Origin of the sequence: Teredinibacter purpureus (genome assembly GCF_014217335.1) — a bacterium.
GTDB lineage: Bacteria > Pseudomonadota > Gammaproteobacteria > Pseudomonadales > Cellvibrionaceae > Teredinibacter > Teredinibacter purpureus.
Window position 1 is genome coordinate 190514 of sequence record NZ_CP060092.1, and the last position, 115343, is coordinate 305856.

Annotated in this window: 89 protein-coding genes and 1 pseudogene (2 of these 90 running past the window's edge); 31 read left to right on the forward strand and 59 right to left on the reverse strand. The window is 47.0% G+C overall.

The window, feature by feature from the left end; all coding sequences use genetic code 11:
- The 20 genes from H5647_RS00730 to H5647_RS00825 form a co-directional block, all read right to left on the reverse strand.
- On the reverse strand, positions 1–434 hold the 5' portion of the coding sequence (locus H5647_RS00730; RefSeq protein ID WP_045855613.1) for a hypothetical protein. It extends 7 nt beyond the left edge of the window; 434 of the gene's 441 nt are visible here — the first part of the coding sequence; it begins with the start codon at positions 432–434; the stop codon falls past the left edge of the window.
- 57 nt (positions 435–491) lie between these two features.
- Entirely contained in the window at positions 492–1112 is a 621-nt protein-coding gene (locus H5647_RS00735; protein WP_045855614.1) for a hypothetical protein, read from the reverse strand.
- Positions 1113–1123: 11 nt separating this feature from the next.
- Positions 1124–3907: a vWA domain-containing protein gene (locus H5647_RS00740; protein ID WP_162926254.1), complete on the reverse strand. Its 2784-nt coding sequence runs from the start codon at positions 3905–3907 to the stop codon at positions 1124–1126.
- 84 nt (positions 3908–3991) lie between these two features.
- Positions 3992–5929, reverse strand: a complete 1938-nt coding sequence (locus tag H5647_RS00745) for a DUF6519 domain-containing protein (protein WP_045855616.1) — start codon at positions 5927–5929, stop codon at positions 3992–3994.
- Between the two features lie 69 nt (positions 5930–5998).
- Complete coding sequence (locus tag H5647_RS00750; RefSeq protein WP_045855617.1) at positions 5999–6511, reverse strand: hypothetical protein; 513 nt, start codon at positions 6509–6511, stop codon at positions 5999–6001.
- Positions 6512–6536: 25 nt separating this feature from the next.
- Entirely contained in the window at positions 6537–8984 is a 2448-nt protein-coding gene (locus H5647_RS00755; RefSeq protein ID WP_045855618.1) for a hypothetical protein, read from the reverse strand.
- A 4-nt stretch (positions 8985–8988) separates the two neighbouring features.
- Positions 8989–10563, reverse strand: a complete 1575-nt coding sequence (locus H5647_RS00760) for a baseplate J/gp47 family protein (protein ID WP_045855619.1) — start codon at positions 10561–10563, stop codon at positions 8989–8991.
- A gap of 10 nt (positions 10564–10573) precedes the next feature.
- A complete protein-coding gene (locus tag H5647_RS00765) occupies positions 10574–10939 on the reverse strand; it encodes a GPW/gp25 family protein (protein WP_082086912.1) in 366 nt (121 codons plus the stop codon).
- A gap of 35 nt (positions 10940–10974) precedes the next feature.
- A complete protein-coding gene (locus H5647_RS00770) occupies positions 10975–11685 on the reverse strand; it encodes a phage baseplate assembly protein V (RefSeq protein ID WP_052691779.1) in 711 nt (236 codons plus the stop codon).
- A gap of 54 nt (positions 11686–11739) precedes the next feature.
- Positions 11740–12852, reverse strand: a complete 1113-nt coding sequence (locus tag H5647_RS00775) for a phage late control D family protein (RefSeq protein ID WP_045855620.1) — start codon at positions 12850–12852, stop codon at positions 11740–11742.
- On the reverse strand, positions 12852–13658 hold the full coding sequence (locus H5647_RS00780) for a hypothetical protein (protein ID WP_045855621.1): 807 nt from the start codon (positions 13656–13658) through the stop codon (positions 12852–12854). The genes H5647_RS00775 and H5647_RS00780 overlap by 1 nt, the downstream gene beginning before the upstream one ends.
- 14 nt (positions 13659–13672) lie before the next feature.
- Complete coding sequence (locus H5647_RS00785; protein WP_045855622.1) at positions 13673–14422, reverse strand: hypothetical protein; 750 nt, start codon at positions 14420–14422, stop codon at positions 13673–13675.
- Entirely contained in the window at positions 14415–16733 is a 2319-nt protein-coding gene (locus tag H5647_RS00790) for an ATP-binding protein (protein WP_045855623.1), read from the reverse strand. The genes H5647_RS00785 and H5647_RS00790 overlap by 8 nt, the downstream gene beginning before the upstream one ends.
- Positions 16730–17569: a DUF4255 domain-containing protein gene (locus tag H5647_RS00795; RefSeq protein WP_045855624.1), complete on the reverse strand. Its 840-nt coding sequence runs from the start codon at positions 17567–17569 to the stop codon at positions 16730–16732. The genes H5647_RS00790 and H5647_RS00795 overlap by 4 nt, the downstream gene beginning before the upstream one ends.
- Positions 17570–17579: 10 nt before the next feature.
- Complete coding sequence (locus H5647_RS00800) at positions 17580–18923, reverse strand: hypothetical protein (protein ID WP_045855625.1); 1344 nt, start codon at positions 18921–18923, stop codon at positions 17580–17582.
- Positions 18924–18926: 3 nt separating this feature from the next.
- The gene (locus H5647_RS00805) at positions 18927–19832 is read right to left on the reverse strand and encodes a T4 family baseplate hub assembly chaperone (protein WP_045855626.1); all 906 of its coding nucleotides are present in this window, start codon (positions 19830–19832) and stop codon (positions 18927–18929) included.
- A 20-nt stretch (positions 19833–19852) separates the two neighbouring features.
- Positions 19853–20353 (reverse strand): phage tail protein, encoded by a 501-nt coding sequence (locus H5647_RS00810; RefSeq protein WP_045855627.1) that lies wholly within the window; start codon positions 20351–20353, stop codon positions 19853–19855.
- Between the two features lie 33 nt (positions 20354–20386).
- Positions 20387–22375, reverse strand: coding sequence for a phage tail sheath subtilisin-like domain-containing protein (locus tag H5647_RS00815; protein WP_045855628.1), 1989 nt, complete (start codon positions 22373–22375; stop codon positions 20387–20389).
- A 62-nt stretch (positions 22376–22437) separates the two neighbouring features.
- Entirely contained in the window at positions 22438–22698 is a 261-nt protein-coding gene (locus H5647_RS00820; RefSeq protein ID WP_045855629.1) for a hypothetical protein, read from the reverse strand.
- Positions 22699–22768: 70 nt separating this feature from the next.
- Positions 22769–23026 (reverse strand): hypothetical protein, encoded by a 258-nt coding sequence (locus tag H5647_RS00825; protein WP_052691780.1) that lies wholly within the window; start codon positions 23024–23026, stop codon positions 22769–22771.
- A gap of 539 nt (positions 23027–23565) precedes the next feature.
- Here H5647_RS00825 and H5647_RS00830 point away from each other — a divergent pair.
- Positions 23566–24984 carry a sigma 54-interacting transcriptional regulator gene (locus H5647_RS00830; protein ID WP_052691781.1) on the forward strand — a complete coding sequence of 473 codons (1419 nt, stop codon included), beginning with the start codon at positions 23566–23568 and terminating at the stop codon, positions 24982–24984.
- 104 nt (positions 24985–25088) lie between these two features.
- Here H5647_RS00830 and H5647_RS00835 read toward each other — a convergent pair whose 3' ends face one another.
- The 6 genes and pseudogenes from H5647_RS00835 to H5647_RS00855 form a co-directional block, all read right to left on the reverse strand.
- On the reverse strand, positions 25089–26873 hold the full coding sequence (locus H5647_RS00835; RefSeq protein WP_045860919.1) for an ABC transporter transmembrane domain-containing protein: 1785 nt from the start codon (positions 26871–26873) through the stop codon (positions 25089–25091).
- A gap of 177 nt (positions 26874–27050) precedes the next feature.
- Positions 27051–27506 carry a hypothetical protein gene (locus H5647_RS22525; protein ID WP_456243504.1) on the reverse strand — a complete coding sequence of 152 codons (456 nt, stop codon included), beginning with the start codon at positions 27504–27506 and terminating at the stop codon, positions 27051–27053.
- Between the two features lie 141 nt (positions 27507–27647).
- Positions 27648–27980: pseudogene (locus H5647_RS22530) on the reverse strand (carbohydrate-binding domain-containing protein); the annotation flags it as partial.
- Between the two features lie 499 nt (positions 27981–28479).
- Positions 28480–29445: a FecR family protein gene (locus tag H5647_RS00845; RefSeq protein ID WP_045855631.1), complete on the reverse strand. Its 966-nt coding sequence runs from the start codon at positions 29443–29445 to the stop codon at positions 28480–28482.
- A complete protein-coding gene (locus tag H5647_RS00850; protein ID WP_045855632.1) occupies positions 29442–29948 on the reverse strand; it encodes an RNA polymerase sigma factor in 507 nt (168 codons plus the stop codon). Before H5647_RS00850 ends, H5647_RS00845 begins: the two co-directional genes overlap by 4 nt.
- A complete protein-coding gene (locus tag H5647_RS00855) occupies positions 29949–32513 on the reverse strand; it encodes a TonB-dependent siderophore receptor (RefSeq protein ID WP_045855633.1) in 2565 nt (854 codons plus the stop codon). It lies immediately after the preceding gene.
- Positions 32514–33127: 614 nt separating this feature from the next.
- Between H5647_RS00855 and H5647_RS00860 the strand changes: the two genes are divergently transcribed.
- The 4 genes from H5647_RS00860 (at position 33128) to H5647_RS00875 (ending at position 36720) form a co-directional block, all read left to right on the forward strand.
- A complete protein-coding gene (locus H5647_RS00860; protein ID WP_052691782.1) occupies positions 33128–35515 on the forward strand; it encodes a glucuronyl esterase domain-containing protein in 2388 nt (795 codons plus the stop codon).
- Positions 35516–35775: 260 nt separating this feature from the next.
- On the forward strand, positions 35776–35904 hold the full coding sequence (locus H5647_RS00865) for a DegV family protein (RefSeq protein ID WP_121495337.1): 129 nt from the start codon (positions 35776–35778) through the stop codon (positions 35902–35904).
- Positions 35905–35919: 15 nt separating this feature from the next.
- A complete protein-coding gene (locus tag H5647_RS00870) occupies positions 35920–36081 on the forward strand; it encodes a DegV family protein (RefSeq protein ID WP_121495338.1) in 162 nt (53 codons plus the stop codon).
- 75 nt (positions 36082–36156) lie between these two features.
- Positions 36157–36720: a DegV family protein gene (locus tag H5647_RS00875; RefSeq protein ID WP_045855634.1), complete on the forward strand. Its 564-nt coding sequence runs from the start codon at positions 36157–36159 to the stop codon at positions 36718–36720.
- Between the two features lie 7 nt (positions 36721–36727).
- Here H5647_RS00875 and H5647_RS00880 read toward each other — a convergent pair whose 3' ends face one another.
- The gene (locus tag H5647_RS00880; protein ID WP_052691783.1) at positions 36728–37339 is read right to left on the reverse strand and encodes a GlxA family transcriptional regulator; all 612 of its coding nucleotides are present in this window, start codon (positions 37337–37339) and stop codon (positions 36728–36730) included.
- An 11-nt stretch (positions 37340–37350) separates the two neighbouring features.
- Between H5647_RS00880 and H5647_RS00885 the strand changes: the two genes are divergently transcribed.
- Positions 37351–37548, forward strand: a complete 198-nt coding sequence (locus H5647_RS00885; protein WP_052691784.1) for a type 1 glutamine amidotransferase family protein — start codon at positions 37351–37353, stop codon at positions 37546–37548.
- 96 nt (positions 37549–37644) lie between these two features.
- Here the strand turns inward: H5647_RS00885 and H5647_RS00890 are convergent, their stop codons facing one another.
- The 6 genes from H5647_RS00890 to H5647_RS00915 form a co-directional block, all read right to left on the reverse strand.
- A complete protein-coding gene (locus tag H5647_RS00890; protein WP_045855635.1) occupies positions 37645–37863 on the reverse strand; it encodes a DUF6500 family protein in 219 nt (72 codons plus the stop codon).
- Positions 37864–38071: 208 nt separating this feature from the next.
- The gene (locus H5647_RS00895; protein WP_045855636.1) at positions 38072–39079 is read right to left on the reverse strand and encodes a LacI family DNA-binding transcriptional regulator; all 1008 of its coding nucleotides are present in this window, start codon (positions 39077–39079) and stop codon (positions 38072–38074) included.
- 6 nt (positions 39080–39085) lie between these two features.
- Positions 39086–40456, reverse strand: a complete 1371-nt coding sequence (locus H5647_RS00900) for an MFS transporter (protein WP_045855637.1) — start codon at positions 40454–40456, stop codon at positions 39086–39088.
- Positions 40457–40510: 54 nt separating this feature from the next.
- Complete coding sequence (locus tag H5647_RS00905; protein WP_082086915.1) at positions 40511–42910, reverse strand: glycoside hydrolase family 2 protein; 2400 nt, start codon at positions 42908–42910, stop codon at positions 40511–40513.
- Between the two features lie 15 nt (positions 42911–42925).
- Positions 42926–44167, reverse strand: a complete 1242-nt coding sequence (locus H5647_RS00910) for a glycoside hydrolase family 53 protein (protein ID WP_082086916.1) — start codon at positions 44165–44167, stop codon at positions 42926–42928.
- Positions 44168–44229: 62 nt separating this feature from the next.
- Positions 44230–46155 carry a glycosyl hydrolase 53 family protein gene (locus H5647_RS00915; RefSeq protein ID WP_052691785.1) on the reverse strand — a complete coding sequence of 642 codons (1926 nt, stop codon included), beginning with the start codon at positions 46153–46155 and terminating at the stop codon, positions 44230–44232.
- A gap of 741 nt (positions 46156–46896) precedes the next feature.
- Here H5647_RS00915 and H5647_RS00920 point away from each other — a divergent pair.
- The 4 genes from H5647_RS00920 to H5647_RS00935 all read left to right on the forward strand — a co-directional run bounded on the left by H5647_RS00920 (position 46897) and on the right by H5647_RS00935 (position 49750).
- Entirely contained in the window at positions 46897–47607 is a 711-nt protein-coding gene (locus tag H5647_RS00920) for a tetratricopeptide repeat protein (protein WP_045855638.1), read from the forward strand.
- 79 nt (positions 47608–47686) lie between these two features.
- Complete coding sequence (locus H5647_RS00925; RefSeq protein WP_052691786.1) at positions 47687–48778, forward strand: sensor histidine kinase; 1092 nt, start codon at positions 47687–47689, stop codon at positions 48776–48778.
- Positions 48771–49373: a response regulator transcription factor gene (locus H5647_RS00930; RefSeq protein ID WP_045855639.1), complete on the forward strand. Its 603-nt coding sequence runs from the start codon at positions 48771–48773 to the stop codon at positions 49371–49373. The genes H5647_RS00925 and H5647_RS00930 overlap by 8 nt, the downstream gene beginning before the upstream one ends.
- 50 nt (positions 49374–49423) lie before the next feature.
- Positions 49424–49750: a DUF3301 domain-containing protein gene (locus tag H5647_RS00935; protein ID WP_045855640.1), complete on the forward strand. Its 327-nt coding sequence runs from the start codon at positions 49424–49426 to the stop codon at positions 49748–49750.
- A gap of 93 nt (positions 49751–49843) precedes the next feature.
- Here H5647_RS00935 and H5647_RS00940 read toward each other — a convergent pair whose 3' ends face one another.
- A complete protein-coding gene (locus H5647_RS00940; RefSeq protein ID WP_045855641.1) occupies positions 49844–50098 on the reverse strand; it encodes a DUF6316 family protein in 255 nt (84 codons plus the stop codon).
- A gap of 434 nt (positions 50099–50532) precedes the next feature.
- Between H5647_RS00940 and fusA the strand changes: the two genes are divergently transcribed.
- A complete protein-coding gene (gene fusA, locus H5647_RS00945) occupies positions 50533–52620 on the forward strand; it encodes an elongation factor G (RefSeq protein ID WP_045855642.1) in 2088 nt (695 codons plus the stop codon).
- 376 nt (positions 52621–52996) lie between these two features.
- On the opposite strand, the gene H5647_RS00950 is transcribed toward fusA, so the two are convergent.
- A complete protein-coding gene (locus H5647_RS00950) occupies positions 52997–53185 on the reverse strand; it encodes a hypothetical protein (RefSeq protein ID WP_045855643.1) in 189 nt (62 codons plus the stop codon).
- A 239-nt stretch (positions 53186–53424) separates the two neighbouring features.
- On the opposite strand from H5647_RS00950, the gene H5647_RS00955 reads away from it, so the two are divergent.
- The 4 genes from H5647_RS00955 to H5647_RS00970 all read left to right on the forward strand — a co-directional run bounded on the left by H5647_RS00955 (position 53425) and on the right by H5647_RS00970 (position 56971).
- Positions 53425–53790 (forward strand): FixH family protein, encoded by a 366-nt coding sequence (locus H5647_RS00955; protein ID WP_162926255.1) that lies wholly within the window; start codon positions 53425–53427, stop codon positions 53788–53790.
- A gap of 134 nt (positions 53791–53924) precedes the next feature.
- A complete protein-coding gene (locus tag H5647_RS00960; protein WP_052691788.1) occupies positions 53925–55187 on the forward strand; it encodes a cytochrome-c peroxidase in 1263 nt (420 codons plus the stop codon).
- Between the two features lie 25 nt (positions 55188–55212).
- Positions 55213–56259, forward strand: a complete 1047-nt coding sequence (locus H5647_RS00965; RefSeq protein ID WP_052691789.1) for a hypothetical protein — start codon at positions 55213–55215, stop codon at positions 56257–56259.
- A 154-nt stretch (positions 56260–56413) separates the two neighbouring features.
- Entirely contained in the window at positions 56414–56971 is a 558-nt protein-coding gene (locus H5647_RS00970; protein WP_052691790.1) for a DUF805 domain-containing protein, read from the forward strand.
- A 121-nt stretch (positions 56972–57092) separates the two neighbouring features.
- Here the strand turns inward: H5647_RS00970 and H5647_RS00975 are convergent, their stop codons facing one another.
- Entirely contained in the window at positions 57093–59978 is a 2886-nt protein-coding gene (locus H5647_RS00975; protein ID WP_052691791.1) for a TonB-dependent receptor, read from the reverse strand.
- An 883-nt stretch (positions 59979–60861) separates the two neighbouring features.
- On the opposite strand from H5647_RS00975, the gene H5647_RS00980 reads away from it, so the two are divergent.
- Positions 60862–61506 carry a rhomboid family intramembrane serine protease gene (locus tag H5647_RS00980; protein WP_236074719.1) on the forward strand — a complete coding sequence of 215 codons (645 nt, stop codon included), beginning with the start codon at positions 60862–60864 and terminating at the stop codon, positions 61504–61506.
- 18 nt (positions 61507–61524) lie between these two features.
- Here the strand turns inward: H5647_RS00980 and H5647_RS00985 are convergent, their stop codons facing one another.
- The 8 genes from H5647_RS00985 to H5647_RS01020 form a co-directional block, all read right to left on the reverse strand.
- Complete coding sequence (locus tag H5647_RS00985; protein ID WP_162926256.1) at positions 61525–62118, reverse strand: LysE family translocator; 594 nt, start codon at positions 62116–62118, stop codon at positions 61525–61527.
- Positions 62119–62343: 225 nt separating this feature from the next.
- A complete protein-coding gene (locus tag H5647_RS00990; protein WP_045855646.1) occupies positions 62344–63888 on the reverse strand; it encodes a phospholipase effector Tle1 domain-containing protein in 1545 nt (514 codons plus the stop codon).
- A 322-nt stretch (positions 63889–64210) separates the two neighbouring features.
- Complete coding sequence (locus H5647_RS00995; protein ID WP_045855647.1) at positions 64211–65272, reverse strand: lipase family protein; 1062 nt, start codon at positions 65270–65272, stop codon at positions 64211–64213.
- 270 nt (positions 65273–65542) lie between these two features.
- Positions 65543–65830: a hypothetical protein gene (locus H5647_RS01000; RefSeq protein WP_045855648.1), complete on the reverse strand. Its 288-nt coding sequence runs from the start codon at positions 65828–65830 to the stop codon at positions 65543–65545.
- 26 nt (positions 65831–65856) lie between these two features.
- Positions 65857–66687 (reverse strand): hypothetical protein, encoded by an 831-nt coding sequence (locus H5647_RS01005; protein ID WP_045855649.1) that lies wholly within the window; start codon positions 66685–66687, stop codon positions 65857–65859.
- An 87-nt stretch (positions 66688–66774) separates the two neighbouring features.
- Entirely contained in the window at positions 66775–67374 is a 600-nt protein-coding gene (locus tag H5647_RS01010; protein WP_162926257.1) for a hypothetical protein, read from the reverse strand.
- 2 nt (positions 67375–67376) lie between these two features.
- Complete coding sequence (locus H5647_RS01015; protein ID WP_045855651.1) at positions 67377–67865, reverse strand: hypothetical protein; 489 nt, start codon at positions 67863–67865, stop codon at positions 67377–67379.
- A 538-nt stretch (positions 67866–68403) separates the two neighbouring features.
- Positions 68404–68775 (reverse strand): hypothetical protein, encoded by a 372-nt coding sequence (locus H5647_RS01020; protein ID WP_045855652.1) that lies wholly within the window; start codon positions 68773–68775, stop codon positions 68404–68406.
- A gap of 559 nt (positions 68776–69334) precedes the next feature.
- On the opposite strand from H5647_RS01020, the gene H5647_RS01025 reads away from it, so the two are divergent.
- The 4 genes from H5647_RS01025 to H5647_RS01040 all read left to right on the forward strand — a co-directional run bounded on the left by H5647_RS01025 (position 69335) and on the right by H5647_RS01040 (position 75150).
- Positions 69335–70300, forward strand: coding sequence for a type 2 periplasmic-binding domain-containing protein (locus H5647_RS01025; RefSeq protein WP_052691792.1), 966 nt, complete (start codon positions 69335–69337; stop codon positions 70298–70300).
- A gap of 437 nt (positions 70301–70737) precedes the next feature.
- Complete coding sequence (locus H5647_RS01030; RefSeq protein WP_045860933.1) at positions 70738–72144, forward strand: CmpA/NrtA family ABC transporter substrate-binding protein; 1407 nt, start codon at positions 70738–70740, stop codon at positions 72142–72144.
- A 151-nt stretch (positions 72145–72295) separates the two neighbouring features.
- Complete coding sequence (locus tag H5647_RS01035; protein ID WP_045860934.1) at positions 72296–73309, forward strand: ABC transporter permease; 1014 nt, start codon at positions 72296–72298, stop codon at positions 73307–73309.
- 14 nt (positions 73310–73323) lie between these two features.
- A complete protein-coding gene (locus tag H5647_RS01040; protein WP_045855653.1) occupies positions 73324–75150 on the forward strand; it encodes an ABC transporter ATP-binding protein in 1827 nt (608 codons plus the stop codon).
- 151 nt (positions 75151–75301) lie between these two features.
- Here H5647_RS01040 and H5647_RS01045 read toward each other — a convergent pair whose 3' ends face one another.
- The gene (locus H5647_RS01045) at positions 75302–77335 is read right to left on the reverse strand and encodes a TonB-dependent receptor plug domain-containing protein (RefSeq protein WP_045855654.1); all 2034 of its coding nucleotides are present in this window, start codon (positions 77333–77335) and stop codon (positions 75302–75304) included.
- Positions 77336–77888: 553 nt separating this feature from the next.
- Here H5647_RS01045 and H5647_RS01050 point away from each other — a divergent pair.
- Together H5647_RS01050 and pbpC are read left to right on the forward strand one after the other, a co-directional pair.
- On the forward strand, positions 77889–82847 hold the full coding sequence (locus H5647_RS01050) for an alpha-2-macroglobulin family protein (RefSeq protein ID WP_236074720.1): 4959 nt from the start codon (positions 77889–77891) through the stop codon (positions 82845–82847).
- Between the two features lie 136 nt (positions 82848–82983).
- Positions 82984–85377 (forward strand): penicillin-binding protein 1C, encoded by a 2394-nt coding sequence (gene pbpC, locus H5647_RS01055; protein WP_045855655.1) that lies wholly within the window; start codon positions 82984–82986, stop codon positions 85375–85377.
- 33 nt (positions 85378–85410) lie between these two features.
- Here the strand turns inward: pbpC and H5647_RS01060 are convergent, their stop codons facing one another.
- Together H5647_RS01060 and H5647_RS01065 are read right to left on the reverse strand one after the other, a co-directional pair.
- Positions 85411–85851 carry a hypothetical protein gene (locus H5647_RS01060; protein WP_045860936.1) on the reverse strand — a complete coding sequence of 147 codons (441 nt, stop codon included), beginning with the start codon at positions 85849–85851 and terminating at the stop codon, positions 85411–85413.
- A gap of 32 nt (positions 85852–85883) precedes the next feature.
- Positions 85884–87365, reverse strand: coding sequence for an FMN-binding glutamate synthase family protein (locus tag H5647_RS01065; RefSeq protein WP_045855656.1), 1482 nt, complete (start codon positions 87363–87365; stop codon positions 85884–85886).
- 199 nt (positions 87366–87564) lie between these two features.
- Between H5647_RS01065 and tcdA the strand changes: the two genes are divergently transcribed.
- Both tcdA and H5647_RS01075 read left to right on the forward strand, forming a co-directional pair.
- Positions 87565–88359 carry a tRNA cyclic N6-threonylcarbamoyladenosine(37) synthase TcdA gene (tcdA, locus tag H5647_RS01070; protein ID WP_236074722.1) on the forward strand — a complete coding sequence of 265 codons (795 nt, stop codon included), beginning with the start codon at positions 87565–87567 and terminating at the stop codon, positions 88357–88359.
- A 61-nt stretch (positions 88360–88420) separates the two neighbouring features.
- Positions 88421–88633 carry an RNA-binding S4 domain-containing protein gene (locus tag H5647_RS01075; protein WP_045855658.1) on the forward strand — a complete coding sequence of 71 codons (213 nt, stop codon included), beginning with the start codon at positions 88421–88423 and terminating at the stop codon, positions 88631–88633.
- Between the two features lie 96 nt (positions 88634–88729).
- Here the strand turns inward: H5647_RS01075 and H5647_RS01080 are convergent, their stop codons facing one another.
- Together H5647_RS01080 and H5647_RS01085 are read right to left on the reverse strand one after the other, a co-directional pair.
- Positions 88730–89548 (reverse strand): TatD family hydrolase, encoded by an 819-nt coding sequence (locus H5647_RS01080; protein WP_045855659.1) that lies wholly within the window; start codon positions 89546–89548, stop codon positions 88730–88732.
- 117 nt (positions 89549–89665) lie between these two features.
- Positions 89666–91264 (reverse strand): methyl-accepting chemotaxis protein, encoded by a 1599-nt coding sequence (locus H5647_RS01085; RefSeq protein WP_045855660.1) that lies wholly within the window; start codon positions 91262–91264, stop codon positions 89666–89668.
- A gap of 208 nt (positions 91265–91472) precedes the next feature.
- Between H5647_RS01085 and H5647_RS01090 the strand changes: the two genes are divergently transcribed.
- Both H5647_RS01090 and H5647_RS01095 read left to right on the forward strand, forming a co-directional pair.
- Positions 91473–93038 (forward strand): alpha-N-arabinofuranosidase, encoded by a 1566-nt coding sequence (locus H5647_RS01090; RefSeq protein WP_045855661.1) that lies wholly within the window; start codon positions 91473–91475, stop codon positions 93036–93038.
- 253 nt (positions 93039–93291) lie between these two features.
- Positions 93292–94092: a UDP-2,3-diacylglucosamine diphosphatase gene (locus H5647_RS01095; protein ID WP_045855662.1), complete on the forward strand. Its 801-nt coding sequence runs from the start codon at positions 93292–93294 to the stop codon at positions 94090–94092.
- Between the two features lie 182 nt (positions 94093–94274).
- Here the strand turns inward: H5647_RS01095 and H5647_RS01100 are convergent, their stop codons facing one another.
- Together H5647_RS01100 and H5647_RS01105 are read right to left on the reverse strand one after the other, a co-directional pair.
- The gene (locus H5647_RS01100; protein WP_045855663.1) at positions 94275–97034 is read right to left on the reverse strand and encodes a TonB-dependent receptor domain-containing protein; all 2760 of its coding nucleotides are present in this window, start codon (positions 97032–97034) and stop codon (positions 94275–94277) included.
- A 115-nt stretch (positions 97035–97149) separates the two neighbouring features.
- Entirely contained in the window at positions 97150–98898 is a 1749-nt protein-coding gene (locus H5647_RS01105; protein WP_045855664.1) for a hypothetical protein, read from the reverse strand.
- Between the two features lie 677 nt (positions 98899–99575).
- Between H5647_RS01105 and H5647_RS01110 the strand changes: the two genes are divergently transcribed.
- Positions 99576–100982: a substrate-binding domain-containing protein gene (locus tag H5647_RS01110; RefSeq protein WP_052691793.1), complete on the forward strand. Its 1407-nt coding sequence runs from the start codon at positions 99576–99578 to the stop codon at positions 100980–100982.
- Here H5647_RS01110 and H5647_RS01115 read toward each other — a convergent pair.
- The 7 genes from H5647_RS01115 to H5647_RS01145 form a co-directional block, all read right to left on the reverse strand.
- On the reverse strand, positions 100963–101694 hold the full coding sequence (locus H5647_RS01115) for a hypothetical protein (RefSeq protein ID WP_200911617.1): 732 nt from the start codon (positions 101692–101694) through the stop codon (positions 100963–100965). The genes H5647_RS01110 and H5647_RS01115 overlap by 20 nt on opposite strands.
- A gap of 22 nt (positions 101695–101716) precedes the next feature.
- Positions 101717–102274, reverse strand: a complete 558-nt coding sequence (locus tag H5647_RS01120) for a DUF2878 domain-containing protein (RefSeq protein ID WP_045855666.1) — start codon at positions 102272–102274, stop codon at positions 101717–101719.
- An 11-nt stretch (positions 102275–102285) separates the two neighbouring features.
- A complete protein-coding gene (locus tag H5647_RS01125; protein ID WP_121495339.1) occupies positions 102286–103533 on the reverse strand; it encodes an SAM-dependent methyltransferase in 1248 nt (415 codons plus the stop codon).
- A gap of 68 nt (positions 103534–103601) precedes the next feature.
- Positions 103602–104441, reverse strand: a complete 840-nt coding sequence (locus tag H5647_RS01130) for a DUF1365 domain-containing protein (RefSeq protein ID WP_200911618.1) — start codon at positions 104439–104441, stop codon at positions 103602–103604.
- Positions 104441–105691, reverse strand: a complete 1251-nt coding sequence (locus H5647_RS01135; protein ID WP_045855667.1) for an NAD(P)/FAD-dependent oxidoreductase — start codon at positions 105689–105691, stop codon at positions 104441–104443. Before H5647_RS01135 ends, H5647_RS01130 begins: the two co-directional genes overlap by 1 nt.
- Position 105692: 1 nt before the next feature.
- On the reverse strand, positions 105693–106502 hold the full coding sequence (locus H5647_RS01140) for an SDR family NAD(P)-dependent oxidoreductase (protein ID WP_052691794.1): 810 nt from the start codon (positions 106500–106502) through the stop codon (positions 105693–105695).
- A gap of 1 nt (position 106503) precedes the next feature.
- Positions 106504–106956 carry a nuclear transport factor 2 family protein gene (locus H5647_RS01145; protein ID WP_045860941.1) on the reverse strand — a complete coding sequence of 151 codons (453 nt, stop codon included), beginning with the start codon at positions 106954–106956 and terminating at the stop codon, positions 106504–106506.
- Positions 106957–107153: 197 nt separating this feature from the next.
- On the opposite strand from H5647_RS01145, the gene H5647_RS01150 reads away from it, so the two are divergent.
- From H5647_RS01150 to H5647_RS01160, 3 genes are read left to right on the forward strand one after another with little or no spacing between them, the layout of a single operon-like run.
- Positions 107154–107732: a sigma-70 family RNA polymerase sigma factor gene (locus H5647_RS01150; RefSeq protein ID WP_045855668.1), complete on the forward strand. Its 579-nt coding sequence runs from the start codon at positions 107154–107156 to the stop codon at positions 107730–107732.
- Positions 107733–107739: 7 nt separating this feature from the next.
- Positions 107740–108432, forward strand: coding sequence for a ChrR family anti-sigma-E factor (locus H5647_RS01155; RefSeq protein ID WP_045855669.1), 693 nt, complete (start codon positions 107740–107742; stop codon positions 108430–108432).
- 20 nt (positions 108433–108452) lie between these two features.
- Positions 108453–109418, forward strand: coding sequence for a YbgA family protein (locus H5647_RS01160; protein ID WP_045855670.1), 966 nt, complete (start codon positions 108453–108455; stop codon positions 109416–109418).
- 64 nt (positions 109419–109482) lie between these two features.
- Here H5647_RS01160 and H5647_RS01165 read toward each other — a convergent pair whose 3' ends face one another.
- Positions 109483–114135, reverse strand: coding sequence for a response regulator (locus tag H5647_RS01165; protein ID WP_082086917.1), 4653 nt, complete (start codon positions 114133–114135; stop codon positions 109483–109485).
- A 325-nt stretch (positions 114136–114460) separates the two neighbouring features.
- Here H5647_RS01165 and H5647_RS01170 point away from each other — a divergent pair, with 325 nt between their 5' ends.
- Positions 114461–115343, forward strand: partial view of a GGDEF domain-containing protein gene (locus H5647_RS01170; RefSeq protein ID WP_045855671.1) — the 5' portion only. It continues 401 nt past the right edge of the window; the window shows 883 of its 1284 coding nt (coding positions 1–883); its start codon is at positions 114461–114463; its stop codon lies off the right edge, out of view.

The window sequence follows — 115343 nt, forward strand, 5'->3', positions numbered from 1 at the left end:
GATTTAACTAGCGTTTGCGCAGCGTCGCTAAACGAAAAATCAATCTCGTACATTGGCGTTGCGTCGGGTACCGGTGTTGGTGGTTTAGAATTAATGGCCGGCGATACTAGGCTCACCGAAATAGTGCCGGTGGTTCCTTTTAAAGCAACAGGGTTGCCTTTTTTAGTTGTCACGGTCGATAGGCCGTCCACACTGTTAAGCATCGCAAACTTCAGTGAGCCGGGCGTATCGTGAATAGCCGTTGTGTAGGCCGCAACATAAGTCGCAAATGATGCTTCGATATCCGATTCAACTAGCACTTCTTTACCACCGACCGTTAATGTTGGCCCGGATGGCGCCAAAGCAAGGCTATGAGAGGCCACCGTTATACTCAATTTTTTATCGACCGGTGCCAAAGTGGCCGATACAGATTTGACTAATACTTCTTCACCCATTAAATTTTTCCTTTTAATTCTAGGCGCCAACGTTACGACAAACGGCACGCTAGGAGGTTAGCGCTGCGACAGGCCTTTCTCGAAACAATGGCCGCAATAATCGTAGCCCAGCGCTAGCGCCGCCTCTATAGATTCAAAATAATACCGTCTATCAACTCGAAGATTATCGAGCTGACATGTGTTTTTTTCGTTTTCCAGATCGTGAAATTCCTCGCTGTTCGAATTACCCAAATAACGCGTTGGTATTTCTTGTGCAATCACTCGATCCGGCGTTAATGTTAACTGCACATTACGCTTCAATCTAGACGACGCACGTTTTTCTAAAGGCGGGTGAACAAAATACGCAATTAAACGTGCATATTCCCCCACGCCACTATAAATGCCGCACTCACGAATACTGCCCACACCTTCACCAGCCAAGAAGTTACTCGCCACGGCGATAAGTGCCGTTGCCTCTACGCTGACCTCACCCGGTTTGGATAAATACTGAATATCGGATTGTACGATTGGTTTTCTTGCCACCTCGGTCGTCAACGTGGCGATCGAGCGCCGTAATAACGGAGGATTTAAATCCCATGTTGGCGAACCCGTTCCAATAGCCATACTTAACGATGCCTGTTCCGAGGCATCGCCTTTTATACACATTGCCAAATAACGATAGAAGTTGTGAGTAAGCATAAGAAAGGCTCTTAACGTTTACGTAAACGGCAAAAGATTAACAACATAAGCAAGATTAAGCACAGCACTACGAGCGCAACAATAATGGCCCAAAGCTGTTTAACTAAGGGAGTGTGCTCGTCAGCTTGTGCTACGCCCGAAGCGTTCGTCTCGCAATCGGGGTTGCCTGTGCCCGCAGTGTGACCGTTGCCTACGGTTAAATCGAAACCATTATTCGTGGAAATACTCACCACCGGTGGCTGCGCGTTAGGCGCATAGGTGGCAATCTGTAAATAATACCCATTATTAAGGTCTAACAACTCGCCATAGGGATAACCGCCCTCAACCTCTACCGCAAAGGTATGTGCAAGCCCAGGGCCCACATAGTTGCCCTGTGAATCTTTCGGCAGAAAATAGAGCAGCTGGCTGGCTCTATCGGCAAGCATTGGGCCTACCATTATTTGAAAGGGTGTATCGCCAGCGGTTGGCGCAACACCAACATACTGGGAGCTAACGCGCATGCGACCAAACTCCACGCCATCGGTTGTGGTGCCCAGTGCAAAGTAGCGAAAATTGTAACTACCTTCTAACCCCGTATTATTAAACGCAAGGCTGTAAATACCGTCACCCGCTATTTTATCGCCCTGTGTCCCATCGTCTACCAGCGGCATTCCCGGTAGAGCATTACGCGTAAGCCCCTCTTTTTGACAACGCCCAAAATGATAGGACGATAACGCAAAGCGCCCAACTTTCGGCTCTGCTGCAGAACCCGATTGAGCGGCGACCGCTTGGGATATGCGGCGAGTCCACGATTGATTATGTTTTTTCACGCTCGCCAAGAATTGGCTATTATCATCGCCATTGGCGAAGCTCGGAATATTCGGCGTAGTTGCCTCACAGTTATCCCCAACAGTACTCAGATAGTTACCTAAACCTTCCCCAGGCACTGCCGCTTCTACCGATACGTTTGCACCCAATATTGGCTCACCGTTATCAAGCAAACTCACTTGCAATAGAATATCGTCACCGGCAAAATATTTTTTCTGTTGTGTTAAAAATCTCGCCAAGATACGTAAGTCCGCTAATACAAATTCGTTGTCTTGTAATGCACCAGACGATACCAATTGCCAGACACCATTTTCCGCTGGGTTATTCAATACCAGCGCTGCATAACCAATATCAGTATTCACGTAGCTAGCCAGCGAATCGTAATCGGCGGCGCTTGCGGGGTTACCATTAAGCTCGAGCGTGAGATCCGTGGCATTGGCGGGCGTATCCCATACGCCAATAAACACCAATTTGTCGGGCGCGCCAGGATTATAATTGGCCCCGATTTTAGGTACTTGATTAATCGTCAATGGCGCTTGCAGGGTTTCTAAATACGCCATTAATAAATCGGAAAAGGAATTGGTTTGGTTAAACCTTGCTTCGTGACTATAAGCGGCACCGCCATTAAATGCCGTAGAAATATCGGCAAGTAAGGCTGTATCCGCAACGCCATCATTACCCAAGGCAACGGTTCGAATTTGAGTAAAGTTTTTCTCATCCACCGAAAAATCAGTATTCGGATCGAAAGGCACATCGCTATTAGGCTGATTGTGTAAACCATCGCTCAGTAATATTGCAATACGATCACGCTTATCGTTTGGTGAGGCACCCGCAATACCTAATTGGTCTTCTAGCGCAAATTCGATACCGGCTTTAATGGGCGTACAATTATTACTGCCCGGATTAGCGGCGTTCGCGTCAGTGTACGAACCGCTTGTGGGTGGTGGCGGTACATCGCCTGGCGACAACTTGCCCCCCAACCCGGACACCGCGCCCGTTGTATTGCCACTCACCGTCTCGTCGCTGCACGACCACGAATATTGCGAAATGCTCACTTGGTCATCTAGCATATCGGTTTTAAACAAGCCCAGTGTCGTAACAAAAAGGTCTGCCGCACGTTTCGCTTGCACCCACCGATTATCAACACCACCATCGGTTTGCAACATACTGCCCGAATTATCCATGATTACGGCGTAATCGATAGGGTAACGCATATGCATATTGCCCCACATAAGTGGCGCATTAGCGCTCACAGTATTCGCACCGTTTAGTGGGTACGTAGCCGTCGACGTTGCAGGCGCACCCGGCAACGGGTTACTGCTAGAAATAGCATTGGCATTTTCCGAGCGAGCTTCCACCAAAAGCCCAAGCGTTTGGGGAAAGTAGCTCCAGCCAAAGTCGGCTGGCGTTAACACAAATTCACCCGACCAACCCAACTGAAACCCTACTTCCGCTCCAGCATATTCACCGGGGTTCGCCGCAATAATATGTGCGTTTGATAACGCTAGTGGGCTACCAGCACCGGCAAAAACACCGCCGGAACGATTAATACGCGTAAAGTTGCACGCTAGCGCGACACAATCTGCGCGGGTTATTCGCAAGGCCGTATCTTCCTGTGCCTCATCGGCATTGGCGGTACCGTGATTGTGAAGGCGATCGAAATAAAAGCTAATACGATCATCCGCGTTCGCGTCAATATCGTGCACCGAGAAATAAACACGGAGTTCTTCGTTGCCCGTTGCCGCGTCGAAGTAGCGCTTCGAATACACTTTTGCCTCTAGGTAATCGGAACCTAAGGCTTCCACCATATGATCAGCATCATTGTATTCGTTGAGTGTATTGACTCCGTCTGCGGTAAATACCGCACTGACCGAACGACTAACAGTATGATTTACCGCTGGGTCCGTTCCATCGGTAGACGCAAGCGCGAGTGTCGACAATCCGAGTAGTGTGCCCGCTAGGCACCGGTAGCGTAGTAATCGCTTCATAAACTGTTCTCCCCATTCTTTTATTTTTTGAGAATTGCTAAAACTTTTTACGTAGAAACACACCATGCGCGTATACGATAACGCCTAGACGGCTGTCACTCGAACCGGTAATTCAATTAACGTTTGCTTGCCGTTGGGAACACTAACCGCATCGATAGCAGTAAGTGTTGCTGCAGCCATAAGCGTAAAGGTAATATCACCGGCGATACCGCCTAACGGCGCTAATGCTTCAATCGGAAATGTCACAAGCGCATCGTTACCGGTAACATTTTGATTATTCATTTGTACGCTTCCACCGGGCAGCCAATCATTCGGATCAACCTCATCGGGCAGACTAACAGGCCATTCAAGGTGGTACTCTAAGTCGAAACGATGTGTTTCTATTCCACTACTGCTATTCACCAATGTGAAAGCCACCTCGAACGTACTAAATTCCACATCGGCTCGCGTGAGAACAAGCGTGTCGCCCTGCAGTTCTACACCTCCGCTATAGAACAAAAAGTTTTCTGTGGGAGGCTGACCACCAATGGTAAATCGTTGCGCAGGTTGTGCCGACTGTATGCTGGCACGCCTACGTGAACGCGCGACTATATTAATGTCCGAAAAATCACCGGCTGTAAGTGCATCGTTAGGGTCGACCGTAAGCGTAACCTGCGCACTTTCGCCCGGTAATAAATTCAACTGCGTGGCACTCAACGAAATATTCCAGCGGCTATCACTGGATATTGGCGCTATATCAAATAGCTCGGGGGCATCGGCGGGAATTAATAAATTGCTCGTAACCGTATAGCCTATTTGAAACTCGTCTGTCGACACGTCGGTTGCTATGTTCACCGTCGCCAACATAACGCTAACGCTACCTTGCGGTAGGTCTCCGGTGGTCAAACCTAAAAATTCAATTAATTCTTCCTGTGCTATAACGGCCGACAACACATCGTTTAAATCGATAGCCGGTTGAATACCCGAAATACCGCCACCGTTACCGTTTAGATAAACCGCGTAGGTAGTGACCACACTCATCTCAGACGGAACACCTGTGCCGAAGGTTGTAATAACGTCGAGCAGTGCGTGCTGCGCATCCACTAATTTTTGTAGTACCGTTAACGCATCTTGATTATCAAAATTACGCGTATCGCTATTCACTTCGGCGGCCGTGGTTAAATAATAAATTTCGTTGGCAACATTCTGATACGACAACCACGATTCAGTACCACCCAAAACAATTGGAAAAAGTTCGTTTTGCTGCCAATATTGTAGGGCTTTTCGGAGGTCTTTTAGCATTTGCGAAAATCGCTCTGCCGATAAACTCTCGTCGCCTCGTCGGGCGTATAGGGGCGCTTTTACACTGTCCGATAAGGTAAGGCCGAGGCGGCGTAAATCCTCAATCATTGAATGTTCAATGCGGGGATTACTACTACGGTGTAAACGTGCCAGAGGATAATATTTGTGGCCCGTCTCGGCCACGCTAAGCGTATCAAATTGGCTAACGCTTTCTGCAACGCGCACAGTCCAACGGCGTTCTTGCCGAGAGGTTGTTTCTAATCCAATGTGTTGATTAACGAGTCGTTCGTCATTATTAAGGCTGCCAGAAGCTGACACTTCTTGTTCGAAGACATCTAAATAAACGATATCAAAACGGTTGACGGGCGGCGTCACTAAATCACTTTCTTCACCACTCAAACGCGGCAAGTCGCGGTATAAGATAACGCCAGGATTTATCACCTGCCACCCATCCACCACGAGCATACCGGGTTGTATAGAAAAATTATTGTCGTCTTCTATAGGCTCTATTGCGAAGCCCGCCCCCATACCTGGAACACCGTTGCCAATAATGTCGCGTAACAGTAATTCAACTTCATAACGACGAATATCGTCAGCGTCGTTCCAGTCGGCATCTAACAGCGGCACGCCTTGTTGAAGACGAACGCCGGTGTAGTGTCGCGGCTGCAGCACGGTTTCACCGCGTAAATATTCATACAGAACGTTCGTAAGTTGAAACGTATCTCGTGAAAAGTCACCCATGATTAGTGTCCTTGCCTTGCCGTGCTGCGGAAAATAAGTTTAAACCAACGTTGAAAAAATGAATGTCCATCAAAACACCAATCGTATTTTTCGGATAAGAGTGTCGCCAACCGATAAGCTCATTACTGGGTGCCGAACGTAGTCAATCATGTAATCTTCGCCGTCAAACTGACCAAATAACGCGAACTCTCTTAATGGATAACGCTCACTACCACTAATGGAAAGCGTGTCTGAATCTAGCGTTACTGCCACTTGAATGCGGTGCGTGGGCGTTGTTGTTTCGTTGCCTACAGCATCTAGAAATTGCAGATTGAGCGCCGACCCGCTAATAATTGTTGGCGTGGTATCGGTAAGCATTGTGGTGGCCGCAACGGGAGCTGGCGGTGGGTTGTTATCCCAATGGCTCTCACCCCGCCCTAATCGTAACTGTTGAATACCGGTAGAGGTGCCGCCCAACATAAACCCTGCAATTAACTCTCGACATTGGTCCACGACAATATTCGATCGCCAACCAAACTCGTGTAGTTTTCCGTCGCGCTTGCGCACTTGATCCCAGTATTTTCCATCGGGCGATAATTGCATTTAATGCATCCTCTTTAACATGGCACTAGCTCTCATCAATAACATCCTCTAAACCACTGTTTAGTACCGATCCAAAATAGTCACCTTCGGGCAATACGGATTCACTCTCGTTTGTAACCCACTCGTCCGAAAAACTGCTCGTAATATAATGGCCATTGTCAGTTGCGGGCTGGCTATAGTGGTAAACCACATCCGTTTCCATGTGTTGCGACGGAATAAATACAACACGGTCCGTGACCGGCATAAATTCTCGTACAACCGATCTAAGCCGTTCGATTTCATGTTTTACTTCATCGGTATCTAACGTGTGTGTTGCTAGAAATTCGCCCACCGTGTCACGTGCAATACGGTTGCGGTCACCACGAACGCCATTCGTGCCGGTATCGTAGGTGTATCGCTGTGGGTCTTCGAATGTATTGTGTAATGCAAGACATTGGTGATGGCGGCTGTCGACAATTGTGGAGCCCGCATAGCGTTCGTCATGGGTTTCGCTCGCACGATAAACATCGCTGTTATACACCCTTTTCCGATTGCTTCGGTACACTAATTGAATCGCTTCTCCATCATCCTCGTAAGGCAATACACAGGGTGATCGTTGCTGATAGACACCATCAGTAAGGCGTTCTTGTGGGCTCCAGCTATCACTGGCTAAATCTATTAAGGTGGTTTGCCAAATGGACCAACCGCTATCGCCCCTATTAGACGAATAAAAAATCTCCAGCGTATTAAGATTATTCAGTAATATCGCAGGTTCCCTATCATGATAATCACCGTTTCCCACTTTCGGTAACGCATGGCTATTGGACCAATTATTAGCATCCAGCAGTTGATCCGATTTCTCACGCACAATAACCTGCCATCGCTCTGCTTCCGCCAAAGCCGATAACGTTTGCTGCGCCCAACACACGATAATGCGCGGGGTAGGCAATGACGGTGTCACAAGCACCGTCATATCATCTTGTACGCGCGGTTCGGCACCTCCCGATAACGGAAACCTTATCGCTTCGCCCCAGTTGTTACCGTTATGCCGGTTATAGTGTAACTGCCATTCCATGCCGTCGAACTCTTGCCAAAAAAGCCAGAGGCCATCGGTATCGTCTGCGGTTAGGGTGGCTTTTCGGCGCGGCCGTGTTGCATCGAAAATACCAGCGATCATGAATGGGTTAACGTCGCTACCATCGGTAGACGCTGGCCCAGGCTCGGTCCATAACGTGTTATTTCGCTGTTGGTAACCTATCGACCAATGAGCCTTGCCATCGGTCACAGAGCAACGTGTCCACACTAACCAAAGGCTCTCACCCTGTTGCGCAACGCTAGGCCATTTATTGATATTGGTAGTGGAGATTAATGGCTCACTCGGGCCATATTCGGTTAACGTTGCGGTGCAGTTGTACAGGAATAGGCCGTGGATCGTTTGTTCGATTACACTCTTATGAGCACCGTCGAGTATTTCCCATGTATGAGTGGAAAGCGGTGTAAGTATTGCGTTTTGCGTTATCGATAAACCAAGACGCTGTAGTGAGCCCCACAACGCAATTGCGATCACGCCACCTAAAAAATACCGCTGTAAACCGTTGTTCAGTGCAACGCCGGGCGTTTTCTTTACCCATATTTCCCAACGATTTTGCCGAAGAGTGTGATAGAACAGCCACCGTATACCGTTGTGATCCGTATGCCCACAGGCTCGCCCTTCGTAACAAAAATCAATTGATTCGAGCGTTTCTTGTTCACGCCATATACCACTGCTCGTTCGTGTTATCGACCATAAATTTAAACGCGGCGGCTGGTTGCTGGTAAAAATATTATGAACATATTCTTTACTACGACTTTCCCAATGGCTAATGCGTTTAATTGTGGCTTCCAGCGTGGGCACAATACCCACCCGGCGATACAACGCAGGCGCATTGATTATTTCGTTTCGCTGGCTATTTAAATCGCGCTTGTTATCACTCTTCCAGCCAATCCATTGTGCGAGTAGGGGCAACAAGGCTTCAGGCGATTGGCTGATATTGCGACATTGCTCCGTGGCGTTCGCTAAACTATGAAACTGATCGATCTGGCCACCAACAATCGACAGAAAGCGTTGTAAAAAATACGTGGATTTATCGTAGCGATGGTAAATTGACGGCAGTAATTCCATCATATGAGCGCCGTAACCGTGGGGGCTTGTAGCCAAAGCACTCACACGGTTACGGGGTTCAAAATGGAAACTCGCAGGGTTGCCACTGTAGGGAAATAGCGTGTAATAATAATACGTCTCCCCTTGCATAGCCTTGTCTGTTTGGCTGTAAGTTAAGGCGGCATTCCGCTCAACATCGGCTACCCATTCACCGTCTTCACTGTGTTCTGGGTAACGCCCAACCAAACGCACAATACGAACACCGTCTAAGGTATTGTCAGCCATTATCTCCCACGACACATCAATACGATTGCCGTCAGGATGCGCGTTTGCGTGAACGTTACGCAGCTTCATTTTGTTAGAAGCCTCCCTCTAACGCGGTTAGTTTCACGCCATTGCGATAGTGCGCATCGTGTTCTGTATCCTCGACTGAAGAGCCCGGTATTCGCGGCACCTCGCTCGCCAACAATTGGAGCCGGCCAGCGCTGTCATCTGTGCCAGCGTGCCCTTCTCTCGAGAATTCATCGATGGTGACGTAGGCAACGCCATCTATTTTTTCAATTGCCTCATAAAATTTACTTAAAAATAAGACTTGCCCGAAATCAACGTTATGAAATGCTAGCAGGCTTGTAATGGCCTCCTCTACTTTTAACCGTATTTCCGCGCGCGCGTAATAACTTTCCACGCCAATGCGTGCTGAAATATAAATCTTCACATAATCAACATCGGCCACTTCAATTAACGTTGAAACGGGGCGCAAGCTATCAAAATACGATAATAAGTTTGCACTAAGAATATCACTTACACGGCCACCGCCCTCGGGCGCCACGTACAAGGTGACTCTATTCCAATGTGTCGCTTCTGCGCGCACTTTTCCTACACCATTATAATTTTCGGCCAGCTGTTTATAATCATCGGCCGTAACAGCACGGCGAAAAGAACGGTACATACCCGGCGCATGCTCAATAGCGTGTTCAATGGTCTCCCTATCGGCACCGCCTGTAGCGGCGGTTTTATTCGTCACCTTGGCTGCTACCAGCGATAAACCCGGTGCATCGGACAAGGTCGTAATTTGATGAGCGGCAACATTACCCAGTGCGCCCCCACCAACACGATAACGTGCACGTATGGTAGAGCCGCTCGTGGGTACTGCGCCAAATCCATTACCACCGAAAATAAGAAACGCCTGTTCATTTTCGTCTATCTCTATGACGTAATCTTGTGCATCTTCGCGGCTGAACGCGAGCGATTCCTGTAAGCGCCAGCTATTATCCATAACACCGCCCAGCTCAGTCCAAACAGTGATATCGGCTATGCGATTATTGTTACCGCTGTTATCACGTAAAATAAGATCAGTAAAATTTAGCGCAAAACGCTGGCCCGAAAGCCCATTTGAGTTGCCTACTACATCGGTTTTAATTAATTGCCCCTGCTCTACAGGAATGCGTACGGTTTTTTTATTACTAATAGGGTCGACAGCCAGCAAAGCACAATCAATATCGTCATTCTCGCCACTATATTCGAACCGTACACTCGGGTTGCCCTTGCTACTTTTTGTGGCGAAAGCGTCACCCGATGACAACCGAACCCGCGCCGTGGTGTCTGCCGAAAACTCAACGGTTAACTCAGTAGACGAAGGTGCCGCTGTTGAGAGGCGATAGCCCACTAATTTTAAGTGATCGATAATGCTCGCCCGCTCACGCGCCGTACTTAAAAATGATTCGTTAACCAGGCGATCTTGATGGTAAGCCACTATGTCGCCCATGTGAGCGAATAGCTGCAATAGCACATGTCCAAAATCTGTTTCTTGGCTATAGTCCGTCCATTCAGGTAATTTTTCGGGTGCCATTTTTTGCATTGCGAGCAACAGGCTCTCGTAATCTCTCGCGGTATAATCTATTTTACGGCCGTCGTCTGAATGTTCTATTTTCATGGTGGTTCTCTTATTTAAATTGAATTCGAACGGCGTGCTGTTTTAAATCTTGTTTTTTGGTATAGACAATTTCTACGACCACAGACTCACCTTCAGAGGTTACCTGTACAGCATCGGTTATCATTTCATTGGATAGCCAACGGGCAAGTGCTTGCCCAATCGTGAATTGCATGGCCGGCGCTAAAATAGAATGGTTAGGCTCAAATACCAAATTTAATAATCCGCAACCAAATTCTGGCTGATGAATGCGTTCACCTGGCGAGGTAAATAGTAGCTGTGTTATTTTTGCTCGAATACGCTCATCGCCACCCGTTGCGTGAATAGCTCCCACCTCGTTGACTCCCAAGGGGAAACGGAATCCTTTTTTTTCGGCCATGTCGTACACAGCATTTACTCCATTTTTTAACGCGGCTATGAATCGGTTATATCTACCGCAGCCGCTTTAATAACAACATTCTGGCCACTGGCGTCCAATGTAAACGCAACTTTTGACATAATATTAAAGGCGCTGTCAGTCATTTGTATTGAATTTTCGGTTACATCCGTCATCGTTATTCCACTATCGGTTAACGTTATTTGATTTATTTTTCCGTCTTCAATCTGCTGACGAATAACAACGCCATCGGCCGTCATAGTAATGAGGTTGCGTTTGTCATCACCGTTACGTTGTAAAATGAGTAACAGCTCTTCATCGTCTTTATCTTCAAACTGTATGGAATGCCCCTTTCGCGTTCTTATTATTTTCCGCGTTGGCGGGTTCTGCACCTCGTCGCTGTCTTCGCCGTCAATGTCGTACACTAAAGGCAGTTCGTTTTCGTCATCCGGTGCAGACCAAAAAGTACCAACCCAAACAGGGAAATCGATATCGCCACCTTCATACTCTACCCATACACCACTCTCTTTTTCGGGCATAAATAACAGGCCCTGATTGGCGCTACCACCGTACGGAAAACAAGGTGCCGCCCAGCCGCTCACAATAGTGCCCGTTACACTTGGTACGGTCACCGTAATGCGGCCCAGGCACTCTGGGTCCTCGTTATCGACAACAAAACCACGGTATTTTCCATGATGATGCCGTTCAATTTTTTGCATTAAATGCGCAACCGTTCGCTCTAAATCCATATTCAATTCCTAGCCCTGTACGCACACTCGTCGGCATGCTGAAACTTAACGAGATTAAAGCGCACTGAGTAACCCGCCGCTTTCTCCGAAATCTTCATCACCGACAAGGTGCAGGCCATTTCTCTTCATTCTTACCTGTTGGCTGTAGCCATCGGAGGTAAACACGTGGGTAACATGATTAACGTAATACATTCCGCTATAAGTCTCGCCAATACCTTTAACCGTTACCGGTTTGCGCGGCATTAGCACATGGGAATAGTGATTAGCATTCACTTCGCCGGAAGCAAATACAAACCATTCAGAGCGGTTATATAAACCCTGACAAAGCGATTCCATTTCACTCTGTGCGGCAGCGCCGTTATGCGAAACGTATACTTGAGGCGTATCCATACCTGGCTTTAGTAGTCCCGCCGCCTCTATTCCACCGAGAGTAGTTTGTGCCGTAGAATCTACGTTTACGTCAATAACGTCTTTTGTTTTACGGTCTACCTGAAACATGCCCACGTTAACAGGGGCCATTGCATCCACATCTATGGAGAAGTTATGGATATTCGTTTCCTTGCCAAAATGGACCGCCAATAGTGGTTGCGGTTCGTCCTCTATTTTAGGTAAACCGAAAAATCCTTCACTCCCCTTTACGAAACATTCATAGCCATTACGAATGGCTAAGCGCTTTAGAAACTGCATATCGGTTTCGCGTTGAATAATGGTGCTATTCGCTTCATCATGACTAAACTCGGTGGCTTCCACTTGCGGTGTTAAACCATAATATTTGAAAATTTCAGTGGCTATATCGCTGTCGGTTTTATTTGGCCAGTCTTTTAGCCATTCAACCCTGTCCATCATTACACTTGCATCCATGCCCCATATTTCTAAATATGCCTGCTCAGTATTATCTTGAAAGCGCGGTTTAACATGTGTAATAAAGCCGGTTAGAAGCTCTTGCACATCATCTTCGAATCCTGCTGAAATACTAACCGGTGTCCACACTTGAAAATGCTTTTCGTCAATATGCGTCCAGCCTTCAGCCGTTTGAATTAACAAGATTTTTAAACGAAACATTGCGGCTAAACCGTCATCCAGTTCCACTGCTAGCTGTAAAAGATCGCTGTATACCGTCTCGATCTCTTCGCCGTCGAAGGCTATAGTTAAATAATCATGCGCCATTAAGCGCCCCCAGTATTACGCGGGGGTATCGTGATACTCTGGCCAACGTTCGTTAAAATTGTTTTTTCCGCTATGTTAAACCCAAGCGTTGCTATAGCCTCCATTACCGTTTCTGCCGCTACCGTATGTTCATTAAAGGTAACGTGTAATCGCACGTGATAGACCCAACGAGCGGTATTGACACTTATCTGTGCTGTTTCTGAACGATACTGACACTGTAAAACGGGTTCGCTCGTTTCCGAATTAAATTGCCATAGCGCCGGTTCCGGCTTCGTTATTTTGTAATCGCCAATCAAGGTTACGCCTATCAACTGTAACGCGAGCTCGATTGACGCGGGCACTTGCTGGCTCAATACTGCATCATCTAGATCGAGCAATAGTGTATTGGCAATTAACCCAATAGGCGGCCCAGCGTTAAGCACCGTTTCGGTCAGCCCGTTTGGCGTTGTTTTTTCAATCGAGGTTACGCCCACAAGCGACGTTAAACGCTGATGGAGTACGGCAAGTGGCGGCGGGCGTTGCTCTGTCGTTAAGTGAAAGGCAATCTGTTTTAACGCCGTTTGATCGAGTAACGCAAGCGGTGCTTTAAGTTGTGGGTTGGCGTCACATATTCGCCACCAATAGAGAGACTGACGATAATATTTATAGGCGAGATGATCTAGCCTGTCGGCGGCGTCAAGCGTATGACTAAATCGCCCTATTAACGGTTTTAACCGTCGCACGGCTTTGCAACGACGACGCACCCCTTTCCGATCGGGGAAGGTTGTATCGGCAAGCTTATAATATCGTGATCGTTTCGTTAGCATCAGCTTGGTCTCGGCTAGCCTGGTACAACAACATTGGCAAGATCGGTAATATTCGCCAAATTCAGTACCGACATAGATTCCTTCAATACCTTGGAATAGGTATAAGGCACACTTTTTCCTTCGATAACGGTGAGGTTTACACTTACTGTTGCACGCGTAGGTGCCAAGTGGGTATTAAATTCGGTTTCACTAATACTCATACTCGTAATGTTAACGGGCAATACTCGGGTGTAACCCCACATAAATAACACAATGGGTGGTTTTTCATTATTGGTAAAACTAAAACCTCCATCGCTACCTAATAAGTCGACCAAGTTACCCAGCACACTTTCCGATTTAGGGTGCATCATTAATTCAAGTGTTGAGAGTTGCGGCAATATCCCAAATTCACCCACTATGGCATTACCTTCATTCAGGTCTTCGGTAGCATCAAGCCGTATATCAAAAGCAATCGTTTCTTCGGTAAACGTCACGTTTTGCGCGCTTCTGATGGCGAGCAGGTCATCCTCTCCTTCAAATTCCCGTTGGTGTAATTCACGCAACGAATTACTTCTATTGGCACTGCGCGTTTTAAGCGTCTCGCTTTCCCCTTCGTCGCTCTGCATATCAACCTGCCCACCGGGGCCGGTAAAGTTAACGCTTCGACTTCGCGAGAGTTGTTCTGGGTTAAATTGAAACACCACGAAAAGTGGCGGTAAGCTTATGCCATATTCAACAAAAGCCCCTTTTAGTATTTTCGGTTTGTTGGGAAATCCGTCAGACATTACAGCCCTCTCCAACGCCCGCTTTGGGGGTATAGGTCATACGTTTTGGGTCCCAAAGTTTTCCAATTTTTTTGAATTCCAACCGGCTGCTGTCTAACAGGTGGCTCATACTGAGAGTACTATTTTCTTGTGCGGCTAAAAATGCGGCATTGAGCACAATATTTTTAATGTTGCCACCAGACACTTTAATGCGTTCGGCCAACCACTGAAGATCCAACTCATGGTGAAGCGGTAGTTCGGGTGGCATACTTTTTTCAAATATAGCCACTCTATTGTTGTCGTCGGGAAACATAAATTCGATAATAAAACGAATTCTTCGAATAAATGCTTCATCGATATTGTTGCGATAGTTGGTCGCAAGAATCACTATGCCGTCGTACTCTTCAATTTTTTGTAACAGATAACTCACTTCTATGTTGGCATAACGGTCGTGCGCATCACTTACATCTGTTCGTTTGCCAAAGAGCGCATCAGCTTCATCAAAAAACAAGATTGCTTTACTCGCTTTGGCCTCTCGAAAAACACGGTCTAGATTTTTTTCTGTCTCACCAATGTATTTACTCACAACACCCGATAAATCTATTTTAAAAAGATCCAGTTGCAATTCGTTCGCAATCACTTGAGCGGCCATTGTTTTACCCGTACCGGGGCTACCGGTAAACATAGCGCTTAGGCCTCGCCCATAAGGCAGACGATGGGAAAACCCCCAGTGTTCGAACACCGTGTGTTGATGCTGTACCTGTGTACACATAAACCGAAGTTGCTGCTTGTCTTCATGCGGTAACACTAAATCGTCCCACTCATAACGTGCGGGAACATGTGTCGATAGATTACGGAGATGATGATGAGAGACCGCTCGGCAGGCATTGGCTAGCGACCGCACGGAAATTGGCTCCCCTAAGGATTCTACGCGCAGTTGCTTTACCACCGCATGAACCTGCGCCGACGACAATGTGTAGCGCTGACAGACCGCAAGAATATCCTCTCGACTACCGTTTATATTTAATGCCGCCAGTGCGGTTCCCCAAAGGGCGCGATAAGCCGAGTACTCCGGTGTTTGGGCCGCAATATTCACCACCGCAAGCGAATCACTATGGTGTTGCGGCCAAGGGCTCTTGGCCGTAGTAAACACCAACGACTCGTATTGATTAACAAGCGTAGCCAGTTGCACTAATAACCCTCTGGCTTGCACGTTGTATCCAATAAGCAAATCGATATTCGCAAGCAGTATGGGCGTTTGTTGCAATAACGCCTCACGAAAACAACACGCCAAGAGTTCCCAACTGTTTGTGCGCAGCGGTCCATTTTCAGAAAAAAGCGTGTCGGTTTCTATCATGAGTAGCCCACAATCAAATTTGGCGACCACCGAGCGTGCTAGATCTGCCAATACGGTTTCGTCATTACCGTGTAGATGAAAAACGGGGGCCTCGGTGTGATGCAGGCTTTGCGATGGGCTATCGATCTCACCAATATTATTTAAGGCCATCTGATAAATATGTTCGGACTGCCACGAACAGGCACAAAAGGGTCGCACGCTGGGTGTAACTCGCCTAGCAACTGCAAAAATACGCGGGTCGAGCTGGTTGTTACCCAAACAAAATTGCAAAATTTTGGGATCGAGTGTCAAAAAGCTTGCCAGGCCGGTTGAACCCGAAGGGCTCTGTGGATCGTCGATAATATGAATAATACCGTATGCCAGTAATCGGCTGTTCTCATCTAGCATTCGGCGCGCCTGCCAGCGATCGTTTTCGTCGTGGAAAAAGACCTCTAGTGCTAAATCAAGGCTCGGGCGTTTTCGGGTAATGTCATCCTGTAAATACGCGTATATGCGATCGTATTTTCGGCGCAACTCTGGCGCAAGTACGAGCAACACAATATTTATTTCAAGCCACGATAGATCAAATAAATTCGCTAAGGTTGCCAGCGGTAATGTTAGCTTTTCTTTTAGGCAGCGCGCTGTTTCTGTAGCGATTGTCTGCTGCACAGCGTCAATTTTTTCTGCCAGCGTCTTTTCATCAAACACCCCAATTACCGACGGGTTCGACTCCAGCAGCAGTGCAACAACTTCTGCCTCACCAATATAGGGTAGCGCAGACGCAAAAGTGATGGGCCGTGCGGGACCGTCAGCGTTATGGCTAGGCTCGTCCGCGTCATTCGCTAACACGCCTTGCCCCATGCGCATAACGCGTCGTAGTAATAATAGATCGAGCCATTCCAGCTCCGCCTCGATATGCCGCATGGCATCGTAAGGCGGTCTGGCAACGTTTGGCTCTAGCCACCGGTTTTCGTCGAGGTCGAGATAGTCGTTCATGGCGTTACCTCGAAATACAGCGTACTGCGATGTAACGTTGAAATATTAATTCGCACGCGATAATAACCAGGGCTTAGCCCAACCGGTACGTCGAAGGACACACCGTTGGACGTTATCAATTCGCCGTCGGCAACCCGCTCACGCCCTACATCGACATAACTACGCCAGTTCGTAAGGTTTTCACCCAGCACTGACACAACCGAACCAGCCGCACCCGATTGTGGGCTTATACCGGTGACTACGGGCAACGCATGGCCCGCATCAACACTGGGAACACCAATGGCACTTAGGCGCGGCGGCATATCGCGAGACGATTGATCGCTTTGATCAAGTTGCACCACAGCCACTTCGTACGCAACGGATAATCGGTAGGGCGTACTAAACGTACTCCACACTTTACTCAGTTCATCAATATCAACCGGTACTTGTGTAATTTTTAATTGTTCGCGGGCATCGGCTAAGCCTTCTGCCAGGTGCTCACTGGGTATGGCAGGAAACTGGTGCAAGACACGCATAGCATCACCCAGTATTTCGTGCGCACTGGTATTACCCGTTTCGCTATCGTTTTGCGCATAGGGCGTTAAGAGGTAATGCAAATTTAAACTGAGTGGTGGCGGTACTATTTTTGTTGGGTCGTCTTGTGAGACTTCCCAATCTTTATTTTTAAGATAACCATTTTCCTGTACTTTATATAAAAAGAGATTAATACGACGCGCAGTGCCCGATTCGTCTGGCGCAAGCAACGAAACCGTCGCCGAAGGCGTAACTGTCATTTCTTCTTCGAGTAATGTTTTTAAGGATTCGCCGACCATGCCAATTGCCGTTGGTGCACTCACAAACCCTCTCCTATCGATACAAGCGTATATACATACGCGAGAGGTTAGAGCGGTCCCAAAAAGCGGGGGAACGCGTGGAGTACGACGGCGTTATGCGTCGACTTACTGGTGCAGCATCGCGAGTAGCGGTTGTTTCACTCTGTTTACGTGTGGGTTTTCGCCAATGCCGGCGTTTGTCGGATTGCGATTCTTGCTGGAATTTGTCGTCGTCATGGCCGCGGCCGTTCTGCGGTGTTTTAACGTACACACAGGATATTTCCTGCGCCGTTGTGGTAGGTTTCATGGATGAGAAGGGCTGGCCGCCTGAAAACTTAGCGCCACGACTACGCGGCATTTTGGTGGTGTCGGCCATTGCCGTTGTGCGCGAGGGGCCTAACGCAGCTGTGACCAAACCTTTCTCGGCCGTCACTTTTTTTGCGACGAGTACTGTAGCCTTGACTACTATCTTAGGTGCGGGCTTAGGTACGGGCTCGACGTTTTCATTTCGACCAAAATTATTCGCTTCGAGTTGTTTGGATAAAGCCTCAATCGACTGCGTGGTGGATAAATGCTGCATTGCACGTAATTTTTCCGCCATACTTGTATTCTGACCTACCGGCGTAGAATACTCGCCGCTCTTTTGGGAATTCGTTTCACCCTCATTTTCATTCAATTTATGCTGCCACGCCGTTAACACTGTTTGTAACCCATGATTAGGTGTAGTGTTTTTTTCGCTATGCGGCTTTTGGCCTGAAAGCGAATCTGTAAGGCTGGGTATTTCGAGCACGGTAGTATCGATTGCTGACCTATGCGCGATAGGTTTATTCGGTAATGGCCGCTGCTTTCCCTGACCGGCTACTTCGATTAGTTGCCCGTTAATACGTTGCCCGTTGATACTGCTCCCATTAATACCTTGCCCATTAATACCTTGCTGGCTTATGTCATACAGCGCAGTCGGAGTGTCGCTTTCACCCCGTTGAGTAGAATGGGAAGCAGGTAATTGAGATGGATGAACCCTCGGGGAAAGTTTGGGCGTAGTGGCGTTTTTTCCTGTAACACCGCCGCTTGTCATTTTGTTGCGAACGAGAGGCGCAGCAAAAGGCTGCGACGCGTGTGGTTCAGTAGCCCCTCTAGCGCGTGTAGTGTCAGCCGGTGCCGCCCCCAGCGGCAGTTGATAATACGCCAGCATTCGATAATGAAAATTGGGCGAAAAAGAATAGCGGCCAAACGCAGGACGTAAAGCCCCGTTACGTGAGCGCCCCAATAAACCTAGCCCACGCGATACAGCCCTAAAAGGTGTTATGGCTGAACGTACCAGTTGCGACAAATAACTTTTGCCCACTCTAATATTTTGGCAATGAGACACGTTATTCATACGTTAATGACCCGCCTTTTCGTTAAGCGTTTCAATTTCGTTAGCCAGTGTTTCGATATATCGGCGACGGCGATCTCGTGTCATTGAAAGGATATCGCGTTCACTCCAATGGTAGTGAAACGCCAGATAATGCACCTCCCGAAAAAGTACATCGATTCCCACTTTAAGCTCACTAAAGAAGAAGTCTTGCAGCTCAAATGGGGCGACAAAATCTCGTTTACACTCGGGGCAATTAACATCCATTGTTAACGCAAGATGCGATGCGCGCGCCTCCATTTCTTGTTCAAGGCTCATTAACAGTGCGGCAGGTACGGAGCGCAACCACTCTACGCTTGGGGCCGTTACATCGCCGAAGTGTTTTATGCACCGGCTGAGCAAATGCAACATCAACTGTGTTTCGCTATCGTCATCAATTGCGCATAGCGCTTCTTGATCGCCACCGTTAGGCAATCTAAATTCAACTACGGTGTTCGTTTGGTCGCTGGCCGTTACCACTGAATACTCGACGAGACACGGCAGTGATACACAAAAATGCAGGGCACTGTCGCACGCCGTTAACGGAATACTGGAAAGATTAAAATCAATATCCACGCCTTTTCCACAGCTTGGCCAAGGGCACGGCAACGTCGCCTGCACACGATCGCCAAAGGTCAGCTGGCGTAAAACCATTAAACAGTATTGGCGATCGCCAACCGTTAGAGCACGAATTATGGAAGCATCGATTTTGTCTATTTCACCAATACTTTTAACACAGCGAATAAGCACCTCAGTAACCTGAACGGCGCCCGGAAATTGTTGGGACGACAGTATTTCCTCTTCAAACCCTGTTAACGGGTTCATGACTAGTTCACAATGCCGTTTGCCACTGACATCGGTATAGCCCATAGGTAACGTCCAACAATTTTTCATAACGTGCGTCGCCTCAGTGCTTAACTTTCTGTGGGCTCGGTAACGGACGCGTCGCGTTCCCATCCTTCATTTTGCAATGTTATCGTTTGAATCATAACGGCATTTCCGCTGGCATCCAGTTCGGGAAGCGCCTGAAACTCCGATACCCAGCAGCGATAAACGTTATACGCCAACACCGTAACCCCTTGTAAGTTGGTTACTTCAATGGTGATATCTTTGCGAAAATTTTTCAGCGACATGGCCGCATCGCCTTCAAAATTATTCGCTTTATTCGCCCAATCTTCGAAGGCGGTATTGTGTGTTACACCGGCCTCCAATGTTATGGCTTCGTACTTTGTCATACCGGGTAATTTTCGCCCATGAGAGTTGTCTCCTGCTTCCCGCCAGTCCACCACATCAACGGTTTTCTTGAGCGCACCACATTTACTTAAACCGGCCACATACTCGTTATCCCACTTTACTTTAAATTTAAAATTTCGATACGGATCTTCGCGGTGTGTATTGACTGCGAACTTAGGCATAGTGTGTTACTCCCCATTAAGAAGGCGTTGACGTTAACCGGTTTGACCCGCTTTTTGGCTAATTTGAACAACCACAAATTCGGCTGGTTTCAGCGCTGCAAAGCCCACTTGAATATTGACAATGCCAGCATTGATGTCGTCTTGTGTGGTGGTTTCGCTATCGACTTTCACAAAAAAAGCTTCTGAGGGCGTACTACCTTGAAACGCGCCACGGCGATAGAGTGTCATCATAAACGAGGTAATATTAAGGCGAAGCGCTTGCCACAAAGGCACATCATTCGGTTCAAACACCGCCCATTGAATACCTCGATAAATACTCACTCGCATTAAAATAGCGGTTCGTCGCACGGGAATATACGCCCACTCTGCATCGCTAGTAACCGTGCGCGCGCCCCAAATAACACGCCCCGATGCCGCAAATTGCCGAATAACATTTACGTGATAAGGCGTTGGGTTTAATAGACCTTGCTCTACATCCGTTAAGTTGGTGATAAGACCAGTAGCCCCTGCAATTGCAGCGCTCGTGCCTGCCGGCGCCTTCCATACACCACGACGCGCGTCGGTTTTTGCGTACATGCCCGCAACAAATCCCGAAGGAGGAACCGTAATGGGCTGGCTTGAAACGCCCGTGGGGTCATTCATATTTAGCCACGGCATATACACAGCGCCATATGAATTTTTCGGTGAAACACCGCCTACAAAACCCTGCGCCTCTTCAACGGTGTCGTAATCTTGCGGCATATCACCGATAAAAAAGCAGTCTCTAAGCGGGCGGTTATCGCAATAGTTAACGGCTTCACCAAACAGGCTGGGCGAGGCAACGCCAGGAATCGCGATAAGGCTTACATCTTGTTTATCATCCAGTAAATTAAGCCCATCTATATACGGCTGCTCATTAATGATGGGGTCGCCATCGGAACCCGCCGCTATCGCGATAACAGGGCCGGCTGGCGCAACAGGGCTATGGTCACCCAATGCATAACGCGCACTATCTATGGCATACCGAATATTCGGCGGGCGCGTAATGGCGGCGCCCAATGTTTCGCGACCACCATCAAGCCGGCCTACGTTTAGAAATCCCGTTGCATTATTGGCCGCGTCACTTGCTCTAGCCACAGTCACCGACGAACCGGCACTCGACACGCCCGAACGCAGCACCAGTACATCCACGGCATCAATTGTTTCGATCACCGCCACGAACAGGTTAAATGCAGCAGCATCTGTAGAGGCTCGTAACGGGGCGATAGAATTACGCACCGTAAACTGAAGGGCAGCAGCAATATTCGCTCCACTATTTAAATTGGCTACTTGTCCCACACCAACGCCAACACCATCGGTTAAATCAACTTCTTGGTAACCATCGCCATTAATATTAATACGCAGCCGTGTTTCGGGCACGGTTAGCGCCATAGGCGCTGCGCCCCCGATACTCGCACCACGAGCCTGAACACCCGCTAAGGTTGGGTTGGCATCATTAACGCTCACCTGAATTACCGCCGAGCTACTCACTACGGTTTCTACAAAAGTGGGCGCGCTCGGCACCATACTTAAGTTTTCAAACACCTCGAGTAAACTCGCCTCTTCACCACTGCCTCGGTACACATATAAGTTGAATTCATTTTCGGCGTCGACCGTACCGTTTGTAATTTCAATTTCAATGTCGTTACCCCAAACGCCGGCACTGACGGCCGAGACGGTCAACGTTTCTGCGGCCACATCCGCTCTATCGGACAACACCAATTCCGCCGAGGCGGTATTAGCGCCAGCAACCCGAATAATGTAAGCCATCGAGCCGCCATTATTAAAAAATTGATAAACCGAATGCGCCAGAAAAGAGCTTGATTGAAAATTACCGTAGTAAGATTGAAACTGAGTGAAGTTAAAGATGAGCTTCGCTTCGCTCAAGCTACCTTTCTCGGCTTGGCCTATGAATGCGGCCGTCGACGTACTGGCGACCGTTATGGGTCGGGCGCCGCTGGACACTTCTTCAACATAAACACCGGGATAAGTGGGGGTAACCATTAGTCGTCTCCAATTCCTTATAGAAAGTAGTAGCGCCGCTTACGCGCTATAGATTTATCGTCTTACTTCGTCGTTTTTTTAGCTTTATCGACACGCGCGGCCCTGGGCTTTTTTGCAACCGTTTCCTTCTCTGTTTTTTCTGGCTCTGAAAGCCTCGTTATTTCCACAACTTTTCGACCCAGCAATTTATTGATGTACGGATTACCCTCTATCTCATTCGCCGAAATTTCGTATTCATATTTAGGTGGAAGGTGATAGCTCCTTCCGCTATTACACAGAACAGATACCGGACGACGGGTAAGGTTTTTCATTCGCAGTTTCATATTCACTTCCTTATTCACTTATTCACTTAAACGTATAAAACGCTTAACCATTATTCTGATATCGCGGAATTTAATGTCTAATCGTTTTTCTAGCAACGTAGATCGCACTACCATCATGTAATATCGATTTTTCAAGAACATTCTCATCAACTAATTCTTCTATCGCCTGCAAGACTTGCGCCCGCGTTACCTGGCGAGGCAATTCAAGTAGCCACCAGTTCAGAACTCCTTCAAGGGTATCGGCCGCATTACTATTGATGTCGAGATAGGTCATGATTGTATTTTCGATCATAGAAACGACGGCCCTGTCGTCCACATATTCGCTCACACATCGTCCCTCGCCTTATAACTCAGCTATCGGTGCAGAGACTGTGCCAATTAATACGTGCGCTTAAGTACCTACAATATGGGCTTCGCTTTTCGAAGCGGGTCGTTTTTGCCCCATTAAAAAGTGCGAGCTAACCGTGCGCCTAACTATTTTCGTTGCTTTTACACAAAATAGATAAAAGACCCTGTGGGGCCTATTTGCCCCAGCTATCTCGCTTTCCCAACACTCATTTAAAGCCCGCTTTAACCGCTCACTTTATTAACCTATTAATAGAATTAATTGCATAACAAGCATCTCAAGATATTCCCTTGGGTTTTATAAAAAAGGGAGGAAAGTGGTTTATTAACGAAAAGTAAGATATAGATCAACTGCTAAGGGGCGTTGAAAATTGCGTAAGCGAACCCGACAATTGCTTTTTTTTTACGGAATGGTACTGTTGTACAATCGATATTAGATTAACGGATTAATCGTAATTACAGACACTTTTTTTAGAATGAGTTCCACTATTTATACACGGCACATTACATGGAGGTTGCAAGGTGAAGCACATACAGTTTATTTTTCCTGTAAAGCTAAAAGAACCCAGCGCTGCAACTAAAAACCTCACACTAAAGGCTATATCTGAACGCCTCAGTGAAGATTATATTTGTCACTTACCGCTTTCAAACCAGGAGGAGGGCCCTCAATTTGAGACTAGGAATACGGTATTCATCGTTGTCTTTAGTTCTATACGAATCCTTCAGCAGGTCGACATATGCGCTTACGTAACGGCCCTAAGGCAACGAGGCCCGTCACTTATTCTCGCATTATTCGAGTGCCCCTTACCGGACAATATTCCGCGCCCTGTCTGTGAATTTGATGATATTATTTTTGAGTATTCCTGCGCAACGGATGCCGCCGAACAAACCGCGAAAAAAATATTTCAGTTCAGTAGAAAGCAATCAGGAAAACTATCAGACAACGACATACAATCATTTTTTAAATTAAATTTTGTCGGGAAATCAGAAAGTTATTACCGTATTATAAATCGTGTTATTCGTGTATCACACTGCGATGCCGCCGCACACATTTTTGGTGAATCTGGAACAGGAAAAGAAATGGTGGCGCGTGCATTACATTATTTCGGCAATCGTCGCGATAACGCCTTTGTGCCCATTAACTGCGCGGCCATTCCGGACGCATTATTTGAAAGTGAATTATTTGGTTACGAGAAAGGTGCGTTTACCGGCGCCAACGCGTCACATGCTGGTTTAGTTTCGTTGGCCGATAGAGGAACGTTATTTTTGGATGAGGTAGATTCACTTTCCGAAAAGGCGCAATCTGCACTGCTTCGATTTCTGCAAACGGGTGAGTACCGGCCCGTAGGCAGCAATAAAATAAGGCATGCCGATACACGTATTATCTCGGCAACCAACACGCCCCTTGCAAAGAAAGTGATGCAACAACATTTTCGCGAAGATTTAATGTTTCGGTTAAACGTTTTAGATATTACCATTCCACCATTACGCGAACGCGTAGAAGATATTGCCGTTATCGCAAAGCATTTAATGTCACGGTTCTCTCGCATCCACAATCGCGGTAAAAAAATACTGCATTGCGATTATTTAGCATGGCTTGAAACACAATCCTGGCAGGGGAACGTACGGGAGCTGGAGAATCACCTTTTACGCGATTATCTTTTGCGGGAGGAGTCGCTCATTAATAACCAGCAATTGGACGCGCCAGAAAGCCCCGCTAGTGCTATGCACGAGGTGGCCAATAGTGAACTTCAGAATTTAACGTATCAACAAGCGAAGGAGGTCGTTATCAATAATTTCACTAAACGCTATCTTAAGAGCATTCTGAGCGAAGCAGAGGGAAATGTAACCTACGCAGCAATTCTTGCGGGAAAAGAGCGCCGTTCGCTCGGTAAAATGATGAAAAAATACGGCATAGACCGCACCGAATACACGCTATAAGGCGCATGCAACCCGCTAATGCAACGCTAGATAAGGCGCCTACTGGCCTCCCTATACTGCAGGCCCCCAATAATCTATCTACTTGGTAGCCCAGTTTAACGAACCTAAGAAGGCTGGTTAAACTGTAGATCACACAACCGCTTGTACAATGGTGAGCTAACAAGCAGCTCGCTGTGCTTACCCTCTTCTACTATTTTCCCATTGTCCAATACGACAATTCTATCGGCGTGAATAACCGTCGCTAAGCGATGCGCAATAATTAAGGTAGTGCGGTGCTGCGTTAAATCATTGAGGGCTGCTTGTACATGCTGCTCGCTTTCGGCGTCTAAAGCACTTGTGGCTTCGTCTAGGAGTAACACTGCAGGGTCTTTTAAGATGGCGCGCGCAATGGCGATCCGTTGTTTTTGGCCGCCCGAGAGCCTCACGCCTTGCTCACCAAGATAGCTGTTATACCCGTCGGGTAGTGCGCCAATAAACTCGTGCGCGTGGGCCTGCTTGGCCGCCAGTATTACGTCTTCATCGCTCGCCTCTGGCCTACCGTATCGAATGTTGTGCCATACGTCTGCACTGAAAAGAACCGGCTGTTGCGGGACCAAACCAATGTGCTGTCGGGCGGTTTGAATGTGTAACGAACGCAGGGGTGAATCGAACAGCCTTACTTCGCCTAGGTTTGGGTCATAAAAACGTTCAAGTAATTCAAACAATGTTGTTTTACCTGCACCCGACGGTCCCACAAGAGCAATGGTTTCTCCACGCTCGATCACTAAGTTAATGTTATCTAGGGCGTATTGATCGGGCCGCGAGGGGTAGGCAAAACTCATATTTTTAAATTCGACCACAGGGGCCGTGTCACTCACATGCAAGCTGGCGGGCAATTCGGGGCTCGTTATTTCTGGCTCTACAGAAAGTAGCTCCATTAACCGCTCAGCCGCTCCTGCCGCTCGCTGCACCTCACCGTACACCTCGGACAGCGTGCCCAACGACACGGATACCATCATGGCGTAAAACACAAAGGCGCCTAACTCACCGGCGCTAGTGTTGCCTTGCAGAACGTCGGTGCCGCCCATCCATAACATACCTAAAATACCCATGGAGATAAGGACCATAACCGCAGCGATTAAACTGGCCCGTTGACGAATACGTTTTTTCGCCACAGTGAACGCAGCAGTGACTTCTCTTCCAAACGCCACCTGCTCTTCTTTTTCGCGCGTATAGCTTTGAACAATTTTTATATTTTGAATAATTTCGCCAGCATAGGCGCCTACATCAGCGACGGTATCTTGGCTTTTACGCGATAAGGCACGTACTTTGCGCCCGGTTAAAATCATGGGAAGTAATGCGAAGGGTATGCCGCTTAACACCAATAGACTCAACTTTAGATCGGTAATTAGCATCATGGCTAGACCACCCACCAAAGTTAAAGAATTGCGCAACGCGAGAGAAAATGATGACCCTATAATTGATTGCAGCAATGTCGTGTCTGTCGTCAACCGGCTCATTATTTCGCCGCTAAGGTTGTCTTCGAAATAACTGGGATGCAGTGCGATTAGGCGCGTAAATACGGCGCTTCGAATATCGGCGCTAACGCGTTCGCCTAACCAAGACATTAAATAGAAGCGAATAAAAGTACCTGCCGCCATTGCAACAATAAGCACGGCCATAAACCCAATGGCCGAGGCCAATTGTGTTTCTGAGCCAGCCACAAAACCCTCATCAATCACGCGCTTCACCGCCTGCCCTATGGAGAGGCTCAGCCCTGCCACAACAATAAGCGCAATGATTGCACCAGCGGCACGACCCGCATAAGGTCGAACGAACCCAAAAATGGGTAATAATGTTTTAATCGGCTTAACCGTTTTTGACTTCTCGGCAGGAGAGGTGTTCGACATGGAATGCTCGCTGGGCAGAATTAACAAGCACGCATAATAACGCTTAACGGGTGTATGAACGTGTGTAACGGTAGTGAAATTAAACATTTCATAAAATGAATACATAAAAAGCGGGCTTAGGTGTTAAAAATCAACACTCTAGCCCGCTCTTAGATTTAACGGTTGAACGTTACAAATTTAGATTGCAGGGATTTCTACCCAAAAACGTACGTCGTCACATTCATGGCCGGACAACTGCTGGTAGGTCCAATCGTAGCCCGCTTTGAAATTTTGAATATCTTGGGTATTCGGGTTGCTCAAACCAGTCGAACCATTTCGGTGTCCACCAAACCAGTTATTACCAAATTGACTACGACATTCGTTATACACCTGAACATCCAAGCTTTTATTACTGTTCATTGCCGCAGACACATCGTAATCACCTGAACCATAACCAGACCAAGCGCTGTGACACTGACGCATCATGCCCCAGTTTTGTTTGGTTGCACCGGCGTTAAACGCATCGCCAGATTTCGCATCGCCGTAGGTGTAGTTAGTGTCCATTACTTCAGTTTCCATCATGGCAGACGCTAAGAAACGACGGTCGGCGCCAGCATTCTGATACGACTGTTTATTCGCACCTAAACCTGACACGGTGTAACAACCACAGCTAATACCGCTTGGGCAGTTTAAGTTGCTCGGACAACTGCCGGTTCCACAGCTTCCACCGTTCGACGAACTGCTAGAAGAGCTGGAAGAACTAGAAGAGCTTGAGGAATTGTTATTACCGCCACCTTGAGTATTACATTCGGCTTGCGAAATACAACTTTCATTGTTCTCCCAACCCCAACCGCTCGAGGTGCTGGTGCACATTGGTGTTGCGGTACCATACCAATCACATGAACCACCGCCGCCACCGTTATTCGATGAGCTAGAAGAACTGGATGAACTAGACGAGCTAGATGAACTGGAAGAATTTCCACCACTTACGCCGCCCGCTTCTGCACAGGTATCGTAACCGATACAACTCTGGCTGTTCTCCCAACCCCAACCAGAATTCTGGTTATTACACAGCGGGTAGTTAGACCCGTACCAATCACACTGACTTTGCGCCATCGACGATAGGCTGAAAAAAACAAACAAAAGGGATACCGCTGAGATTATTAAACGTTTCATTAGAACGCTCCTTAGATTGTGACTTGTAACTTCGATTAGATGCAGTTACCTCGCACAAATCGCTCGCGATCACCCGTGAGGCTGATTCGCATACGTGAACGATAAGTACGTAAGACGCACTGCGTGATTAAGCCGAGATAATGGTGGTTGCCTTTGAAACAGGCGAAAATCTGCCATTGCGATACCATTTTTATTGCTTTTATATCAACAGCTTGAGAGGCAGTGTGCCCACAACTGTAACCGGTTACAATTAGTTTGTTTTCATCAATAGACCGCTTCGTTATTTCGATTCGAAACTAAAACGGTAAAATTTACGTTTTATCGGTTAAGGTATACATTGCGGCATGGTAAACGGTATGGGCCCGCTGCTCATACTCGGGCGTCACGCGCTCAGGTGCGAGTACAGGCGCGTTAACGAGAACATAAACGTAATGAGGTGCACGCTACACCACTAGGGTATTTCCAGTAATGTGTATTGATCACCGACCTGCTCTACTGTCAGCCCAAATGACGCTGTTAAGGTGGTTAATGTTGCGCCAAATTGATTCAGTTGGAAAACCGCGGTAATGGTTTTATTCGCCAATAGGGGGTCGGCCACAATAAGCGTTTCGGGGAAATAGCGGTTCAGCTCTGCCACAACGCGATGCAACGGCTGCCCCTTAAAGATAAGCTGCCGAGTACGCCACGCCAACGCGTTAGTCGCATCGATGGATGCGGGTTTCTCGCCACTTTGTGCCGCGCCGAGGCTGAGCTGTTCATTAGCCTGTAATTCTTGTGTGGTCGAAAAAACGCGATTCATTTTTTTTGCGCCCAACGCCACTCGCCCCTTTAACACCGTTACAACAGTATCGTTATCGAGTGCCCGTACTGAAAAACGAGTGCCCATAACACGGGTTACACCGTGGGCTGTAACAACATCAAATGGCCGCGCGGGATCATGTTTAATATCAAAAAACGCTTCACCAGCCTCGAGCGTCACAATACGTTGCTCGGCACTAATATCCACCTGTAACCGCGTTGCTGTATTCAGCGTAAGCACCGAGCCGTCCACCAGTTGATGCTCATGCTGTTCGCCAACCGCCGTGGAATACTGGGCCGCTTCGGTGAACTCCCCCCCACCAGGCAGAAAGTAAAACACCCCCACCAATAGGCAGGCACACGCCGCCGTAAGGCCCAACCAAAGCATGTGCCATTCTGACTGAGGCGCTTCACTATTACGCGTTATACGCTCGAGGGCCTCACCGCGCTGCCACAAGTTTTCCGCTTTTACGTAAGCCGCTTGGTGCACCTCCGAGGCGTCGAGCCACTGAAAAAAAGCGTGTTCGTCGGCTTCGGTAAGCGTGGAGGATTCGAGTTTCACCAACCACATAATTGCCTGATCTTGGGCGCGTTTTGTTCGCGTTTTAAACCTTATCATGTTGCGCTGCCTTCCTTCAGTTCATCTCTCAAAAAGCGGAGCGTTTTAATAATATGCTTTTCTACGGTGCTTTCGGCGATACCCAAATGCTCGCTAATAGCTCGATAGCTCATACCGTTTGCTCGGCTCAACATAAAGGTATGTCGACATTTTTCTGGCAATCGTTCCAACGCTTTTTGTAATCGCTCACAATCACTTGCCGCAATAGCAAACCTTTCAGGCGAAAGCTCATCGCTTTTCGTGATGTCTTGCTCTTGTACATACCGCGTATGATATTTTTTTCGTTTTATACGATTAAGCGCTAAGTTACTGGCCGTTTGATAGAGATACGCTTTAGGGTTGTCCATGCGTTTGAGCTGCTCAGCGCTTAAGATGTTAATAAACGCATCTTGCACTATGTCTTCGGCATCACTTTCAGACGTTCTAAATTTATAGACCATTAGCCGAAGTAAATCCTCTCGGCTTTTTTCGAATAACAGTTTAAGTTGTTGTATTTTATTCATCTAAAAATCAACACTCACACTCAGCACTGCGGTACGCCCTGCCGAAGTATTTTCTCGAACACCAAAAACAGTCGCGGTGTTATACCGTTGATCGAGTACATTTTTGACTGTTAATGTTACGTGAGCGGTTTCTCCGGCTAACGGAAGGTGGAGCCCTGCCCCAAGATCGATTGTGGTGTAAGCACCATAAAGCCAATTATTTTCGTTTTCGGCAAAGCGCTCACTCACATATTTAAAACCACCGTTAAACGTTAAGTTTTCGTTAAGCGCATAAAAACCAAATAGGCTCGCGGTTTGTTCGGCCGCCAATGCAGGTACAAGCCCTGTATTTTCACCACTGGTAATTTCAGGCAGCATAAAGGACCCTGCCGCAATAACGTTAATATCGTCACTCGCTTGTAGCGATATATCCATGTCGATTCCTTGTACCCGCTGGCTGTAGGCTTGTTGAATGGTACGCACACCTTCAATGCGTTTTGTTTCAACAATATTTTCCTTTTCAATAGCGTAAACGGCCACGCCTGCAACCATTCGCCCTTCGAGCAATAGCGCTTTAAAGCCAGCCTCCACCTGTTGTGAAAACTCTGGATCAGCGGGTTGGTTACCGCTTGCATCCACAACACGGTTAACACGAAACCCTTCGTTGTAATTACTGAACAGTGAATAACGCTCACTGATTCGATACACCAAACCTAATTGCGTAGACCACTGCCAATACTTAGGCTGCGTGGCAGTTTGACCATCGACCGCGACTTCTTCAGCCGTTAACAGCGAATAGCGCAGCCCCATTGACGCAACCCAATAGTCATTCAGTTCAATTGAATCTTGCGCATATAATCCCAACTCTTGAGTGTGCAGCTCTTGATGGTAATCGGCATAGGCATGATTAGCGGTGTTAGCCGAAAGCGTTAATGCAGCGATAACATCATCCAGCGCCTGCACCGTTTGCGCTTCTGTCCATGTTTGACCCGGCAATAAATCTCGCTCTTCAATAATGTACCGCTGCTCCACCTGTTGGCTTCGCCAATCTGCTCCAAAGGAAAGATGGTGCGTTGTTGACTGCCACGGTAATGTACCTTGCAACCCCAAACCGCCACTGGTAATGGTGCTTTGTGATTCTTCATCATAAAGCCCCCTTACACGCCCCAAGCTAAACCGCCAATCAGGAGCATCCCAGCGCAGTACAATAGGTACTGCCAATTGGCCGCCTAAAAAGAACAGGGTAAAGTCGTCACCGAGTTCATCCAGGTTCACCAGTAAATCGTTGTTTAACAACGTATCAGTCGTTGTTCGTATGCCATAGCGGTATTCTTGCTGAACATTAAAACGTGCGTGGCCTCGCCATTCAGAGGAGAAGTAATGGCTTACTTCGGCAGAAAACAGATTGGAGTGCGATGTAAAATCCTCTTCTGACTGCCCCGCAACTTGGCTTAGCGTTGTACCTTGCCTCGAATCGTCGTAATCATTGAGCACGTCAAAATCACGGTCTAACACTTGCGATGATTGCTGGTATTCAAACCCAACATCCACCCGTGTATTGCCACTGGGTTGCCAGCTGAGCGAAGGCGCAAGCAGGTGCTGGTACAAATTGCTCAGTTCGCCAGACAAATCCTGCTTTTCGGTTGCCGCCACGAACCGGTATTGAATGTTATCAGCGGAGGTTAAACGACCATTGGTATCCAACTCGAATAAACCTCGGCCATTATCCCCCCCACCCATGCGCAGATGCGTAAAAGTATCGTGCATAGGTTTTTTTCGAACAACGTTAATCACACCGCCGGGTTCGCCCTGACCGTACCGCAGCGTAGCGGGGCCTTTCACAACTTCGGCTTGCTGGATATTGACGGGCATTAAACGCACACCGGTGCGGCCGTCAAGCCGAAATCCATCGACATAAATACCTTGCCGTGCATAGCCGCGAATGCGTGCATCGTCATTAGTGTCCGACAAACCATCGCCAGGCAATACGCCACTAGCGTACTTCAAAATATCGTCGAGACTGGTCGCTTGAATATCTTCGATCAAGGTTTGAGGGAGCACGTTGAAGAATCGGGATGAGTCAAAATAAGCCACGCCAGCGTGCAATTGTGTATTGGTGACCGTGTTATACCTAAACGGGTAGCGGCTGCCCGTAACGAGGAGTTCATCTATTATCGCTTGTTCGCTGTCAGTGCTCCGCGTGGTTTCTCCCGCTTCCGGCGTAGGAGGTTTAGCGGTAATCACGTAGGCGTCGCTCGTGGCGACATAAACAAACTCTAAGGCCGTGGAAGAGAGTAACAACCTTAGCGCCGTATCTGTTGGCAAAGGGCCTAGTACGGGTGTTGTACGATAGCCTTTGAGTAAATGCTGATCGGCAACGATAGTACTGCTCGATTGAATTGCAAACTCCACTAGGCCTGCCTGCAACGATTGTGCAGGCAAATCGAAAGCCCGAAGTGACGCGACAATATTGGGCGTACCGCGAGTATCCGCGAAGACGGGTTTTACACAGCCAACCGTACTCCCTACCCCCATCGCAATAATTAATACGGCTGTAGCCAACGAGTGGCAATGACATTTATTCATATTGTTATCGGTCAAAAAAGCGTAATGGCAGTCATTATGGCGCTGAAGTAAGCAGAATAAAAGCGGGCACAAAGTATGAGCTTACGCACTCCCCCACGACCCCAATAGGCGCCGTGCACGTTGCGACCACTGGTCTATCACATCTGTTTTTACCTACCTTTCAAACACTATAAAAACAAAACCTCGCGTACACGCACAATAAATCAATCAACATTGCCGTTATAATAGTATTTATAGAATTACCAACCGACCTCTTTTGCGAAACGCACTATACCCAACCAAACGTCAACCTATACTTTAGTCTATAGCGCCCGCCGCTCAAGGGCTGCAGCCCTTTTCTCCGCCGTCACCAAACACGCTATTAGCTCCCTTTCATCTTTCAATAACCCGAAAAAAACCGGCCACCCAAAGTGTAACCGGTTACCTTGTTGGTGTGTTTTTGTGACGCAGATCACACTTTTAAACCTAAGAGACACTTATCCAGATTAAATGTATACATGTATCCTTAAAAGGGTCGACTGTCGAAAATAGCGCCATATAATCAAATAGTCATATTGACAACATAGATAGCGATACGTCTATTTTTCTACATAAAAATAACGGAGAAACGCCTAATGACAATGGCAAAAACCGTGGTTTCCAAACGAAAGCCACTTTTATCGACACTTTTCACAGGGCTATTGGCCACACTAGCCATTAACGCTTCAGCGCAAACAACTAACGACTTTGAACTGCGCATGTCCGGTGTTTCCGGCAGCGAGTCTGTAAGTTTGACCGTTGGCGGTGTTACCGTGGACACATGGAACCCATCCACTAACATGCAGTCTTTTTCTGCAAGCACGACTCTGGGCGGTGAAGTTCGTGTTGAATTCACTAACGACAACGACGGCAATTACGATGTGCAGGTTGATTACTTGGTAATTAACGGTTCTACCTTGCAAGCCGAAGATCAAGCTGAAAATACTGCAGCATGGGATAATACCTGTGGCGGTGGTGGTTACAGCGAAATGATGCACTGTAACGGTCATATTGCATTTGGTAACGTAGATGCAGTCACAGGTGGCAACCCCACCCCGACGCCTACACCAGCGCCAACCGCTACACCAACCCCAGTACCCACGGCGACCCCGACTCCGGTACCGACAGCAACACCTACTCCAGTACCAACGGCTACCCCTACACCGGTACCGACTGCGACACCCACACCAGCACCAACCGCTACTCCTACCCCTGCACCCACTGCTGAGCCAGGCAACATCCTGAGCAATGGCGGCGCAGAAAGTGGTTTAACTAACTGGGACGGTCACTACAACGATGTTGAATTGAGCCAAGCACAAGCATTTGAAGGTTCTAACAGTGTTCTTGCGGCCAGCCGTTCTTCGAACTACCACGGTATTTTGTATAACTTGCCTACGCTGACTATCGGTCAAACCTACTATTTCTCTGCCTGGGCTCGCCTAGCAGACGGTGAAGGCTCTAACACCGTTAAGATGACCGTTCGCAATGTTGCCGGTTCTGGTACTGACTACTTCAACCTGCCGCAGGTCGATGCTACTGATAGTGCTTGGGTTCAATTAACAGGCTCTTACACGCACGAAGCTGAAGGCGAGACGGATGTTTACATCGAGTCTGACGACGCTAATTTGGCTTACTATGTAGATGCCTTGTCGGTGACGACTGAAGAGGTAGAGGCTACGCCTACACCAACGCCAGAACCCACACCAGCGCCAACGGCAACGCCCGCACCTACGGCAACACCAGCGCCTACGCCCACCCCTCAACCAACTGCTACTCCGCAGCCAACGCCAACACCAGGCCCCAGCACGGGTTTCGAGCCGATGACGGAAGAAAACTCTGGCGATAGTTGTTATGTGGCCGATACTGGCTCCTACGCGTCTTTACCCGTGATAGATGAATTGCCTGATCCCTTTACGTTAATGGATGGCTCTCGCATGAGCACTAAAGACCAGTGGGCCTGTCGTCGCGCCGAAATCAGTGCGATGCATCAACGCTGGATCTACGGCGAGAAGCAAGAACCCACCGCAACCGTTACGGGTTCGGCTAGCAGTAATAGCATTACGGTAAATGTGTCGGATAACGGCAATTCCATCTCCTTTAATGCCAGTATCGAGCTGCCTAGCACAGGCTCTGCTCCTTACCCCGCTATGATCGGTATCGGTAGTTCTAGCTTGAACAACAACGCACTGAAAAATAAAGGCGTTGCGATTATCAGCTTTCCTAACAGTGAAATCGGCCAACACAACGACACTGGCTCACGTGGCAAAGGTAAGTTTTTCGATATTTACGGCAGCAACCACAGTGCCAGTGCTTCAGTTGCATGGGCATGGGGCGTTAGTCGTTTGATCGATGCTCTCGAAAATACCAGCGGTCACAGCATTGATCCTTCACGTTTGGGAGCAACAGGTTGTTCACGTAATGGTAAAGGGGCCTTAGCCGTAGGCGCTATGGACGAACGTATCTCCTTGGTTATTCCACAGGAAGGTGGTTCGGGTGGCGCAGCCGCATGGCGTGTTGCAGATGCACAGAAAGCCGATGGTGATAATGTTCAAACCGCAAGCCAGATCGTAACCGAGAACGTTTGGTTGTCTTCTGACTTCGAGCAATTTGCTGACAACGATACCGTCACCAAACTACCTGTCGACAACCACGAACTGTTGGCCATGGTTGCTCCACGCGGTCTACTCGTTATCGAAAACACCACACAGGAATGGCTTGGCAACAAAGCCACTTACACCGCGTCTATCGCAGCACGTGAGGTTTATAAAGCCTTAGGTATTGCTGATCGTATGGGTGTATCGCAAATTGGCGATCATGGTCATTGCTCATTCCCATCGTCACAACAATACGCCGTTGATGCCTTTGTCGAGAAATTCCTCCTAGGCAACGACTCTGCTGACACCAGCGATATTGTTGAAACCGACGGCAATTTCTCGGTTGATACTAACCGCTGGATGCCGTGGTCAACACCAACACTTCAGTAGTCAGTTGTAACATTTTCGCTCTTCCTGCCTAAAATGGCAGGCTCCTTGAAACCGTCACACTGATGTGTGGCGGTTTTTTTTGTTTCCAATTGACTGAAACAACCTCTACCTTTTAATCGTGTTAAAGCATAAATTTTCATCCCAAAATATGCCTTACACCTCATCCAGCTATAAACAATTGTGGCGTACAGTTCAACAGCTGATCAAAAATTGATACGCTGGCCTGCTGTTTGAGTTACCGATTTCCCTTGGAGTTATCTATGTCTAGTGCCGTCATCATTGATTCAGGATGCGACCTACCCGAAAACTATGTGCGCAAAAACCCTATAAAAATCATGCCGTTAAATTTAATCATCAACAGCAAGGAAATGGCCAATACTCTTAATTAGCGTCAACGGTTAGGTATGATCAAAAATGGACTTCTGGATTTAGATGTTCAGGCAGGAACCTCTCCAACATCTGTCGAGCAAATTCGCGAGCTCTACTTAAAACACGTAGTCACCGATTGCGATCTAGCCGTTGGTTTAATTATTGCAAAATCTCGCAGCCCAACATTCGACAATTGACTAGCTGCACAATCCAGTATTCTTACCGACTACCGTGGCGCTCGCCAAAAAGCCGGCGTACAAGGCCACCTTTCGATGCGTGTCATTAACTCCGGCAGTATGTTTACAGGCCAAGGGCTTATTGCCGCACAAACGATTGAATCCGTTAAAAACAACCCAACAAAAAACCAAATTAGACCAATGGTTGAAGGGTTTAAAAACGAAGTACAAGCTTTTGCTATTCCCGGCTCGATTGCTTATTTACACGAGCGCGCACGGCAAAAGGGTGATAAAAGCGTAGGGTTTTTAGCGGGGTTAATTGGCAAGGCTTTAGATATAGCCCCCATTATGCGCGCCTACCAAGACGACACCTCTGCGGTTGCCAAAGTGAAAGGCTATGAAAACGCCGTCAATCGAGTGTTAGACAGCGCAATAAAAGCCATTAAAAAAGGGTTAACGTCACACTATATTTGCGTCAGCATTGCAGACGAGCTCGATGCTCTACACACCTTTTCTCGCTACAGTGATTTTTTAGCCGCTGCCGAAAACGCCAACCTAACCGTACTCACATCCGTTATGAATATGACTGGCGCCATTAATATTGGCCCCGGTTCATTTAGCCTATCGCTCGCAACCGATCAAGGCGAATTAAAATTCTAAACAGCCTTTAGGCTTGTAGCCGCTGGCCAAATCGACGTCGATAATTGGCTGGCGCTACGCCCTGTATTTTCTTGAAGACTCGCCGTAACACCTCTGCACTTGCAAACCCACTTTTATCCGCAATGGCTTCTAGCCCTATAACCGTATCTTCCAGTAAGGCCTTTGCTGCCTTAAAGCGCGCTTGCTCTACAAACTTACCCGGTGAAACGCCCACTTCGCGCGTAAAACTGCGCGAAAAATTGCGCTCACTCATGACCGCCCTTTGGGCTAACGAACCAATACAAAGATTATCGCGAGGGTGTTGATGGATATACGTGCACAAATCTCGAAACGTGTGGCTTTCGAGCGACTGGCTTTTCAGTAAATCGGAATACTGCGATTGCCCGCCTTCTCGACGATAATAAATCACTAACATGCGCGCGATGCTCATTGCCAAATCCCGCCCGTAATCCGCTTCAACGAGGGCCAGCGCCAAATCCATTCCGGTGGTGACACCCGCCGAGGTATAAGCATTTCCGTCGCGTATAAAAATAACGTCTTCTGCTACGGTTATATCCGTGCTTATGCGCGATAAATACTGAGTAACCGTCCAATGACTTGTGGCCCGTTTCCCATCCAACAAACCCGCTAATGAATAAAACAGGGAAAGTGTTGCGCAATACACGCTACGTACGTGATGGGAAAATTGTAACCGCTGCGGGCGTTTCCGCAGGTATCGATATGGCGTTGTGGCTAGTAGGTGACATTAAAACGCCGGACTATGCACGACGTGTACAACACTATATTGAATACTGCCCCCAACCGCCTTATGCCATACCCAGCGACTAACGCTGAACGTAAAAACTATTGTGGTGGTGTTGGCGTGGTGCTTGGCAATGATAAGGCGCTAGCCAACAACACCCCAATGACCAGCACCGTTAAACACTACAAACCATTTTCAACCATCTCTTTTATTGTTGTAGCCTTCACAAAATGATCCAGTTGATGAAGTTCAATCCACCAAGTGGCCGCCTCCATTAGCAACGCTGGGTTGTCATTTTTATTCGCAAAGAAAGCATAAAACGAAAGGCCGACATTATCGCCCTTGCGTTCAATTTTTTTTGCGCAAACGTCAAGAACCTTATCTCTTAATGCTGCTCTCATAACACACGCACACCCCCCTCAATAGATAATTTCACGCCCCTAAAGCGCAGCTTAACCCTTATGGTCTCACGTCACATTAAAATGGTTTTCACCATTAGCCAAACCTAAAAACAGGCTGCTAGAAGACTGCGATGCGGTAACGCTCGTAAAGAGGCGCCCAGCAAGTCTATGTGTGACACGGTGAGCACGCCCAACACGAAGCTATTATTTAGCCCAGGCAGTCAGCGACAGAGTTACGCTCTTTTAATATGGGCATAAACAAATGGGTTCTATTGGAAAGACGCTCTTTGCCGGAGCTTAAATCGATGGCCAGTTCGGCCGCGTAACTGGCCATTTCTTCTACGGGATAATGCATGGTGGTGAGAGTGGGCCTACACGCTTTTGCGATGTATAAATCATCAAAGCCTACTACGGACACGTCTTCTGGTACCCGAATACCGGCATTTTGGAGTGCGTTCATTGCACCAACGGCCATTAAATCGTTATAAGCCACAACCGCTGTGAACTCGCAGCCATTTGCGATTAAAGCGTGAACGGCTTCTTCGCCTCCACGCATGTTGGCGGTAGATTCTTGTATACACGCGGGATCGATGGCAAGGTCGTTGGCTTTCATTGCGTCTGTCACACCAATTAACCGCGATTTAGGGTCGTTATTCTGGTAGACACTGCTAATCACCGCAATTTTACGGTGCCCTCTTCGAATTAAATATTCGGTTACTTCCCTAGCACCCGCTTCGTTGTCGAGCCATACGCAGCGCTGCGCCAAGCTGGGAATAAAGCGGTTAATCAACACGAGGCCAGGAATTTCTTCTGCCAATTGGGTTAGCGTTTTTTCGTCGGAATATTCGCTGTGTAAGATAATCGCGTTACATTGATGCTCGCGTAGCGAATTAATCGCTTCTAGTTCTGTTTTGGTTTCGTATAGAGAATTACTCATAAGCATTTTTAGCTGTTGCTCACGTGCGGTAATTTCAACACCCGCCGCTAAACAACCAAAAAAAGTCATGGATAATTTTGGAGTAACAACACCGATGGTATCACTGGTTTTACTCACCAGTGCACGCGCATTTGTGTTGGGCCGATACCCCAACTCTTGGATGACTTTTTTAACGCGCGCGCGACAGGCGTCGCCTACTTGGCCGCCGTCATGAACTACTCGCGATACGGTGGCAGTTGAAACACCGGCTACTCGCGCTACGTCTTTAATGGTTACCATAAATTTTTACCGATCACTCCAAGGCGCTAACACATGGGGCAGCTGCTTACGACAGATATAGAACATTAGCAGCGGCAACACGCTAAAAAACACGGTGCCGCCCACAAGAATTATTCTCATTATTAAAATACTGTGCTCTGGCTGATGGCGGCCAAGATGGGCATCAAACCCCATGAGCCACAAGCATAAGCCACTTAATAAAAACGCCAAAACACTGCTAAAACTGATCACCCAGGCGTGTACTGATGCATACATGCCCGCACGGCTTGTTTGATTTTTTTCTCGATCTTGATGGCTAAGGTCTGCAATCATCGAGGGCACCAATACTACCATTGCCGTCCAAATGGCGCCGCACAATATTGCATCAGAAACAATTACCCAACGCGCACCCGGCGTATAGATAAACCATTTTGCAAGGCCTCCGAGCATATTCACACCCAACAATACTTGCAGTGTAAACACCTTCCCTCGGTGGAACGAAAGCCTTGTAACCAACGGTACACAAGCCATACTCACCAGCGCGAATGCCGTTGAAAGCACACCCTTCCAGATAGCCCCTTCGGTAATATTGCCGTTGTTTACGTAGTACACCAACAGGTAGTAATCCATGGTTGCAGCAAAAGCAACGCCGCCCATTAGCATTAACGTTAGTGCTATGAGTAACACCATTGAGGGGTTCTTCAGGACAGAACGTATACTACTCAAAAAGTCGTGCTGTGTACGCACGTACTCAACAGTTTTACGCTCTTGTATGAGTAACGCAGGCATCATGCCACACACACCAAACACCACAAAAGCAAGGCCCCAGCCCACTGTTTGCACGCCAATAATAACGCTGGCAAATAAGCTTATCTGCGCTAAAGGAAATACCCACTGGTATAGCAGGGAGCCTAATTTTAAAAAGTAGGCGGTAAAACCCATCACCTCGGTGCGCTGATGGTAGTCATCGGTTATTTCAAACGCTAGGCCGTTTAACGGTACGGTAAAGAATGTTGCCGACAAATAAAATAGTGTGGCGGTCGCCGCGAAATACAATAACTGCGCCGTGTCAGACCAATGTTGAGGCACCATCCAAACAAGCCCGTAGCATAGCCCGGTTGTCCACGCTGACACTAAGATAAATGGCCGACGTTTACCTAACTTACCGCTGTGAAAATTATCTGAAAGATGCCCTACTACAGGCCCCAGCAAGCTGCCAATAAGCATTGGGGCTGTCATGGCTATGCTGAGTAAAAATGGATTCACCCCTAAGGTCATCTGGTAGTACGGTACCGCCAGAATATGAATACCTTGATTGGCAAAAAAGAAGGCAAAAAAGCCCAAGCCCAGCGCTAAGCGATTACGAAAACTCACAATGGATTTTGGTTGGCTTTTCATACTGCGGGTACACAAGGGGTTTCCCGCAGTATAAAAGAATCGTCGACAATTTGGTTATTTTTTCAACGACAGGCTACCCGCCAACCCCGCATCGGTTACGGCTTTCACCACGACAGAATCTATATCTCGCCCTAAACGTACAAGCGCAGAGGCTACACCATCTTCACTGTTAACGCTGACAGGCGATACCAATTGCGCATCGCCATCTACCGTAAACGTTACCGCCGTTGTATTACTACGGCTATTAAACCCCTTGGCAGTTTCTAGGCGTGCCCGAACAAATACGAGGTCGTTAACACCCGATTGTGGCGCAACTGAAGAGCGGTCCAAGGATACAACGAGTCGTGTTGCTTCTGATGGCGTTGCAATTCGATGACGTGCCACCACCTTGCCAGAAGCCATTGCTGTAGCGTCCAATACACCAGCTTCAAACTGTGGGATTTTAAATAAGAAGGGCGCATTTTTTAGGTGAGGGTAACGAGTATTATCGCGAATACCATCGGCGACGGGCTTACCGTTTAACGTAAGCGCAACAGATTCTGCATTACTGTAAACATAAAATTCAAGACTGGAGTCTGCTTGCCAGTAGCTTGCAATATGCACCATGTAATCATTGGTTAATGGGCCGCCGTTTGTCGCCGGCGCGCGCTGGCTCTGGTAAAAATAGTAACTCCATTTTGCGAGACGATCGAGACTCATAATACCGGAGGACTCTATGTCGTCGGCGTAGCCTCGGTTGTAATCGAACATCACCCAATAGCCATCGGCAAACGCGGGTGTATTGAAGTTATCGTTGTGCGCTTCTTGGATGTTTGCCGCTTGTTGTTGCAGGCGTTTTTCACCCGCACTGAGCAGCTGGCGGCTGGAACGCTCTTCTTGCAGTAGGCCACCCCAGCTATCTTGGTTTAAACCCGCGTTCATGGCGTAATATTCCCAATCGCCATATTCCGAGACTACATACGGTTTTGTGGGCGCTTTGTAATGCCCAATGCGGTGCTGCCGCGCCTGCAAGTATAGATCGTAACCGTAGGGCACCCAGCCTGCCGAATAAACGTTTTCGCCCGGAAATTCTTCATGCACAACGCCATGTAGTCGATCGACGAGCGCTTCACCCATATCGGATTCGTTAAGCGAACATTCCCACCCTAAGACGGACGCATGATTGCGGTCACGACGAATCAAGTCGCGACACGTTTGCTCAATATGGTCGGCAAAAGCTGGATCTTTGTTAACATACTGCCACCCTAATATCGCATCTAGCAAGACTAACCCAAGCTCATCAGCCGCCTTCATAAAAGCTTTTGAATGAGGGTAATGTGAGAGCCGTACGTAATCAAAACCCGCTGCTTTAATTTTTTCGGCATCGCGGTACTGTGCGGCATCCGACAGCGCATAACCTACGTAAGGGTATTCTTGATGGCGATTAACCCCACGTAAGAATGTTTTTTCACCATTAATATAAAGTTGATTGTCCACCAGTTTAAATTCCCGAATACCCAGCCGAGTAACGTCGATATCAAACACTTCGCCGTCTACGAGAACGCGAGTTTCAAGCTGATACAGGTGCGGAAATTTTGGTGACCATAAGTTAGGCGCAGTCACCTTTAGCGTTTGCGTTACGCTTGTTTCTGCCGCAACGGAAGGCACTACATCAGAGACAACTTTTGCCACTTCTTTGCCGTTAAACGTTAGCCGCTGCTGAACACGAATATTGCGACTTGCGGCATCTTTGGCCAGGTGCGTTTGTACTGAAATTTCGGCGTCGGTTTCGCTCACTTTCGGATAACGCACAAAGATGCCGCCCGACGCGACCACACCGGCGTTTACGGCATCGGTAATGTGTACAGGGTTTTCAATGCGCAACCACACGTTACGGTAGAGGCCGCCGTACATATTAAAATCGAGAACATCTAAAGGTTTGGGGCCAGTAATGGCATTGTCTCGGTTGTCCAAGCGCACGGTTAGGACATTATTCCCTTTTTTAAGGTGTTCGCCCACCGCAACAGAGAAGGGTAAATACCCCCCTAAGTGCTCCGCTATTTTTTCACCGTTCAGCCATATTTCTGTCGCGTTCATAGCCGCTTCAAAATCGATGAATACTTTTTTCCCGTCCCACTGTGCCGATTTAACCAGCGTTTTTTGATACCACGCATCGCCTTGCCATTGATCGTTAACAACACGCGGTTCAATATTCGCCGTATGCGGTAGGCTTACCGGCTGCCATTGCGCGAGTGCTTGCGCTTGCGCTAGGGTTAATACGTTGTCGCTTTTGAAGTAGAACCAGCCACTGTTAATGTTTACGGGTGCTGTAAATTTATCTGAGGCTATTGATGTGTGAATAGCGCTATCGCTATTTTCGGCAACGAGCGCTACCGCTTTATCATCTGTATCACACCCACTTACAACAGCAACAAAAAAACTAACGAGCAACCATGTTGGCAAATTTATTTTCATAATGACTTCTACTTCTTATTGGGTAATGGAAAAAATAGACATAGCCGGCAACGCAACATTATTGTTACCAGAATCAAAAAAAGCGGCATTCTCCCAGTGGGATCCTGTCCCCCAAAGCGTTGCGCATTGAGAGCTAACCCACGCGGGTTCCCAATAAACAACACCCAAACCACCCGCCGAAGCGACTTGGTCGGTAAGGTCTATCATGTATTGTAACTGATCTTCTGGCGTGGCCTCATACTCCGCAAGCAAGCTATCAGCACCGAGAACGTTACTGGCCTGATCGAAACCTTGCAATGTCCAGGGATAGGCGGTTTCAACAATCATCACGTCTTTGTTATAGGTTGACCGTAGCGTAGAAATTGACTCGCCCACGCGATCGACTTTAACCGTAGACCATTTCCCGTAATAACTTAATCCGATGATATCGAAATCAGTTATACCTGCTGCTTGCGCTTGCCCAAACCACCACTGTGCATTTTCAGGTTGCGCAATATGCAGAATGCGCTCTACTTGTGTGCCGTGTTCACGATTAAAATCGGCAACCGCTTGTAGCCCCTTATTCAGTAACAATGCGTTACGTGCCCAGTCGATTCCGCCGCTATTCGCCGCATCTTCAGGCTGTAAAATTTCGTTATTGGTTTCGTTACCCACTTGCACCATTTCGGGCAACAATCCTAGGCTATTGAGCGCGGTAAGTGTGCCAAAGGTGTAGTCGTAAAGTGCTTCCCCAAGCGCCTGAGTATCATTTTGTAAGTGTTCCCATGCGGCAGGTGTTATTTGCTTTTCGGGGTCCGCCCAGGTGTCTGAATAATGGAAATCTAATAGCACAGGCATACCCGCATTTTTCGCACGTGTTAGCGTTTCAATTACATCGGTTAAATCAGAATACTGTGTCCAATCTGGCGTGTGCCACAATCGAACACGCACTAAGTTTGTGCCGGCGTCTGCAAATAAGGTGTAAGGATCTTCGAATGCGCCATCGCGCTGGTATTGCACACCGCAATCTTCCATCTCATTCACGTAAGATAAATCGGCCCCCAGAAAAAACCGGCTATTATCAGGTAATTGAATATCCGCTAATGCCAACCGTGGGCTAGTGTCATCACCGCCGGTTTGCGCTGCGGAGCTACTGGAAGCGCTGCTTGAAGAAACGCTGGAAGAATTATCTCCGCTCGATTGACCACCACCCCCACAACCATTAAGCGCAAGCACCAAAAACAGTGTAAAGACCCATTGGGTTGGACGATTTAACATAGTACAGCTCTACTCAATAGTAATAAAAAAAAGCCCCCGAGCATCTCCCGGGGGAATAGACTTTAAAAACTGTCGCAACTGGCCCATTTAAAGGCAAATAAATTAGTACCGCTCGCAATAACATACTCTCGATCGGAATCCCATTTCGCAGCACATCGACTTGGAACGTTTTCTCTTGTGCTCCAGTCGTTTCCATTTAAGAAATAGTAAGCACCGCTCGCTCCGTTACTCAGCGTTAGTGAGTAAGAATAAATACCATTACCTTCGTCGGTCATAGCGACAATTTGCCAGCCGCCACTGCCATTAAAATCACCGGTAATATAGGCATTGCCCGACGTATCCTGCATATCGACTTTAAAAACAACGTTGTCTCCACCGTATTCAGGCGTTGGCTCTGCTGTAGGTGTAGGTGTAGGTGTAGGTGTAGGTGTAGGTGTAGGCGTTGGCGTTGGCGTTGGCGTTGGCGTTGGCGTTGGCGTTGGCGTTGGCTGCACGATACTAACCGCATCGCAACTCGCCCAGGTGTAAGCAAAAGTATTATGGCCGCGACCAATCACATATTCGCGATCAGAATCCCATTTCAATGCACATGCCGCAGGAACCGTTTCTCGCGAAGCCCAATCATTTCCGCTTAAAAAATAATAAGCGCCTTCGGAGCCTTCTGTAACATCGGTAGAAAATGCAAAAACACCGTTGCCTTCAGCGGTCATTTCTACAACCGTCCAGCTGTTGAAGTCACCCGTGACATAACCACTGCCCGACGCACTGCTCATATCCACGCGAAAAGTTACGTTGCCGTCAACGGGCGCAAGGCTAGATGAAGACGAACTCGCGCTACTTGAGGTGCTAGAACTTGATGAGCCCGTTGACGGCAAGCTGCCATCGCCATAGGTTTGTTCAAGGTAATTCACTCCGCCATTCGGAATAAGGTTATGGTCAAAGTCAAAGAAGGTTGCGTTTTCCCAGTGGGAACCTGTGCCCCACTGCGTGCTACAACGGGTAGACACCCACGATGGCTCCCAGTAGATAACCCCGTAACCACCAATAGCGTGAACCTCGTTGGCCAAACTCACCAGAAAATTTGACTGAACCGTCGCCGAGGGGCTTCCCCAATTACCGGGGTACTCACTCAACATGTTGGTGGCATCGTCGTCAGAGTCCGAACTCCAAGGCACGCCCACTTCAACAATCATCACTTCTTTGCCATGCTGGTTTTTAAGGTTTTGCATAATGCTTGTCACATCATTCACATCACCATCATGCCACTCGGGGTAGTAGCTTAAACCGATCACATCAAAGTCATTGATACCGTTAGCCGTCGCATCAGAAAACCACCATTCACCTTCGTTAGGGTCGGCAACGTGTAATACTATCTTGGGTTGGATCGCAGCGTTTTTGCCCGCGTCTCGAACAGCGCTAATACCCGCATTAAAGAGAGTAGACTGGCGAGACCAATCAACAGGGTAGAGGTCATCTTCACTGGCAACCATAATATTGCCATTGGTCTCATTACCCACTTGCACCAGTTCAGGCATTAAACCCAATGCATTTAAATCGCTCAGCGTTTCATAAGTGTACTCGTAAAGCTCAGCAGCTAAGGCACTGGTATCGTTAACCAAATACGCCCACGCATGAGGGATATGCTGCTCACCGGGGTCGGTCCAGTTATCCGAGTAATGAAAATCTAGCAATACCCGCATGCCGGCATTTTTCGCTCGCTGAATACTTTCAACAACATCGTTATAGGAAGAGTAACTGCTGGGCCCTTCCGTTCGCGCAGTGGGATCGTGCCACAGGCGGATACGAACTAAATTAGTACCGTGATCTGCAAATAGTTGGTATGGGTCTTTGGCCGTATTATTCTCGTAATAGGTCGCGCCGCAATCTTCCATTTCATTGACGTAAGAGAGATCCGCTCCCTTATAGAACGAGTGTGCCGATGCACAGCACAGTGACACGATTAAAAACGTCATGAAAGATTTTTTCATCACAAAACCTCAATTTATTATATTTATTAAACTCACTACTTATGCAGTGCTTTACCTCTATGGCTGTAGCTTTTGCGACCACAAGCTGCGCAAAAATACTACAATCTATTTTTCTAAAGAAAAAAAAGCCGGCTGCAATGCGGCCGGCAAATCCTAACCTAACATTTCCAGGAGAGGTCTATGCTAGTTTTTTGACCACATCCTTCACCGGCTTTGGCCCGTAAACAATGGGTCGAATTCTTTAAGTGATTGCCCGCAGATGTAAGCGCAACATCTGCCTTCAACCATGGCGGACTGCACCCAACACAATCTGTGTGGCCAATGCATTGCAAACGTTTAACCGCTCTCATCTCATAGCCCTCATCCGCCCTCGAACCTGCACTAAAATTGAGTAAATACTCTCGAAAGACTCCAATCCACTCACCTAAAGCTGCTCGCTAATCGGGACAAGACACACACAAAACAGATCGAATAACAACCAAAATAAAGCTTACACGTTTACCTAATTAAAACCTTTATTTAGGTCTTAATGCACCATGAAGCATAAGGTAAACGTTTTCCTTTGTTTAGTAAACCCCCCTTATGGAAATTATTTACGCGCCAACGCCAAGGCATGACACTTGTCACCCAACCTAGTGACAAAGCTCTATTACCCTCAACATCCGAATACCAGACACTGGCTCCACCTTGCAGCGACCGCCTCAATACCGAGAACGGCCTGCTTTCCACGGAGTAAATACCATGACAATTTTTAAGCAACTCGCCACAACCCTTATTACAACCGCTAGCGTATTTTTGGCATGCACCAGCCACGCCGACCAAAGCAATATCGACGCGATCGAACACGCCTTTCACACACAAGACGCTGCCCAACTGGAGCAACTTGCTAACGACATATCCGGATACGATCAATTTGTGGCGCGTTATAGACTGGTCTTGAAATACCAATTCGAAAAGCAACCCACACTTGCTACTAGCACCCTGAATGGGCTTATTGATGACATAGCGTCCCATTGCGAAAGCCACCCAGAAGATGCAGAAGCACAAGCACTGCTAGGAAATCTCTACGGGTACAGCATTAGCCTAAACCCATCCAAAGCCATGGTTTATGGCCCACGTGCACACGACCACATCACTCTCGCCGAAATGCTGGACAAGGAAAACCCACGGGTTCAGATGTTTAAAGGTATTATGGATTTCAATAAGCCTGCAATGTTTGGCGGAAGCAAAACGGCGGCAAGAGATGCATTAATACGTGCGGTAGCGGCCTTCCCAAGTGACCGCCAATCGGGTAACCACTGGGGCTACAGTGATGCGCACATATGGCTAGGGCTTTGCTATTTAGAACTTGGCGATACAGGCAGCGCACGTAAACATTGGGGCAAAGCGCTAGACATAAACCCCGATGGCGGCTGGGCAAGCATGCTACTTAACAGCCACCCAGCGCCGTAAATTCGCCTTAAGCCAGCGGTTATCCACTGGCTTCTTTTGCTTATCGATTGACAGACACCCTAAACACTAGGACACCAACATGCCGTCGCCTCACCTATCAGCCGCTCAGCCAAAAATGAATAACCCCTGGAGCTGGATCTCCTTTATGTTTAGCGGCTTTTTCTTTTTCTCGTTTGCCTACGCCGAGCTCACACTACATTTTGTTGTTCCCTCGCTTGCCCTCTACGGCCTGTTCGCGTGGAACTACAGCGCGCTAATTCACTCTAGCCCCAAGAATATGCTAGCACTCACACTCAGCATGATAGCGCTTGGTTTTTTCGGTTCTTACCTCAACCCTTCCTCAAGCGTATTTCTAGGTTACGCCGCTTTTTTTGGCTGCTTCTACTCACCTAAACCACGCGGTTTTTTGATTAGCAGCGTCATTATTATTAGCCTGTTAAGTGCCGCCAAATTATTTAACCTCTGGTACTCCTATTATTTATTTCCGGGCTTAATCACCTCCATTGCCATGAGTTTTCTCGGCGCATACCTCCGACAAGAGGACCTTCACCGCAGGCGTGAATACACAAGCTCAGAGGAAAAAAAACAACTGGCCACCGTTGCTGAACGCGAACGAATAGCGCGAGACCTTCACGACACGCTAGGCCACACACTCTCAAGCATTGCGCTCAAAGCACAATTAGCTAAGAAATTGGGTGACAACGGTAATATGACAATGGCATTAGATGAAGTGAGCCAAGTCGCCACACTCGCAAGCGAAGCGTTGAGCGATGTAAGGCGCGCTATAAGCGGTTACAAATACAGCGGATTAAACGAACAGCTGGCACGCCTGCAGTCACGTTTGGAAAGTGCTAGCTTTAGCGTAACGCTACACAACCCCCTCAAACACTTACAGGCCCGACAAGAAGCTGCTCTTATATTAATGATTACAGAAGCGGTCACCAATATTCTACGGCACAGCAACGGCAACAGTGCTTCGATTACACTCAGCAAAACAAGCTCCGCGCTAGGCGTGACAATCTCAGACAATGGCAGCAACCAAGATTATTGTATGGGCAACGGCCTAACCGGTATTAATGAACGGCTTGAAGCCTTTAACGGTAATATGACGATTACCAACCACAACGGGTTCCATCTAACGCTTACACTTGAGAGCTACAATAATGCTTAAAGTATTCATCGTGGAAGACCAGGCGTTAGTGCGCGGCGCGCTATGCGCGCTACTGCAGCTTGAAGGCGATATAGAAATTGTGGGGCAAGCGGAGAACGGCCAGCAAGCGCTAGAGCGCATAAAAACGCTGGACTTCGACATAGTGCTTACTGATATTGAAATGCCTAAAATCACCGGCATAGAACTCATAGAACAGGTACGCGAACGCTACCCGCACATTAAAACCGCCATCGTCACCACGTTTGGCCGCGCCGGTTATATTAAGCGTGCGCTCAGCGCCGGAGTGGATGCCTTTCTATTGAAAGATGCCCCGTCAGAAGATCTCGCCCAAGCACTAAGACGCATTATGCAGGGACGAAAAGTAATTGACCCAGAACTGGCCATCGCGGCCTTGGACATACAAGACCCTCTAACGGAGAAAGAACGAAAGGCGCTGCAACTCGCCGGCGAAGGGAAATCGACGGCCGATATAGCCGTCGCACTGTTTCTTTCCGAAGGAACCGTACGCAACTATCTATCTGAAGCTATATCCAAGCTCAACGCCACTAACCGAATAGATGCCGCGCGCTTAGCCAAGCAAAAAGGTTGGCTCTAAAACACCACAGTAAAGAAGTACTCAAGGCTTTTTCAGTTTAGAATAGCGACATGACACTTTCAGACCTTACACTACTCAGTTTCCTATTCGTTGCCGGTATCGGTATCTGGCAACACCTCGGCATTAGTCAGCGCGCCTATACCGTGGTTAAACGCCGCACCGAAAAAGCAGGCGTCACCCTTTTAGATCAAAGCATTGTCTTACGCAGTATGAGACTTTGCCGCTCCTCTCATTCACTTTTCGCGATTGAGCGGCGCTACAACTTTGAGTTTTCGTCTGTAGGCGATGTGCGATACCCGGGCAATGCCGTATTCGCCGGCAAGCGGTTACTCGGGCTAGAGCTTGCGCCATTTAAAGAGCAAGAACCGGAAGACTAACGACAACAGCCCCGTTCTAAGAACAGGGCTGTTAGTTAAATTCACATTGCCAAGCCAGCGGTGATTTACATCACTTAGCCGTATAGTGATGACCTAGGTGAAATGAGTGGCAGCCCAAACACCTTGAATAGCGAGCTTTTTGGCAAACGTACCCGCCTCGCCTTCATCTTTCATAATATTCACGTAACGCGGAACCGATCTTTCGGCAACCGTTCGCGAACCAAACGGCCCAATGTCACCCTCTTCTCGCGTCGCAATATACCAATCGGTACCTATCCGAAAGCAACGCTCAGTGCGATACCACACTTTATCTTCTTCTCCCTCTCGGCGAATCACTTCACTCACCATATACCCCTCCATCTATCTCAATATGTCGTTTAAACGCACACGAAAATCGCCACGCCGTAGCATCACGCTCCTTATTTAGGATCAAATAAGGATGGGACACTCGTTTTTTGTTTAAAAACACACAATTATGCGGCAAAATGTAAATATAACCGACATTAATGTGAAGTTCGTCACAAAATTATATCAACCATTTTTGTTCTTGCACAGTTTTTCATGAAAAAAGCGCATAACTCGGCGCCTTTATTGACTCAATGAATCACCTTTGCGCGCCAAAAAGATCGAAAACACACCCCTAAATACGCTATACGCGCTATAAACCCTTAAGTAACCGTAAATCAATCTATTTTTTAGTAAAAATCTTCAGCGAAATCGTGTATCTTTGCGCACATTTTTAGCCTAAGCAGATATTCAGCACACATATATAGAGTAGCGTTATGACCGAGTTAGCCAAATACAGAAACATAGGCATCTTCGCCCACGTTGATGCCGGTAAAACCACCACCACCGAGCGTATTCTTAAGCTCACAGGTAAAATTCACCGCACCGGTGAAGTACACGATGGTGCCGCCACTACCGACTTCATGGAACAGGAACAAGAGCGCGGCATTACGATTCAGTCTGCAGCGACAACCTGCTTCTGGAAAGACCACCGCATGAACATCATCGATACACCAGGACACGTTGACTTCACTGTTGAAGTTTACCGTTCGCTTAAAGTACTCGATGGCGGCGTAGGTGTTTTCTGTGGTTCTGGTGGTGTTGAGCCTCAGTCTGAAACTAACTGGCGCTACGCGAACGAATCTGAAGTTGCTCGTATCATTTTCGTGAACAAACTCGACCGTATGGGTGCAGATTTCTACCGCGTAACCGATCAAGTTAAAAAAGTACTCGGTGCAACGCCACTGATTATGACCCTTCCTATCGGTATCGAAGATGATTTTGTAGGTGTTGTGGACGTTCTCACCAAGAAAGCTTACGTATGGGATGACACCGGTCTTCCTGAAAACTACGAAGTGCTAGATGTACCTGCTGACATGGTTGACGACGTGGATATGTACCACGAGCAACTACTCGAAACAGCTGTTGAGCAAGACGACGACCTGATGATGGCCTACATGGAAGGTGAAGTTCCTTCTATAGAAGACATCAAGAAATGTATTCGTAAGGGCACCATCGCACTGGATTTCTTCCCCACTTACTGTGGTTCCGCCTTTAAAAACAAAGGTGTTCAGCTTGTACTAGACGCCGTTGTTGATTACCTACCCTGCCCTACCGAAGTTGATCCCCAGCCATTGACCGACGAAGAAGGTAACCCTACCGGTGAAGTTGCCACCGTATCTGAAGAAGAGCCTTTACGCGCATTGGCATTTAAAATAATGGATGACCGCTTCGGTGCTCTCACATTCGTGCGCATCTATTCGGGCGTACTCGAAAAAGGTACCACCATCCTTAACTCCTTTACCGGCAAAACCGAGCGTATCGGCCGCATGGTAGAGATGCACGCAGATGATCGCAACGAAATCGACCGCGCACAAGCCGGCGACATTATTGCCATCGTAGGCATGAAGAACGTACAAACCGGTCACACACTATGTGATCCCAAGCACGCTTGTACGCTTGAGCCGATGGTATTCCCCGAGCCCGTTATCTCCATTGCTGTTAAGCCTAAAGATAAAGGCGGCTCAGAAAAAATGGGTATTGCCATTGGTAAAATGGTTGCAGAAGATCCTTCTTTCCGTGTTGAAACCGATGAAGACTCTGGCGAAACTATTTTACGCGGCATGGGTGAATTACACTTGGATATTAAAGTGGACATCCTTAAGCGCACCTACGCTGTAGAGCTTGAAGTGGGTAAACCACAAGTGGCTTACCGCGAGACCATTACCAAGGCTATCGAAGATTCCTACACCCACAAGAAGCAATCCGGTGGTTCGGGTCAGTTCGGTAAGATCGACTACCATATTCGTCCTGCAGAGCCTGGTACTGGCTTCAAGTTTACCTCCTCTGTTGTGGGCGGTAACGTACCGAAAGAATTCTTCCCAGCGATTGAGAAGGGTTTTGCCAGCATGATGCACACAGGTACTTTGGCAGGCTTCCCTGTACTGGACGTTGAAATTGAACTGTTCGACGGTGGTTATCACGCGGTTGACTCCTCGGCTGTTGCCTTTGAAATTGCTGCTCGTGGCGCTTTCCGTCAGTCTATTCCTAAAGCCGGTGCTCAATTACTAGAACCCATCATGAAGGTTGACGTGTTCACACCAGAAGATCACGTAGGTGATGTAATTGGTGACCTGAACCGCCGTCGCGGTATGATCAAAGATCAAGAAGCGGGCGTAACCGGTGTACGTATTAAAGCTGACGTTCCGTTGGCTGAAATGTTTGGTTACATTGGAACCTTGCGTACTATGACATCCGGCCGTGGTCAGTTCTCTATGGAGTTCTCACACTACATGCACTGCCCAGCTAACGTAGCTGAAACGGTTATCGCAGAAGAAAAAGAGCGCCAAGCCGCTAAAAAGTAAGCTTCGCCCCTGCCTTTTAAAAAGCTCTGCTAACAAACCTTAGCAGGGCTTTTTTTTGCCTGGATTTATTCAGGCCAGACAATCGACCGCCTGCCAACATAACGTTTCACGCGCGAAGAGCATCATCACAAGCGATGCGCCTCTACCCACTAAGAGGTATTAACCTCTGCTAACCACCAGAGCCTTTACCTCAACACTCTGAACCTCGGGGCCCGACAACCTCCCAATAACGAGGTTTTAATATACGTTTTTATATTTTCGTTTACCTTTCCGCTTACCTTTTCATCTATCTTTTCGCTTATCGTTTCATTTAAATTTTTCTCAACCCTACACTAATCGCGCCACTATTTTTTTATGTCTATTTCATTTTTACACTTTAGACGCCAGAAAAATGTAACGCCGACACCAACGAATAATTATCACGACAAAAAACGTTAACTGTTAAATAAAACTTTACCACGCCAATCAAAAAAGTGAATAACGCTGTTCCATGTAATGCCATCCAGAAACCGCTACACTTCAGATAGCAACCAATAACATTCTCAACGCCGAAAGACTCATCCATTAACTACGCCCTACCCGCAATAAAAAATGCATTACTTCGCCACAAACAAACCAACGCGCCCACTCTATTGATTCAAATCAACAACGAACTTAAATTAACGGTCCACGCCTACTTCCACTACATTTTCTAATTTAAGCTTTCGGCACTCTTTTAGAGGGCAAAATGTTTTATTGCTCTGCATATCGAATAAAAAAAGCGTCATGATGAAAAAATATTTTTTAATACTTTTGGTGATTAGCGTGTGCATTATTAGCGCTGAAACACTTTGCGCCCCCTACCTTCAAGGGCACTACACAACCGACCAGCACTCTATCAAGCTATACACACAACCTGAAAATATTCCGCTCAACGAATTTCATACGTGGTTTATTACAATTAAAAATAACAACAAAAACTCACCTAACATTTTATCCATATCATTAGACGGAAAAATGCCGAAACACATGCACGGGCTACCCACAAACCCCGAAATCAAAAACACGATAGAGGGAGAATTTGAAATAAAGGGATTAAAATTTCAAATGGCAGGAGAGTGGATGCTAATTTTCACACTCAATAAAGACGTGGAAAACACCGTAACCCATACCTTTACCGTAACAAATTAAGAGCGACATCTACCCATTATTGAGTAAGCCCTACACCATTACAGACCATCACTGGCTTGAGAAATACGCGTCCCCCTTTAAGGTGAACATTACGAGCGCCAACGTCGACCGCAAAAAGGATGTAACCAATAGCAATGAACAGACTATTTACAATAGCCATCTACACAACGTGCTTACCCTTACTGTGCGCTTGCTTTTTTACGGACAACACCATCAGCAGTCACTATTTACGCTGGAGTGACGAAGAACGCAGCGTAATACAAAGCCTATCGTTATCCGATCCGTCAACGTCTATACCCACGCCCTTAAGTCTTTTGGGCCAAAAACTTTTTTTCGATAAACGGCTCAGCATTAACGGACAAGTTTCGTGCGCATCCTGCCATCAGCCCGAAAAATATTTTACAGACGGCGAACAGTTCAGTGTGAACGGCATAGGTGAAAGCACGCATCACACCCCTACAGTTGTTGGCGCCAGCCATAATCCGTGGTTTTTTTGGGACGGACGAAAAGATAGCCTTTGGTCGCAAGCACTAGCACCGCTAGAGAATACTCATGAACAAGGCGGTAACAGAATGTTTGCTGTTCGAACCTTACAAAAACATTACGCCACTGAGTATAAAAAACTATTCGGTGAACACCTAAATTTTGACGATAACAAAAAATTTCCATTAAACGCTACACCTAACACCCAAAATACACGATGGGCCAGTAATTGGGAACAAATGGCAAAGGAAGATCGCGATACTGTCGATACAGTTTTCGCCAATATGGGAAAATCGATTGCCGCTTACGAAACACAACTGCAACCACTACCTTCCCGCTTTGATCAGTTTGCAGAATCACTAGATAAAAAAAACCACGACACGACAACCCTCTCGCTCACAGAGCAGTATGGTTTACGGTTATTCCTAAACGCGGAAAAAACCGCGTGCATTAACTGCCACAACGGTGAACTTTTTACCAATCATGATTTTCAGGCAACGGGAATCAATAGTCGCGTGAGCGAAAACACGCAAAAAACGGGAAGAGCAAACGGTATTACTGCCGCACTAACTGATAGTTTCAATTGTTTTTCTCGCCACGCCACTACCAACAAAGATTGCTCGGAACTTCGATACGCAAAAACAGAAGGGAATGAATTAAACGCAGCCTTTAAAGTACCCACACTTCGAAACATCGAGAACACTGCACCTTATATGCATAACGGCGGGCTAGGCACACTAGACGACGTTATCGACTATTATAATTCTGCCATAAGCCGTGATAACCAGCATATGGATATACGCCCTTTACGATTATTGCCGCACGAAAAACATCAGCTTAAAGCCTTTTTATTAACGCTATCGTCACCCCTCAACCAAGACTCGCCATTACTACAAAACCCCCATGAACACTAATTTTATTTCGCCGCTAGGATATCCCATGAAAGCACTGCCCGCTCTACAATGCGTTACTGCACTATGTTTATTATTGATATCGGAACTATCACAGGCTCATGTTCGATGGTTTGTAGAGGCCGAAGGTGTTATACCCGTTGATTTTAAACTTAATGGTAGCTTTTATTTTAGTTTGGGGTTAATCGCACTGTACATTTTAGCCGTTACCATTACTCACAAGTTTATACAAAACCGACTACCCAGCCTGCTGTCGAGTTGGAACTTTAATTATCATTTTCACTGGTATAGTTTGTTTTCGGCTTTAATCGCGCTACTCATTTGCAACTTAATGATAGGCGAGTACTTAGCACCAAACTTAACACTCCCACCACACCTCATCATGTTGGGCATACTGCTTCAAGCCGCAGTGATAGTGTTATTGCCAATTTCCGTAACGATTGTAGGTGTCGCATTATGCGTAGTCGCCTTTCTGAATATGTTTTTATTCAAGGCGTTTATTGCGCTTGACTATTTCTTTGAGTTTATGGGCGTAGGCCTTGCTTTTGTTTTTATTGGCCCCTCAGTAAGTGTTGTTGACAAGCATATTTTTGAACGTTTATTTCGCCGCATCAACAGAGAAAAGGCGGCTTTATGTTGTTTAAGAATTGGCTTAGGGCTTCAGTTGATTGAATTAGCCATCCACAATAAATTTATTGGCACAGGCTACGCTCTACTATTTGTTGAACAGCACAGCTACTATAATTTTATACAAGCCGTGGGGTTTAATAATTTTACACATACCGATTTCGTGTACTTCGTTGGCTTGTTTGAAACTCTCTTTGGACTTTTGTTGTGCCTTAACTTTGCCCCTAGATTAGTACGCATGACACTGGCTACCATTTTTATCATTACGTCCATTGTCTCGGGTGTTACCGATTTAGTTGGACACCTGCCCATTCTAGGCGTTTTACTTATCTTAATTCTTGAGGGCGAAGCACCTGAACGCACCCATGCCACGCGACTAAAACAAGGGCGCACCACGCGCATTTTTAATCGAATGTTATTCAGCATGGGTGGCGAACAAAAGGTGTAGGTGTGGAGAATAATTAACGAAACAAACCATTGATGCGCTCTATTTGCTTTTATCAGTGAATTTCGCAACAATCTTGGGATTGCCGATAACGCTAGCTTAGCGTTTGACCCTTGCGCCATATTCCACAAAAATACGACACCACAATGGAGCCTCTATGACAGAAAGCAACCCGTATTCAGCCCCCCAATCCGAAGCAGGCATTGCAGAAGAAGACTATCAGCCGACCATTTTCGCTCTAAACGGTCGTATTGGTCGCCTGCGCTACCTAACGTATGCCATGCTCTACAACATCATTATCTATTTTGTATTGGGTATTGCATCGGCACTACTTATCCCCGTTTTCGCTTCGGGCACCAGCTCAAATTCAGCAGGGTTATATTTACTTATTGCTGCGTTTTATTTCCCAATGATTGCCCTGTACACTATTCTTGCCCGTAGGCGCTTACACGATTTGGATAAATCGGGGTGGCTGTTACTGCTCTTTTTAGTGCCCTTACTTAATATACTGTTAGGGCTCTATATGCTGTTTGCTTCCGGCACCCATGGCACCAATCGGTTCGGCCCACAACCTACCAAAAACCATCCAGCACTATGGGCTGGTTTGCTATTGCCTTTCATCGTGACTGGCATTCTCGCGGCTGTTGCTCTACCCGCATACCAAGAGTATGTTGCGCGTGCGCAGGCGGCACAGAACCTGCCCTTTGGTGACTAAATTATTGTAGCGTTTCGATCTGCTTGAACCATCATTGTCAGCCATAAAAAAACCCAGCCTAACGGCTGGGTTTTCAACATCAACGCAACAAACCTATTAACACTGGCTTAACGCTTGCGCTTTATAGGCTGTAACTAACGCCCAACAAGATACGACGACCCCATTCGATATAGCTACCCGGGCGTGCTGTATCGTTGTCCCGATAGTTATTGGCGGCTTCGTCCGTCATGTTTTGCGCCTGCAGCGTAAACCTCAAGTTATCGTTAACGGCATAGCCTATGCTGGCATCAATTGTTGCTTCCGCATCATTCAAGCTAATATCACTCGGGTTCCAGCTATTAATACTGGTGAACTCGCTTCGGTAGTTCCACGAGACACGAGCATCAAAATTGTTGTAGTCGTACCAAAAGGTTACGCTAGCCACATCTTTAGACAACCCACCTAATGTGTACGGATTAGAGTCTGGCGTAAATTCTGTAATGTCGGTATCCACATACGAGTAGTTCGCAAACATACCTAAGCCGTTGAAGGGCTCTGGCAGCATATCGAACGGCTGCTGGTACATCAGTTCGATACCCTGCAATGTTCCACCGTCACCGTTAAGCGGCGTTGTGCGCTCTAATGTACCGCCAGCACCTTGTACCGATTCATCCAGCACAATATCGGTGCCGTTACCCACGTGTGTAGACATATCTTTATAGAAGTAACCAATCGTCGCGGCGGCATTGTCACCCCAGTAAAGTTCATACCCCAAGTCAAATTGGTTCGCCAAGAATGGATCTAATGTGGGGTTACCGCGGGTCATGGTGTAAGGTAAATCTTGACGCTGAATGGTGGTACCCGCTCGCATTTCCACTAGTGGTGGACGAGACAACGTTCTCGCCAAGCCTAATCGCACTTGCGCGCTATCAGAGACTTCGAACACCATATTCAATGACGGCAGAAGCTCGCTGTATTCATGGTCGATCGACACCGCCGCTAGCGATCCATCAAGCTGCTGTTCGTAAGCGCTAGAGGTCGTTGAGGTACTGACATAACGCGCACCTACATTACCGCTAAACGGCACGCTGCCCATTTCTCCCGACAAACTGAACATGCCGTATAACGCAGCGTTGTCTTCGGTTAGCAGCCAAGAAGCGGCCTTATCATCGTCACTCGGTACAACTGAACTACGGTTCGCGAAACCGCCAAATACATCCTGTGCCACGCCATCCCAATCCTCTAGGCCGATCAGTGCTGGCGCAACAATATTGTCTCCCAACGAATAACTGTAGGCTCCCACGTCCGCTAGCGATACTTCTGTACTCGCATTTTTAACCCAGGTAACAACATCGTTTTCTTTTTCGCGTGAGGTATAACGCCCACCAAAGCTGACGCCCGCAATGGTGCCCCAATCAAGTTCACGCTCAAAATCAAGATTCATGCTGGTCATCGCATCCGTTAGGATTCGATCTGAATCGCCGGTCATGGTAGAACCACCAAACTCAGCCGGAATTTCACCTGCCGCTGTAGCGTTGTACCAAGTACCACTGTCATCTTGCGACCAAACGTCGGAGTAGCTGGTTGCATCTAGGGTGTAATTTGCAGGGTTGCTAACACTGTTCGCGTCAGATACATTATTTTGCCAAATTGCCATTTGACCGCTGCGGATATCCCAGCCGATATCCGCCGATTCCGTAATGGTCCAAATGCCGTCGCCGTCTGCATCACCCCAAGATTCGTTGCGATTCGACGCGATATCGATCCACACGGAGTCAATACTCGCTTCGGAGTAACCAACATCCGCCGATACCTGCCACACACTACCCGCATACACTGCATTTAAGCCTGTGCTCATCATTTCGTTGGTCTGAAACCAATTGGCATTGTGTAACGTGTTATGCGTTCCGTCTGTTGGGTCGTAAAAACCCGCCGACACAACAGACTGCACACCATTGGAATCTTCGGTAATTACCGCATCAGTATCGGAATTTATGTAATCTTCTAAATTGCCATTTTGCCAATTACCAAAATCGGCATAGTACATTTGGTCTTCACGCTCAGTAATATCAAACTGAGAGTAGAACAAGTCATATTTTAAGCTAAGCGCTTCCGTTGGCTCCCACTCCAATACGGCAACGGCACCCAATCGCTCCGTGCTGCCTTGCTTGCTGGCGGCTTTCGCGCCCCACGTAACGTCTTCGGGTGTACCGTCGCCTACACCGGAGTACCACGGCGTCTCTACACCATTGTCATCCCATGTGCCGCTGTCATACATCAAACCTTCAGCTGGCGAGCCCAGATCGCCCGTGGTGCTAGGGTGAGAATTGTAGGCCCATGACGTAACTTCACGCTGTAATGAGGGCTGATCTTGGTAGGCTAAACCAAACGCCACACCAAAGTTGTCGGCATACTGATCGACATAGCTAAAGCTGGCCTTGTAGCCGTTGCCGTCGGTCTCGGGTAATTCATCACCCAAGGCATTATTCATCCAGTAACCATTAAGCGATACCATGCGCTTATTTTTTTGCAGCGGGCTAACAATATTCATATTAACCAAGCCGGAGATACCGCCTTCTACTTTGTTCGCCGAAGGGCTTTTGTACACTTCTACAGAATCGATAAGCTCGGCAGGAAACTGCTCGTAACGCACGTCGCGGCTAGGCTCTGCTGAAACAATTTCACGATTATTCATGGTGGCGATATTTAAGCGTGCGCCCATGCCACGAATAGAAATACTGCTGGCATTACCACGGTCGCGGGAAGACGCAACGCCAGGTAAGCGCGTTAAAGAATCGGTGATACTCACATCAGGCAATACACCCAAATCATCAGAGGCAACAACCTCAACCAAAGAATCTGATTCGCGTTTACGGTCCAACGCTTTTTCTAGCGAGCCCGCAAACCCACGCACAATCACTTCTTCTTCGTCGATAGCTGTTTGTGCAGCGGCGTTGCCAGAAAGCAAACCGAGTGCACAGATCATGGTCAAATAACTAGCGCTGCTGTTATCAAACAATTTTTTCATGAGGTTTTCCCATTGTTATCATTAATATAAAGACACTTTCGATTCATATATAAAACGAGCCAAGCACACGCCCCTCACCTGCGTACGAGAAGTGATCCCATTCGATATATTCCAACCGGAATATGCCTCCACTTAACGTTGTAAATCTCTACTACCTGCCGAGCCGCCCCCATATACTTACGAGTAGCAGACATTAGGGTAAACGTTTACCGTAACCTTGTAAAGACCCTCGCCAGCAGCCTATCCGCATATAACAGGTTTATTTTTGTTCAACTCTAGCCGCCAAAATGGCGCGCGCCGCTCTTTCGTGGGCTGCCCCTGCCATAGAGCCTGGCCTCCCACCGATAACGAAAACGCACTTATCAATATAGAACGACGGCTCATCACCGCAATAACGCTGTAGTTTCCCGGCGTTTTATCATCACGTAAAAACATTGCACTAGCGCCACGCAGGTCTATTTACGGTATGAAAACGCCTATATAGGGGTGCCTGCAGCCAATACTTTATACTCATTGCTCCAGCGGAGGATAGGCGACCGAGTCCCATTACACCCACGCGCCCGGCTCGATAAAGCCATTCTCTTCGCGCCCCTAACCGCTTACAGAACAACCGAGATCTTCGTAGAAATACCCTTAATAGCAACACGCCCATAACACCACGTGAAACATCTAAACCCTTCCTGCCACCGTATAAAAATAGCGCGTTTAACGTCCTATACGGCCCTTTAGAGTAAAACGTTTACCCCACAAAATCCCTCTTGCCACCTCCTCTTCGTCCCACTCTTACCTCTACCCTCTCTCTGTTAATCTTAAAGGGCATAGCCACACGGCCTTCGCTACTGCCTACATCACTCAATAAAGCCAAGGCGCGGTAATAAGGGTTATGATGCCCAACAAACTTATTGACTATCGTACGCCATCGCGACGGCGCAACGTGGACATCCAATACGAGTACATCATTATTAAACTCGACAAAAAACTTCAGATTCTCACGTGGCTAGTGCTGATGATGCTCGCCATCCATATTGTGAATTCAATACTTCAAGGGCGTCTGGGTGAATTTGGCGTGCTACCGGGCGAAATGCGGTCGTTACCCTACATAATCACTGCACCCTTTATTCATGGCAGCTGGGCACACCTACTCAGTAATCTTGTAGGTCTTGTCATTTTCAGTGGGCTTTGTTTATTACGGGGAATACCGTTCTACCTAAAGAGCAGCCTGCTTATCATTCTACTAACGGGGATATTGGTCTGGCTGTTTGGCCGACAGGCCGTGCACATAGGTGCAAGCGGTTGGATTTTTGGCTTATGGAGCTTATCCATCGCCATGGCGTGGTTTCAGCGACGCTTCGGTAACATACTCATCGCATTGTTTGTTATCGTATTTTATGGAGGAATGATCTTTGGCGTACTGCCTAGCGACCCAAATGTTTCGTTTGAGTCCCACCTTTTCGGTGCGCTAAGCGGCGTTATCTGTGCCTATATGATGACGAAAAAACCTTTCCGCCGTAGAGCCGCTGTTAAGTAACCACTAAAGCAAAACAACCTAAATAATTAACTCGGCACTTAATATTGGAAATATCGAGAGCACCAACAAGGTGGCCATTAAGAAATTAAAACGCCTAGCGGCCTTGGGCGAACGGATAAAACGATGCATACCCGCACCAAATAACATCCATAACCCCATTGTTATCAATCCCATTAGCGACATTACAACTACAATTGCCAACGCCTGAATACCCGCCTGCTCCCCCGGCGTGGTATAGGCGGCAATCGAGCCTACCGCTATGATCAATGCTTTTGGATTAACCCACTGAAAGGCTGCTGCCTGAAAAAACGTTATTGGCTTATCGCGACCAGAGGCTTCTTTCATTTCACCAAGGTTCGCAATCTTCCAGGCCAAAAACAACAGGTAGCTCACTCCAGCGGCTTTAATCACTTGATGCAACCAGGGGTACTCCACAAACACGGAACCAAAACCTAACGCTACCGCCGAAAGCATAAGCGAAAAGCCAATACATACCCCGAGATAAGCAGGTATAGAGCGCTTGACGCCGTAACTCGCAGCCGAACTGAGCAGCATGACCGTATTCGGGCCTGGTGTAGCCGACGTTGAAAGGCTAAACAGTAAAATTGACACATAAAATTCCATGATACTGACCGCGACGCCTCTAGATTTTAATTACCACGTTTACAATATAAGTTTTACCACTGAACACTGCTAGACTCGCTACGCGAAAATCGTTACATACATTTTATGCGACTACAAAAAATCCCCGCATTCTAACGGGGCGAATAAAAAAAATAAAATATTTAACGAAATAATTTATTTTTGCCGGTATTTTTTACAAAAACAAAGTTAAAACTACAACTTTTCAATACTTAAATATAAATACCCACTATTATTACCGTAATAGCCGGGAAGGTCATTCGCAAAAGCACAGAGTTCCCCCGTTATTAGCGGCTCAAAACATTCTAATTCGTTGCCAATTTTAAACGCTTCCTTTTCATTCTCGCCAATACACCCACAAAGTGTGAACCACTGCACATTCGGCCCGGTGACGCGCTTAAAGGATTCAGCCGCCGAAAAGGCCGCATTTTTAAAAAAGTTAAAATCAGCATCTTCCCGACTCCAGCCTTCCCCATCAACAGGTTTTAGCCCCGCGTCACGCCAACGTTTTTCCTGTAACCTAACCACTTTCAGCCGATACTTCTCACCTTTTTTAAGCACGACCCCTGTGTGGTTATAGTGTAAATGCGCAAATATTTTGGTTTCAACACCTTCACTCGTCGGTAATCTGAGATTCTTTTTATACGCCAGCTTGTGCTCAGAAAAACCAACGAACGCCTTCGTTTCACCATCGTTATAGACAATATTGTGCGCCGTATTACGCAACGATTCTGGCCGATAGTTACGATCACCGCCAATTCGCTCTGCAACCGACTCATGCAGTGTCGGCGTTGCATTTTTTTTAATGATGTTATCTTCTATAACACAACACACTCGATCTGTGAGCGTGACTTTAGATATCAATTTTGCTCGGCTTTGCTGGTGATTAACACCAAACACATTAGGATCTATTTGAACGTCGTCCATCCCAATTTTCTGCTTTGCGCCTTTTTTAAAAACATGTTCGTACTGAATATTAGCCGGCGATTTAAAAGCAATATTGCAATTAGGAAGATCTTCAAACCAATTTAAGAAAAAACGAAGTGTGCCATCGGACAAACCGTCAAAATTGTATCCACCGCCTACATCGGAGTGTGCGCCTGCAAACCATATTTCAGTCACACGATCATCCTTGTTCATTAAGGTAGGCTGGAACGCCTTCCGCTTATCATCCAGCGAAACAAGATGTAAAGCCGTTAGTACGTTTGAGGGCAAGGTATGATTGAATTCAAAAACAACTTCAGATTTCGGCCGATCTTTTTTGCTCAAATTAGGGATACCAATTGATGCAACCGTATCGAATACGCCTTCAATAATAATTTTTCGATCGCCGACCAAATCATTAATTAACGCAGCAAAGCGTCTTGCCAGGGCCGCGCCTCGACTAAACCCCGTGAGCACCACATAATCACAAGACTCAGAATAGTGCTCGTTAAAATCGGCTAGCGCTAGCCTAATAATCTTTTTAACATCCGTTGCGTTCGCAGCAAGGCCCGCGTTAAACTTTCGCTCGAAGAAATTACCGTAAGTACCTATTCCGTGATAATAAAATGTTCTAGAGCCTCCCTCTAGCGAAGTACTGCCTGTCTTTTCTTTCAGTGTACCGCCCAATAACAAGTGAAATTTCAATACATTTGTTATTCCGTTATCTTCAGGGTCACCTCGATGATTCTTGTCCTGAACGGCATCTTCTGGCGCGTTATTCGTTCCATCGAAATTAAAATAAAGTATTTTAGGCATGGTTAATATTCCTGATATAAAATGATTTAAGGTTTTTTACTACAGGCAAAAACAGGGCGAGTACGAACGTACGCCTACCACGCATTTTTTATACCGGTGAAAAAGGTGAATTTCAAGAATTTTTCGACTATGTTTCCATAACAACAGGAATTGGCGCTACCTCAACTCAAAAGCGCCTAATTAGCCCTACATAAGCACAGGTTTTTATAGGCGGCGATTTTCAAGGCTTTTTTGTTCGGCTGAATTAAAACTGCAAAAAGAACACTTATTGGTACACGACACATGAGCAGGCCTAAAGTACAACCGCCTCCCCATTGAAACCTTAGTTACCGTTTACTCGGGCTTCACCCCAACGCCGTAACGCGTAACAATAACGCGCTATTTTGTGGTCACAGGAAAATTGCTTTTCCAAACGGCCGTGAGACCAAGGCTTTCCTATCCAAAGCGATATACGTTGAAAGATACCAAAACTATACCGTAACTTAGGCTCACCCGCTAAATAGATAATGCGACTGGAATACCCTATCTGAGATATTCTCGCCAAGTCTTTTAACATTCCCGCTACTTTCTTTTGGTGTTCTGTCCCAATAAAGCGCACCGCCAAAGTAAAACCACTCCAGAGCAAGCCTGCAGCGTGAATCAAGGCGGGATTAGGTAGGAGTGGAACAGGATCTCGCGCATTAATAATGCGATAAATAGGCGTACGAATAGTGTCTTGGAAACCGGGCGGGCTTATCGCAGGAGCACCAAAGGTATAGGTACTACCACTGGAGTCATTCGCATAAAATTTCGTCGCGATATTGGCAAGTGCCCCACCTAGACTATGGCCTCCAATATAGAGTTGGCAATCTTTCACCTCTTCTAACAGGGCTTCCACCTTACTGTGGACGTCCATGAATTGCTGCCAAAAGCCTGAATGCACTTCCGCCGTTATCCCATTGAGTTCAGCTTTTGTCAAAACACCTCGAAGGCAGCTTTTGATGTCTCCTAGGCTTTCGGAACCGCGATAGATTAAATAGGCTGCGTTATCTTTTTTGGCAACAAAACCTTGCGTTTCATTCTCAGAAAAGGTGCCTACTAAAGTAAAACCGTGGTCCGTTAATATCGCCGAAAAAGATTGTTCCGCAGCAGAACGCAACATAGGAGCATCGCCCAACGTTATCGCGGCTATAGCAATGACTTTGGCTCGCAGCACGGTATTGTCAACCACATGCTCGACTTGCGCGGTAAAGTTTTCCAAATGATTCCCTCCTTCAAAGGGAAAGTAGGAAAGCCGCGATAACTCAGCCAGCAACCACGCTCGACGATCACTAAACGCCGCGCGACTGGACGGTGGGCTCATCAGGAGCTTGGATTGAAAATAATTTTCTGCATCATTGATCATTGCGCTTTTCCTTAACGAGGCAATCTAGTGAGTTACAAGCGTAACGCTCAAATATAGATGTACCACTATGGACGGTTAACCGTAGCAACTATTTTAAGCTCTAGCGCGTATAATTCCTAACACCGATTGACCCAATGTCAAGACCGATACCATCGCCCCATACAACATGACGCATTAAACAAAAGAATTAGTACAAGTAAGAGAGAGTATGACTATTATTTTTTCGGCGTTAAGTGTGCCCCCCATTAACGCCCCCAAAACCCACGTTCTTCATTTGTTGAGCGCATTAACGCCTTCCGCCTGCTCAACGGTTTTCACACCTGAGCGCTCGATCATTTTCACAATGGCCGACTGAACCACTTCATCTTCGCGCACGTCCATTTTACTGGTAAAACACTCTACCATTGCCTCTGCGCCCTCTTCCACGATATAAGTAAGGGAGACTTGTGCTGCAACCGCGGGAGTATCCCCGCTGTAGATGATCGTTAACATGGGATAGCCTTGAAACCCCATTTTAATTTTCTTAGCTATTCGTTTTTTAGACTTATCCAAGTTCATATTCTATTCCCTCAAAAAACTCGCGATTATTCATGTTGCAGCTCGGTCAATATTTGCTTAACAATGTCATGTTGAGCAAAACGTGTAGTGTAACCCTCTGACGTCGATGTTCCATCCCGACAACTTTGCTCAAAATACTTCCATAACGTGACTGCATTCAACCTTGCGGGGTTAGCATACTGAATGTCTCTATGGCTTATTGTACTATCGGTAGATTCAACACGTGCCTGTAGTTTGCGAAATACGTTTAAGGCTGATAACGCGTAGCCGCCAACATGCGCATTACATTCCCCAAATACATTATGGGTATAAAAATAAGTATTGAGCTCGTGATAAGATAGCCCATCCTCAATAACCGGTGGCGCCACCACCAGCGGGTGCTCATCAAGCACTAGAGCGGGAGCATAGGCGAACTCGACATCTTGAATTTTCAGTGAGCCTGTAGCAAAGACGATACCTGTCGCATAACCATTCGCGGCCACTCTTACAGGGTATTCATCTAAAGCATATCCCACCATCAGTAATGTTGGCTTTAACGAATAATCGGCTTCTATAGCATAAAGACCTTGCGCGTCGCTCCAGCCATCAGCCTCCGAAAATACACCAGGCAATTGTCTATCGAGGTTTTCAGCATTGTTGTCACTATGTCGTGCACGAATAGCCTTGGCTGCCCATGCGTTGTCTTCGTTTCGATGAATATACTGTATTTCAGCATTCGCAATTGGCTCTAAATTCGGCCATCCCACCACTTCCCCAGAAACATTGGGTGCGTCGTATATTTTCGTTATCGTTGGAATACATCCGCTCACACTTAAAACACCTATCAACAACCACATGTACTTTTTCATACGTTTCATTTTCACTCTTATTACCACTTAATTCGACACTAGTCAGCCGATATTCGCTTAAAACAAATGCCACTTCCAACCTAACCCAACGACACTCTAGGGAATGTACAAAGGAAGACAATTATGAACCCACTGCTCGTTTTGTTTCCATGCCTCACAGAAAAATGTAGTTATGGGTTCGAATACTTCTTCGCCACAGCATTCCGTCACTTCAATCGGCTCACCTAGCGTATCACTAAAACTCAGAGACACTTCGTATAATCCTGCCCTTCGCTGCGCACTAACCGACAGCGATCGAACGGTATAACAACCAAATACTGAACCACAGGCCATCTTAAATTGTGCCGCCACTGTCGGAGCAATTTCTCCGCTTTCCAATGAGAGTGATGAAGCATCACCCGCGAAATTACGGGCAGCCGCCATATATTGGCCTGACGCAAGGGTATCGTAAAATGTACGCACAAGCGCTTCTATTTGCTCGCTAGGCGCATCTGTAGGCACGCTCACGATCTCTAGCGGCGTCGGTAACGGTCGTTCTGCACAGCACACAGGCAAAGAACAGCCGGACAATACGGTAGTGCTCAATACTATTAGAAACACTATCTTCATCAATTCCACGCCTTTTCTCATCGGCCAAAAACCGCCAAATTCAACAGAATCAAAACCATTTTTCATCAATAAGTTCTCTCTATTCACAGCTATACCCTTGAACGGCTTCGTTCTTTGAGGAAGACCAATCCATAACAGAGCATCATACCAATACCCCCAACAAGGCAGGCCAGCCGGCCTGCGGGGCTCTCTAGCCTCAACACAAGCAGTACAGTGACGACAACGATAACAAGGCCCAACCATTTTACTGCGCGTGGTCCATAGAGACGGCCGATAATCATAATATTGGTGGTTAATAGGCCACCAGCGAGCAGTGTTATTGCCACCGCAAAGAGTGATTCCGACCACCACGTAAAACAGCCACTCGAAAAAAAGTAGCCATCGGGACACAGGTATTGCTCTAAAGCCCAGTAACCCCAAAAATAGAGCATACTGAAACCACTTTCGCAGGCCAGAACCACAAGAATAAAGCCAATACGATAAACACCGCCCACTAATCTAGCGCCTTGCTTTCCAACCTTTTCTACACCTGCTGTTCCGCTATTATGAGACACGCCTAATACACCTTTTCTCGCCATTCAGTTCACGTCCATTAGACGGACATCTCCACAGAATTTTCACCCATACCGAGAAAACTAAAGCCATTACCCTCCAGCGCCCTACATGCCGGCCCCAGCAACACTGGCTCGACACACCCATACTTGGAAAGACATTTGAGGTGGAGGTGCGAACTAAAAAATTGAGTCAATAAACACATCTACAACACGCGCAACAAGTGTCAACCCACGAACGCCAAAAACCCCTAAGTGAGCAACGTATCGAAACCCGGGATAAAACACTTAGCTTTACATCGCTCAGTATGGAAAAAAAGGGGGGGATGTTGCGAAAAGGCGATAAATGTTTTGCCCATAGCAAAAGGAAACATTTCGTGGGACTAATACAGCGGGCACATCCAACAACCTGTAGTTTCGTAAAAAGTAAAAAAAAGCATTGTTGATGGTATTAGGGAAGGACTAAAAAATTACTCTCGTTAAGCACCGACACTATAAAATCCTTATCAATAATACCGGCTAATACCGCGCCATTCCAAACAACACCCCTCTAGAGAATAGAATGCTAACCGTCCGTTCGAACCATTCTTAACGTATAGCCTGACGTGCGCTGTATTAGCGCATTGCCATCCGCAGAGAGCGAAAAATAGCTCTCGCCATTATCGTCCACAAGCACAAGATAATGTGAATAGCCTATTTTTTTTGAATATATTTTTTTAAATGCGTAGCGTATATTGTCGACATCAACATAATTTTTTCCAATCATTAGCATTTTATCGCTGTTGACGGACGACGTAAATACCGTAGGTGGAGACAGAATACGGGCGCCGTTATTCGGCTCTACCTTCGCCAATTTATAGTATCCTTCATAGCCATGGCCAGCGCTGCAGCCAGCCATAAAAAGGGCCATTGCAGCCCCCACAAATTGGGTTTTCATAAACGTCCATTCCTTGGATTATTGTTCATGTTGAACCACACAAGAACGCCTTTATGCCACTACAAAAATGACGATACGAAGAATCAGTTAACAAGTATAGTTCAAACCAACCATTCCATTAGTACGGTTATCCATGAGTACTCTTATGCAGTTGCGAGTAATTTTACCTAAAAACGCTATCCAACCAATTATTGCGCCTCTTTTACGGGCAAATGGGGAACCGCATCAATACGCACACGGCCCTTGAAGTGGGTTTTAGCGACACACGATAAACGTGTAACCTTGAAGAAAGTCGGCCAGCCTTACGCCTAATACCTTATTCGGCTAAGTAGCGTTCCCCTTCATAACATCTAAGCCTTTCGCTAGACGCATACCAGCCTATAGCGAGGTATACCGATCATAAAAGAGAACGTCCGCTCCAAAAAATAATGTCAACACCGCGCTATATCACAGTTCACATTATTTTCATTACCGCCTCTATCTGAGGCTCTGCTAAACTTAATCCTACACCAACCATCATAACCGGCTGATACCCACCCCGGATATTATTGATACCGTAATGATCCACTTCCTGCGTTCGTGTTATTGGCCTTTTTTTTCTCCCGCATTACGTCGCGGTTTACGCATTTTCTTTTTCCTTTCGAGCCTCCTCTTCCCCTCTCAAGCTGTCATTGCAGACACCATTATTGCGACCTACCCATTAGTGGCTGAAAAGGTTCAACAACAATTCGATACCTATTATTTAGCGCTTATGCGGCTTGCTCTGGACAAGTCAGGTGCCGACTACAAAATGATCCCCTACTCAATTACGCCTATAACAGAAAGCCGGAGTGAATATAATCTCAAGCATAATCGTTATAATATACATTGGCTTCACGCGTCACCTAAACGAGAGTCGGATCTCATTCCTATTCGAATCCCTTTATTTAAGGGCTTAAGCGGTTGGCGAATATTTTTTATACCTAAAGGCGATCAACCACGATTTAATCGTATTGAAAATGTGGATCAACTTCGCGTAATGTTAGCTGGGCAAGGCCATGATTGGCCAGACACAAAAATATTAGAAAACAATCAATTTCGTACAGAAACGTCAACCCAATGGTTAAGCCTTTTCAAAATGCTCACTATCCGCCGGTTCGATTACTTCCCTCGTTCAATTATAGAGATATGGCGAGAAGAGAATTTTTTTTCAAATCTGGATATTGATATCGACATTAATATCGAAATTGAACAAAGCCTCGCTCTTCATTATCCGACAGCTTATTATTTTTTTGTACGACAAGAAGATAGGGCGTTGGCCAACGCCGTAGAGAAAGGTTTAACCATAGCAATTGCTGATGGATCTTTTGATCAAATTTTTTACCACTATTTAGGCGAATCAATACGAAAAGCGAACCTCAACAACCGACATGTATTTCATATTCCCAATACTCAAATGACGTTCCCCACCGAAGAAAAACTATGGTATCAACCTCACGCGCCCATTAGTATTCCAACGGTTCAAGAGCACAATAACCCACACTAACCCCTATTCTTTTCTCTTTCCTACAATAACAGCATTCGTAGCGCTCCACCTTGCAGCCCAAAAATACCACTCACGAATTCCTTCTGCACCATTTTCTAGCCGGTGCCCCCCAACTCCGCTCTCGCGCATGCTCAGCAATGACGCCCTCCGCAAACAAAAACTCCCCAATGCTGTGCACAATAGCCTGCGAACGTATATTCGTCGATAAAAGGTATTTCCATGTAGGCCGTTGAAACATAGGGGGTTTTCCAAATTATTTTCAGTTGGCAGGAAAATTGCGATAGCCATTACACGTACTTGCAGGGCACGGCATTAGTTTTTAACGACTTGTTACTACGCACAATTTTATCGCACAAAAAAATCCGGGAACCCACGTTTTGCGGCGAGCGAATGTGAACACTGTTTTTTTACAACACGATTTTTGGGGGTTATACAATATGAACGACACCATCACTCAATTACATTTTTGGGCAAGGAGTACAGTTGCTGCAATCTCACTCTCTGCGCTTACAGTATTATCGCCGAATCTTTATGCAGAAGAGTTGGAACTAGAAAAAGATGAACTTACCTTTGGGTTTATCAAGCTCACGGACATGGCACCACTGGCCGTGGCCTATGAGCAAGGTTTTTTCGAAGATGAAGGTTTATTTGTGACACTTGAAGCACAAGCCAACTGGAAAGTGCTCCTTGATGGCGTTATTGATGGCGCACTCGACGGTGCGCATATGCTTGCAGGTCAACCGCTAGGTGCAACCATTGGCTACGGCACAAAGGCGCATATCGTTACCGCGTTTAGCATGGACCTTAACGGCAACGGCATCACGGTTTCAAATGACATTTGGAAACAAATGAAACCCAATATTCCCCTAAAGGATGGCAAGCCCGTTCACCCAATCAGTGCCAGCGCTCTGAAGCCGGTCGTTGACAAATATCGATCGGAAGGTAAACCTTTTAACATGGGTATGGTTTTCCCTGTATCAACGCATAATTATGAATTGCGTTATTGGCTAGCCGCAGGCGGTATAGATCCTGGTTACTATGGGCCAGGCGCTTCAGGTACTGTTGGTCAAATTTCTGCCGATACACTTCTTTCAGTTACACCACCACCACAAATGCCCGCGACACTCGAAGCTGGCACTATTTACGGTTACTGCGTGGGTGAACCATGGAATCAACAAGCCGTATTCAAAGGTATCGGCGTACCAGTAATTACCGATTACGAGATATGGAAAAATAATCCGGAAAAAGTATTTGGTGTGTCCAATAGCTGGTCACAAAAATACCCCAACACTCATATTGCCGTGGTTAAAGCACTCATACGTGCCGCTCAATGGCTGGATGAAAATGATAATGTAAACCGAGAAGAAGCCGTTAAAATCCTTTCACAACCGAACTATGTTGGGGCCGATCCAGACGTTATCGCAAACTCAATGACAGGCACATTTGAGTACGAAAAAGGCGATGTGCGTGAAGTACCCGACTTCAATGTTTTCTACCGTTACTACGCGACCTACCCATTTTATTCCGATGCCATTTGGTATCTCTCGCAAATGCGTCGCTGGGGACAAATTGGAGAAGACAAACCCGACAGTTGGTATCACGACATGGCTAAGAAAGTGTACAAGCCAGACATCTATATGCAGGCAGCACAATTGCTAATTGCGGAGAAAAAAGTTAAGAAAGAAGACTTTCCTTTCGGCTCCGATGGTTATAAACCACCCCAAAAAGAGTTTATCGATAACATCACCTTCAACGGTAAGAAACCAAATGATTACCTCGCACAATTTCCGATTGGTTTGAAAGCCGGTGAGACAGTTACGCCGTCAGGAATCACTAAGAAATAGATGTTAAGTCGTGGGCGGTAGTGCTCTACCGCCTTTACTTCTCTATACGATCACACAGGCTACCGTCAGTTTTATTTTTTACCAACGCCCTGTTTCAAATAAATTTAAATTACGCGACATCTATTATTCCGTTAAATGGGTTAACGACATGATGAACAAATTCATACACATACTACAGATTTCAGGCCTAACATGGTTCGTTCCGCTGGTACGATTAGTCTCTGGAGAAGACCCAAAAACACAAGCAAAAGAACTTTGGATGGTAATGGGCATTCCTATAATCGCATTTGTTGTATTTCTTGGGTTATGGGGTCAATTATCTAGCAAAGTCGTAACCAGTCTTGGTACTATTCCCGGCCCTACACAAGTCTATGAACAAGCAAAAGGCTTGTGGGCCGATCACCAATTTCAGCGCGAAAAAGAAGCTAAGTTTTATCAACGGCAAGAATTACGCAACGAAAAACTCGAAGCCGCCGGAAAACCCGAAAAAGTGAAATGGCGTACATATACCGGCGCGCCCACGTATATTGATCAAATATGGACAAGCATTCAAACTGTATTTATGGGGTTTTTGATCGCTACGCTTGTTGCCGTACCTCTCGGAATTTTTAGCGGCCTTAGCTCTACCTTCAATGCCGCCATGAACCCCATTATTCAGTTATTCAAACCCGTATCACCACTTGCATGGTTACCCATAGTCACAATGATTGTAAGTGCCACCTACGTCACATCGGATAATTCCTGGTTTAGCAAATCGTTTCTGAATTCTGCCATTACCGTAACCCTATGTTCTCTATGGCCCACCTTAATCAATACAGCACTTGGCGTGTCATCCATCGATAGAGATTTGATGAATGTAGGTAAAGTACTGCAATTGGGTTGGTTTACCAAGATAACCAAACTGGTATTGCCTTCGTCTCTCCCTCTTATTTTTACCGGGCTACGACTATCTCTAGGCGTTGGTTGGATGGTATTAATCGCCGCTGAAATGCTCGCACAAAACCCTGGACTTGGAAAATTCGTATGGGACGAATTTCAAAACGGCAGCTCTAATTCTCTCGGAAGGATAATGGTCGCCGTGCTCACCATCGGTATTATTGGTTTCTTGCTCGATCGCATTATGTTTACGCTGCAAAACCTTTTCACCTACAGCGAAAAGCGATAACAAGGAGTTTAAGAATGGCTTTATTAGAATTTAAAAAGGTAGGCAAGCACTACGGTAGCGGCAATAACCTTACGCCGGTACTAAAAGATATAAACTTATCGATAGAAGAAGGCGAGTTCGTTGCAATCGTTGGTTTTTCTGGTAGTGGCAAGACAACCTTAATATCCGCTATGGCGGGTTTACTTGCACCCGATTGCGGAGAGGTACTCTTCAAAGGGAAATCTATTACAGGGCCGAGCTCTAAACGCGGCATTGTTTTTCAAAACTATTCGTTAATGCCGTGGCTCACGGTATACGGCAACATTCAACTCGCAGTCGATACGGTATTTGGCTCATGGACGAAAAAAAAACGCGATAAACATATTCACCACTACATCAATATGGTGGGGTTATCTCACGCGGCCGATAGGCGGCCGGCCGAACTCTCCGGTGGCATGCGACAACGCGTTGCCGTTGCGCGCGCGTTGGCCATGCAGCCCGAGGTACTATTGCTAGATGAGCCTCTATCCGCACTCGACGCTCTCACTCGTTCAAAACTACAGGACGAAATGGAAGAGATTTCTCAGATAGAAAAAAAAACCATCGTACTGATTACCAACGATGTCGATGAAGCCATATTACTCGCTGATCGCGTCATTCCGCTCAACCCCGGCCCCAATGCTTCTCTTGGCCCAGAATTTATTGTTAATATTCCACGCCCTCGCGATCGTACTAAAATGAATAACAACGATACGTTCAAACTATTAAGAAAAGATATTACCGAGTACTTAATGAAGGTGGGCATGGAATCCGCCAATGCCGACGACTCATTTGTACTTCCCACCATCCAACCGAATACTGCGAGGCCTCCCACCAAGGAAGCGCTTCAGGCAGCACAAGCACCGACAAGCGAAATGCCAACGCTTCCCAATAAGGCAGCCGAAAAAGCGGCTATTCACCGCACAATTCATCTAGATAAATACGTTGAATTTTCCAAGGCGAGCAAAATTTATCCGACCCCAAAAGGGCCTCTAACGGTTGTCGAAGATTTCGATTTGAACTTACGAAAAGGTGAATTCATTTCGCTCATTGGCCATTCTGGTTGCGGAAAATCAACCGTTCTAAGTATGGTTGCGGGGCTAAACGATATTAGCGGTGGCGGTATAATTTTGGATGATACAGAAATTACAACGGCCGGTCCCGACAGAGGCGTAGTCTTTCAGGCGCCGAGCTTATTCCCGTGGCTAAGTGCTCGCCAGAACGTAAGTTTGGGTGTTGAGCGTGTCTATCCGCATGGCTCCAAAAAAGAGCGAAAGGAGATTGTCGAATATTATCTATCACGTGTTGGTTTAGCTGACGCAATGGATAAAAAAGCAGCCGAATTATCGAACGGTATGAAACAACGTGTGGGTATTGCACGCGCCTTCGCACTCTCACCAAAGCTACTCTTACTTGACGAGCCCTTTGGCATGCTCGATTCACTAACGCGATGGGAACTGCAGGAAGTATTAATGGAAGTATGGAAACGAACGCAAGTTACCGCCATATGCGTTACACATGATGTAGATGAAGCCATACTGCTGGCAGATCGTGTGGTTATGATGACCAATGGCCCGAACGCCACCGTGGGAAAAATAATGGCGGTAGATCTACCACGGCCACGCACCCGCAAGCAACTTCTCCAGCACCCCGATTACTACCGGTACCGAGAAGAGTTGCTCACCTTTCTTGAGGAGTGCGAGCACGAACAAGAGGACAAACCTAGCCCATTGCCAATACCCTCTGAAAACGTAAAGGTGCCAGAATTGGCGACGTCCACAAAGGCACACAACACCGCAGTGTGTGACGCTGTGGACGCATAAAACCAAGTAACCACAAACGCGCAGGCGCTTTTCCCTGTTACCACAAAAAGCGCCTGCGTTTTTACTGTTGTTAGATTTTCAAAGATTGTTTAAATCGTTACTGCGCGGGCTTGCACTCAATAATTCAAGCGCTTTGATCATTGACTACCCATTAAAATTGCCACTCTCCGCCAAGCAGTAACTCTCGCCCTCGGTTTGGTAGGCCTTCGCTGAAAGGTGCCCCAACGGGTGGGGTAAAATAATCATTCCCTGCAATGTTTTTTACTTGAAGAAAAATATTCCATTGTTCCGACAAGCCATACTGTACTTTTCCATTAAGCACCCAATAAGTGTCGAGTGATACTTGATCGCCACCCATACCATAGAACGCTCTGTTTCCTCGGTACACCGCGCTTACATTTGCATTCCACGATTGCCGTTGGTAATTAATAACGCCACTGGCCAGCACCCCAGCTTCACGCAATGAATTTTCAGGTTTATTTAGTAACCGGGTATACGTACCTTTTAATAACCACTCTCGATTGAGTTCATGAGATATTTCAAACTCTATCCCTTTCGAAAACTCATCACCGTCTATATTGCGATATTCTAACTGGCCACCACTACCCGCCACCAATTCAATACTATCTTGAAAGCGGTTTTCAAAATATCCCCATGTCAGCTCCGTATGTTGCCACTGACCATAGCCGATTAATTCCCAGGTATTTACCGTTTCGGGAGTGACACTTAGGTTGCCCACGGCCGGAGCATTCACTAAGTTCAATTCATTTTCGGCCGGTGCTCGAAAGGCTTCACCGTATAATAATTTGAGGCTATAGGAATCACCAAACTCTTGTACTAGCCCTATTCTTGGGCTCACTTGCTCACCGATCTCGTCAAACCGATCGTAGCGCAACCCAAACGTAAGGTGTGATTTTTCCCAAAGGTCACGTTGATACTGGCTATAGGCACCCCAAATATTCCGTGACGTAGCTAGTTGCGCAACCGATACAATAGAAACGTCGTCTGAATAACGGATGGGTAACTCATTACGCCCAAGCGCGCCTAAATCGAAATTCGCTTTACCCGTTAGCTCCGGCACATCCAAATGTCTAAACTCAAACCCGAATTGTAAATTTGCGTCCGCCGCTAGCGTCCAATCTACGTGCCACTGCGCTCGCGACTCACTAAAGCCCTCAAAGAAGCCCCGCTGTATCAACGGCTCAGCGCTACTCGGCTCACTTATAAGCTCGAAAGCAGAAGGCGGGCTGCGTTGCATACGTACATCGGTAGTTGAATAACTGTGCCCTAGCCACACATATGATTCAAGGCTGTGCCATGAGAACGCTTGTTTTAACGACAGCGAGGCCAATGAGGACTTACGGTAATTAATGCCGTTAGCAGGGCTCGTAATGCTCACAAAATTGTCAGCCTGATTTTCGCTGTATTGCGCCTGAATGAGAGTGTCGTACCACTGGTACTTAAGATTAAATTCCGCCCGCTGCCGAGGGTCATCGGTATTGGCATACCCAGAATTAAAGATATCCGGCACGGTATAATCTTCACCGGAATCGGCTTCAACATTTCCGTAAAAATCTAAATGCCCGCCCAATAAACGCTTCGACGCGAATGCATAGGCATTTTTTCGATTGAAGCTACCTACGCTTGCACCCACTCGATTAACGCCCGAGCGGCTCACAATATTAATAACACCCATCATGGCATTGGAGCCATAAATAGCCGCACCAGGGCCACGAATAAACTCAACCGTCTCGATTTGCTTAAGAGAAAAGGAAGGCACAACAACCGCAGCGCCATTGGATCGTGCATCGTCAATACGGTGTCCATCGAGCATAATCAGAATTTCAGCACTCGGCACACTGACTCTACGACCACGTGAAGAGTAGGGGTAATCTAAGGGGGTACCGTTAGAACGATAGGCTTGAAAGCCGGGCACCAAGTTCATGAGTTCGTCCAGCGTATCGAGGCCCAGCAATTTTATTTGGGCCTGACTAAACACGGTTACCGCTGTAGGCACTTTTTTTAGGGATTCAGAGGTAAGCGTGGCGCCACGCACTTTAATCTGCATAAGTTCAGCCAAAGAAAGGTTGAATATGCCAAGATCATCCAGTTGTGCTTTTGCTGGCTGAACGCTCATCATCCCTGCCACAAGCAGAATCACCGATGTTTTAATTATACGATCCACACCCTAGCCTCGTCAGTTGCACCTGCCTATCCACCCATGTTAATTAAGTTTATATCCTCACGGCAACGCAAACCTCTACAGAGTTTAGTCCATGAGAGTATTTAACGGCAAAGACTCGTGTATTTCCTGCACTACCGTCACCCTAGAACCTCTCCTTACTCATTCATCAAGAGTTTCTAACCCCCACAACACAACACGCGAAGCAGCGTTAGCACGCAAATTTGGCGCGAACTTCATTTAGCAAACCCGACTATTGCCTGCCGCTCTCATAGCGCCACCGTTAACATTCGAAAAATTTACCCAACCTTAAGATATCTTACGACTACTCGATATTTACCTACCCCTTACTCTCTATCGAAAACTAGCCGAAAGTCACCCATCAGCTCCCTACACAACCCCTAATGGCCGTCCTAATTACCACCATAATTCATCACCACAGCGTCTGTGCTTGGCCATATTTACTCGTTACGCTTAAACCACACTGTAAAAACTGGCTCTAATACCGTCTAATAGAGCCAATACCTCTTTAACTTATTGGTCACAGGATTCTCCAATGCCCTCTTTATTGATGCGCCTAACAACGTTATTGATCGCCAGTACACTCCTGCTCACGGCTTGTAGTGAAAAACCAGCCGTTACCACTGATGATCCTCAACTGAGCCCAAATGCCAATACGAGTACCGTGGCGCCGGCAGAGGCCGTAGCGCCAATTAGGGCCAATAAGTCCTTAATTAAAGTATTAGATATTTCTGAACGCTCGCGCGAAGGTCGCAATGGCATAGCCGTTACCTTTAACACCCCCCTCGATAGCCGCGCCGATATTAATTCGTTTTTCGTGATCGATAAACAACCACAAGGGCGTGTCGACGGCAGTTGGATAATAGGAAAAGACACGCGAAAAGCCTGGTTTATGAATGTTGAGCCCAACACCACCTATCACATCACCGTGAACCCAGGCTTGGTGGCCATGAACAAAAGTCAGCTGTTAACAGGCAGCGATGCCCTCGTCACTCTGCGTTCATTACAACCTTCAGTGAACTTCGATTCCGATGGGATGGTTTTACCCTTAGGTTACGCCTCAGGGCTACCCGTGGTGAGTGTGAATATTCCATCCATCGACATTGATTTTTTCCGTATCCGTGATGACCGCATTGCAGAGTTTGTTAATTTTACCCAGCGTAACGGTCGCGATAGCTGGTATGCCAATCGATTAGCAAAAATGGGCGAATTGGCTCACAGCGCGCGTTTCGATTTAAACCCACCTAAAAATACACGCGTTAAACGCGATCTCAATATCCAACAATTCGAAGCCCTCCGGCACGCGGGTTTATACCTCGCAATCATGCGGCCGGCAGGCGATTACGAAGACAAAATTATTACGTGGTTTGCAATTACGGATATAGGCCTGCACCTTCGGCACTATAAAAATCAATTAGATGTACACGCCGCCTCACTGACAACGGGTAAGCCGCTGGAAGGCGTCACATTAGAGCTACTCGACAAGAAGAACCGTGTACTTGCCTCTAACACCACAACACAAAACGGCCTTGCCAGCTTTAACGGCCACTTTGCCGAGGCCAGTGTGCTAGTGGGAACCGCCAAAAACCAATACACCCTTCTTAATTTGCGACAGCCTGCGCTCGACCTTTCAGAATTTGATCTTGGGAGCCGCCCCTCTCTCCCGCACGAACTCTTTATTTACGGCCCTCGTGATCTATACCGACCAGGAGAAACCGCCACTTTTAGCGCACTTTTGCGTGATCACGACGGTAAGCTAGGGCAAACCAGCGTACTCACCGCCAACATTCGAAACCCTTCGGGCAGTACCGCTAAAGCCTTTAAATGGAGCCCAGATGAACAAGGCTATTACCAATTAAGTTGGACCATTCCCAGCAGCGCGCCCACCGGAAAATGGGAATTGGTCGTCACTGGCCTGATGGAAAAACCCATTACGTATAACTTTAACGTCGAAGAATTTTTACCTGAACGCCTTAAATTAACCATGGGTGAACACCTTAAACGCACAGAAGTCTTGAACAAAGACACCAATGTCACCCTCCCTATACTCGGGGAGTACCTCTACGGAGCGCCGGCAGCTGGAAATAAATTCAGCAGCTTATTGCAGGTTTCAAAATGGCGCGATGCCGTGGAATCGTTAAAAGGTTACGAGTTTGGCGATATTGCCGACACTAACTACTCGGCGTACGAAGAATTGCAAGACATCACCCTTAATACCGACGGTAAAGCCTCTTTAAATATTCGCTCCTATTGGAATGACACCCGCTCGCCATTAAAGGTGAATATTGTGGGCAGTTTATTTGAATCTGGCGGTCGCCCGGTTACCCGTGCTCACCCTCTTTTAATTTGGCCAAAAAGCCATTTAATGGGTATTCGACCTCACTTTGGTGACACCAATCCCGAACCCGGTACTTCGGTAAAATTCGACATAGTCAACGCCAATAGCCAAGGCGAACTCGCGATTGCCGAAAACGTAGATATAACCCTAATTCGAGAAGACACCGAATACTTTTGGGAATACAACGAACACCAAGGTTGGCACTGGAATTACACCGAAAAAGAATTTGTTGTCGCCACGGAATCGATTAGCCTCGACGACACCACCGCCGGCACCGTTAGCTTTCCCGTTGATTGGGGCGAGTACCGATTAGAAGTACGCAATGTTGAGACCAATAGCCTATCTAGCCTACGTTTTTTCGCGGGTCACAACTGGTATTACGATTGGGAAAATGCCGACGACTCCGTCGCGGCACGGCCCGATAAAATCAATCTCGCTCTGGACAAAAATGCCTATAGCCCAGGCGACGTAGCCACGCTAAAAATCTTACCGCCCGCCGACGGTGAAGCACTCATTTTAGTGGAGTCTGATAAACCTTTATGGAGTAAAAAAATAGCGGTTAAAGCCGCCGGCAGCGTGGTAGAAATCCCCATTGACCCCAGCTGGGACACGCACAATCTTTATATCTCGGCCTTGTTAATTCAGCCCGCTGGAAACACGCTTTCCACCACGCCTAAGCGCGCACTCGGCCTCATTCACTTACCGCTCGACAGAAGCGAGCGCAAGCTAGACATTCAAATAGAAGCGCCAGAAAAAGTACTCCCAGAAACGACCGTAACGGTGCATGTATCGCTCCCCTCTAACACCACACAAGGTTCGGTAAATACCGCCAGCCATAACGCTCGCGTTACCTTGGCCGCCGTCGATGTTGGTGTTCTGAATATTAGCGACTTTGAAACACCCGACCCCTTCGGTTACTTCTTCAGTAAGCGTCGCTACGGTATCGACGCAAAAGATATGTACGCGGACGTAATCGAGTTCAACCAAGCCGACCCCGCCGAATACCGTTTTGGTGGCGATGCTGATCTTGTGCGCGGTGGTAACAAACCGAAAAGTGATGTGCGAATTATCTCGCTCTATAACGGCCCCGTAGCCTTCGACGCTAGCGGGAAGGCACAGGTCAAATTCGATATTCCAGACTTTAATGGCCGTCTCCGTTTAATGGCCCTTGCCTATAGTGATATCGGTTACGGTAGTCACGAAAAAGAGATGACCGTTGCAGCACCGGTCATTGCTGAAATAGCCATGCCACGTTTTTTAGCCAAAGGCGACCACAGCGTAATAGCACTCGATGTCCAAAACCTAACGGACGAAACACAAACACTTACCGTGAACACTCACATAACCTTACCGTTAGCCATCACATCGCCAACCACCGCTAAACCACAAACCTTCACCTTAGCGTCGAAAGAAAAAACCACGCTCCGCTACAACATTCAAGCCCTAGGGCACGATGGGCAAGCCACCATTCAAACCGATATTAGTGGTGAAGGCTTCGACGACTTTACACGGCGCTGGCAGTTAGGCTTACGCCCTGCCTACCCCGCCATCACAAAAAGTTTCTATACCGTTTTACAGACAGACGACATCTTCACGCTCTCGCCTGCACTGCTAGGCAATGCACTGCCCGATACCTTGCGCGCAGAAACCACCGTATCGCCGTCCATTAACTTAAATATTAACAACCAGCTTAACAATTTACTGGCCTACCCCTACGGTTGTTTAGAGCAAACCTCTAGCCGTGCGTGGCCTTTGGTTTATGCAACGGCCGAAAACCAAGCGCGCTTTAATCTCACCCCCATCAACGACACTAAACGATTCGAGATGATGCAAGCGGGCATCGATCGCATTATTAGTTTTCAACGTCGTAATGGTTCGTTTGGGCTATGGGGTAAAGACTCACCAGAAGAACACTGGCTCACCGTATACGCCACGGACTTTTTACTCACCGCACAAAAAATAGGTATGGATGTACCTCAGGCACCACTGCAAAAAGCGGTCGATCGTCTAAATCACTATTTACACAGTTCACGCACTTTTGTGCGACAGCGTTGGTCCAACGCCCCTAAACATTATGCCTTCGCAACAAAAGCCTATGCCGCCTATGTATTAAGTGAACTTAACAGCGCCCCTTTAGGCACACTGCGTAACCTCTATAACAAAGAATTTAACCACGCTAATTCTGGTTTGTCACAAATACACCTTGGCTTAGCCTTGCTCAATATGGGCGACAAACAAAACGGAACACTCGCACTAGAAAAAGCAACCACACATTTCGACAACGACTATGGTTACTGGGGCGATTACGGCAGCTCTATTCGCGATAGTGGTATGAGTATTCATTTACTGCTCAAGCATAACCAACACACAACCGCTGCGTTTGAATTGGCCATCGAATTGCAACACGCTGTTCGCGAGCGACAATGGCTCAGCACTCAAGAACGTATTAGTTTGTTTATGGCCGGTCTAACGCTAGAGAACAATGCCAACACACCGTGGAACGCCACATGGCAATTAGGCAACGCGCCCGCAGAAACGCTGCAACGCACTCTTTCGTGGTCTCAAAAATTAAGTGCCAATGCCCTTCAACAAGCAGCAAGCCTTACCTCTAAACATGGCGACCCCTTGTACGTTAGTACCACCATCAACGGTTACGGAGCGCAGGCACCAGCGCCCGAAAGCAGTGGCTTTGAAATAGAACGCACATGGTTCAATAGCCGCGGCGAACCCATTGTGCCTAAAGACGTTAATGCGGGTGATTTACTGCTGGGCCATATTGCCGTGACCGCCGAAAAACGAATACCCGATGCGCTCATCATTAACTTACTACCGGCGGGTTTTGAATTAGAAAACCAAAATTTAAATCACGCAATGAACTTACAGGCGTTTACCATTGACGGAGAGCTGCTCACTGAACTAGAAAAAAATACGCAGCTTAACTACAGCGAATACCGCGATGACCGATTCGTTGCAGCTGTTAACCAACCCAGCCACCGAGCGAGCCATGTCTTCTTTATGATGCGCGCGGTTACTCCGGGCCAATATCGCGTGCCGCCGGCAATGGTAGAAGATATGTATCGCCCAGAAATTCGCGGCATTAGCGATACCTTGGATACCATTACCATTTTGGCAGCCCCAGTAGCCACCGCACCCTAATGGCCCTAAATAGAACGATTGTTTCGGCCAATAAAACCTGCGCCTCTTCCTGCGGCGCAGGCAAGCTCGTCAACAATCGTTCTAACTTCACTGTAATTAATACGTGTAACTCTACGGTTATTTTCCCTTAGTGTTTATGAAAAAACTCACCCTTTCTACGCGCTACCCACGCACCATTCGACTGGCCTTTGCGCTGGGTATTATCGGTTTTCTATGCGCTGGGCTCGATTATTTTTACCCGCTCAACCTTCCTACCGACGACGATTTATTCGCCCGCGTTGTTGTCGACAGCAACGGACGCCCGCTGCGTGCATTCCCAGATTCGAAAGGCGTATGGCGTTACGCCATAACGTTAGATGACGTCTCCCCACTGTATTTAGACGCGCTGCTCAACTACGAAGATCGCCGCTTTTGGTATCACCCTGGCATAGACCCCATCGCCATTACCCGCGCCGCCATTGGCAATATTAAACACCAACGCATTGTCTCGGGAGGCTCAACCCTTTCGATGCAGGTCGCACGCTTACTTCACCCTCATTCACGCAGTTTTTCAGGCAAGTTTTACCAAATGTTACGTACCTTGCAATTGGAGTGGCATTTAACCAAAACCGAAATTCTAACGCTCTACTGCAACATCGCGCCCTTTGGCGGCACCATCGAAGGCGTGCAAGCGGCCAGCTATACCTATTTAAATAAACCTGCGAGCGACCTTACCCGCGCTGAAGCCGCCCTACTCGCCGTGCTCCCCCAATCCCCCACTCGACTAAGGCCGGACTTACACCCAAAGGCCGCCGAACAGGCACGTAACAAAGTGCTTGTTCGTATGGAACACTTTAATGAATGGACACAAGCGGAAATAGACGAAGCCAAAATTGAACACGTTTATGCGGTACACCGCAAACCCCAGCGTCACGCCCCACTTCTCTCACGGCGATTAGTCAAACAAGCGCGCCAGCTAAAAGGCACGGTTAAAACAACGCTTGATGGTGAGTTACAGCGCGCACTAGAAGATTACGTACGCTATTACGTAGAAGGCCAGCCAGACAAAACCTCCGCAGCCGTTCTTGTTGTCGACAACCAAAGCAATAACGTACTGGCCTATGTGGGTACCGCGCAATTTGGTGATCCCGCTCGGTTCGGCCATGTGGATATGGTGCAGGCCATTCGCTCACCCGGCAGTTTATTAAAACCCTTTTTAGTGGCCATGGCATTAGACAAAGGTTTAATTCATTCCCATTCATTGTTAAGCGATACACCCCGCCATTGGGGTGATTACCGGCCGGGCAATTTTAGCGGCGGTTTTTCTGGCCCGGTAAGTGTTACCGAGGCGCTACAGCGTTCGCTGAACATTCCGGCGGTCAATTTAATGCAACAATTTGGCCCCGCCGATTTTAACGCTCGCTTACAGAATGCAGGCTTACAGTTACACCGGCCAAACGGGCAAGACAATTTAGCCGTAATACTGGGCGGAGTTGGGCTCACGCTAGAAGACTTAGTACGAGGCTATAGCGCCTTCGCCAATCAAGGGCAAAGCCGACCACTGCGTTATTTTCAAACCACTCAAAACACACCACGCAAGCCAACGCAGGCCGTCGCGAATGCAACACGCGCCCCAAATGAAAGTCGTTATTTTTTTAGCCCTCAAGCCGCGTGGGTAACCCAAAATATGTTAAGCGAAATTCCTCGGCCCGGTAGTGTGCACAGTATTTCCGCCTTGGCAAACCACGAAAAATTCGCATGGAAAACAGGCACCAGTTACGGCTACCGCGATTCATGGGCTATTGGTGTAAGCCGTCGCTATACCATTGGCGTTTGGATAGGCCGGCCCGACGGTACTGCCAACCCTGGCGCCAGTGGACGCTCCCATGCGGGCCCTTTACTGCACGCCATTACCGATCACTTAGACCATGCTCGACAAGCCATTGCGCAACCCGACGGTATTACGCAACGGGAAATTTGTTGGCCTTTGGGCACTCTTAAACACGAACAACCCGACGCCCACTGCCACAAAGAACATCTCGCTTGGATCATTAACGACACCGTTCCGCCGAGCTGGCCCGATAGATTCCAACCACTAATAACAAACCCTATGCCTTACTGGGTTGACCGAGAATCGGGCATGCGTACCCACAAGCACTGTGAACACGGCCACAGTGCCGCACATTCGGCAGCACTGTGGCCATTAGACTTGGAAGCATGGTTGGCGCCGCGCTTTCGTCGCAGCGCATTACTGCCGTCGCTCTCCCCGAGCTGCGCTCCCCTGTCGGCTAATAGCCGCGAGATTAAAATAAACAGCCTTCAAAATGGCAGTCTCTATTCATCACCGGCAAATTCATCGGAACTGCCCAGTATTGCGTTGCAAGCAACAGGCGGAGAAGGTTTACATTTTTGGTATGTGAATGGGCGTTTTCACCATCGAGCCCCAGCGATGGCGTCATTAAATTTAACGTTTAGCGAACGAGGGGCATTTCAAATAGTGGTGGTGGACAGTGCCGGTAATATCGACAAAGTCTCGATAGAGGTACGTTAACGCGCAATAACGTACTGTTTCATCTTGAGTATTTTAAGCGTGTTTGAGTTTGATTGGATCCAGCGTAAAGTGTGTTTTTTCAAGCGCTTCTAAAAATGAAAAAGAACCGGGCGCACCCGTTTTTACTTCTAACCACACCGTTTTAAAAAAAGGCCTATTCAAATTAAATTGAATACCGAGAGCCCATTCGTGCCATCGATCTTCGCTCACTCGTTTTTTTGAACGCTGGTAGATTTGCTCGTTACACAAATCCAAATAGTTATACACCGCTTCTCTCGCAGCCGTTTGTTTCACTTTATCCAATGGTTGCCCTAAAAAAGCATCCACTGGAATTAAATGTGACAACTCGCGATATTGCTGATCAAAGGAATCCTCAAATGCGGCACTTGCTAATTTACGTGATTCCCAAATTTGCCATGCGGCAACCCCAACACCCACTGCGGTTGCAATAGATGCAATATTATCCCAATTCACAAAAAACCTCCCTTTCGCGGAACACAAGCTCATCAAACCTTATTCGGATACAGTTCAGCCAAGCTCACAGAGCGGCCATCGGCTTGCACAATTCGAACATGTTTACGGCTAAATTCCGATGGCTGTTGTAGGCCACACGAGTGTGCAATCATTTCAACGTCGTGGATCATTTTCTGCTGGTAGCGCGCCACTCTTACCGATTTATCTGCCACATGCAGCCCGCGTTGTAAGCGCGTATTATGCGTAGTAATACCTGTAGGGCAGGTGTTTTTATTGCACTGCATTGCTTGAATACAGCCTAACGCGAACATAAACCCACGCGCCGAGACAACGGCATCGGCACCCACTGCCAACGCCTCTGCTACATAGCTGGGAGAAATTAATTTTCCGGACGCAACTACTCGTATGCGCTCTTTCAGATTATGCTCAACGAGAATATCAATGAGTAACGGCAAGCTTTCACGCAAAGGTAAACCGACAAAATCCAGCAAGGGTTGCGGCGCCGCACCGCTACCGCCATCGGCGCTGTCGAGGGTAATAAAATCTGGGGCCTGTACGTTGCCTCTGGCATTAATGGCATCACACAACTCAATAAACCATGCAGGATCTCCCATCACGATTTTTATACCCACAGGCTTTCCGGTGACCAATCGTATATGATTAATCATCCCGAGTAGCTCTTCTGTGTTATTAATATCCGGGTGACGGTTGGGGCTGATAGAGGCCAGCCCTTTAATAATACCGCGAATGTCTGCTATTTCCGCGTTCACTTTTTCGGCAGGTAATATACCGCCTTTGCCCGGTTTTGCGCCTTGGCTTAGTTTTATTTCAAACATTTTAACGTTCGAGTGTGCCGCTAAGGCCTTCAGTTTTTCATCGCTCAAGTTGCCTTGCGCATCTCGCACACCGTATTTAGCGGTACCAATTTGCGCAATAATATCGGCACCACTGCGAAGGTGGTACGCCGATACCCCTCCTTCACCACTGTTAATCCAACACCCAGCCAGTTTTGCCCCCTCGGCTAAGGCGCGTACCGCCGGTTTAGACAAAGCGCCGTAACTCATACCGGAAATATTAAAAAAACTTTTCGCTAAATAGGGCACATCACAATGTGGGCCAAACTCAATAGGGCTCGGTGCTACCGTATCTTCATCTAACACCGCAAATACTGAATTTAAAAAATGATGTTCGCCCGGTTTTGAATCGACGCGACTAGAACCAAAGGCCAGTTCTGTAGGTACTCCCTTTGCCGCCCGATATACCCAACTACGTAAAGCCCGATTAAACGGCATTTCTTCCCTATCCATCGCGAAAAAATATTGTCGGAAGAACTCACCCAAATGCTCGAATAAATAACGAAACCGGCCAATAACGGGGTAATTCCGTCGAATCGTCGACTGCTGTTGATTAAGGTCGATAAAAAACACAACCACCACCCACAAAAAGGCGATTCCCATGCACAAAATAAACGCAGAGGCGATCAACGAAAAAAAGGTGTGTAATCCGGCTTCCATAAATAATCCTAAACGGCGTGTTGAGGGTCGCAGTATACGGAAACTCGGGGCAGGCCTAAACACTCCCCGCGCGGCCAAGCATGATTACTGTCGTGAAACCTAGTTAACGTAGCATTAAGCCGAGAATCCCTGCACTATATCGGCAACACCTAGGGTAAAATGCAGCCCCCCACGCTACCACCACCGTTTAGGCCGCATGATGAGCACACCACTTTCCCCAGACTATATTGCCCGCTTTGCCGGCGTGGGCCGCCTTTACGGTAACGCCGCCATGGCCGCACTTTCAACCGCTCACTTTGTGGTTATCGGTTTAGGGGGCGTAGGCACCTGGGCCGCAGAGGCGTTAGCGCGTTCTGGCGTGGGTGAATTAACATTAATTGAACTCGACGATATTTGTATCACCAACACTAACCGCCAGTTACACGCGCTCACAACACACATTGGGCAGTCTAAAAACCACGTAATGGCCGACCGCTTACTCGCGATTAACCCCGATATTAACGTGCATTGCGTGCACGATTTTCTCACCAAAACAAATATTGGCGATTATATTGGCGAACAGCATCATATAGTGCTGGACGCTATGGATTCGGTGCATGTTAAAGCCGCACTGGCGGCCTTTTGTAGCCGACATAAAAAACGTTTAGTCACGTGCGGCTCTTCAGGAGGAAAAACAGACCCCAATCGTATTCGAGTTGACGATCTCGGCTGCACCCAAAGTGACCCACTTCTGGCAAAAATGCGTAACCTCCTCTACCACTCACATAATTTCGCACGCAGTAAAAACCGGCGCTTTCGCATTGATGCGGTCTATTCCGATGAGCAAATGGTATACCCCAAACCCGACGGCTCTGTTTGTGGTAATAAACAGTTTTTACAAGACGGCGTAAAACTCGATTGTGCCGGTGGATTCGGTTCGTCCGTAATGGTAACGGGCAGTTTTGGCTTTGCGGCGGCGTCAAAGGCAATTGAACGTTACTTGAATACGCTATAAGCTCGCACGCGATCTCTTTCGCACTCTAGCGACGTAAGCCACATATTTAAAAGGCCTCTCTATGCACGACATCAAACTCACCAAACAACCGATAGAACTCTATAAAATTCTCAAATTTTCAGGATTGGTCGCCAGTGGCGGTGAAGCAAAAGCTGTCATTGTTGATGGCCAAGTATCGGTAAATGGGGTGGTAGAAACGCAGAAAAGTAAGAAAATTGTTGCTGGCGATACCATTACGTTAGGGGATGAAACGCTCAACATAAGCGTCGAATAAACCTGCCACAAGACCTATTGCAGCAACTCGCTACTCATATTTTAGGCCGCGCACCTCGAATACGACAAAACAAAGGCTCTACACTTACCGACCGCACTAGCAGGCTAACCGCGAGAACAAACGCAACGTATTGTTGCGTGTTGCTACCGCGATGTCGGCTGTACTTACCTGCCTCAATACTGCCAATTCCTGCGCAATTTCGGGCAAGTACTCTGGGCTATTCACCTGCCCTTGCTTCCCTTGCAATGGCATATCTGGCGCGTCGGTTTCCAATAACAAGCTTTCTAGTGGCATCGCTGTAATGGCTCTGCGCGTTTTCGCTGCGCGCGCATAGGTAATAGTGCCCCCCACCCCAAGATAAAAGCCCCGCTGCCAATATTGCTGCGCGAGCTCGAGGCTTCCGCTAAAAGCATGAACAACCCCGGTTAATCCCGAAAATTTGTTGATACATTGCACCAGTTCGTTATGTGCTTTCACGCAGTGCACAATTAAAGGCATTTGCCTCTCGACCGCAATCGCACAGTGCCATTCCAGTACCGCGACTTGATCTTTTAGGGGAATATTGCGTGTTGCATCTAAACCACACTCACCAATGGCTATACACGAAGGCTGCGCCACATGCGCGTGCAGCGCCTCTCGAAAACGTTCACAACGGCGAAAATAAGACGAATGGGGAGGCTCGCTGGCCGGCACACCATCACCTATTACCGAGTCTATCCACCACGGGTGTATGCCCACACCGTAATGCAGCACAGGGTTGTGCTCACACAACTGCTGCAGCGTGTTCCATTGGGCGGGCGAAGTGCCCGGCATCACAATATGCTGAACACCGCGTTCATCACACCGGCGCAAGATTGCCGTGCGCTGTGACGTAAACACATCGAAATCAAAATGACAGTGGCTATCAATAAGCAAAGGGGAAACGCTCGCACAATCTCAGGCAGAACGTCTGAGTGTGACAAAAAATGATGGCGAGCGCTAGGCGTTGATTGCTAGGTATTACCCGTTACTGAGATCTTTCTAACGTAAGGCTCAACCCGTTACGCGCAGTGCCGCGACCGATTCGTTCAGCGAGGCAACATCGGCATTGATTGCATCGGAAAAGCTACGCACATTGGACGCCACCTGAGATGTTTCCATTGCAGAGTCGGATATCGACGTAATATTACGGTCTATTTCCGTTGCGACATTAGACTGCTCGTGGGCAGCCGTTGCAATCAGCGTTGTCATCTCTTGAATATTACTCACGGCATCCACAATTTTTTGCAGCTCTTTATTGGCGTCCCCCATTTTTTCTGCACCCTCTTGCGCCGCGCTGGTGCTTTTACCCACCACAGAAACCGCCTTTGTGGTTTGATTTTGTAAACGCTCGATAATGCGTTGAATCTCTTCGGTAGACGTTTGAGTTTTTTGCGCCAGCGTACGCACCTCGTCAGCCACCACCGCAAACCCTCGGCCTTGCTCACCCGCACGCGCCGCTTCAATGGCCGCGTTTAGTGCCAGTAAATTCGTTTGCTCTGCGATACCGGTAATAACCGTTAACACCTTGCCAATTTCTTGCGCATCTAAATCCAACTGCTGCATAACACCTACAGCACCATCAAGGTTTTGCGACATATTGGCGATATTCTCGAACGACATTTCGACCACACGGTAACCGCTACCGGCATCCACATTCGCTTTACCGGCACTGGTGGCGGCTTCTGCTGCATGACTTGCCACTTCATTAACGGTCGCCGACATTTCATTCATCGCGGTCGACACCTGCTCCAATTCACGATTTTGCTTGCCCATAGAGGCTTCGGAGTTCTGCGCTGCTTGCCCTAAAGAACCTACCTGACCAGAAATGTTGGCCGTCAAGGCTTTTACGCGTGTTACCACATCCCCCACGCGTTTTATCATATTGTTATAGGCCGAAAACATTTGGCCTACTTCATTATCACTAGAGACTTCATCAATCGATTGTGAGAAATCGCCATTCGCAACCCCCAATAGACGTTCACGTAACAAGTGAATTTGCGCCATTAACCAATACATGCCTAGAACCTTAGCCGCAAGAGCGATGACGATAATCGCCAAACCCGCAAACAACGTAATGAGCTCGTTGGTTTTAAGCGAACGATTCGAGGACTCAGCGATCATTGTCACAGCAGTACTCATTTCGCTTAATGCGTTGAGGCTCTCGCTGTTTATCTTGGCTAATTCTTCTGTATTTTTCGACCGAATATACGCTGCAACCGTTAATTTATATTGCCGCCACACTCTCTCGACTTCTTTCAGTTGGGCGAGGACTTCGCTTGTGGGTATCGCAATACCCGCGCGCTTATTGCCCATCATTAAATCACGGTGCGACCGCTCAAACTCTGTAATCGTTTCTTGAACGACGCTTTGGGGCTCGGCTTCATTCGCCACCAGAAAAGCTTCCTTCGCCAAACGCTGCGTTAACATGCGCTGACGTCCCGCTACATCCACCGTATCGGCGGTGATGTCCAAGGTCAGATACATAGAGCCCGTAGAAATTACGGCCAATACAATTATCAGTAAAAACGATAGCGAGAACTGGCCTTTGATCGTTCTAATTCCCAATGACCTTACAATCCCATTTAACAGATATGCCAACTGATAACGCATTACAAACCTCTTTGCTAATTAACTTTTACACGTTGCTGTGGGGCGCCGCCAATAAAGGGCGGCTATGCTGTCAAAAGTATAGGCACCACGGTGACTTTTGCTTAAATTCCGAGAAAAGTACGCTTAAACCCCAGCGCACAGAACACTCGATTTATTTGTCATACAAGTTATAATCCGTGCCATACATTCACGAATAAGGGTGCAATTAATGAATCGACTCCTACGCATGGCCATTTCAGCCTGTCTCATCTCTAGCGGGCTCCTCTGCAGTTTGGCCGCCACAGCCAACATCACCGTCACAATTGATACTGGAAATGCTGGTGCGACCATCCATCGCAATATCTACGGTCAATTCATGGAGCACCTTGGCCGAGGTATCTACGAGGGTGTTTGGGTGGGAGAAGACTCTAAAATTCCGAACGAAGACGGTTACCGCAGCGATGTACTCGCAGCACTTAAAGACCTACAGGTTCCCTTACTACGCTGGCCCGGCGGATGCTTTGCCGACGAATACCACTGGAAAGATGGTATTGGCCCGCACAATAAGCGCCCCGTAACCATTAATACCACTTGGGGTGGTGTAGAAGACGACAACGCCTTTGGTACACATGAGTTTTTTGCACTAGCTGAAAAGCTCGATGCAGAAGTGTATATCAACGCTAATTTAGGCACCGGCACCCCACAAGAAATGGCCGCATGGTTGGAATACATGACGGCCGAAGGCCAATCCACACTGGCGAATTTACGCCGAGCCAATGGCCGAGATGAACCGTGGCGGGTGCACTATTTGGCGATAGGTAACGAAGCATGGGGCTGCGGCGGTACCATGACACCAGAATATTACGCCCATCTCTACAAGCACTATGCAACCTTTGCCAAAACCCCCGAAAATAACCGCCCAATTATGATTGCCAGCGGTGGCCACACTGCACAAACCGAATGGACCCAAACCTTAATGGAGCAAGTGCCCGAAACGTGGAGCATGCGCATGAATGCCATTAGCCATCATTACTACACCTTGCCTACCGGCGACTGGGATGTACACGGGCGCGCACTAGCCTTCGGCGAAGATGAGTGGTTTTCCACCTTAGATAACACACTGCGTATTGAAGACTTCATCAAAACCAATATCGCTATCATGGATAAACACGACCCTGAGAAAAAAGTGGGGTTTTATGTCGACGAATGGGGCACTTGGTACGATGTTGAACCCGGCGATAACCCCGGTTTTTTATATCAACAAAATACATTGCGTGATGCCGTACTGGCAGGCCTGAATTTAAATATTTTTCATGCCTATGCCGAACGTGTACAAATGTCGAATATTGCGCAAATGGTGAATGTGCTGCAGGCCATGATCCTCACCGATAAAGAAAAAATGTTGCTAACGCCCACTTACCATGTCTTTAAAATGTATATTCCCTTCCAAGATGCAACCTCGTTTCCGGTCAGCATTAAAGGTGATAAAGGTTACGCGTTTGGCGACAAGAGCATCCCCAATGTGAGCGTCTCTGCCGCACAAGATAAAAACGGCAATACGTGGTTAGCCTTAGTGAACACCAACCCTCATCACGCAAGCGACGTCACAGTTGCCGCTGGCCAAACCTTCTCGTCTGCCGAAGGCCACGTACTTACGTCCTCCGCAACCGATGCACACAACACCTTTGAAAAGCCCAACGCCATCGCACCACAAGCGTATTCCGCAACGGCTAAAGGTAAAAAACTGGTCTTAACACTGCCAGCAAAATCCGTAGTGGTGGTGCAACTACAATAACCGCGTTTTTTATAACGCAATGGACCTACTCAGGTCGTCTGCATAAACGATCTGAGTAGAACAGGTTATCGCTTCGCCTTACACCTAAAGAATTTCCCCTTTAGATTGCCTCTCATCCCTGTGTCGCCCCAGCATGACATTCTCACGACTATACTCGCCCCGTCACCAAAGCTTCATACCACTGTTACACAATCGTCATCCCTGTTATTGACACTAGGTTGCAATAATAACCACACTGATCGTGGAGTTTCCTATGTCCGTTGCAAACCCTATACGTGCACGCACAGTCTGGATATCAGATATCCATTTAGGTTTTAAAGACTGTAAAGCCGATTATCTCTACTCATTTCTCTCATCGCTCAACTGCGACACCTTGTATCTAGTGGGCGATATTGTGGATTTATGGTCTCTGAAAAAAAAGATATTTTGGCCCCAAGAGCATTACCATATTCTATTAAAACTGTACGAACTCGCCGACAACGGCACACGCGTTATCTATATTCCCGGCAACCACGACGATCCCTTACGGCGTTTCGATGGACAAAAATTTGGGCCCATCGAAATTATGCACGAACACACTTATCAAACCGCCACTGGAAAAACATTTTGGATATTGCATGGTGATGCGATGGACACCTATATGCAGTACGATTGGATCACTCAATTCACAGGTGATATTGCCTATAATTTTTTGCTCTTTCTAAATCGGTGGGGTAACCGATTTCGCCGGCTCTTTGGCATGCCGTACTTTTCACTTGCAGGCCAGATTAAAAGCAACGTGCAAGGAGCCCGAAAAGCCATTGAACGCTATAAAAACCAGTGTATTCACGAGGCGCGCGCGCAGGGGTATGACGGCGTGATTTGCGGTCACATCCACTCATCTGATTTAGATACCCGTAATAATTTCACCTATGCCAATACAGGCGATTGGATAGAAAGCTGTACCGCCCTCACCGAAGACTATTCAGGGCAGCTCCGGCTACTGCATTTTGCAGACAAAGTAGAGTGGCAAGAAACGCCCCAAAACACTACCAAAAACAGCGCGGCGGCTTAGGTAGCCTCACCGCACAGCCTTCTACCCTGTCATACATATTTAGCGAGCGGGAACCGCTTGGGTTCCCTTTTCAAGATTTAATCGTACCCAATACCTTTCCTTTTGTAACGAAAAAAACCCCGATTTTTGACCGGGGTTTTTAAACACCTATCCGTGCGCGATAAGTGCGTTACAATATTCCTTTAATATTTGTACTTCACACTCACGCTGTAAGAACGCCCTACGGCTTGTTCAAAAATATCAACGTCGCCTTGCTGAATGACTACAGATTCGCCCAATAAATTTCTCGCTTTTAATTTAATTGTCCAATTATCCGTTGGAAAATAGGAGTAAGAAAAATCAACCGCGCTAAAAGGCTGTTCGTAAGCATCGGGGTCATCGCCAACACCAGCAGAGTAAATTCTCTCACCCGCAACATTGTAAACCACAGTAGCAGCATGTGCGCCGTCATCAGAGTCATACCCCAATTGAATGTTGGCAACGTATTCCGATGCGCCACGCAATGGGCGAACACGATTGGTAACCGATACTTCTATATCATCACCAACAATTAACTCAGAATCGGCTAGCGTCACGTTACCGGCAATAAAGAACGCATCCAGATTATCGTTAAGCGTCCCTAAGTGGCTTAACCACTCCGCTTCTATACCGGAGATAACACCACTTTCCGCATTCTCAATTGTCGCGTTTAAAGAATCTTCTGTTCCTGTATCGAGAAAATATTCAAGCGGATTTTGAATATCTTTGTGGAATAACGACAACGTAAGGTTATCGCCGGAACTAAAAAACCATTCGGCTCGAAAATCTAAATGGGTGATGCCCGACTGAATCGCATCGGGGTTACCACTCACAATATTGCCGGTGAGCGGGTCCTGATAACTCGCCGGTGCAATCTCTCTTAAATCTGGCAGCACAACCGTTTCACTCGCTGAAAAACGCAAATTGAAATCATCTGCCCAAAAATCTTGCCGCGAATAGGTTAATGCCAGTGACGGATAGACGTCATCTAAACGAAAAAGGCTCGAGGGCACTTCGCCGGTCTCTAAGTGTGTCACGTCACCCACGTCTATACGGTTACCCTTTACCCTATAAGGGTAGTATGCACCACTGAACTGTTTGTAATCCTCATAACGCGCACCCAGCACCATGCGAACCGTGTCATTCCAAAAAAAATCGGCTGTACCAAAAAAAGCATCGGTTGTGGTCGCGGCCACATAACTTCTCGACAAACCATCCTGATAAATAAGTTGGTAGCCGTATTCTGGATGTGCAATATTGTCATCCGATAATATTGTCGAGAGATCACTCGAACCGCCTAGCAAAGAAGCATCAGCGGCCGAAGAATCCGGCCCAATCGAAAGATCTAACTGTTCGTAAGTACGGGTTTTACGATCGTACTTGCCACCACCGGTTAGGTTAATCGCCCAGGTGTTGGTATTAATCGGCAAGCGTAGTTCAAAACCACGGCTCTCAACGGTATCATCCAAATCGGTATAGCGCACGTCAACCATACGTTGCTTTCGGACGAGTCTCGCAGCCGATATTGCGTTCGTCTCGAGATTACGTGAAATACTGGCTTCAATATTAGTCTCGGAGGGAATGTCCGTCGTGGCCGTTGCATCGGAGAAAAACCAATCAAACTCTAAGTCGTCGATAAATGATAATTCAAGGCCCAACGCCTCACTGGTATCGTACCCATACCGGTGGCTACCGGTTATCTGATTAATATTCAGCTCTCGCTGCTCGTATCTAAAATCATATTCTTGAAAACCTTGCCCCGTAGAATAAGAGGCCGTGGTATTGTATTTTTGTGCAATTGAGACTTCATCGTCGGTGTTACGTAACACCATATTTTTCGACTCGATAAGGTGCTCATCACTCCAGCTAACACCAAAATTTAAAGTACCGGTGGCGCTCACATTATGTGTGGTGCGCGTACTTTCTTTAAACTCTTCAGCCGGATCATTGTAGATTCGATTAACCCGTTCGTTAGTACGGTAGCCGCTGTCGTAATCAGCCGTCGCCAATACTCCAAACTGAAAGTCCCCGCCAATATCGTAACGATTTCCAAGATTAAGGCTAAAGCCTTTGTCAGACAGGTCATGGCTATCGGTCGAAATTGAAAGGTTTCGATAGAGACTGCTCGCCAGCCGCGTATTTATATCGGCTGCTTGCGCATCGGAAACGGGGCTGCCGGCACGCGCGAACGTTGCCTGAATGGAATCGGGGCTTACACTAGGTTCACTCGCATCAATAGACGGAAAAAAAGTATTCAATGCGCTCGCCACACCCGACGATAACGCTCGTGTGCCGTCGTCCTCTCCCCAATTGTCATCGCTGCCGCCGCTATAACTTAAACCTTCTTCCGATAAGCTGTGTATTCCGCCGCTCAGTTCAAACGCAATTACCACATCCTGCGGTATACCGTTGGTACGGATATCGATATTGCCACCACCAAATGTGGCCGGGTTTTTAGCCGAGTAAGCTTTCTGTACGGCAATAGATTCTATAATGGACGCGGGAAAAATATCTAACGGTAAAACGTTTCGAGTTAAGTCTGGCGATGGTACGGTTGCACCATTTAAAAGAGAGCTTGAATAGCGTTCACCTAAACCTCGTACATACACATACTTGCCATCGACAAGCGTGACACCTGGCACTCGCTTTAATGCAACAGCAGCGGTTGAGTCGCCGATACGCGTCATTTGTTCTGAGCCCAAAATATCAACAGCAATGTCCATTTCCATGCGTTCAGCAACACGATCCTGTGCTGAGCTCCGTAACCGCCCTAGCACCATCATTTCTTCAATAGCTTGCGTTGGAACGGCAATCGTTTCTACATCACCCTGAGCATAAACTATTGACGAGACAGCCAAACTAAGCGCACTCACGGAGAAAAGTGAGCCAAGCCATACATTGGATTTTTTTGAATTTTTTTTCATCTTAATCAACCTTCGATTACCAAGATTTAAAGATGCCTGTTTTCAATAAAAAAGGCGCCGTATGGCGCCCTCTCATAAACGGCTTTCTTTCAGAACACTTTTTATCTAGAGAAAATTATTCGAACCAAAGCGCTTGACCGCGATTACCGTCGTGTAAGCCATAAGTCCAACCTGCCGTCCAATCGTCTGACGCCACGACGGCTCCCACATGAGTAACGGCTGTGTCGAAGGCAACCACATTGCCATCGACAACCATCTCAGCCAGTGGTAAAGAATAAAAGCCATTTAGTATATTTAAGTTACCCGCATTCGGTGGTGTAGTGCCATCGTCTGCTACGTTTAATGCTACAACGTTATCCTGAGCTTCTAGAAAAGCTTGACCGGTGATTGCACCGTATTCGGTGCCCGCCGTAAGAACAAAATCACCTGAACGCGATTTTTGAGCCGCAATATCGGCGCAGGCAAAAATAGTGGTGTTGATATTCACTAACCCGTTACCGGCATTTGAAAGGTCTTCCGAATCTTCGAGCTGAAAACAGTAGTTCGTAAAATCAAGATTACCCGCATCGATTGCGTCGCCAGCACCATCAGTGGTTGCATCTACGCTGTACGCAGTGGTTACAATGGAACGATTCAGTGTAAGGTGATGTGCTTCTTCGGCATTAATACCCGCACCTGGGTCCGAGTTACCCGCTACACTGGGGCCTTTCGCACTGGAGATACACGTTAAGTTATTAATAACCGCTTTACCTACATAACCGTTGGTAATATTTGTACCTTTTAAGCTACTGGCAGAACCATCCGACTCTACACAATGCGCCCCGGTTTTGGTCATCTCACCCACTGCGCCGCCTTGAATAATGAGGGCGTTTTGAATGGTGCCATAGTAACCATGATCCAAGTCGATAGAATCGTCCTGAACATACATTGCGACATAGTTTGTAAGGTTTGCACCACCGCCGAAGAATTCCACACCATCATCTTTGTTGGCATAAATTTCTAGGTTACTTAACGTCGTACCGCTACCCACAGCACCAAAGGTGATGCCGTTTAGTTCGTTGCCTGCCGTAATTTCAAAACCCGCATGCTTAACCACAACATAACGTAACGTGCCCGAATTATCCGACGGTACCGTTCCACCGAAATGCTGTGAACGCGAACCTTCAGTACCTTCAACCAGTTTGGAACAATCTTCGCCCGTCACTAAAGCTAAGCCCGTATCACTGTAGTCCCAACCTGCTTCGTACTGACACGAATTAGTAAAACCAAAACCGTTAATGATCATACCGCCCCACGTCTGTACGTCTTCAGCGCCAACAGAGCCGTTAACGTCAACTTCTGAGGTAAATGTGACGGGCATATCCGCGGTTCCAACAGCCTCAATACGAGAGCCTCGAGAAATTGCAATAAAGTCTTCCGAGTTCTGGAGCGCAACCGTCACTCCTGCGCGTACATTTAGCGTTGGTCCGTCTCCGCCTTTCTCGATGCCTGCAGCGGTTGCATCTGCAATAGTGTCGTAGTTTTGACCTACGAATACGCTACCCGCAAAAATATGTGCGCCTTCACCGATATTCGCCAGCGTAATACTGGTGAGAATCGGGTTATCAAAATCAACAAACGATTCACTGTAGATACAGTTAACACCATCCACTTGACCTTCTTGGCGAACACCATTTTCGTCATTATAGAAAGCACACGAGAAATCGGGGCCAGAATTTACTGGTGTCGTCGTGTTATTGCTATTAGCAATGGAATTATCATTAACCACACTATTGTTCTGCGCTTCGATAACAATATCGCCACCGCCGCAGGCAACCAACGATGCAGATACTGCGATTAAGCCAACTAAGCTTTTCATTTTCATAAAGTGAACTCTCTCTAAAAGACGTTACAAAATGTGAATTAACACAACATCGCGCTCGACATGTTTCCACAACGAACGCCCAATTCTTACGCTGCGTAAATAAATTCTACGAGCGTGTGCGCTTGATCGCTCTGCAAGAGCAAACACTCAAAAATATTCACGATTCAGGTGATACTTGCCTCGCTGAGAGTATTGTCATCGTTGTAGCGCTCGCCCCCATAATGACGCGTCTACAATCTAAGCTGGCGCGCATATACTTTCGTTTTTTTGTTACCGAAATATGACACTAATATGATGCTTGCATGACAAGGCATTGTATTTTGGAAGGTTCACAATAAAGATAAGAGGTAGGCACAGGCTACAATGGTAACGTGTTACACCTAGGCTGAAGGTACGGCACTTTTGTAGAACAGCATAATCGGCAGCAGAGAGTATTGAGTAACCACAAAACTCTCGCGGCTATACCATCAAGAAATTGATCACAGCCTAATGGCTATGCTCGTTTAAGCACTATTTTGGCGCGACGGGGGAATTATTCTATTTGTCACAAAAATGTCACAAAGCTTCTTTATGTTGTGCGCCACGACCGCTATTTATTTCACATGATTTATCTCCATTTCAAGCCTATGCAGCGATCGACTAATTATTGATCCGACGACTACAATAGAAGTATCCCAATGAAAAAATCTGTATTACTTTTCGCAGCGCTATGCGTTTGGACCTTGATGCCACGTCACTTTTCACATGCCGACAATTATTTTCCAACAGGAACCGAAGGGTTACTCTTCACCGTACAAGGATCCAACACTATTGGTGCGCACCTGGCTCCCGCATGGGCACATGCATGGCTGCAACAAAAAGGCGCAACCAATGTCATGACCCAACCTACATCTGTTCAGAACGAAATGTTTGTGACAGGGAATATACAAGGTAAAAATGTCACTATCGCTATTCACGCCCACGGCTCAAGTACTGGGTTTATAGGCCTGCTGAATGGTTCAGCAGACATAGCAATGGCCTCACGCAGCATTAAAGAAAAGGAAGTGATAGCGTTAAAAGATTACGGCGATATGCGCAGTTTTTCGGCAGAGAATATAGTAGCCATCGATGGTCTTGCCGTTATCGTCAACCCGACCAACCCTGTCGACCAATTACCGGTTGAAACCGTTGCTCAGATATTTTCCGGCGAGATAAAAAATTGGCGTGAAGTGGGAGGGCCAGATCGCGCCATTCGGCTCTACGCACGAGATGAACAATCGGGAACATGGGATACGTTTAAAAATTTGGTCTTCTCCAAACGCTATTCACTCTCTGCTAACGCAAAACGGTTTGAGTCCAACGATATGCTTTCCAAAAATGTTGCGAATGATCCTTCTGGCATTGGTTTTGTTGGTTTAGCATCGGTTAATACTGCGAAGGCTCTTGCCATTAACGATAACAATACCCGTGCGCTAAAACCTGACGTTATCTATGTAGCAACAGAAGACTACCCTCTTTCACGACGCCTCTACTTATATTCACCTGAACAGATTAAAAACCCGTTAGTTGACGATTTTATCGCGTTTGCTCATAGCCGTTCAGGTCAGGAGATAGTGGAATCTATAGGGTTTGTTTCGCAAAACCCTACACCACTTAAGGTAGAAAAACTTAACGGGCCCGATGAATACCGACAATTAACTCAGTATGCAGAACGCTTATCCATAAACTTTCGGTTTAAAGAAAATGACGCTGCACTGGATAATAAAGCTCGCCAAGATATCACGCGCATTACACAGTATATTAAAAACAACGATCCCTCGAATATTAAAGTACAGCTGGTGGGGTTTAGCGATACCGAAAATACCAATAGTCGAGCAGACATTCTCTCACGCTTACGTGCGTCGGCGGTGAAAATTGCCCTTTTTCGAAACGGCATAGCCAGTGAACCCGTACTCGGTTACGGCTCTAATGTTTTAGTTGCGAATTCGAGAGGGAGTAGCCGCGACAAAAACGACCGAGTAGAGGTGTGGATTTTTGACAATAAACCGACATCATTGACACCCAGAACCGGTCAGAACTTAGTCGTCAATATTGGTAATCTATAATTACGTACGGATAATGACCGCTCGCAAGCGCAATGTTTGACACGCCTTTAAAGCGCATTAAACGTTGCGTATTAGTTTCGTAAGCAACATCAATCGGTTTCAGTAGTAATGCCAAAAAGCGATTTTTAAGGCGTAGCCGAAAACACGTGTGCGTTAGGTTTTCACATGGCACGGTATAAACACTGAGCGCCACCGTGGCCTGTCGAGTGGGCACCACGTAGTGAAATATTTTTGTTTTATTATCGATAAGGCTTTGCCAGTGCTGCTTTATATAGTAATCAAATCCCGCGTCGATAACCGTTGAGTCGCTAAACAATAACGGTACTTTACGTTCTTCTGTATCGTGTCCTTTTTGATACGCCACAATTACTTGGCTATCGACAGCTTCGCTCACACCCTCACTATCACTATCACGGGTATTAACGCGTAGCTTTCGAATGCTAAACGTCTCAGCTATACGGTCATTTTTTTGATACACATCTGGCGCTATTGGCGTTATAGAATAGTCGAGTTCTTTCACACTGAAGCTATCACCGTCGCCATCTCTATAAACGACAGAGTGCCAACCATCCTCGTAGACAATGTGTTCCTCTGTATACAACGGTTTGCCACTGGCAACCTCTGTGGCAACACCGGTTATACGGTACGACTGCGTTGAGTCAAAATGCTGTATCTGAGGCGTATGGGCCACTGCCATATGAGAAGTAAACACTAAACAAAACGCCCCTGCTAAGCTACGCACGAAGCTTATCCTCGGCCACCACAGCGGCTACGGTTTTGGCAATACGCAAAAATTGCGGTAGCATTATTGACCACATTAGCCCTTCAATAACCAACAACCCAATAACCGGTAGCGAGAAGACAGACCCCGAAAGCAGTGCGCCAAAATAGTAACTAAAGGGAACAACAACAAAACCCACGACTATGGCAAGCAAGGGACGCGAATATAACCAAGCCAAACTATACAAAAGCGTGCTCGCAAAACACAACCAAATACACAATAGCCATATGGGCGCTAAAGCAACCGTAACAGGCCCAAAATTTGCGAACGCCCAAGCGCCACTAAAATGAATAATACCGATAGAGGTAGCAACACTGTCGATAAGCCAGCCGGTTAAAGCGATAGCCGCTATAAACTGCCATTCAAATTTATGGCGAATATACACAAACCCGTGAACAATAAAGAAGCAAACCGTCACCGCAATAGCAATGATATTATTACCCATTGCCAATAAAAACCATGCCACCTGAAAGAGCACCGCATTGAGCAACATAGCCTGAAAGTTTGACATCAGAATGCGCTCTAATGCCTGTAGCTGGGTTTGGCGAATAACAATTGGCTTGTACTAATTACGCGCTCACGAAACCCGCCTTCGCAATAGCACAAATAAAATTCCCACATGCGGCAAAAGCTATCGCTAAAACCCAGCGCTTTCACATCGTCGATTCGCGTTTGGAAACGATCATGCCAATCGGCTAGTGTTTTGGCATAGTCTTGGGTAATATCCTGCAAACCGATAATTTGCATATCCGTATGCTGGGAAACACACTGTGCAATGACTTCATTAGACGGCAAACAACCACCAGGGAAAATATATTGCTTGATAAAGTCGGTAGATTTACGCGCGTAGTCGTAGCGTTGATCGGGAATAGTGATAGCTTGTATTAACATCATTCCATTATTGGCCAGCAAACTACTGCACTTGGCGAAATAATTTCTGTAAAATTCAAACCCTACCGCTTCTATCATTTCTATCGACACAATTTTTGAGTATTGGCCTTCTAGATCGCGATAGTCTTCTAGCAATAAGGTTATTTTGTTGTCTAACCCCTTATGTTTAACTTTTTCTTTTGCGAAGTCATACTGCTCTTTCGATATCGTTGTTGTTGTAACCTTACACCCATAATGTTCAGCGGCATACATAGCCATACCACCCCAGCCCGTACCAATTTCCAATAGGTGGTCATGCTCGGTTAGCTTAAGTTTTCGGCAAATAGTCTCGAGTTTATTGACAGAAGCCTGCTCTAAACTCGTCGTTTTCTCGTTGTATATTGCGGAAGAATACATCATGGTTGGGTCTAGAAAAAGGCTAAAAAAATCATTGCCTAAATCATAATGTGCCGCAATGTTCTTACGAGAACCCGACAGTGTATTGTTATTCAGTTTGTGCCCGATATTGAGAAGTAAACGGCTATACCAAGGCCGTTCGGCATTGAACTTACTGAGCCACTGGATATTAAGCACCATTAAACGAATAACGGAGAGAAGATCGGGTGTAGACCACGCATTGCGCATATAGGCTTCGCCAGAGCCTACGGTGCCATGAAAAAAGAAATCGAAATAGGTTGATAGGTCATGTACTGTAATATGCGCAACCACAGCTGCGGTTGCCTGCGACTCACCAAAACTATGAATACCACTTTCGTCTTCAATCGTTAGGTGGCCTACCTGTATTTTCGCGCACGCTTTTAATACGATATTACGTGAAAAATTATCGGTTATACCTAACTTTGGTTTGTTCAACGTTTTCACTTGGCTAATGTATTCCACACATCCCTCACTATCACCTTGTTGTTAACATTTTCCAACTTAAGAAAAACGGCCTTAAGTAGAGAATACTATATTTTTTTCTGCGTTTTATATCGATATATTGGCAGTCTTTTTAAGAGGAGTTTTAACGCTTGCCAATAGATAGACAGACATACTTTTAACGTCATAAAGGGGTACGTTATCAATACTGTATTTAAATTATTTTTAGTGGCTTCTACATACTTGAGTGTCAAGTTTGCATAAAAAACATTTTCTCCAGAAGGGTCTCCATTACTGCCCTTGTAACCGCTGGTGAGCGTTACAGCAATACGTTCTCCCGGCTTGTTGGCTTTTAACGCGTACTGCATTTGCATAGGATGAAAAGGCGATACATGAAAATCTTTATCAAAATTAATACGTTGTAGCGTCGTCATTGGATCGCATTTTAGAACATAGGAATGGCGGTTATTCCAAGGCGTATTGGTCACCTCCAACAACATTGCTTGAAGCCTTTTTTCGGTATCAAAGCAATAATAGAGTGTAATGGGGTTAATAATAAATCCGAAGTATCGTACATTGGTTAATAGTGTTACGTCACCACTCAAATTTAACCCGAGTGTTGCGTTGACCTTGCGGAGCACACTGTCTTTTAACGGTACCGAAGGGTCACCATAATAGTCTTCTCGTTTATATCTCGCCAATGACCAATGAGTATTGGACCACCAACGACTTTTTGCGAAAAAACTGTCCAAACGATCTAAATTGAGATACACCATAAAAACGGCATAACGAAACTGATGCAGCTTTGGCGCAAAACGTTTGTGCGATACCCACCCCTTAAAAATCGCGTTATCCACTAACAGACTCGAGGGAGAGGACGCGTTAGGGGGGTTATTTTTCATCGTCTCTGTGACACTAGGTTGTGACATCACCAATGAACCCCTAAACCGCCGGCAACACGAATACCGCTATAACAACCATCTTCATGAAAACCATTCCGCCAGTAGGCGCCACAAAACCAAGTATTTTCTATACCATTAATTTCTTGCCAACGCTGCTGTGCAATAGAGCTTTCTAAGCTAAACACCGGATGTGCGTAACGGTATTCACCCACAATTTTGGCCTCATTAATTTTTTCTTGTGCATTGAGCGATACAACAAAGGTATCGTCAGTTTTAAGGCCCTGTAAGATATTCATGTTATAACTTAGCGTAGCAGGCTCGTCGCTGCGATTACCGAGATGATAATTCCAAGCACTCCATGCACGTTTCGACTTCGGCAACATTCGCTCGTCGGTATGCAATATAACGCTGTTTTCACGATAGGGAATCGCGCCAAGAATTTTTTGCTCTAAAGCCGAAGGCTCATCCAGTAACGCTAACGCTTGGTCGCTGTGGCAAGCGAATACGACTTGATCGAAATACTGTATTCGACCGTCGTTGAACATAATTTGCACGCTATCATTTAAACGTTTAACGCATCGTATATTCGCATTTAATACAATGCGGTCTTTTAAATGCTCAGTGATGGGCTTTAAGTAACTTTTCGAGCCACCTTTTAATACACGCCACTGCGGCCTATTTTTGATACTCAGCAAGCCATGGTTTTTAAAAAACCTTACAAAGAAGAGTAAAGGAAAATTTAAGACTTCCTCTAATGTTGACGACCAGATAGCACTGCCCATTGGAATAAGGTAGTGGCTTGCAAATAATGGTGAATAACCTTTGCTTTGCAGGTATTCGCCCAACGTTGTCGACGAATCTAAACGATGATTCTCTAAATCAATAATCGCTTCACGATTAAAACGTACGATTTCCTTTAGCATTTTGAGGTACGGCACATTCAACGCATTGCGACGCTGGGCAAACAGCGCATTAAAGCCACTGCCACCATATTCCAATCCCGTATTCTTGCAGCTGACGCTAAAGCTCATAGCGGTGGGCTGGGATTCAACCCCCAAAGTATCCAGCAAACGAATAAAGTTAGGGTACGTCCAATCGTTGTACACGATAAAACCCGTATCAATCGCGAACGACTGCCCCTTGTGGTCTATATCAATAGTAGCCGTGTGGCCACCAATACGGTCCGCTTTTTCAAATAGGGTTACTTCATATTTTTGCCGCAGTAAATAGGCACAGGTTAAACCCGATATACCGCTGCCGATAATGGCTACATTCACGCTATACCTCCGGTTCGTGAGATGAATGGGCTTTTTTAGGCTGCTGTATTGCCAGCCATAGTCTGGGCATTTGTCTTGCGAACCATAACAATAGAGCTAGGCGCTTGGGGAAAACATAACGTGGTTGGCGTTTTTGGGTTGCGACTAGAATACGTTTGGCGGCGTCATCAGCGGTACAAATAAAGGGCATTGGAAAGGGGTTCTTTGCGGTAAGCGGCGTTTCGATAAAGCCGGGCAATATAAGACTTACATCAATATTGAAGCGTTTCACATCAATGCGCAGACTGTCTAAAAAGTAGTGCAGCGCGGCCTTAGAGGCACCGTAGAATTGTGCTCGCGCAAACGGGGCGAGCGCGGCCTGTGAGCCAATACCTATAATGTGGCCATTGCTAGAGCGCTGGAGAAATGGGAGCGCCAATTCTACCGTGGTGATTGCGCCCAAATAGTTAATGGCCTCTACACGCGCAGCCATAGACCAGTCGGGTGATTCGATATCAAAATATTCACACGTACCGGCGTTAATATACACACGATCCAGCACGTCGGTGTAGCCACGTATTTTCTGTATAGCCCCATCGCGCTCAGCCTCATTGCCCCCTAAGGCGACAAGATCAAAAGCCACTATCTGAATGGTTCCGTTTTTGTTTGCTTCGTCTGTGCGTTTAAATTCTGCGACTAAATCCACGAGCGCAGCGTGATTGCGACCACTTGCAATGACACTATGGCCTTGTTTGGCCAAGCGAAGCGCCATGGCCCGCCCCAAACCAGAGCTAGCGCCGGTAACCCAACTCGTTTCCACTATGGCTTTCACCTTAGCGCACCGAACCACTTATACGGCCTTTGAGCCAACGCGTTGCCTGCCCAATTAACGGTAGATGTTCGTAAAGCATTTCGCCCATATCGTAAACATCTTCGTGATAGTAAATGCGCTCACCAAATTCGATATGGCTTATGCCTCGCACGGCGATGGTGTTGCGCCCTAACTTAGGGTGCGTAAAGTACATATTCCACTTAATATAGGCGCAGCCATTTCCCACTAGCTGGTCCAGGTATTCAAACCGGCCCTGCTCGACATTGGCACACACTCCGCCCATATAAGCATGCAGGTCGTCGAGGCCACGGACTTCGTGAATAGGATCGCGAAAAACAATATTGCCATCATATAAGCTGGCCATATCGTCTAGCCTCAGTTTGCTGATATCACGGTAGAAACCTTTAAAACTTTCTACGACAGGAAATTCATTGATTGGGGGACGTTCCGACATGAGTATTGCTCTCGTATGCTTGATCAAAAATGCGGCATCGTTTGCCTGCAAGCCCTTTCTCTGTTTTACGGTGCTATGGCCGTTGTAGATCACCTTACGGTAGTCACGTAATACGAATTTACCGCCAATAGATCCAAAACACACCTATGCTCCGTATAACCGCTATAACCAACGAGACGTTTGCAGGATAGACCTGAATGAAATCAGCAGAAGCAAAAAAAGCCGAGCAGCTGAAGCTTAGTGATGATATGCAAGCCGTGGGCGAAAACCGCGACCGCCGGGCCTTTGAGAGGCTGTTTGATCACTTTGTGCCAATGTTACGAGCCTTTACCTTGTCTGCCCAGCCTGGTGCTTCGCTGCTGGCTGACGAGGTTGCGCAGGAAGTAATGATTAAAGTCTGGCATAAGGCTCATATTTACAACCCTGCGGTGGCGTCGGTCAATACGTGGATATTCACCTTAGCCCGTAATGCTCGAATCGATTATTTACGTAAAAATAGCCGCCATCAATCGGACATAGACCCAACCAATCTCTGGGACACAATTGTGGACGAAGGCCCAGACCCGTTTCAGGCTACGCAGCAAAAAAGAAATGAGAGTTTAATCTCTAAAGAGCTGGCCCAGCTCCCAGACGAGCAACAGCTCGCACTTCATAAGGTCTACATGGAAGGGAAAACCCATCAAGAAGTGGCACAGGAATTGAGCCTACCGTTGGGCACGGTTAAATCTCGCGTTCGTTTAGCGTTGCGCAAATTGTCTATCAGTATTTCGAGGTAAAAGACGCATGCAATTACATCACCCTTCTCCAGAAATTCTCGCCGATTACGCGTCCGGTAGCGTGCGCCTTAGCCACGCGCTATGCCTAGCGGCTCACCTCGAACATTGCGATGCGTGCCGTCAACAAACACAAAAACTCAGCCAGTTAGGCGCAAGCTTCTTCCAGCAGTTGGCACCGGAAACGACACACCCTGCTCGACTAGAACCATTGAAAGATAAGGTTATGGCGTTACTCGACGAAGAGTCGCCATCACCCGCTATTGTGGACATTCGCCCGAACCTTGATGTTGAGCCCGATCGCTATAACGTGCCAAGGTCGTTGCATCAATTTATACGCGGTGGCTATAGCATCCTAGAGTGGACGACGGTTTCCCCCTCTATAAAAATTGCTACACTGTTAAAAGATAAAGACGGTGCTCAAATTGCGCTCAGTAGAGTAAAGGCCGGCGGCAAGATGCCACATCATCGCCATACCGGTGACGAACTTACAGTTGTTTTAGAGGGGAGTTTTTCAGATGAAGGGGGCATTTACCGTAAAGGCGATTTCATCTCACGCGATAGCCGGCATAAACATAAGCCCGTTGTCACAAAAGATGCTGAATGTATTTGCTTGATGGTTTTAGATGCACCCATAGAATTCACCGGCTGGTTTACTCGATTACTTAACCCCTTGGTTCGTAAAAACCACGCTCAAATATAATTGCCATTGAAGGCCATTTTGTGACAAACACTAACACGCATAGTGAACCCGAAATTACGATTGGTATTAGTGCCTGCCTATTGGGCGAGAAGGTGCGTTTTGACGGCGGCCATAAGCACCATAATTACATTCATCATACACTGGGAAAGTTCTTTCGTTTTTCCCCTTTTTGCCCAGAAGTAGCGATTGGCCTAAGCATTCCTCGGGAGCCTATTAGAATTGTACTGGAAGGCGATAGGAACAACCCCGTACAACGCGTTGTAGGCACTCGAGACCCAACCAAAGATTTCACTCAACCTCTCTTGGAGTGTGGTGACGAACAGCAGCATTGGGTGCGAAATTTATGCGGTTATATTTTTAAAAAAGATTCTCCTAGCTGCGGCATGGAGCGCGTTAAGGCCTACCAGAATGAACAGCCTACGCGTAAAGGGGTTGGTTTATATGCACAGCAAATTATGGCCAACAATCCCTTACTGCCCTGCGAAGAAGAAGGTCGTCTAAACGACACGCAATTACGTGAAAACTTTATTGAACGCGTATATGTATATGCTCGGTGGAAAAAAATAGTAGCCTCCGGCATTAGCGCTCAGGGATTGTTAGATTTTCATAGCCGTCATAAATTTATTATTCTTAGCCACAATCAAAAACGTTATCGCGAGCTGGGCAAGTTACTCTCGAACATTCCTCAAGACAACGTCGAAGCATTTTCCGACGATTATATTCTAGCGGTAATGTCTGTATTAAAGAAACCTTCTACCCGAAAAAACCACATCAATGTATTGCAACATATTCAAGGCTATTTACGCCCTCATTTGGACTGCATTGACAAAAAAGAAATGTTGCAAGCTATAGAAGATTGTCGTTTGAAGGATGCACCGTTAACAATTCCTCGTACACTGCTGCGCCATCACTTTCGTAAACACCCCGATGATTATATCGCTAAATCGTATTATCTTTCTCCCTACCCAGACGAGCTTAACTTTTAGTATTTCGCGTTTGGCCTTCCATAGATTACGTTCGTAAGGCGCGAGGACTCTGCTTAAAAACGCTCTAATCTTTCACGTACGCCAGCGATTTTTCATACAAGCTTACCGTCATTCCCCGAAACGTTGGGCATAACGCTAATACATTTTCGTGCTGCTCTAACCGCGCCGCCTCTTCTAATTCTTTAGCAACCTGCTGTAACGGTCTAGCCATTAACTGGCCGGCACTGCCCTTAATGGAGTGCGCGATAAAACCGATAGCATCGGTATCTTTGTTATCAACCGATAGATCGAATTGAGCAATAACGGTATCCATTCGACCATTAAACGATTTTAGCAGTAGTTTTACTCGATCATCTCGGCCTTTGAGGCTCGAAAGAAGCGCATAGATATCCCACTCAACGTCATCTTCATTGCCGTCAACGTCGTTCGTCTGCGGGCGGGAAAATGTGGGGGCTGCGATTTTTTCTGCCGCTGCATCGGCTTGCCGAGCGGATAACGTCGAGATTGCCGCTGCATCCTCCAGCCATTGCTGCACTTTTTTCTCGAGTAGCTCCGGGTCAATCGGCTTACTGATATAATCATTCATACCTGCCGCAAAACATTTCTCTCGGTCGCCTTTCATTGCGTTTGCGGTCATGGCGACAATGGGAATATCACGATAGCCGTCTCCGGCGCTGCCTTGTCTTATCTGACGCGTTGCTTCGTATCCATCCATTTCCGGCATTTGACAGTCCATTAACACGATAGAATATTGGTCCTCCTCCGTGGCCGCCAATAACGCATCCAAAGCTTCTATACCATTTCCGGCCACATCAATGACAACACCCGCATCGTCTAACATCATTTTTGCAACATCTTGATTAACGGGGTTATCTTCCACCAACAATACTCGGTGTAGTGCTTCAGAAAGAACGGTTTCATTGGTCAAATGACTCACACCTACCCGCGACCGATCCGCGCTATAAACAGTAGATAATGTAGATCCACCCTCAAGCACGATCGAAAGACAATCGCGTAATTGACTCCCGGTAACCGGTTTCGATATATGGCCACTAAACCCAGCTTGCGCTAATGCGCCTAACGATACTTCGCTCATGCGGCTCATTACCACCAAAGGTATCGCCGCTAGCGGCTCAATTTTTTTTATCTGTTCGGCCAATTCCGCGCCTTGCATAGCCGGCATTATTTGATCAATAACAATCACGTCATAAGGCGCTTCAACGTGTGTCATACAGGCGCTTAACGCATGATCGCCGTTATCAGCGGTATCGACGTCCGCGCCCCAGATATCGAGCAGGTTACGCATCACTTCACAATTAGTTGCGTTGTCATCAACCACCAAAATGCGCTTGTTGCGCAAATCCAAGTTCGGTTGCCTGTCTTCTACATTACTTCGCTCTAAATGCAGGTAAAATTCGAAATTACTCCCTCGCCCCAATTCGCTGGTTACCGCAATATTACCGCCCATTAATTCACAGAGTTTTTTCGAGATAGCCAACCCCAACCCAGTGCCACCGTAGGTGCGCGTTGTGGAGGCATCCACTTGCGTAAAAGGATCAAATAACGCCGATATTTTCTCGGGCGGAATACCAATGCCTGAATCCGAAATACTAACGCGCAATTCAAGATCATCGCCGGTGGGAGTCAAACTGGCGCGCACAACGATTTCCCCATGGCTGGTAAACTTAATAGCGTTGCCGACCAGATTGGTCATGACCTGCCTGATTCGGCCAGGGTCGCCATTGACCATAGGGTATTCAATGGCCGTTTGATCAATAATAAGCTCCAAGCCTTTTTCTTGCGCTCGCATTGCCATCGATTCTGCAAATTCGTCGAGCTGCGTTGCGATATTAAAATTCAAACATTCTAACGCGATTTTTCCGGCGTCAACTTTGGAGAAGTCCAAAATATCGTTAATAATCGTCAGTAAGGTTTCAGAGCCATGAGATGCAATATCGAGTTTTCGTTTTTGCTCTGAGCTCATTCCTGAGCGCGAAAGTAAATTTAACATGCCCATAATGCCATTCAGCGGCGTACGAATTTCATGGCTCATAATGGCCAGAAATTCGCTTTTCGCGTGAGCCGCTTCTTCTGCAGCATTTTTGGCCGAAACCAGTTGTTCCTCCGCTTGGTTGCGAGCATGAATGCCTCGTACACCTTCTACAAACTGTCCAATGCTGTTTAATAGGGGATGCAACCAATCCACCATTTCTTCGTAATACCCGCCGGCCCTATTGGCAATCCCGACCATGGCAATACCTTCCTTACCTCGGCGAATAGGCATTCCTAAAAATGAATTTAATTCTGGGTGCCCTTTGGGTATACCTGCGCGCCTAGAATCCGACGTTGGTGTATTCGAAATAATAGGATTTAAGCTTGTAATCGCCGCACCAAATAAGCTTTGCATATTAAAAAATTCCATGCCCTCATTTTCACTTTTCCGGTAGAGCGATTTACTTTCAGCATTCCAGCTTATTTCGGTTATTGCCCATGTTTTCAGATAGGGGTCTCCACTTTCCAAATAAATAATTTCGCCGATAAATCCATATTCACTGCTTGTAAGTTGTAGAATGTTATTCAGCAATGAATCGAAGGATTTCTTGATATCCGATTGCTCAATAAAGCTGGCTTGCGAATCGGCAATGACTTCCAATAAGGCCATCTGTTGTTCTAGTTCTTTGCGGGTATTCTCTATTTTTTTCTCCGCAATTTTTCGCGCATTAATATTTTGGAAAGAACCGTATATACGAACGCATCGGCCATTCACCAGCTCTGACTTACCGGTTACCAACACCCAAAGCTCACGGTCGTTTGCCGTAACAATTTGAACTTCTTCGTTGAAGTCTACTCCGCGCTCCATACACAGTTGTATCGCATCTTCCATTATGGCGCGACTTTTTCCCGGCTTATAATATTCAAGCGCCGAGACTAAGGTTGGGTTATAAGACAACGAAAGACCGTGTATTGACTTGGTCATATCTGACCAATAGAGTTTATTACTTTCGAGATTAACTTCCCAAGCGCCGATATTCGCTTGTTGGCTCATTGACTCCAACATTTCCTGTTGGCGTAATATTTTTTCTTCGTCCGTGATTTGGCTGGTAACATCAATACCGGTCGCGTATATTTTTCCTGTGCTCATGTCGGCAGCGGCGTGCCACTTTAAGTTTCGGTACGAACCCGCCTTTGATTTAAATCGATTGTTAAAGCCTACGCTCGCCTCCCCAGAGAGTATTTTTTGGCACTCGAGCCTGGACGCTTCAACATCTTCCGGGTGAATAAAATCAAACATCGATTTACCTACAACCTGGCTACTAACCAGACCTAATGCGTAAGTGAAACTCGCGTTGGTTTTTTCAAAAACGCCGTCTCGATCGAGGATAACCATAAAGTTAACGGAATGGTCAAAGAAATTCTGCAATTCAGATCGAGACTCTTCTAAATCTCTTTGAGATTTTTTTCGCTCAGAAATATCTTCGACCATCGACCAAATAAGCTGTCGACCAGCTCGATTTTCAATTAACACGCCATTGAGTAATACAGAATATTGGCTGCCATCTTTGCGAATATATTCTTTTTCATAGGGCCCATAGCGGCCATGATTACTTAACAACCGTAATTGTTCTAATTCTTCCTGTTCATAGGCAGCCGGCGTTAAATCCCAATAATTCAACGAAAAAAATTCTTCACGGGTGTACCCTGTAGGTGTAATTAAAGCGCCGTTTACATCTAAAAACTCACCTGTAGTAAAATCATTTAGCGCAATACCCAATGGCGACAGATCAAACAACCCTTGTAAACGCACCTCCTGCTCACCGCGCCTAAGCGTGAGCCGAAGAATAAAGACCCCCAGCCCAAGTAAAATGCCGATCAGTATCACGCCAATCAAAAAAAGCGGCCACACACTCAACCAATAAGATGTCCAACCTTTTTTGGGCACTGCCGCCATGTGCCACGAGCCAGAAGGGAGAGAGACGTTTGCAATTACGGGGTTCGCCTTAAATATCGACTCGTCTCCGTAAAATAGCTCGCCGTTATGGCCCGTGGCATCTCGCCCTCTTATCGCAATATTAATGGTTAAATCATCGCTAAATAGACCGCTATCTTCATAGAAGCGCTGGAGGTCGATAACCGCCGAGACTAACCCCCAAAACTTTCCGCTTTCGCCTGTTTCGTCATAGACAAATACCGGTAATCGGCCGATTAATCCTTGCCCACCTTGCTTTAGCTCGACAGGCCCAGCAACAATTAGCTCTCCGGTCATTCGAGCCTCACTTGCGGCCGCCCACTGGTCTGCCGCATGACGATAATTCAACCCTATTGCAGACTCATTTCCCTCTAACGGATAGATAAATCGCAATACCATATCAGGTGCAGCCCCAACATTGCGCAGCTGTGTATGCCCTCGAAAAAGCGGCGATGCAATACGGGTAAATTGCCCTTGTGTTAACGCGGGATCGGCCGCGATGGCCGCCGCTAGCCCTAGCGCCGTTTGTACGTTTGCTGCAATATTACCTTCGATTTTGGCGCGAATAAGTGCTAACTGCTGCAATACATCGGTACGCTCAACTTGCTCAAACTGACGATAGCTCGACCAGCTTGTTGCCACCACAAGGCCACACGTGAGGCTTAGCATCGCCGCGAACATCAACCGTGTATACAGGCCAGTTTTTTTAACTCTATACTGGGTCTTAGCGAGCCGTACACCTTCACTCATACGCACGACCAAAAGCTGCTAACGCAGGCGTTACGCATGAGCATATACAGGGTGAGAAGACAGCGCGAATGTCGCGATACATCAGCGTACCTAGGATAGGGGAGCAAAATAAAAACCAACAATTAATACAATATAAATTTAGTATAGATCAGATGCTCTTGTTCACCTGAGGTTCGCAGTAGGCTTATCGGCTATTCGCAACACCGACGAACCTACGTTTTAACGCGCCTGCCCTCCCCATGCCAGCCCATAGTTGACGAAAACTCAGCCATGTTGACGTGGTCTATACTGGTGAGATAACAATACTAGTGTTACATTCTTCTCTATGAGTTCTAATTACTACAACAGTGTTCGCTTTTTCGCTGCCATCATTACTGTTATGGCGCTAATCAGTGAGCCTTATTTGCCCAAAAAGACAAAAACCCTTCACCCCCACGCTTATGTAGACCAAACACTGTATTCCGATAGAGATTTTGGCGGCGTAAGCGAGGTTCGATGGCTCGACAAAACGGCCGGTAAGTGGTTTTGTAACCGAATTGAAAGCGATGTATACCCTTCTTGCGGGTACTCCATATCGTTTCAACTTCCCCGTGGTGAAGGCCTAGATTTTTCCGCTTATAACGGCTTTAAACTACACGCCACCTATGAAGGCGACGCCCAACGTGTACGTATATTCCTGCGTAATTTCAATCCCGCGTATACCAGCATGGAGGACACAAATTCTTCTAAATTTATGTCAATGGTGCTTCACACAAAAGATTTGGACGAAGCCGTATTGATTAATTTTGACGAGTTCACCGTTATCGATTGGTGGATTAGCCAATATCAAATCTCCCGCGAACACTCCGCTGTTGAACTCAATACCATCGAAGCGCTGGGCATTGACCACTTAAATTTAGGCCCCCATACGCTCACCGTTCATAAAATAGAGTTAATAGGCGACTTCATTAAAACCGTCGACCTTTACCTCATTATAATCATGCTTTGGATGGCGATTCTCATCTATGAGGGGTCGACACGGTTATACCAACTAAGAAACAAAACCCGCCAAAAAGAACGTTTAATTCGAGAACTAAAAAGTAACTATAAACACCTAGAAGAAGAAAAAAATCTGTACGAGATGAAGTCCACAACCGATCATCTCACCGGCGCACAGAATCGAACAGGCATCCAACAATTTGTTGACCAGCTCATTGCGACCACACCAC

Bases quoted from the DNA above. Each gene is read 5' to 3' on its own strand.
- H5647_RS00855 (WP_045855633.1), bottom strand. From the start codon at position 32,513: ATGAATAAATGTCATTGCCACTCGTTGGCTACAGCCGTATTAATTATT.
- H5647_RS00800 (WP_045855625.1), bottom strand. From the start codon at position 18,923: ATGAATAACGTGTCTCATTGCCAAAATATTAGAGTGGGCAAAAGTTAT.
- H5647_RS01040 (WP_045855653.1), top strand. From the start codon at position 73,324: ATGGCTTTATTAGAATTTAAAAAGGTAGGCAAGCACTACGGTAGCGGC.
- pbpC (WP_045855655.1), top strand. From the start codon at position 82,984: ATGAAAAAACTCACCCTTTCTACGCGCTACCCACGCACCATTCGACTG.
- H5647_RS01120 (WP_045855666.1), bottom strand. From the start codon at position 102,274: ATGTCAAACTTTCAGGCTATGTTGCTCAATGCGGTGCTCTTTCAGGTG.
- H5647_RS01000 (WP_045855648.1), bottom strand. From the start codon at position 65,830: ATGAACTTGGATAAGTCTAAAAAACGAATAGCTAAGAAAATTAAAATG.
- H5647_RS01150 (WP_045855668.1), top strand. From the start codon at position 107,154: ATGAAATCAGCAGAAGCAAAAAAAGCCGAGCAGCTGAAGCTTAGTGAT.
- H5647_RS00905 (WP_082086915.1), bottom strand. From the start codon at position 42,910: ATGAAAATAAATTTGCCAACATGGTTGCTCGTTAGTTTTTTTGTTGCT.
- H5647_RS00940 (WP_045855641.1), bottom strand. From the start codon at position 50,098: ATGGTGAGTGAAGTGATTCGCCGAGAGGGAGAAGAAGATAAAGTGTGG.
- H5647_RS00995 (WP_045855647.1), bottom strand. From the start codon at position 65,272: ATGATCAATGATGCAGAAAATTATTTTCAATCCAAGCTCCTGATGAGC.
- H5647_RS00845 (WP_045855631.1), bottom strand. From the start codon at position 29,445: ATGATAAGGTTTAAAACGCGAACAAAACGCGCCCAAGATCAGGCAATT.
- H5647_RS00820 (WP_045855629.1), bottom strand. From the start codon at position 22,698: ATGAAACTGCGAATGAAAAACCTTACCCGTCGTCCGGTATCTGTTCTG.
- H5647_RS00885 (WP_052691784.1), top strand. From the start codon at position 37,351: ATGAATAAAACAGGGAAAGTGTTGCGCAATACACGCTACGTACGTGAT.
- H5647_RS00815 (WP_045855628.1), bottom strand. From the start codon at position 22,375: ATGGTTACCCCCACTTATCCCGGTGTTTATGTTGAAGAAGTGTCCAGC.
- tcdA (WP_236074722.1), top strand. From the start codon at position 87,565: ATGAGCACACCACTTTCCCCAGACTATATTGCCCGCTTTGCCGGCGTG.
- H5647_RS00770 (WP_052691779.1), bottom strand. From the start codon at position 11,685: ATGGATTTAGAGCGAACGGTTGCGCATTTAATGCAAAAAATTGAACGG.
- H5647_RS00805 (WP_045855626.1), bottom strand. From the start codon at position 19,832: ATGAAAAATTGTTGGACGTTACCTATGGGCTATACCGATGTCAGTGGC.
- H5647_RS00755 (WP_045855618.1), bottom strand. From the start codon at position 8,984: ATGAAGCTGCGTAACGTTCACGCAAACGCGCATCCTGACGGCAATCGT.
- H5647_RS00860 (WP_052691782.1), top strand. From the start codon at position 33,128: ATGACAATGGCAAAAACCGTGGTTTCCAAACGAAAGCCACTTTTATCG.
- H5647_RS00930 (WP_045855639.1), top strand. From the start codon at position 48,771: ATGCTTAAAGTATTCATCGTGGAAGACCAGGCGTTAGTGCGCGGCGCG.
- fusA (WP_045855642.1), top strand. From the start codon at position 50,533: ATGACCGAGTTAGCCAAATACAGAAACATAGGCATCTTCGCCCACGTT.
- H5647_RS00910 (WP_082086916.1), bottom strand. From the start codon at position 44,167: ATGTTAAATCGTCCAACCCAATGGGTCTTTACACTGTTTTTGGTGCTT.
- H5647_RS01035 (WP_045860934.1), top strand. From the start codon at position 72,296: ATGAACAAATTCATACACATACTACAGATTTCAGGCCTAACATGGTTC.
- H5647_RS00960 (WP_052691788.1), top strand. From the start codon at position 53,925: ATGAACAGACTATTTACAATAGCCATCTACACAACGTGCTTACCCTTA.
- H5647_RS00980 (WP_236074719.1), top strand. From the start codon at position 60,862: ATGATGCCCAACAAACTTATTGACTATCGTACGCCATCGCGACGGCGC.
- H5647_RS00760 (WP_045855619.1), bottom strand. From the start codon at position 10,563: ATGAAAATAGAACATTCAGACGACGGCCGTAAAATAGATTATACCGCG.
- H5647_RS01075 (WP_045855658.1), top strand. From the start codon at position 88,421: ATGCACGACATCAAACTCACCAAACAACCGATAGAACTCTATAAAATT.
- H5647_RS00900 (WP_045855637.1), bottom strand. From the start codon at position 40,456: ATGAAAAGCCAACCAAAATCCATTGTGAGTTTTCGTAATCGCTTAGCG.
- H5647_RS00735 (WP_045855614.1), bottom strand. From the start codon at position 1,112: ATGCTTACTCACAACTTCTATCGTTATTTGGCAATGTGTATAAAAGGC.
- H5647_RS00975 (WP_052691791.1), bottom strand. From the start codon at position 59,978: ATGAAAAAATTGTTTGATAACAGCAGCGCTAGTTATTTGACCATGATC.
- H5647_RS01015 (WP_045855651.1), bottom strand. From the start codon at position 67,865: ATGGCGAGAAAAGGTGTATTAGGCGTGTCTCATAATAGCGGAACAGCA.
- H5647_RS00865 (WP_121495337.1), top strand. From the start codon at position 35,776: ATGTCTAGTGCCGTCATCATTGATTCAGGATGCGACCTACCCGAAAAC.
- H5647_RS01005 (WP_045855649.1), bottom strand. From the start codon at position 66,687: ATGAAACGTATGAAAAAGTACATGTGGTTGTTGATAGGTGTTTTAAGT.
- H5647_RS00850 (WP_045855632.1), bottom strand. From the start codon at position 29,948: ATGAATAAAATACAACAACTTAAACTGTTATTCGAAAAAAGCCGAGAG.
- H5647_RS00890 (WP_045855635.1), bottom strand. From the start codon at position 37,863: ATGAGAGCAGCATTAAGAGATAAGGTTCTTGACGTTTGCGCAAAAAAA.
- H5647_RS00970 (WP_052691790.1), top strand. From the start codon at position 56,414: ATGACAGAAAGCAACCCGTATTCAGCCCCCCAATCCGAAGCAGGCATT.
- H5647_RS01090 (WP_045855661.1), top strand. From the start codon at position 91,473: ATGAATCGACTCCTACGCATGGCCATTTCAGCCTGTCTCATCTCTAGC.
- H5647_RS00965 (WP_052691789.1), top strand. From the start codon at position 55,213: ATGAAAGCACTGCCCGCTCTACAATGCGTTACTGCACTATGTTTATTA.
- H5647_RS00775 (WP_045855620.1), bottom strand. From the start codon at position 12,852: ATGGCGCATGATTATTTAACTATAGCCTTCGACGGCGAAGAGATCGAG.
- H5647_RS00740 (WP_162926254.1), bottom strand. From the start codon at position 3,907: ATGAAGCGATTACTACGCTACCGGTGCCTAGCGGGCACACTACTCGGA.
- H5647_RS01145 (WP_045860941.1), bottom strand. From the start codon at position 106,956: ATGTCGGAACGTCCCCCAATCAATGAATTTCCTGTCGTAGAAAGTTTT.
- H5647_RS00765 (WP_082086912.1), bottom strand. From the start codon at position 10,939: ATGGCCGAAAAAAAAGGATTCCGTTTCCCCTTGGGAGTCAACGAGGTG.
- H5647_RS01085 (WP_045855660.1), bottom strand. From the start codon at position 91,264: ATGCGTTATCAGTTGGCATATCTGTTAAATGGGATTGTAAGGTCATTG.
- H5647_RS01165 (WP_082086917.1), bottom strand. From the start codon at position 114,135: ATGAGTGAAGGTGTACGGCTCGCTAAGACCCAGTATAGAGTTAAAAAA.
- H5647_RS01155 (WP_045855669.1), top strand. From the start codon at position 107,740: ATGCAATTACATCACCCTTCTCCAGAAATTCTCGCCGATTACGCGTCC.
- H5647_RS00925 (WP_052691786.1), top strand. From the start codon at position 47,687: ATGCCGTCGCCTCACCTATCAGCCGCTCAGCCAAAAATGAATAACCCC.
- H5647_RS00750 (WP_045855617.1), bottom strand. From the start codon at position 6,511: ATGCAATTATCGCCCGATGGAAAATACTGGGATCAAGTGCGCAAGCGC.
- H5647_RS01110 (WP_052691793.1), top strand. From the start codon at position 99,576: ATGAAAAAATCTGTATTACTTTTCGCAGCGCTATGCGTTTGGACCTTG.
- H5647_RS01065 (WP_045855656.1), bottom strand. From the start codon at position 87,365: ATGGAAGCCGGATTACACACCTTTTTTTCGTTGATCGCCTCTGCGTTT.
- H5647_RS01020 (WP_045855652.1), bottom strand. From the start codon at position 68,775: ATGAAAACCCAATTTGTGGGGGCTGCAATGGCCCTTTTTATGGCTGGC.
- H5647_RS00950 (WP_045855643.1), bottom strand. From the start codon at position 53,185: ATGGATGAGTCTTTCGGCGTTGAGAATGTTATTGGTTGCTATCTGAAG.
- H5647_RS01095 (WP_045855662.1), top strand. From the start codon at position 93,292: ATGTCCGTTGCAAACCCTATACGTGCACGCACAGTCTGGATATCAGAT.
- H5647_RS01050 (WP_236074720.1), top strand. From the start codon at position 77,889: ATGCCCTCTTTATTGATGCGCCTAACAACGTTATTGATCGCCAGTACA.
- H5647_RS00745 (WP_045855616.1), bottom strand. From the start codon at position 5,929: ATGGGTGACTTTTCACGAGATACGTTTCAACTTACGAACGTTCTGTAT.
- H5647_RS01105 (WP_045855664.1), bottom strand. From the start codon at position 98,898: ATGAAAATGAAAAGCTTAGTTGGCTTAATCGCAGTATCTGCATCGTTG.
- H5647_RS01025 (WP_052691792.1), top strand. From the start codon at position 69,335: ATGATCCACTTCCTGCGTTCGTGTTATTGGCCTTTTTTTTCTCCCGCA.
- H5647_RS00785 (WP_045855622.1), bottom strand. From the start codon at position 14,422: ATGTCTGACGGATTTCCCAACAAACCGAAAATACTAAAAGGGGCTTTT.
- H5647_RS00875 (WP_045855634.1), top strand. From the start codon at position 36,157: ATGCGTGTCATTAACTCCGGCAGTATGTTTACAGGCCAAGGGCTTATT.
- H5647_RS01130 (WP_200911618.1), bottom strand. From the start codon at position 104,441: ATGTCACAACCTAGTGTCACAGAGACGATGAAAAATAACCCCCCTAAC.
- H5647_RS01030 (WP_045860933.1), top strand. From the start codon at position 70,738: ATGAACGACACCATCACTCAATTACATTTTTGGGCAAGGAGTACAGTT.
- H5647_RS00895 (WP_045855636.1), bottom strand. From the start codon at position 39,079: ATGGTAACCATTAAAGACGTAGCGCGAGTAGCCGGTGTTTCAACTGCC.
- H5647_RS00920 (WP_045855638.1), top strand. From the start codon at position 46,897: ATGACAATTTTTAAGCAACTCGCCACAACCCTTATTACAACCGCTAGC.
- H5647_RS00990 (WP_045855646.1), bottom strand. From the start codon at position 63,888: ATGCCTAAAATACTTTATTTTAATTTCGATGGAACGAATAACGCGCCA.
- H5647_RS00870 (WP_121495338.1), top strand. From the start codon at position 35,920: ATGATCAAAAATGGACTTCTGGATTTAGATGTTCAGGCAGGAACCTCT.
- H5647_RS01100 (WP_045855663.1), bottom strand. From the start codon at position 97,034: ATGAAAAAAAATTCAAAAAAATCCAATGTATGGCTTGGCTCACTTTTC.
- H5647_RS00835 (WP_045860919.1), bottom strand. From the start codon at position 26,873: ATGTCGAACACCTCTCCTGCCGAGAAGTCAAAAACGGTTAAGCCGATT.
- H5647_RS00935 (WP_045855640.1), top strand. From the start codon at position 49,424: ATGACACTTTCAGACCTTACACTACTCAGTTTCCTATTCGTTGCCGGT.
- H5647_RS00780 (WP_045855621.1), bottom strand. From the start codon at position 13,658: ATGCTAACGAAACGATCACGATATTATAAGCTTGCCGATACAACCTTC.
- H5647_RS00810 (WP_045855627.1), bottom strand. From the start codon at position 20,353: ATGCCTAAGTTCGCAGTCAATACACACCGCGAAGATCCGTATCGAAAT.
- H5647_RS00915 (WP_052691785.1), bottom strand. From the start codon at position 46,155: ATGAAAAAATCTTTCATGACGTTTTTAATCGTGTCACTGTGCTGTGCA.
- H5647_RS00790 (WP_045855623.1), bottom strand. From the start codon at position 16,733: ATGAACGACTATCTCGACCTCGACGAAAACCGGTGGCTAGAGCCAAAC.